Origin of the sequence: Mycolicibacterium sphagni, assembly GCF_002250655.1 — a bacterium.
In the GTDB taxonomy this organism is placed as follows: Bacteria; Actinomycetota; Actinomycetes; order Mycobacteriales; family Mycobacteriaceae; genus Mycobacterium; species Mycobacterium sphagni.
Map to the genome: position 1 here is coordinate 1 of NZ_NOZR01000028.1, position 84,836 is coordinate 84,836.

At 65.4% G+C, this 84,836-nt stretch carries 76 protein-coding genes, 1 tRNA gene and 1 riboswitch; of the genes, 49 read left to right on the top strand and 28 right to left on the bottom strand.

Annotated features, from left to right (window positions below):
• The first annotated feature begins 143 nt into the window (after positions 1 to 143).
• The 3 genes from CG716_RS24985 (at position 144) to CG716_RS30350 (ending at position 2,495) form a co-directional block, all read left to right on the top strand.
• A complete protein-coding gene (locus CG716_RS24985; protein ID WP_094483828.1) occupies positions 144 to 2,027 on the top strand; it encodes an alpha/beta hydrolase family protein in 1,884 nt (627 codons plus the stop codon).
• Between the two features lie 62 nt (positions 2,028 to 2,089).
• Entirely contained in the window at positions 2,090 to 2,299 is a 210-nt protein-coding gene (locus CG716_RS30905; RefSeq protein WP_094483829.1) for a hypothetical protein, read from the top strand.
• A gap of 40 nt (positions 2,300 to 2,339) precedes the next feature.
• Entirely contained in the window at positions 2,340 to 2,495 is a 156-nt protein-coding gene (locus CG716_RS30350; protein ID WP_094483830.1) for a DUF6131 family protein, read from the top strand.
• Here CG716_RS30350 and CG716_RS25000 read toward each other — a convergent pair.
• A complete protein-coding gene (locus CG716_RS25000; RefSeq protein ID WP_094483831.1) occupies positions 2,483 to 3,121 on the bottom strand; it encodes an SACE_7040 family transcriptional regulator in 639 nt (212 codons plus the stop codon). The genes CG716_RS30350 and CG716_RS25000 overlap by 13 nt on opposite strands.
• Positions 3,122 to 3,213: 92 nt before the next feature.
• Here CG716_RS25000 and CG716_RS25005 point away from each other — a divergent pair, with 92 nt between their 5' ends.
• The 8 genes from CG716_RS25005 to CG716_RS25040 are packed head-to-tail and all read left to right on the top strand — an operon-like array spanning position 3,214 to position 12,487.
• Complete coding sequence (locus CG716_RS25005; protein WP_094483832.1) at positions 3,214 to 4,764, top strand: carboxyl transferase domain-containing protein; 1,551 nt, start codon at positions 3,214 to 3,216, stop codon at positions 4,762 to 4,764.
• A gap of 2 nt (positions 4,765 to 4,766) precedes the next feature.
• Positions 4,767 to 6,743, top strand: a complete 1,977-nt coding sequence (locus CG716_RS25010) for an acetyl/propionyl/methylcrotonyl-CoA carboxylase subunit alpha (RefSeq protein ID WP_094483833.1) — start codon at positions 4,767 to 4,769, stop codon at positions 6,741 to 6,743.
• A 13-nt stretch (positions 6,744 to 6,756) separates the two neighbouring features.
• On the top strand, positions 6,757 to 7,917 hold the full coding sequence (locus tag CG716_RS25015) for an acyl-CoA dehydrogenase family protein (RefSeq protein ID WP_094483834.1): 1,161 nt from the start codon (positions 6,757 to 6,759) through the stop codon (positions 7,915 to 7,917).
• Positions 7,918 to 8,406, top strand: coding sequence for a MaoC family dehydratase (locus CG716_RS25020; protein ID WP_094483835.1), 489 nt, complete (start codon positions 7,918 to 7,920; stop codon positions 8,404 to 8,406). It abuts the gene before it with no gap.
• The gene (locus CG716_RS25025) at positions 8,406 to 9,224 is read left to right on the top strand and encodes an HpcH/HpaI aldolase/citrate lyase family protein (protein WP_094483836.1); all 819 of its coding nucleotides are present in this window, start codon (positions 8,406 to 8,408) and stop codon (positions 9,222 to 9,224) included. The genes CG716_RS25020 and CG716_RS25025 overlap by 1 nt, the downstream gene beginning before the upstream one ends.
• Positions 9,225 to 9,283: 59 nt before the next feature.
• Entirely contained in the window at positions 9,284 to 10,333 is a 1,050-nt protein-coding gene (gene pdhA, locus CG716_RS25030) for a pyruvate dehydrogenase (acetyl-transferring) E1 component subunit alpha (protein WP_094483837.1), read from the top strand.
• 10 nt (positions 10,334 to 10,343) lie between these two features.
• A complete protein-coding gene (locus CG716_RS25035; protein ID WP_094483838.1) occupies positions 10,344 to 11,396 on the top strand; it encodes an alpha-ketoacid dehydrogenase subunit beta in 1,053 nt (350 codons plus the stop codon).
• On the top strand, positions 11,393 to 12,487 hold the full coding sequence (locus tag CG716_RS25040; RefSeq protein WP_094483839.1) for a dihydrolipoamide acetyltransferase family protein: 1,095 nt from the start codon (positions 11,393 to 11,395) through the stop codon (positions 12,485 to 12,487). Before CG716_RS25035 ends, CG716_RS25040 begins: the two co-directional genes overlap by 4 nt.
• Here CG716_RS25040 and CG716_RS25045 read toward each other — a convergent pair.
• Positions 12,484 to 14,577, bottom strand: a complete 2,094-nt coding sequence (locus CG716_RS25045; RefSeq protein ID WP_094483840.1) for an Ig-like domain-containing protein — start codon at positions 14,575 to 14,577, stop codon at positions 12,484 to 12,486. The genes CG716_RS25040 and CG716_RS25045 overlap by 4 nt on opposite strands.
• Before the next feature lie 25 nt (positions 14,578 to 14,602).
• Between CG716_RS25045 and CG716_RS25050 the strand changes: the two genes are divergently transcribed.
• The gene (locus tag CG716_RS25050) at positions 14,603 to 15,904 is read left to right on the top strand and encodes an HNH endonuclease (RefSeq protein WP_094483841.1); all 1,302 of its coding nucleotides are present in this window, start codon (positions 14,603 to 14,605) and stop codon (positions 15,902 to 15,904) included.
• Between the two features lie 2 nt (positions 15,905 to 15,906).
• Here CG716_RS25050 and CG716_RS25055 read toward each other — a convergent pair whose 3' ends face one another.
• Positions 15,907 to 16,653, bottom strand: a complete 747-nt coding sequence (locus CG716_RS25055) for an enoyl-CoA hydratase (RefSeq protein ID WP_094483897.1) — start codon at positions 16,651 to 16,653, stop codon at positions 15,907 to 15,909.
• Between the two features lie 116 nt (positions 16,654 to 16,769).
• Here CG716_RS25055 and CG716_RS25060 point away from each other — a divergent pair, with 116 nt between their 5' ends.
• Genes CG716_RS25060 through CG716_RS25075 form a run of 4 tightly spaced genes read left to right on the top strand, consistent with a single transcriptional unit; the run spans position 16,770 to position 21,774 of the window.
• A complete protein-coding gene (locus tag CG716_RS25060; RefSeq protein ID WP_094483842.1) occupies positions 16,770 to 17,429 on the top strand; it encodes a cysteine hydrolase family protein in 660 nt (219 codons plus the stop codon).
• 3 nt (positions 17,430 to 17,432) lie between these two features.
• A complete protein-coding gene (gene fdrA, locus CG716_RS25065) occupies positions 17,433 to 18,989 on the top strand; it encodes an acyl-CoA synthetase FdrA (protein ID WP_094483843.1) in 1,557 nt (518 codons plus the stop codon).
• Entirely contained in the window at positions 18,986 to 20,404 is a 1,419-nt protein-coding gene (locus CG716_RS25070) for a YlbE family protein (RefSeq protein ID WP_094483844.1), read from the top strand. Before fdrA ends, CG716_RS25070 begins: the two co-directional genes overlap by 4 nt.
• On the top strand, positions 20,401 to 21,774 hold the full coding sequence (locus CG716_RS25075) for a carbamate kinase (protein ID WP_110883962.1): 1,374 nt from the start codon (positions 20,401 to 20,403) through the stop codon (positions 21,772 to 21,774). Before CG716_RS25070 ends, CG716_RS25075 begins: the two co-directional genes overlap by 4 nt.
• Positions 21,775 to 21,815: 41 nt before the next feature.
• On the opposite strand, the gene CG716_RS31180 is transcribed toward CG716_RS25075, so the two are convergent.
• Positions 21,816 to 21,950 (bottom strand): hypothetical protein, encoded by a 135-nt coding sequence (locus CG716_RS31180; RefSeq protein ID WP_264004636.1) that lies wholly within the window; start codon positions 21,948 to 21,950, stop codon positions 21,816 to 21,818.
• 90 nt (positions 21,951 to 22,040) lie between these two features.
• Positions 22,041 to 22,217: a hypothetical protein gene (locus tag CG716_RS30360; protein WP_165774294.1), complete on the bottom strand. Its 177-nt coding sequence runs from the start codon at positions 22,215 to 22,217 to the stop codon at positions 22,041 to 22,043.
• 694 nt (positions 22,218 to 22,911) lie between these two features.
• Between CG716_RS30360 and CG716_RS25080 the strand changes: the two genes are divergently transcribed.
• Positions 22,912 to 23,550, top strand: a complete 639-nt coding sequence (locus CG716_RS25080) for a hypothetical protein (protein ID WP_094483845.1) — start codon at positions 22,912 to 22,914, stop codon at positions 23,548 to 23,550.
• 208 nt (positions 23,551 to 23,758) lie between these two features.
• Here CG716_RS25080 and nicT read toward each other — a convergent pair whose 3' ends face one another.
• Both nicT and CG716_RS25090 read right to left on the bottom strand, forming a co-directional pair.
• Entirely contained in the window at positions 23,759 to 24,898 is a 1,140-nt protein-coding gene (gene nicT, locus CG716_RS25085; protein WP_234818022.1) for a Nickel transporter NicT, read from the bottom strand.
• A 70-nt stretch (positions 24,899 to 24,968) separates the two neighbouring features.
• Positions 24,969 to 25,289, bottom strand: a complete 321-nt coding sequence (locus tag CG716_RS25090) for an ArsR/SmtB family transcription factor (RefSeq protein ID WP_094483847.1) — start codon at positions 25,287 to 25,289, stop codon at positions 24,969 to 24,971.
• 274 nt (positions 25,290 to 25,563) lie between these two features.
• On the opposite strand from CG716_RS25090, the gene CG716_RS25095 reads away from it, so the two are divergent.
• Together CG716_RS25095 and CG716_RS25100 are read left to right on the top strand one after the other, a co-directional pair.
• Complete coding sequence (locus CG716_RS25095) at positions 25,564 to 26,193, top strand: superoxide dismutase (protein ID WP_094483848.1); 630 nt, start codon at positions 25,564 to 25,566, stop codon at positions 26,191 to 26,193.
• A gap of 20 nt (positions 26,194 to 26,213) precedes the next feature.
• On the top strand, positions 26,214 to 27,005 hold the full coding sequence (locus CG716_RS25100; protein ID WP_094483849.1) for a (2Fe-2S)-binding protein: 792 nt from the start codon (positions 26,214 to 26,216) through the stop codon (positions 27,003 to 27,005).
• Between the two features lie 45 nt (positions 27,006 to 27,050).
• On the opposite strand, the gene CG716_RS25105 is transcribed toward CG716_RS25100, so the two are convergent.
• From CG716_RS25105 to CG716_RS25140, 8 genes are all read right to left on the bottom strand, one after another.
• Positions 27,051 to 27,809: a CbtA family protein gene (locus CG716_RS25105; protein WP_094483850.1), complete on the bottom strand. Its 759-nt coding sequence runs from the start codon at positions 27,807 to 27,809 to the stop codon at positions 27,051 to 27,053.
• Positions 27,810 to 27,821: 12 nt separating this feature from the next.
• Positions 27,822 to 28,055, bottom strand: a complete 234-nt coding sequence (locus CG716_RS25110; RefSeq protein ID WP_165774295.1) for a CbtB-domain containing protein — start codon at positions 28,053 to 28,055, stop codon at positions 27,822 to 27,824.
• Positions 28,056 to 28,102: 47 nt separating this feature from the next.
• Positions 28,103 to 28,190: riboswitch (cobalamin riboswitch) on the bottom strand.
• A gap of 415 nt (positions 28,191 to 28,605) precedes the next feature.
• Complete coding sequence (locus CG716_RS25115; RefSeq protein WP_094483852.1) at positions 28,606 to 29,115, bottom strand: copper resistance CopC family protein; 510 nt, start codon at positions 29,113 to 29,115, stop codon at positions 28,606 to 28,608.
• On the bottom strand, positions 29,112 to 29,780 hold the full coding sequence (locus CG716_RS25120; RefSeq protein ID WP_094483853.1) for a YcnI family copper-binding membrane protein: 669 nt from the start codon (positions 29,778 to 29,780) through the stop codon (positions 29,112 to 29,114). Before CG716_RS25120 ends, CG716_RS25115 begins: the two co-directional genes overlap by 4 nt.
• Position 29,781: 1 nt before the next feature.
• The gene (locus tag CG716_RS30365; protein WP_165774296.1) at positions 29,782 to 30,138 is read right to left on the bottom strand and encodes a copper resistance CopC family protein; all 357 of its coding nucleotides are present in this window, start codon (positions 30,136 to 30,138) and stop codon (positions 29,782 to 29,784) included.
• A 360-nt stretch (positions 30,139 to 30,498) separates the two neighbouring features.
• Complete coding sequence (locus CG716_RS25130) at positions 30,499 to 31,485, bottom strand: PecA family PE domain-processing aspartic protease (RefSeq protein ID WP_133067019.1); 987 nt, start codon at positions 31,483 to 31,485, stop codon at positions 30,499 to 30,501.
• 802 nt (positions 31,486 to 32,287) lie between these two features.
• Positions 32,288 to 32,566, bottom strand: coding sequence for a type II toxin-antitoxin system RelE family toxin (locus tag CG716_RS25135; RefSeq protein ID WP_094483856.1), 279 nt, complete (start codon positions 32,564 to 32,566; stop codon positions 32,288 to 32,290).
• Entirely contained in the window at positions 32,563 to 32,853 is a 291-nt protein-coding gene (locus CG716_RS25140) for a type II toxin-antitoxin system Phd/YefM family antitoxin (protein WP_234818023.1), read from the bottom strand. Before CG716_RS25140 ends, CG716_RS25135 begins: the two co-directional genes overlap by 4 nt.
• Positions 32,854 to 33,000: 147 nt before the next feature.
• Between CG716_RS25140 and CG716_RS25145 the strand changes: the two genes are divergently transcribed.
• From CG716_RS25145 to CG716_RS25165, 5 genes are all read left to right on the top strand, one after another.
• On the top strand, positions 33,001 to 34,155 hold the full coding sequence (locus CG716_RS25145) for a Fic family protein (RefSeq protein ID WP_094483858.1): 1,155 nt from the start codon (positions 33,001 to 33,003) through the stop codon (positions 34,153 to 34,155).
• Between the two features lie 185 nt (positions 34,156 to 34,340).
• Positions 34,341 to 34,745, top strand: a complete 405-nt coding sequence (locus CG716_RS25150) for a hypothetical protein (protein ID WP_234818025.1) — start codon at positions 34,341 to 34,343, stop codon at positions 34,743 to 34,745.
• Entirely contained in the window at positions 34,742 to 35,707 is a 966-nt protein-coding gene (locus CG716_RS25155) for an AAA family ATPase (RefSeq protein WP_094483860.1), read from the top strand. The genes CG716_RS25150 and CG716_RS25155 overlap by 4 nt, the downstream gene beginning before the upstream one ends.
• The gene (locus CG716_RS25160) at positions 35,704 to 36,957 is read left to right on the top strand and encodes a DUF58 domain-containing protein (protein WP_094483861.1); all 1,254 of its coding nucleotides are present in this window, start codon (positions 35,704 to 35,706) and stop codon (positions 36,955 to 36,957) included. The genes CG716_RS25155 and CG716_RS25160 overlap by 4 nt, the downstream gene beginning before the upstream one ends.
• Positions 36,954 to 37,427 carry a hypothetical protein gene (locus CG716_RS25165; RefSeq protein WP_094483862.1) on the top strand — a complete coding sequence of 158 codons (474 nt, stop codon included), beginning with the start codon at positions 36,954 to 36,956 and terminating at the stop codon, positions 37,425 to 37,427. Before CG716_RS25160 ends, CG716_RS25165 begins: the two co-directional genes overlap by 4 nt.
• Positions 37,428 to 37,444: 17 nt before the next feature.
• On the opposite strand, the gene CG716_RS25170 is transcribed toward CG716_RS25165, so the two are convergent.
• The 3 genes from CG716_RS25170 to CG716_RS25180 are packed head-to-tail and all read right to left on the bottom strand — an operon-like array spanning position 37,445 to position 41,450.
• The gene (locus tag CG716_RS25170; RefSeq protein ID WP_207760772.1) at positions 37,445 to 38,857 is read right to left on the bottom strand and encodes an ABC1 kinase family protein; all 1,413 of its coding nucleotides are present in this window, start codon (positions 38,855 to 38,857) and stop codon (positions 37,445 to 37,447) included.
• Positions 38,858 to 38,869: 12 nt separating this feature from the next.
• Complete coding sequence (locus CG716_RS25175) at positions 38,870 to 40,048, bottom strand: cytochrome P450 (protein WP_094483863.1); 1,179 nt, start codon at positions 40,046 to 40,048, stop codon at positions 38,870 to 38,872.
• Positions 40,035 to 41,450: an ABC1 kinase family protein gene (locus CG716_RS25180; RefSeq protein WP_207760773.1), complete on the bottom strand. Its 1,416-nt coding sequence runs from the start codon at positions 41,448 to 41,450 to the stop codon at positions 40,035 to 40,037. The genes CG716_RS25175 and CG716_RS25180 overlap by 14 nt, the downstream gene beginning before the upstream one ends.
• Before the next feature lie 80 nt (positions 41,451 to 41,530).
• On the opposite strand from CG716_RS25180, the gene CG716_RS25185 reads away from it, so the two are divergent.
• Entirely contained in the window at positions 41,531 to 42,127 is a 597-nt protein-coding gene (locus CG716_RS25185; RefSeq protein ID WP_094483864.1) for a TetR/AcrR family transcriptional regulator, read from the top strand.
• 248 nt (positions 42,128 to 42,375) lie between these two features.
• On the opposite strand, the gene CG716_RS25190 is transcribed toward CG716_RS25185, so the two are convergent.
• Positions 42,376 to 42,449, bottom strand: a tRNA-Arg gene (locus CG716_RS25190).
• Positions 42,450 to 42,544: 95 nt separating this feature from the next.
• The gene (locus tag CG716_RS25195) at positions 42,545 to 42,898 is read right to left on the bottom strand and encodes a hypothetical protein (protein ID WP_133067020.1); all 354 of its coding nucleotides are present in this window, start codon (positions 42,896 to 42,898) and stop codon (positions 42,545 to 42,547) included.
• Positions 42,899 to 43,187: 289 nt separating this feature from the next.
• On the opposite strand from CG716_RS25195, the gene CG716_RS25200 reads away from it, so the two are divergent.
• Entirely contained in the window at positions 43,188 to 44,396 is a 1,209-nt protein-coding gene (locus CG716_RS25200; protein WP_094483866.1) for an alpha/beta hydrolase, read from the top strand.
• 3 nt (positions 44,397 to 44,399) lie between these two features.
• Here CG716_RS25200 and CG716_RS25205 read toward each other — a convergent pair whose 3' ends face one another.
• Positions 44,400 to 45,068, bottom strand: coding sequence for an SDR family oxidoreductase (locus tag CG716_RS25205; protein ID WP_094483867.1), 669 nt, complete (start codon positions 45,066 to 45,068; stop codon positions 44,400 to 44,402).
• A gap of 177 nt (positions 45,069 to 45,245) precedes the next feature.
• Positions 45,246 to 45,470, bottom strand: a complete 225-nt coding sequence (locus CG716_RS25210; RefSeq protein ID WP_094483868.1) for a hypothetical protein — start codon at positions 45,468 to 45,470, stop codon at positions 45,246 to 45,248.
• 100 nt (positions 45,471 to 45,570) lie between these two features.
• On the opposite strand from CG716_RS25210, the gene CG716_RS25215 reads away from it, so the two are divergent.
• Positions 45,571 to 45,831 (top strand): hypothetical protein, encoded by a 261-nt coding sequence (locus tag CG716_RS25215; RefSeq protein ID WP_094483869.1) that lies wholly within the window; start codon positions 45,571 to 45,573, stop codon positions 45,829 to 45,831.
• Between the two features lie 7 nt (positions 45,832 to 45,838).
• Here CG716_RS25215 and CG716_RS25220 read toward each other — a convergent pair whose 3' ends face one another.
• Entirely contained in the window at positions 45,839 to 48,625 is a 2,787-nt protein-coding gene (locus CG716_RS25220) for an aminotransferase class I/II-fold pyridoxal phosphate-dependent enzyme (RefSeq protein ID WP_094483870.1), read from the bottom strand.
• A gap of 223 nt (positions 48,626 to 48,848) precedes the next feature.
• Here CG716_RS25220 and CG716_RS25225 point away from each other — a divergent pair, with 223 nt between their 5' ends.
• From CG716_RS25225 to CG716_RS25270, 10 genes are all read left to right on the top strand, one after another.
• Positions 48,849 to 50,312 (top strand): wax ester/triacylglycerol synthase family O-acyltransferase, encoded by a 1,464-nt coding sequence (locus CG716_RS25225; protein WP_094483871.1) that lies wholly within the window; start codon positions 48,849 to 48,851, stop codon positions 50,310 to 50,312.
• Complete coding sequence (locus tag CG716_RS25230; protein ID WP_094483872.1) at positions 50,312 to 51,904, top strand: HAD-IB family hydrolase/lysophospholipid acyltransferase family protein; 1,593 nt, start codon at positions 50,312 to 50,314, stop codon at positions 51,902 to 51,904. Before CG716_RS25225 ends, CG716_RS25230 begins: the two co-directional genes overlap by 1 nt.
• On the top strand, positions 51,901 to 54,237 hold the full coding sequence (locus CG716_RS25235; protein WP_094483873.1) for a glycerol-3-phosphate 1-O-acyltransferase: 2,337 nt from the start codon (positions 51,901 to 51,903) through the stop codon (positions 54,235 to 54,237). Before CG716_RS25230 ends, CG716_RS25235 begins: the two co-directional genes overlap by 4 nt.
• 15 nt (positions 54,238 to 54,252) lie before the next feature.
• Positions 54,253 to 56,250: a bifunctional copper resistance protein CopD/cytochrome c oxidase assembly protein gene (locus CG716_RS25240; RefSeq protein WP_094483874.1), complete on the top strand. Its 1,998-nt coding sequence runs from the start codon at positions 54,253 to 54,255 to the stop codon at positions 56,248 to 56,250.
• 123 nt (positions 56,251 to 56,373) lie between these two features.
• Complete coding sequence (locus CG716_RS25245) at positions 56,374 to 56,826, top strand: single-stranded DNA-binding protein (RefSeq protein ID WP_094483875.1); 453 nt, start codon at positions 56,374 to 56,376, stop codon at positions 56,824 to 56,826.
• 114 nt (positions 56,827 to 56,940) lie between these two features.
• Positions 56,941 to 58,614: an energy-dependent translational throttle protein EttA gene (ettA, locus tag CG716_RS25250; protein WP_094483901.1), complete on the top strand. Its 1,674-nt coding sequence runs from the start codon at positions 56,941 to 56,943 to the stop codon at positions 58,612 to 58,614.
• Between the two features lie 51 nt (positions 58,615 to 58,665).
• Complete coding sequence (locus tag CG716_RS25255; RefSeq protein ID WP_094483876.1) at positions 58,666 to 63,522, top strand: NAD-glutamate dehydrogenase; 4,857 nt, start codon at positions 58,666 to 58,668, stop codon at positions 63,520 to 63,522.
• Complete coding sequence (locus tag CG716_RS25260) at positions 63,515 to 63,928, top strand: acyl-CoA thioesterase (RefSeq protein ID WP_094483877.1); 414 nt, start codon at positions 63,515 to 63,517, stop codon at positions 63,926 to 63,928. The genes CG716_RS25255 and CG716_RS25260 overlap by 8 nt, the downstream gene beginning before the upstream one ends.
• Positions 63,925 to 64,572 (top strand): DUF8185 domain-containing protein, encoded by a 648-nt coding sequence (locus tag CG716_RS25265; RefSeq protein ID WP_094483878.1) that lies wholly within the window; start codon positions 63,925 to 63,927, stop codon positions 64,570 to 64,572. Before CG716_RS25260 ends, CG716_RS25265 begins: the two co-directional genes overlap by 4 nt.
• 8 nt (positions 64,573 to 64,580) lie before the next feature.
• On the top strand, positions 64,581 to 65,258 hold the full coding sequence (locus CG716_RS25270) for a DUF1345 domain-containing protein (protein WP_094483879.1): 678 nt from the start codon (positions 64,581 to 64,583) through the stop codon (positions 65,256 to 65,258).
• Here CG716_RS25270 and CG716_RS25275 read toward each other — a convergent pair.
• On the bottom strand, positions 65,255 to 66,829 hold the full coding sequence (locus tag CG716_RS25275; protein ID WP_094483880.1) for a glycoside hydrolase family 13 protein: 1,575 nt from the start codon (positions 66,827 to 66,829) through the stop codon (positions 65,255 to 65,257). The two genes, CG716_RS25270 and CG716_RS25275, sit on opposite strands and share 4 nt — an antisense overlap.
• A 9-nt stretch (positions 66,830 to 66,838) precedes the next feature.
• Positions 66,839 to 67,234, bottom strand: coding sequence for a globin (locus tag CG716_RS25280; protein ID WP_094483881.1), 396 nt, complete (start codon positions 67,232 to 67,234; stop codon positions 66,839 to 66,841).
• 130 nt (positions 67,235 to 67,364) lie between these two features.
• On the opposite strand from CG716_RS25280, the gene CG716_RS25285 reads away from it, so the two are divergent.
• Genes CG716_RS25285 through CG716_RS25295 form a run of 3 tightly spaced genes read left to right on the top strand, consistent with a single transcriptional unit; the run spans position 67,365 to position 68,720 of the window.
• A complete protein-coding gene (locus CG716_RS25285; protein WP_094483882.1) occupies positions 67,365 to 67,997 on the top strand; it encodes an HNH endonuclease in 633 nt (210 codons plus the stop codon).
• A 17-nt stretch (positions 67,998 to 68,014) separates the two neighbouring features.
• Entirely contained in the window at positions 68,015 to 68,254 is a 240-nt protein-coding gene (gene ctaJ, locus CG716_RS25290) for an aa3-type cytochrome oxidase subunit CtaJ (protein WP_094483883.1), read from the top strand.
• Positions 68,241 to 68,720 carry a DUF5130 domain-containing protein gene (locus CG716_RS25295; protein ID WP_094483884.1) on the top strand — a complete coding sequence of 160 codons (480 nt, stop codon included), beginning with the start codon at positions 68,241 to 68,243 and terminating at the stop codon, positions 68,718 to 68,720. The genes ctaJ and CG716_RS25295 overlap by 14 nt, the downstream gene beginning before the upstream one ends.
• Here CG716_RS25295 and CG716_RS25300 read toward each other — a convergent pair whose 3' ends face one another.
• Both CG716_RS25300 and pepN read right to left on the bottom strand, forming a co-directional pair.
• Positions 68,721 to 69,071, bottom strand: a complete 351-nt coding sequence (locus CG716_RS25300; RefSeq protein WP_094483885.1) for an HNH endonuclease — start codon at positions 69,069 to 69,071, stop codon at positions 68,721 to 68,723. It lies immediately after the preceding gene.
• Between the two features lie 23 nt (positions 69,072 to 69,094).
• Positions 69,095 to 71,665, bottom strand: a complete 2,571-nt coding sequence (gene pepN / locus CG716_RS25305; protein ID WP_094483902.1) for an aminopeptidase N — start codon at positions 71,663 to 71,665, stop codon at positions 69,095 to 69,097.
• A gap of 165 nt (positions 71,666 to 71,830) precedes the next feature.
• On the opposite strand from pepN, the gene CG716_RS25310 reads away from it, so the two are divergent.
• The 4 genes from CG716_RS25310 to CG716_RS25325 are packed head-to-tail and all read left to right on the top strand — an operon-like array spanning position 71,831 to position 75,294.
• Positions 71,831 to 72,439 carry a mycothiol-dependent nitroreductase Rv2466c family protein gene (locus CG716_RS25310; RefSeq protein WP_094483886.1) on the top strand — a complete coding sequence of 203 codons (609 nt, stop codon included), beginning with the start codon at positions 71,831 to 71,833 and terminating at the stop codon, positions 72,437 to 72,439.
• Between the two features lie 49 nt (positions 72,440 to 72,488).
• Positions 72,489 to 73,898, top strand: a complete 1,410-nt coding sequence (locus CG716_RS25315; protein WP_094483887.1) for a purine-cytosine permease family protein — start codon at positions 72,489 to 72,491, stop codon at positions 73,896 to 73,898.
• On the top strand, positions 73,895 to 74,344 hold the full coding sequence (locus tag CG716_RS25320; protein ID WP_094483888.1) for a nucleoside deaminase: 450 nt from the start codon (positions 73,895 to 73,897) through the stop codon (positions 74,342 to 74,344). The genes CG716_RS25315 and CG716_RS25320 overlap by 4 nt, the downstream gene beginning before the upstream one ends.
• Positions 74,341 to 75,294, top strand: a complete 954-nt coding sequence (locus CG716_RS25325; protein ID WP_094483889.1) for an isopenicillin N synthase family dioxygenase — start codon at positions 74,341 to 74,343, stop codon at positions 75,292 to 75,294. Before CG716_RS25320 ends, CG716_RS25325 begins: the two co-directional genes overlap by 4 nt.
• Here the strand turns inward: CG716_RS25325 and CG716_RS25330 are convergent.
• Positions 75,250 to 76,182 carry an aldo/keto reductase gene (locus tag CG716_RS25330; protein ID WP_094483890.1) on the bottom strand — a complete coding sequence of 311 codons (933 nt, stop codon included), beginning with the start codon at positions 76,180 to 76,182 and terminating at the stop codon, positions 75,250 to 75,252. The two genes, CG716_RS25325 and CG716_RS25330, sit on opposite strands and share 45 nt — an antisense overlap.
• Before the next feature lie 80 nt (positions 76,183 to 76,262).
• Here CG716_RS25330 and CG716_RS25335 point away from each other — a divergent pair, with 80 nt between their 5' ends.
• The 5 genes from CG716_RS25335 to CG716_RS25360 all read left to right on the top strand — a co-directional run bounded on the left by CG716_RS25335 (position 76,263) and on the right by CG716_RS25360 (position 84,710).
• Entirely contained in the window at positions 76,263 to 76,811 is a 549-nt protein-coding gene (locus CG716_RS25335) for a TetR/AcrR family transcriptional regulator (protein ID WP_094483891.1), read from the top strand.
• Between the two features lie 10 nt (positions 76,812 to 76,821).
• Positions 76,822 to 77,301 carry a ribose-5-phosphate isomerase gene (locus CG716_RS25340; protein WP_094483892.1) on the top strand — a complete coding sequence of 160 codons (480 nt, stop codon included), beginning with the start codon at positions 76,822 to 76,824 and terminating at the stop codon, positions 77,299 to 77,301.
• A gap of 3 nt (positions 77,302 to 77,304) precedes the next feature.
• On the top strand, positions 77,305 to 78,096 hold the full coding sequence (locus CG716_RS25345; protein ID WP_094483893.1) for an Fpg/Nei family DNA glycosylase: 792 nt from the start codon (positions 77,305 to 77,307) through the stop codon (positions 78,094 to 78,096).
• Between the two features lie 2,557 nt (positions 78,097 to 80,653).
• Entirely contained in the window at positions 80,654 to 82,360 is a 1,707-nt protein-coding gene (locus tag CG716_RS25355; RefSeq protein WP_094483895.1) for a YVTN family beta-propeller repeat protein, read from the top strand.
• Positions 82,361 to 83,021: 661 nt separating this feature from the next.
• The gene (locus tag CG716_RS25360; RefSeq protein WP_094483896.1) at positions 83,022 to 84,710 is read left to right on the top strand and encodes a cation:proton antiporter; all 1,689 of its coding nucleotides are present in this window, start codon (positions 83,022 to 83,024) and stop codon (positions 84,708 to 84,710) included.
• Positions 84,711 to 84,836: the final 126 nt, after the last annotated feature.

Below are 84,836 nucleotides of genomic sequence, written 5' to 3' on the forward strand. Positions count from 1 at the left end.
CACCTCATGACTGCCCAGGCTACCTGCGCACGGCGCCCCCGGTGTTGCCTCTTGCTCAAGCGACGGGTTTACCACTGGCGACCTGTGTGGAACGTGATACCCGCATAACTGGTTCGCATGAAGATTCAAGAAAGTGAGGCGGCGTGGAACCCGACGTGCGCGCGACTTACGGGGCATCCCTGTCGCCTGACGCCACCGCGTTCGCCCACATCGTCGACGACGGCGGCTACCCGCGAGCGGTGCAACGGTTCCTGCGGGGCTGGCGGGCAAGTTCGTCCCGCGACGTCGAATTGCCGATACAAGGACCAGTCACTCGAGTTATGCACTCCGCCGATGGGTATTGGCTGGCCTGCCAGGTGGCCCCGGAAGGCAGCACCCGAAGCCAGATCTGGGTGGTCACCACCGACCCGGACGACCGGATGGCCCGCCGGATCGACGGGATGGGCGAGGACGGCGTTGACGGCACCGCCGAGCTGATCGCCTGGGACGGCACCCGGGTCTGCGCGATCCTCACCGGTGAGGATGGTGTCGGCCAGTCGAGTCTGATCGACCCCGCCGACGGCAGCGTCACGGTGTTGGATCGCCGATCCGGCGGACGATTGGTTGACGCGTGGGCGGGTTCAGCCCTGATTCGGGTCGGTCCACGCGGCTATCGCGAGCTGATCATGCGAACAGGTCCGACGGAAATCGCTTTACTGCCTTCGGATCCCGGCTCGAGCACCGACATGGGGGTGATCCTCGACGACCATCACCCCCGCCGGCTGCGGTCAGGGCCGGACGGCGACGAGATGACGCTGTATCACCCGGCCTACACCTACGGCCCGGATTTCGCCGACGGCTACGTGCGTGCGCTGATCCGCAGCGACAACGGCGCCTCACACAGTCGTCTGCTCGAAGTGACCGTCACCCCGGATGGGGTCGCTTATCACGTGGCCGCCGAGCGTCCTGGCCACGATCTGGACGAATTCGTGGTCAGCGACGACCTGTCGACCGTCGCTCTGTTGTGGAACATCAACGGCTGCAGCGAGTTACAGATCCTCGAATACGCGGACAACACACTGTCCGATCCAATCCCGTTGCCCAACTTGGTCGCTGGTGAGCTCTCCATCAGTGCGGGCGGTTCGATGGTGGCGATGACCATCCAGGGCGCTGACCTGCCCCGCACTGTCGAACTCGTCGACCCCCGATCACGGGAGTGGGAGCGCATCGACCGCAAACCGAGCGTCGGTCCGGTCTCCGCGCGCCCCAGAATGCACATAATGACTGCGCGCGACGGCCGTTCGCTGACCGGATGGCTGTATTGCCCCCCGCCCGGGGTGAAGCAGGCCGGCACGATGATCTATCTGCACGGCGGGCCGGAGGGTCAGGCCCGGCCCTCGCACAGCGAGATCTTCCCGGGGTTGCTCGATGAGGGGATCGCGGTGTTTGCGCCGAACGTGCGCGGTTCGGGCGGGCAGGGGCGCGAGTTCATGCACGCCGACGACAAGGACAAGCGGTTCGCCGCCATCGACGACGTAGCCGACTGCGCCCGCTACCTGGCCAGCCGCGGACTGGCTGATCCGGGCCGGATCGCTTGTGCAGGTTGGTCGTACGGCGGCTATCTGACGATGGCGGCGCTGACGTTCCATCCGGATCTCTTCGTCGCCGGGGTGAGCATCTGCGGGATGAGCGACCTGGGCACGTTCTACCGCAACACCGAGCCGTGGATCGCGGCGGCGTCTTATCCGGAATATGGCCATCCCATCGCCGACCGTGAGCTGCTCGATGCGCTCTCACCGCTACAAAGAGTGGATTCGCTCGTCGCTCCGTTGTTGGTGGTGCATGGCGGAACCGACACCAACGTGCCGGTCAGCGAATCAGAGCAAATCGTCGATGCGTTACGCGCCCGCGGCCGAAGCGTGCGCTATTTGCTCTTCGGGGACGACGGGCACGAGATCGTCAAGCGCGAGAACCATGCCGCCTTGGCCCGGGTGGTGGCCGACTGGCTGTCAGCAGCGTTCGAGGGACGAAGTGCTTGTGATGTTTAGGAAACTGTCGGGCGGGTAAAACCTTGTGCGCCAAGTACTGCGGACGATCGAGGAGGCTCACCATGCGAGGCCGCGGAATTCTAGGCGCAATTGTGATCGTATGGCTGGTTATCGGAGTTTTCGCTACCTGGCAGCGCGGCTATTTTTCTAATAGCCAAGCCAATTGCGCCACCGCAGGGTCTATTGCCCTGACTGTCGTGGCAGGCCCGTTGAACTATGCGGGAGTCAATCCCACGGTTGCAAGCTGCAACCTGCCGCAGCCAAGCAAGTAGCGACCAAAAGAGTTCAGCAACTGAGTGTTTGGAGGAAACAGTGATCGTTCTCGGAGCAATTCTTCTCGTTCTGGGATTCGTGTTGAATATCCAGATTCTGTGGACCATCGGTGTTGTCCTGCTGGTTGTCGGCGCGGTCCTATGGTTGCTGGGCAGCGTTGGGCGTCCGGTCGCCGGACGGCGCTACTGGTATTGACCGGCGCCGCGGGCATGACGGTCAGCGGAGGACAACGCCCCCATCGTCATCGCCCGTAGCACATCGCGTGAACGCCCCGGGTCGGCCGCTCTGGCCGCCAGGGGCTTCATGCTGTGTGGGGTCGAATTGAGCAGACCGAACACTGCGTGCGCCATCAGCCGGGCATCGGCCTCGTCGAGATCGGGGTGCACTTCGCGTTGCACCACCACCCAGATCTCGACATAGCTGCGTTGTGCGCGACGGACCTGGCGCTGCGCGGCTGCCGGCAGATGGGCAAGGTCGCGGTCCTGGATGCGGATGAGGTCCGACTCGCCCAGGGCGAAGTCGAGGTGAAATTCGATCAGTCCAGTCAGCGCTGCAGCCGGCTCGTCGGCGTCGTCGACCACGGCGCGCGCGCCGGCCAATAGCCGGGTGCTGATGCCGACCAGAAGCTCGACCAGCAGTGCTTCCTTGTTAGGGAAGTGCCGGTAGATCGCCGGGCCGCTGACCCCGGCCGCTGACCCGATGTCCTCGAGGCGCACAGCCTGGAAGCCGCGTTCAGCCATCAACCTTTCCGCCGCCGCCAGCAGGGCAGATCGTCGATCCGACTTCTGCCTGCTCCGGCTGGTTTGAGTCTCGATGGGGATCCTCCGGCAAGAGGTCTGGACGTTTCGGTTAATCTTCGTTAACGTAACACAAGTTAGTCGTCATTAACTCAATACGCGACGGGACATCGACGATGGCAACACCGGCCGCCAACCGTGAAGCGCATCTGCAGCTCGTCGAGCAGTTGCGCGGCAAGCTGGCCGCAGCGGCGCTCGGCGGCCCGGAACGCGCACGGGAGCGACACGTCGCGCGCGGCAAGCTGTTGCCACGCGACCGGGTGGACGGGCTGCTGGATCCCGGTAGCGCGCTACTGGAGGTCGCGCCGCTGGCCGCTGACGGGATGTATGACGACGAGTGCCCGGCCGCCGGGATCATCACCGGCATCGGGCGGGTGTCTGGGCGGGAATGCATGATCGTCGCCAACGATGCGACCGTCAAAGGCGGCACCTACTACCCGGTGACGGTCAAGAAACATCTGCGCGCCCAAGAGATTGCGCTGCAGAACCGGCTGCCCTGCATCTACCTCGTCGACTCCGGTGGTGCGTTCCTGCCCCGCCAGGACGAGGTGTTCCCCGACCGCGACCACTTCGGCCGCATCTTCTACAACCAGGCCACCATGAGCGCGGCAGGTATCCCGCAGATCGCCGCGGTACTGGGCTCGTGCACTGCCGGTGGCGCCTACGTTCCCGCCATGAGCGACGAGGCGATCATCGTGCGCAACCAGGGCACCATCTTCCTGGGCGGGCCGCCGCTGGTGAAGGCCGCCACCGGCGAGGTAGTGACCGCTGAAGAGCTCGGTGGTGGTGACCTGCATTCCAAGACGTCCGGCGTCACCGACCACCTGGCCCACGACGACCGTGACGCGCTGCGGATCGTCCGCCGCATCGTCGGCACCCTGGGCCCGCGGGAGCCGCGCCCGTGGGATGTCCGGCCCACCGTCGAGGCGATCGCCGACCAGCATGAGCTCTATGGCGTCGTCCCCGTCGACGCCCGAGTGCCCTATGACGTGCGCGAGGTCATCACCCGCATCGTCGACGGCGGCGAATTCAGCGAATTCAAGGCCGAATACGGCACCACCCTGGTCACCGGCTTCGCCCACATCCACGGCCATCCCGTTGGCATCGTCGCCAACAACGGCGTGCTGTTCGGTGAATCCGCCCTCAAGGGAGCACATTTCATCGAACTGTGCGACAAGCGGATGGTCCCGCTGCTGTTCCTGCAGAACATCACCGGCTTCATGGTCGGGCGCGACTATGAAGCCAGCGGCATTGCCAAGCATGGCGCCAAGATGGTGACCGCGGTGGCCTGCGCCCGGGTCCCCAAGCTCACGGTGGTGATCGGCGGGTCGTACGGAGCAGGCAACTACTCGATGTGCGGGCGGGCCTACTCGCCGCGGTTCCTCTGGATGTGGCCCAACGCCAGGATCTCGGTGATGGGCGGAGAACAGGCCGCCTCGGTGCTGGCCACCGTTCGCGGAGACATGACGCCCGAGGAAGAGGACGCCTTCAAGGCGCCGATCCGCACCCAATACGAACATCAAGGTAATCCGTACTACTCGACCGCGCGGCTGTGGGACGACGGCGTCATCGATCCCGCCGACACCAGAACTGTTCTGGGACTGGCACTCTCGGTGACTGCCAACGCTCCCGTCGAAGCTGTGTCCTACGGCGTCTTCAGGATGTGACGATGTTTACCAGTGTCTTGGTAGCCAACCGCGGTGAGATCGCCGTACGCGTGATCCGCACGTGCAAGGCGATGGGTATCCGCTCGGTCGCCGTCTACAGCGACGCCGACGCCGGCGCCCGCCATGTCACCGAGGCTGATATCGCGGTGCGAATCGGGCCGCCGCCGGCCCGGCAGAGCTACCTGGACATCGACGCCGTCGTGGCCGCTGCCCTGCGCACCGGCGCCCAGGCCGTGCATCCTGGTTACGGGTTCCTTTCGGAGAACTCCGATTTCGCCGCAGCGCTGGAACGTGCGGGGCTGGCGTTCATCGGCCCGCCGTCCGGTGCGATCCGCACGATGGGCGACAAGATCGCCGCCAAGGCCGCGGTGTCGGCGTTCGGAGTGCCGGTGGTGCCGGGCATCGCCCGGCCCGGTCTGACCGACGCCGAACTGATCGAGGCCGCCGGGGGCATCGGCTTCCCCATTCTGGTCAAACCGTCAGCGGGCGGCGGCGGAAAGGGGATGCGACGCGTCGACGATGCGGCCGAATTGCCGGCGGCGCTGGCCTCGGCACGACGGGAATCCGCCGCGGCGTTCGGCGACGACACCCTGTTCTTGGAGCGGTTCGTGTTGCAGCCCAGGCATATCGAGGTCCAGGTGCTCGCCGACACCTTCGGCACGGTCCTGCACTTCGGCGAGCGGGAATGCAGTCTGCAACGCCGGCATCAGAAGGTGATTGAGGAAGCGCCCTCACCACTGCTCGATCCGGACACCCGCGCGCGGATCGGTGCGGCCGCCTGCGACACGGCCCGCAGTGTCGACTACGTCGGCGCGGGCACCGTCGAATTCATCGTCTCCGCTGACCGGCCCGACGAGTTCTTCTTCATGGAGATGAACACGCGCCTGCAGGTCGAGCACCCGGTCACCGAGATGGTCACCGGGCACGACCTCGTCGAGTGGCAGGTGCGGGTCGCGGCGGGGGAGAAGCTGTCCATCACCCAGGACGACATCACACTGGACGGGCACGCGATCGAAGCCCGGGTGTACGCCGAGGACCCCGCCGCGGGCTTCCTCCCCACCGGCGGCCCGGTGCTGGGGCTGCTCGAGCCATCCGGCGACGGCATCCGGGTGGATTCCGGCCTGGCGCAAGGCATGACCGTCGGCAGCGATTACGACCCGATGCTGTCGAAGGTGATCGCCCACGGCGCCGACCGCGCTGCGGCGTTGCGCACGCTCGATCGTGCGCTCTCGGGGACCGCCGTGCTGGGTGTCGGCACCAATATCGAGTTCCTGCGGTTCCTGCTGGCCGACGGCGACGTGGTTGCGGGCCGGCTCGACACCGGCCTGATCGACCGGACCGTCTTCACCGGCGAGCCTGCCGGCGACGACGTGTTCATCGCCGCGGCCGCCTACCGCTGGCTACAGCGTTGGCCTTCCGTATCGGCCGACCTCTGGGATGTGCCCTCCGGATGGCGGATCGGTGCGGCCGCGCCGACGAGTATCCGGCTGCGCAGCGGCGAGCGGACTGATCACGTCCACATCACCGGAACCCCCGACTTCGCGACGACCAGAATTGAGAACGGTGAAAGTCATTCACTGTCAGCGCAGTTGGCGGGTGACCAACTCGCCGTCACCATTGATGGCATCCGTGGCACCTATGTGGTGGCCGTCGACGGCCAGCAGATCTGGCTGGCCGGTCAGGGACGAACAGTCGTGCTGGACGAGGTGCGCGAAGCGCCGGTACGGCCTGACGACGAGCTCAGTGGCAACGCCGAGCTGGTCAGCCCGATGCCGGGTTCGGTTGTAGCGGTGGGTGTATCCGACGGTGACGAGATCACCGCCGGCACCGTGGTGGTCGCCGTCGAGGCGATGAAGATGGAACATTCACTGACGGCGCCCGTCGACGGGGTGGTCGAACTGCACGTCGCCGTCGGCGACCAAGTCAAAGTGGGGCAACTGCTGGCCAAGGTCACCGCCGCCCAGAAAAGTGAGAAGTAGAGAAAGTGCGACAATGACCGACTTCCTTTCCACGGGAACACTTCCCGACGAATACGAGCAACTTGCCAAGACGGTGCGCGATTTCGCCCGAGCCGTCGTCGCGCCGGTGGCCGCCGAACACGATAAGCAGCACACGTTCCCGTACGAGGTCGTGGCGGGGATGGCCGAAATGGGTCTGTTCGGCCTGCCGTTCCCGGAGGAGTACGGCGGCATGGGCGGCGACTACTTCGCCTTGTGCTTGGCCCTGGAGGAACTCGGCAAGGTCGACCAGAGTGTGGCGATCACACTCGAGGCCGGCGTGTCGCTCGGCGCGATGCCGGTCTACCGGTTCGGCAACGAGGCGCAGAAGCAGGAGTGGTTGCCGCAGCTGACCAGTGGCCAGGCCCTCGGGGCGTTCGGCCTCACCGAGGCCGGCGGCGGCACCGATGCGGGGGCCACCAAGACCACCGCGCGCCTGGACGACGGGCACTGGGTGATCAACGGTTCCAAGCAGTTCATCACCAACTCGGGCACCGACATCACCCGTCTGGTCACCGTTACGGCGGTGACCGGAGGCACCGGCGACCACCGCGAGATCTCCTCGATCCTGGTGCCCGTGCCGGCGCCCGGGTTCACCGCCGAGCCCGCCTACGACAAGGTCGGCTGGAACGCCTCCGACACCCATCCGCTCACCTTCGAGGATGTACGGGTGCCGGAAGAGAACCTGCTTGGCGAGCGCGGCCGCGGATATGCCAACTTCCTCCGGATCCTCGACGAGGGCCGCATCGCGATCGCCGCACTGTCGACCGGTGCCGCCCAGGGCTGCGTCGACGAGAGCGTGAAGTACGCCGCCGAGAGAGCCGCGTTCGGCCAGCCGATCGGGAAGTTCCAGGCAATCGAGTTCAAGATCGCCCGCATGGAGGCCCGTGCCCATGTGGCACGCACTGCCTACTATGACGCAGCAGCGCTGATGCTCGCCGGTAAGCCGTTCAAGAAAGAGGCGGCGATCGCGAAGATGATCGCCAGTGAAGCCGCGATGGATAACGCCCGTGACGCCACCCAGATCCACGGCGGCTACGGTTTCATGAACGAGTACCCGGTGGCCCGACACTACCGGGACAGCAAGATCCTCGAGATCGGCGAAGGGACAACGGAAGTGCAGCTGATGATCATCGCCCGGCAGATGGGACTGTAGGTGAGCGAGTCCCCCGAGGAGAAGGTCGTCGTCCAGCGCGGCCTGTGGTTCGAGGAGTTCGAACTCGGAGTTCGTTACGTGCACGCCCCAGGCCGCACCGTCACCGAGGCCGACAACGTGTTGTTCACCACGCTGACGATGAACACCCAGGCGCTGCATCTCGACGCGGCGTTCTCCGATGGGCTCCCGCCGTTCAACCAGCGCCTGGTGAACTCGATGTTCACGCTTTCCACCATGGTCGGGCTGTCGGTGACACAGCTGACGCAGGGCACCATCGTCGGCAACCTTGGCTTTTCTGACATCGCTTTCCCCAAACCGCTTTTCCACGGCGACACTCTCTACGCCGAGACTGTCGTCACCGACAAGCGCGAGTCCAAGAGCCGCCCCGGCGAAGGCATCGTGACGTTCGCGCACACCGCGCGCAACCAGCACGGTGACGTCGTCGCGACGGCCAGCCGCAAGACCATGGTTCGGAAGAGGCCTGCCTGATGGCACTGGACAATCCGGGACCGGCCTGGCTGTTCTGCCCCGCCGACCGTCCTGAGCGCTTCGAGAAGGCTGCTGCCGCAGCCGATGTCGTGATCCTCGACCTCGAGGACGGGGTGGCGGCCAAGGACCGCGAGGCGGCTCGTGAGGCGTTGGTGGCCACCCAGCTCGACCCCGGTCGCACCGTCGTGCGGGTCAACCCGTCCACCACACCCGATCATCCGCTCGACCTGGCTGCGTTGGCTCACACGCCGTACACCACGGTGATGCTGGCCAAGACCGAGTCCCAGGGGCAGGTGACTGCCTTGGCGCCACTGGATGTCGTGGTACTGATCGAAACGCCGCTGGGTGCGTTGAATGTCGTCGAGTCCAGCCAAGCGGACAACGCATTCGCGGTCATGTGGGGTGCCGAGGATTTGTTCGCGGTTCTGGGCGGCACCGCGAACCGCTACCCCGACGGCTCTTACCGCGAGGTCGCACGGCACGTGCGGTCGCAGAGCTTGCTGGCGGCCAAGGCCTTTGGCCGGCTCGCACTGGATTCAGTGTTCCTGGACATCAAGAATCTGGACGGCCTGCGGGTCGAAGTCGACGATGCGGTTTCGGTCGGCTTCGACGCCAAAGTGGCCATCCACCCTAGCCAGATCGCGGTGATAAGGGAGGGCTACCTTCCCAGTGCTGAACAGGTAGGTTGGGCGCGACACGTGCTCGAGGCGGCCCGCGATGAACGCGGTGTCTTCCAATTCGAGGGCATAATGGTGGATGCCCCGGTGCTTCGGCGAGCAGAGCGCATCGTCCAGCTAGCGCCCGACCCCGGCCACTAGCTGGAGCCTGCCACAACAGGTTTGCTCCGACCGCCTCTGCACCGGTAGAGGAGGCGGTTATGGATCAACCGGTTCAACTCGTAGGGCCCGACGGAACTGCGACGGCCGAAAGCCGATATCGCCGTGACCTGCCGCCGGAAACCCTTGTCTGGCTGTACGAGAACCTCGTTATCACACGGGATCTCGACGTCGAGTTCGTCAATCTCCAACGTCAGGGCGAGCTGGCCCTTTACGCCTCATGCCGTGGTCAGGAGGCCGCACAGATCGGCGCGGCGGCATGCCTGCGCAAGACCGACTGGCTGTTCCCGCAATTCCGCGAACTGGGTGTGTTCCTGGTCCGCGGAATCGCCCCGGCACAGCTGGCCGCCGTCTGGCGCGGCGCCTGGCACGGCGGTCTGGATTTCACCAGCAAGTGCTGTGCGCCGATCGCCATCCCCATCGCCACCCACGCACTGCACGCCGTCGGCGCGGCGATGGCCGCCCAACGGCTGGGCGAAGATTCGCTGACGGTGGCATTCCTCGGCGACGGCGCCACCAGCGAAGGCGATTCGCACGAGGCGATGAACCTGGCCGCCGTCGAGAAGGCGCCGTGCGTGTTCTACATCCAGAACAACCAGTGGGCGATCTCGGTGCCCGCGAGTCGACAGTACGCCGGCCCGACCATCGCCCATCGGGCGATCGGCTACGGAATGCCCGGAATCAGGGTCGACGGCAACGACATCCTGGCCTGTTACGAGGTGATGGCCGAGGCCGCCGAACGCGCCAGGGCCGGCGACGGGCCGACCCTCATCGAGGCCGTCACTTACCGGATGGAACCGCACACCACCTCCGACGACGCCACTCGGTACCGCACGGCCCTCGAACTCGAGGAGTGGTCGGCCCGCGACCCGATCGCCCGGTTCCGCACCTACATGCAGCAGGCCGGGCTGCTCACCGAGCGGCTGGAGACGCGCGTGCAGGCACGCTCGGCCCGGCTGCGCGCCGAACTCCGTGACTCGGTGGTGGGTGCCCCGGACCCGGATCCCAGCGAGCTGTTCGATCACGTCTACGCCGAGATCACGCCCTTGTTGTCGGCCCAACGCGCGCAATTGCGCTCCGAAATGGCCTAGGAGGCTTGACATGACGCAGATCATCGACCGACCACCACTGCGCGGCGACGGGACACCGGAGCCGGATGGCCCCATCCTCACAGAGCTACCCAGCGTCACCACGCTGACCATGGCGCAGGCGATCAACCGTGCCCTGCACGACGCGATGGCCGGTGACGACCGGGTGCTGGTGTTCGGCGAAGACGTCGCCGCACTGGGCGGCGTCTTCCGGATCACCGAGGGACTGGCCCAAACCTTCGGTGAACAACGGTGTTTCGACACCCCACTGGCGGAGTCGGCGATCATCGGTATCTCGGTCGGGTTGGCGCTGCGCGGATTCATTCCGGTGCCCGAGATTCAGTTCGACGGGTTTGCCTACCCGGCGTTCGACCAGATGGTCAGCCATCTGGCCAAATACCGGATGCGGACCCGCGGCCAGGTCGACATGCCAGTCACGGTCCGGATCCCGTCGTTCGGCGGTATCGGTGCGGTGGAACATCACTCGGAGTCCACCGAGACGTACTGGGTGCACACCGCAGGCCTGAAAGTCGTTGTACCATCGACGCCCTCGGACGCCTACTGGTTGCTGCGGCATGCGATCGCCGCGCGCGATCCGGTGATCTACCTCGAACCCAAGCGACGCTATTGGGGTCGTGAAGCTGTCAACCTCACCGCGCCTGGGCCGCCGATCGGAAAGGCCACTGTCCGGCGCACCGGCGATGACGTCACCGTCATCACCTACGGCGGCCTGGTGGGCACCGCGTTGAACGCCGCTGAAATCGCCGACCGCAGTCTGGAAGTCGTCGATCTTCGCTCGTTGAGCCCGCTGGACTTCGACACCGTGGCCACCTCGGTCCGTAAGACCGGACGGGCAGTGGTGATGCACGAAGGTGCGCGCACGCTGGGCTTCGGCGCGGAGTTGGCGGCGCGCATCTCCGAGGAGCTGTTTTACGATCTCGAGTCACCGGTGCTGCGCGCCACCGGATTCGACACCCCCTATCCGCCGGCCCGGCTGGAGAAGGTCTGGCTACCCGGTGTGGACCGGTTGCTCGACTGCGTCGAGACAGCGATGCGACGGCCATGAGTGACTTTTTGGTGCCGGACCTCGGCGAGGGACTCGAGGACGCCACGATTACCAGTTGGGCCGTGAGAGTCGGCGATGTCGTCGAACTCAACCAGACACTGTGTACGGTCGAGACCAACAAGGCCGAGGTCGAGATTCCCAGCCCGTACGCCGGGCGGATCGAAGAACTCGGTGGTGCGGAGGGCGAAACCCTTTCGGTGGGAACGCTGTTGGTGCGCATCGAGACCGAAGTGCGGACCCCGGTGTTGGTCGGCTACGGCACCGACGACGGCATGGACCGCAGCCGGCGGGCACGCGCGGCCCCGAAGACGCGCAAGCTGGCCGCCGACCTCGCGGTGGATCTCAATGGACTGCAGCCCGGTTCGGGTGCCGACGGTGTGATCACCCGCGACGACGTTCTCAGCGCAGCAGGGCCGACCTCCCAGACCATCCCGGTGCGCGGAGTGCAGGCCCGGATGGCCACCCACATGTCGTTGTCGCGCAGCCAGATCCCCGACGCGCACGCGAGCGTCCAGGCGGATTGCTCTGCGCTGCTGCGGCTTCGCGATGCGCTGGAAGTGACACCCTTCGTCCTGACACTACGGTTGTTGGTCATCGCCCTGGGGCGACACCCGATGCTCAATGCCACGTGGATGGAAACCGCAGCCGGACCCGAGATTCGGCTGCATCCGGAGGTTCGTCTCGGGGTGGCGGTGGCGACCGAGCGCGGCCTGGTGGTTCCCGTCGTCGATACTCGGGGGCGGTCCACACGCCAACTAGCCGCGGCCGTCGACGACGTCGTGGCGCGGGCTCGGGCGGGCACACTGGCGCCCACCCAGCTGAGCGGATCGACGTTCACGGTGTCCAATTTCGGTGCGCTGGGGCTCGACGAAGGGGTGCCGGTGATCAATCATCCCGAGGCCGCGATCCTTGGGATGGGCTCCCTGAAGCCGCGGGCGGTGGTGGTAGACGACGCGGTGGTGGCCCGGCCGACGATGACGCTGACGTGTGCGTTCGACCATCGCATTGCCGACGGCGCCCAAGCGGCGGCGTTCCTGACCGATCTGCGGGGGCTGATCGAGGCGCCGGAGACGGCGCTGCTTGACCTCTAAGCTTGCGGGTAGGGCGCGTAGCGGTTGTTGTATCCCACTTGGCGGTTGGCGATCTGGGCCGCCCGCTCGTCGGGCGTCACGTAGACGGTTCCGGCGGGAAGCACCGTTGCGAGGTCGGAGAGATTGACCACCTGCGAGCTCACCGTCGGATCGACGTCGGAATCGGGATCGAAATCCTGAAACCGGATGGAAATCGTGCCCTGATTCAGACCGCCGGTGGACACCCAGTTGGCCACGCCGGGATCGGTAGGGGAAACCACGATCGTGTAAGATTCGCCGTCGGCATTGATATCGGACTGACTGATATTGAGGCTGGTCTGCTCGTCCCAGTAGTTGTTGGTGATCGTCCAGTCGTTGGTAACGGGAACGCTGAAATACCCTGCCATTCCGGGGTTGATCGTGATCACCAGCGCTTGGTTGTCGGCCAGCTGGAAGTAGCCGACGCTCTGCAACTGCGTGGCGAGGAACGACGCGTTGTGAGCGGGATTCGACAAGACATTCGGCGCCTTCGTTTGACCGGTGGTGGCGTCCTTGGTGGCGACCGACATGTACTTGTCCTCGCCGCTGATCCCTAGCAGGAGCATTATCACCGCGGTCTCGATCGATTGCAGCAGACGCGGCGCCGGCAGCGGCGGGATGACAGACACCAGCGAGGTCAGCAGCGGATTGCCGGACACCAGGGGCCCGATCCCCGGGATCGCGAATCCGCCGAGCTGACTGAACAAGCTGTCGGGCGGCCCGCTGACCCGCAGGATCGATAGGCTCATTGGCTCCTGAGTGTTCCAATCCGACAATGTGTTTCGGGTCGTGATCAAGGTGGCGCCGGGCGGAAGGTACAGGTGATTGCTCTGCCCCGGTGCCGTTGGCGTCGAATCGACTGTGATGGTGAAGCTGCCGTCGGGGTTGAGCACCAGGTCCTTGCCGTTGAGGTTGTCGGCGGTCGTACCGCTCAGGCCGGTGAGCACGCTGAAATTGGTGTCGGCGGGCAGCGTGCCGTCGAATTTGCCGGTGATCACGTACGACGAGGCGGTGTTCACCCCGACGAAGCGGTAGATGGTGTCGGGGTTGTCGTACCAGATCCGCGAGCCGGCGAAGGTCTGCAGATACCAGCTGTGTGTGGGCGCGACCTGTTGAAAGATTTTGGGGGCGTTGGAATTCAGCAGCAGCACTTCCATCGCTGCCTGGTTCGCATACTCGGTGACCGCCTGATCGAGCTGGGCCATGTTCTCTTGGTCCGGCCCGCCGATCATGGCGAAGTTTTTCTGCGCGGCCAGCCACCAGCCGACCTTGAGGACTACCTTGGCCAGTTGCACGAACGGCGAATTGGCCAGCTGGGTGGCGGTCTGTTCGCCGTCGAGCTGGTCGGTGGTGGAGAGTACGGACGTCGGCGCGGCCGCCCCCGGGTTTTCCAGAACCGTGACCGTCGCCGTCGCAGTGGAGCCGCCGTTGGGCGCGAAAAACGTTGCCAGGCCGTGCCAGTGTATTTGATTGCCGGGCTGGTCGTCAGCGACGACGGTGAAGGTGTCGGTGCCGCCGAGCGTAGTGAACTGCGCGTCGGGGGTGTAGGTGAAGGTGCCGTCCGCGTTGATGACGACGGTGCCGTGCTGTGGTGCCGAGGTGACGGTGTAGGTCAACGCATATCCGTTGGCCTGCTTGGCGTTGAGGGTGCCGGTAATCGTTCCGTCGTCGGCCTGGACATTCTGGGCGGCGTTGTAGCCCATTGTCGGGGTGCGAGCGAAGAGGATATTGCCGATCGTGGCGGCCGGCTGCTGTGTTGTCGCTTCGGCCTCGCGACGCGCGTAGCCGAGGACATCGGTCAGTGTGGCGGCGTCGCGCGGGATCAGGGGGTTGGTGCGCGCCTGGGTACTCGGGCGTGGGGCAGCGGTACCGGTTCGCTTGGTAGCGGTCACCGACTGACTGGCGGCGGCATGAGGCGCCGAGTGGGCCGACGGGTTCGAACCGGAGTTGCCGGTGTCGGCGGCTGCGACTGCGGGGCTGTTGGTTACCGCCACGCCGACGCCGAGCGCGAAGGCCAGCGCCCCGACCCGCCCGACGTGCCGGGTATACCGACCCGATGTGGTGTGAGTCACTCACGGACCTTAAGTTGTCGGCTGGGTGCATTACTATCGAACGTATGTTCGAGATTTAAAGGATGTCGACGGCGCTGCCGGGGAGTCGGTGCTGGTGGAACGCATCGCGGAGCTGGAGCGGCTCAAGTCCGCGGCCGCGGCGGCCCAGGCGCGGGTGACGGCGGCGTTGGATGTGGCGCGGTGGTCCGCGGAGGCGGCGGCGGGTGTTCCTGCTGCGCGGCGCGGGCGTGGGTTGGCGGCGGAGGTGGCGTTGGCGCGGCGGGATTCACCGGCCAGGGGTGATCGCCACCTCGGGCTGGCCAAGGCGTTGGTTCACGAGATGCCGCACACGCTCGCCGCGCTCGAAGGCGGTGCTCTGTCGGAGTGGCGGGCCACGATCGTGGTGCGGGAGTCGGCCTGTCTGGACGTGGAGGATCGGCGTCGGCTGGACGAGGAGTTGTGTTCGGATACGGGCACATTGGAGGGTGTGGGGGATGCCGCTTTGGCCGCGGCGGCCAAATCGATTGCCTATCGGCTGGACCCGCACGCGGTGGTGGACCGGGCGGCCAAGGCTGCAGGGGAGCGCACCGTGACGATCCGACCGGCGCCGGACACCATGACTTACGTGACCGCGCTGCTGCCGGTGGCGCAGGGAGTCTCGGTGTTCGCCGCGCTCAAGCGGCAGGCCGATGCCTGCTTCGACGGGCGCTCGCGGGGTCAGGTCATGGCCGACACCATGGTGGAGCGGGTCACCGGCCGCCCGGCCGATGAGGCGGTGCCTGTGGCGGTCAATGTGGTGATTTCGGATCAGGCACTGCTGGGCGCAGAGCAGGGTCCGGCTGTCATCGCGGGCTATGGGTCGGTGCCCTCGGCGGTTGCCCAGAAAATGATCCTGGAGGCGGTGACCGATACGCGGTCGCGAGCCACGTTACGCCGGCTGTATGCCACCCCGGCCAACGGTGCGCTGGTGGCCCTGGAGTCACGGGCGCGGCTGTTCCCTCAGGGGTTGGCCGATTTTATCGAGCTGCGGGATCAACGCTGCCGAACGCCGTACTGCGATGCCCCTGTTCGGCACCGTGACCACGCGAGACCCTACGCGCGCGGCGGCCCCACCAGTGCGGTCAACGGCCTGGGAATGTGCGAAGGCTGCAACTACACCAAGGAGTCGCCGGGCTGGAAGGTGGCTGCTGAGGTCGACGAGAATGGCAGTCACACAGCGGAATTCAGCACCCCGACCGGGGCGAACTACCATTCGGCCGCACCGCCAATGCCCGGCACACCAAAAATGCCGATGACCGCCGCCGAGATGTACCTCAACGGCGAGCTGCTACGCGTGCTCGCCGCCTGATCTCAGCGACGCTGGGCGGCGGCCAGCCGGGCCTTGAACTCCGGCGACTCGATCGAGGTGGCCTGCGGGCCGAGCTCGATGTCCTTGGCCGCCTCGTGATGATCGGTGTCGAGGAAGCCCGGGATGACGGTGGCGCGCATCGACGCCTTGGTGGCGAGCACGACCTCGCGCGGCGCGGACGCGGGGCCGGCAGCCAACTCGAGTGCGGCGGCGACGGGATCCTCGGCGACAGTCAGGGCAAGACCATGCTCGACGGCGGCCTCTGCGTCGAACCGCATGCCGAACAGCAGCGCGGCGCGAGCCACCTGCGGACCGACCGCGCGCTGCAACATCCAGGTGGCGCCGCCGCCGGGATGGATGCCCAGCTTCTGGAACCTCGGATCGAAGAGGGCATGCGGCCCGGCGATGCGGACGTCGGCGGCCAGCGCCAGGTTGAGTCCTGCGCCCACCGCGGCGCCGTTGACCGCCGCAATGGTCGGCAGCGTGCAACGGCCGACGGCCATGAAGCCGGCATAGATGCGTTCGAGACCTTCCCTGGCGGCCGCGCCGAGGGCGGACAGATCCGCGCCCGCGCAGAAGGCCTTGCCCGCGCCGGTGATCACGACGGCATTGGCCTCGGCTTCGGCGGCCTCGACCGCCGTGCGCAACTCCTGCGACATCGCGTCGGTCACGGCGTTGCGCCGGTCGGGATCGTTGACGGTGATCAGCGCGACCCGATCCTTGACTTCGTACAGCACCAAATCAGCCACAGCCATGATCGTGCCACGAGACGGTTTTACGCCGAGGAAATAATGCCGCGCGCGCTACCTCGATAGTTGCGCTTCAATGGATCCGTCGTTCGGCGCGTCAGTCAGAGGGGACCTATATGGCCACGATCAATGCGGAACCGTTCCCGCTGGACTTTGACGTCGCGAGCAGCGCGCTGGTGATCATCGACATGCAGCGCGACTTCGTGCTACCCGGTGGATTCGGTGAGGCCCTCGGCAACGACACGTCACTGCTGTTGGCCGCGGTCGAACCCATCGAGCGCGTGCTGGAACACGCGCGCAAGATCGCCATGTTGGTCATCCACACCCGCGAGGGGCACCGCCCGGACCTCACCGACTGTCCGCCGGCCAAGCTGAACCGGGGCGGCAAGACGTTCATCGGGGAGGCCGGCCCGATGGGCCGCATCCTGGTTCGTGGCGAGAAGGGCCACGACATCATCGACCAGCTGTCCCCGATCGACGGCGAGCCGGTGATCGACAAGCCCGGCAAGGGCAGCTTCCACGCCACCGACCTGGGCCAGATCCTGTCCGACCGCGGCATCAAGACCCTGGTGGTTTGCGGGGTGACCACGGAAGTCTGCGTGCACACCACCGTCCGCGAAGCCAACGATCGCGGGTACGAATGCCTGGTCCTCAGCGACTGTGTGGCGTCGTACTTCCCGGAGTTCCAGCGGGTGGCACTGGAGATGATCAAGGCTCAGGGCGCGATCTTCGGCTGGGTGGCCGACGCCGACGCATTCATCGCTGCCACGTCCTGACGCATGGGAATCAGTTCGCGTTTTTACCCCAACCTGTACAAGGACTCGGTGTCCTTGATGACGGTGTCGGCGCGCGTGACGTCGATACCTGGCATCGAGGCCGCCTCGGTGGTGATGGCCTCAGCCACCAATGTCGACAACCTGGCCCAGGCCGGTCTCGGCACGTTCGAGATCCGGCCGAACGACCTCGTCGTCGCCGTGGCCGGCAGCGAGGAGGCTTGTGACGAGGCGCTCGCGGTGGCCGACAAGTTGCTGTCGACGGCACCGGCCGACGGTGGAGACACCGCTGCCGCCGCGCCGACCACCAGCCTGCAGATGGCCGTTGCCAAGGACCCCGCACTGAACCTCGCGCTGATCTCGGTGCCCGGCGACTACGCCGCCGCCGAGGCGATGAAGGCGCTGCGGCTGGGTCTGGACGTCATGGTGTTCAGCGACAACGTCAGTGTGCAAGCCGAACTGGCACTGAAGCTTTACGCCCGTGAAGCCGACCTGATGGTGATGGGCCCAGATTGCGGAACCTCGATCGTCAACGGCATCCCGCTTGGCTTCGCCAATGTGGTGCGCCGCGGGCCGATAGGGGTGGTCGGTGCCTCGGGCACCGGCACCCAGGAGGTGACCGTTCGGATCCACCAAAACGGATCGGGGGTGTCGCAGGCGCTTGGCACCGGCGGCCACGATTTGGCCGACTCCATCGGTGGTATCTCGATGTTGCACGGCCTGGCCGCTCTCGACGGTGATCCTGCGACCAAAGTCATCGTTCTGGTGTCCAAGCCGCCATCGGCTGCGGTGGCCGCGAAAGTGCTTGCCGCAGCACGAGCCAGCGCCAAACCGGTGGTGGTGATCTTCCTCGGTGCGGACCCCGCGACCATCACCGGCGACGGCGTGTACGGCGCCGCCTACCTGGCGCAGGCCGCCGACATGGCGGTCGCGCTGGCCCGCGGCGAGCAACTCAGCTCCGGTGACATCGCGATCTCGCCCGACATGCAGCGCACCCTGAGCGATCTCGCGGATTCGATGGCGTCGAGTCAGCGACACGTCAGGGGCATCTTCTCCGGCGGCACCTTCTGCTTCGAAGCACAGCTGGTGCACCGATCCCACGGCATCACCGCGCGGTCCAACACCCCGGTGGCGGGAAATGCCGGTTTGGCCGACATCCGAACCAGCTTGGAGAACACCATCATCGACATGGGTGACGATGAATTCACCCAGGGCAGGCCACATCCCATGATCGATCCGTCGGGCAAGGATGCACGCATCCGCGACGAGATCGCCGATCCGGCGACGGCCGTCGTCCTGTTCGACGTTGTGCTCGGCTACGGCTCGGCCGACGATCCCACTGCGGAACTGATTTCGATCATCGACGTTGCCGGGGCCGCGGCCCGTGCCGAAGGACGGACCGTGGCATTCATCGGCTACGTGTGCGGCACCGACCTGGATCCGCAAGACCGCGCCGCCGCGGTCGCCGGCCTGCAGTCCGTTGGCGTGCTGATCGCCTCCAGCAATGCCGAGGCAGCGCTGTGGTCGGCAACGTTGATCGCCGCGCGGGGAGGCCAGCGGTGAAAAAGCTGTTCGAGCAAGACCTCAAGGTCGTCAACGTCGGGCTGCAGGGCTTCGCCACCAATATCACCGCTGCCGGTGGAGAGGTCACCAACCTCACGTGGGCACCGCCGGCCGGTGCCGATCCCGCGCTGGGCTGGACGCTGGCCACCTTGATCGGTGACCCACGAATCGAAGCGGCGAATCACACTGCCTTTGAACGTTATCTGGCGGCGCAGCCGCGACTGGTCGACCTGGTTCGCGCCAGTGAGGTGATCGCCGGCCTAGGCCCGCGGGAGCGTCGCATTCTGCATTCCGGGCCCCCGATCGCCTGGCCCGACATGTGCGGACCGCAACGTGGCGCGATCGCCGGAGCGATCCTCTACGAGGGCTGGGCCGACGACCTCGATTCCGCCGAAACGCTCGCCGGCAGTGGGGAAGTGGCGCTGGAGCCCTGCCATGAGCACGGCGCTGTCGGGCCGATGGCGGGCATCATCAGCCCGACGATGCCGGTGTGGGTGGTGGAGAACACCGCCGCGGGAAACCGGGCCTACTGCAACCTCAACGAGGGACTGGGCAAGGTGCTGCGGTTCGGCGCCAACTCACCCGACGTGCTCGATCGGCTGCGCTGGCTGGGCAGCGACTTCTTCGCCACTATGCAGGTCGCGGTGCGCGGCCTGGCCGACCCCGACCTCAAACCGCTGATGGCTCAAGCGCTGCACATGGGCGACGAACTGCACAACCGCAACGCCGCGGCGTCCGCGCTGTTGTTCAAGCGGTTGACGCTGTCGCTGTTGGGATCCGACGTACCATCCGACGCCGTGCGGCGGGCCCTGGAGTTCGTCGCCGGCAACGACCACTTCTTCCTCAACATCTCGATGGCCGCATCGAAGTCGATGTCGGATGCCGCCGCCGGGGTGCCGGGCAGCAGCATGGTCACCGTGATGGCCCGCAACGGGGTGAACTTCGGCATAAAGCTCTCTGGCACCGGCGACCAGTGGTTTCAGGCGCCCGCCAATCCCGTCGACGGACTGTACTTCCCGGGCTACACCGTCGACGACGCAGCCGCCGATCTCGGTGACTCGGCGATCACCGAGACCAACGGGCTCGGTGGATTCGCGATGGCTGCCTCCCCGGCGATCGTCCAATTCGTGGGGGGCACCCCGGCGGACGCGACGGCCAACAGTCGTCGAATGCTGTCGATCACGCTGGGCGCCAACCCCGCATTCACGTTGCCGCCGTTGAACTTCGGTGGCACACCGGCCGGAATCGACGCCCGCCTGGTGGTCGATACCGGCGTCCTGCCCATCATCAACACCGGCATCGCGCACCGACAGGCCGGTGTCGGGCAGATCGGGGCGGGCATCACCACCGCGCCGATGGAGTGTTTCAACGACGCGCTGGCTGCGCTGGCATCAGGACTTGGAGAGCAGAAGTGAGTACCGCGATCGTGGCGTTCGGCGGCAATGCACTGGTCACCGACGCCGACCACGATTCCATTCCGCAGCAGTACGACACCGTTGCCCGCACCGTGGCGCCGCTGATCGACATGGTGGAGCAGGGCTGGAAACTCGTTGTCTCCCATGGCAATGGACCCCAGGTCGGGTTCATTCTGCGGCGCTCGGAACTGGCCCAGAGCGAGGTCGATCCGGTTCCCGTCGACTACGCCGTCGCCGACACCCAGGGTGCGATCGGGTACATGTTCGTCAAGGCCCTGCGCAACGAGCTGGCCCGGCGCGGCCTGTCCCGCCCGGTCGTGGCGGTGGTGACCCACTCGGTGGTCAGCCTCGATGATCCTGCCTTCGACAATCCGACCAAGCCGGTCGGCTCCTTCTTTCCCGAGGATCGGGCCAGGGAGCTTGCGGATCGCCAGGGCTGGACCATTGCCGAGGACGCCGGGCGCGGATGGCGCCGCACCGTCGCTTCGCCCCGGCCCACGACGATCCTGGAGACCGACGTGATCGCCCGGCTGCTCAACGACGGCGCGATCGTCGTCGCCGTCGGGGGCGGCGGCATCCCGGTGGCCCTCGAACATGACGGCACCGTGATCGGGGTGGAAGCCGTCGTCGACAAGGACATCGCCTCCGGACTGCTGGCCCACGAGCTGGGCGCTGACCTTCTGATGATTCCGACCGGTGTGGCGCGGGTGGCCATCGGGTTCGGGACACCCGCCGAGACGTGGCTCGACGCGATCACGGTCGAGCAGGCTCGCGACTACATCGACTCCGGCCAGTTCGGGAAGGGGTCGATGGAACCGAAGGTGCGGGCCGTCGCCGATTTCGTGGCCGCCACACCCGGCGCCGTCGGCGTCATCGGGGCGGCCGAAGAGATTCCGGCGATCCTGGCCGGCACGTCGGGAACGAGGATCGTCGGCGACACCGCTGCGACGCCACGTGAGGCCGAAACTGACAGCCGTGCAGTGCTATTGGCGGTCAACGGCACCCTGATGCGCGGGCTGAAGCTGTCGCCGAACATGGCCGCCGCCGGCGCCACCTTCATCCGGGAGGCCGTCACCGAGCCGGTCTACCGGCTGTGGACTATCAACGACGACCATCCCGCGATGGTCCGGGTGACTGATGGCTCGGGGGTTGGTGTGGCGGTCGAGGTGTGGGAGGTGCCTGCGACGGGTCTGGCCGGAATCCTGCTCAAGGAGCCACCCGGGCTGTCGATCGGCAAGGTCAACCTCGACGACGGCTCGACGGTGCTCGGTGTGCTCGGTGAGCCCGCACTGGTCGAGGGCCAGCGGGAGATCAGCGAGTTCGGGGGGTGGCGGGCGTACACGGCCGCCAATAACGGGACGGTGGCCTAGCCACAGACGGTGGAGATCATCACTCCGCCGGGCGGAGCAATTCAGCGTGTGTCCGCCTTGCCGTCGCCATCTGTGGTGGGGAAGTCGATTGGATCCAGCCGCATATACGGATTCGCCCTGACGAGATCGAGAAGCTTCTCCCGCTCGGCATCGCTGTCCGAGTCTGGTGCGGTCATCAGATGAACGTTACGAGCGTTGAGACCAGCTGGCGTGCGTAGTCGGCCACTCGATTTCCCGCCTTGGCGGGAGTTCGATTTCGGCCTCTGCTATTCGACGTACAGGCAGTCCGGATCGGTGCACTTACGCTCGATGTCCACGCTCATCGGAAGAGTGGACAACAAGCCGTAGACGCTCAAAGTCCGTTCGATCAACTCGCTGGCGCAGTCGAATACCGGACACGGCAGGTCTGCGCCGCGCCACGGTGACGTGCGGTAGCCGCTCATAGCTAAAAAGGTAGGAGTCGGACACGGGGGCTGGCGACAGCTGCGTGCCGAACGGTGCATCTCCGAGGCTGAATAGTCATCAAGCCGTAGCCCACCCAAGGGGAGATCGTCGTTGGCTGGAACTTTGTGGGAAGTTTGATCGTTTAACCAAGCGTCGCCCTGATAAGCGTCTGGCTCGCGTGGTCAGTACTCCGGGGCGGTGCGCCTGTGAATGGCCTGTCCCCCCGGGCCGCGCGGGTGGGCTGAGACGGGTCGGTGCTTCTCGACCCCCCTGTGCGGCAACGGCCCGTCTCAGCGAACCGCCGCCTTCCGACGTAGACGAAGGTCATTCCCTCGAGTTTCGAAACTCGAGCCCGTGATGTGGAATTTCTTTTCGTGAGATATCGCTTGGCCCGAGTGTGTACCCGCATCTCTTCTGAGCGGTCGTGAATGCTCTTGCCTGCGGAATGCCTGTCAATCGACTGAAGAAGTCCGGGGGATTTCGTCCGTATTGAACGAAGGAAAGTGGCCTCGGCAAGGAGTTCCCGCCAGTGGTCAAATCGGTTATTTGGGTTGCGACAAGACTCCTTTCTTTAGCTCTCTAAAGCACCCATCCTTTTCTGCCGAAACAGGCGTACGATCCCACGCAGAAACGCCTCAATTAGAGCGTTGGCTCAGGACGCGATGTGGAGGTCGAACGCCATGAAGCAGCCAGGTGACGGTCCGCAAGTCGAAAACCAACTTGAAGGCGAAGACGATGATCCAGGAGGGGGCGGCTACGGCGGACACCAAACCACCGACAGCCCAGCAGAAGCCTTCTGAATTGTCCGAGCACGAATCGGCCGAAACCACGGAACCCGCGACCGCAGGCAAGGTCTTCGAAAGTCTTGTAGGTACCTTGCTGGCGAGCGAGGAGGACCGCCGCAAGCGCGTTGACGGACGCGCTGCTGCCGTCCTCGCGACGAGCTCGACGATTCTGACGATCATCTTCGGGCTGACGGTTTTCGTCTCTGGCAAAGACTACATATTCAAAAATTTCTATGCCATTTGGTTCTTGATACTCGCGATCGTGGCATTTGTCGCTTCGGCATTGGTTGCCATAGTAATCCAGGCTTACGGCTTTCCGTACTTGACACTTAACAATGAAACCCTGGAGAGTTTAGGCGATCATTGGTCGGATACTGAAGACTCCGCGAGGCAAATGTGGGTTAAAAGTCAAGCCGTGACAATAATTAGTCTACGCAGCAGCAATGATAAAAAATCTGACCTCGCAACATTCAGTTTGGGCTTCGAGCTTGCAGCTATCGCCTTGCTCGCGTTGTCTGTAGCGTTCGAACTTCACACAAAGCTCTGACGTGCGCTCGGCTGCCGTCTGGCATTCGGGTTTTGGCTGTGACAATCGTTGCGGCGAGGCAGCCGCTCAAGAAATCCGCGGCAACTCAATGTCCCCTCGTGGTCAACGCGCCGTCGCTCGGGGTGAATAGCGCAAGCTTCGGCGTAGCAAAACCACCTTTAACCAGCGCCCGGCAGGAATCGAACGTGCAAGACCGAATGCACGCGAATTACCCGCCGAGGTTGCTGCTCCAGCGTTCTTCGATCCGGCCGAATCGCCAGATGGAGATGGCGATGAGCCAGGAGAGAACGAACAGGGCGACGATGATGTAGCCGACGTGGTCGAGGTTGATGTTGGCGATCGCGGCCAGAGGGCCGGATTCGATGTGGAGTCGGTCTGCGAGGACGCCGACGAGTTCGATGGTGCCGATGATGAGGGCGACGGCCACCGACAGGGTGGTGATGGTCATGTTGTAGAAGATCTTGCGGACGGGTTTGGCGAAGGCCCAGCCGTAGGCGTAGTTCATGAAGACGCCGTCGGTGGTGTCCATGAGGGACATGCCGGCTGCGAACAGAATCGGTAGCACGAGGATGGCGTAGAAGGGCAGGTTGAAGGCAGCAGCGCCGCCGGCCAGGACCAGCAGTCCGACTTCGGTGGCGGTGTCGAAGCCGAGGCCGAACAGGACGCCGATGGGGTAGATGTGCCAGGGTTTGGTCACTGACTTGGTCAGGCCGCCGAGGAAGCGGTTCATGAATCCGCGTGAATCGAGCTGCTTTTCGAGTTCGGCTTCGTCGTAGCGGCCTTGCTTGAGTTCGCGGAACACTTTGATGATGCCCAGCAGGGCGATGAGGTTCAGGATGCCGATGATCCAGAGGAACACTCCGGACACCGACGGGCCGATCAAGCCGGTGATGGTGTGCAGTGGTGAGTTTTCGTCTTCGACGGGTCCGACGAGGGCTCGCACTCCCACCGACAGCAGGAAGGCGAGCGCGAACACGATGGTGGAGTGGCCGAGAGAGAACCAGAACCCGACCGACAGGGGTTTGCGGTCGATGCGGTTCTGCAGGTTGTCGGCGATGAGTTTGCGGGTGGTGTTGTCAACGGCCGCGATGTGGTCGGCGTCGAACGCGTGCCGTAATCCAAAGGTGTAGGCCAGAATTCCGACCCCGACAGTGAATACGGGATGGTCCCCACCGAGGCGGTAGTGCTCGGGAACCACAAACGCGAACAGCACTCCGAAGCCGATCAGGTGCAGCGCGATGATGAACCCGTACATCCCGACCAGTGACCGTTTGTCTGCGCGCGATAAGGAGCGGCGAAATTGTGCGATGCCGCCGGCAGGCGCACCCTCGATCTCGGATGTGGTCACGAAGGCCCAGCGTATTCGCCATCTGATCGTCTGTCTAGGTGAAAAGATGAGCGGAGGCGATCCCGCGCTGTCAGCTGCGGCGGGCACCGATCCAGTGCAGCAGGTCATGCACCGTGTCGTTGCTCAGCTGGTAGTTCACTGTACGTCCGACCCGGGTGCAGGCGACCCATCCCTGACGACGCAAGATCCTAAGGGCCTGCGACACGGTGTTCTCCGGCCGGCCGATTGCGGCGGCAAGATCGCCCACGCAGATATCGGGTGTGCGGTGTAAGGCGAGCAGGATTTCCAGGCGGTTCGGGTCGGACAACATGTCGAAGCGGGCCGCCCAACTGGTGGTGTCGACATCGGTGAGCGTCGACCGCACCGCACCCACGCCGACCGGTTGCTCCATGCTCGCAATGTAGCCAAACATCGACGGTCACCGCGTTGATCTAGGAAATGCGGTGACGAGAAGCGATGTGTCCCAGTCGCTTTAGTTTTCGATGAGGCGGTCGGCCGAGGCGCGCACCGCCTCGCGGAGAGGTGGAGCCTGATGTGCTGCATCGACTTTTCGCGCCCGGCCGACCGATAAGCCCAACCTATCACCTGAACATCTGAACATCTAGACTGATGTCGATCGCAACCCACCGCGGACGTCCTTCGACGCGGTCGCGGAAAGGAAATACATGACCGAGTACTTCTTGCCCGAGTTGGACTATGACTACGGCGCGTTGGAACCCCATATCTCTGGGCAGATCAACGAGATTCACCACAGCAAGCATCACGCGGCCTACGTCAAAGGTCTCAACGACGCAATTGCCAAACTGGAGGAAGCCCGCGCCAACGACGACCACGCTGCGATCTTCCTCAACGAGAAGAACCTGGCGTTTCACCTCGGCGGGCACGTAAATCATTCGATCTGGTGGAAGAACCTCTCTCCGAACGGCGGGGATAAGCCTGAGGGTGATCTGGCGGCCGCGATCGACGACCAGTTCGGCTCGTTCGACAAGTTCCGCGCGCAGTTCACCGCGGCCGCCAATGGTCTACAAGGCTCCGGATGGGCTGTGTTGGGCTATGACACCCTCGGGGGCAAACTGCTGACGTTCCAGCTGTACGACCAGCAGGCCAACGTTCCGCTCGGCATCATCCCGTTGCTGCAGGTCGACATGTGGGAGCACGCCTACTATCTGCAGTACAAGAACGTCAAAGCCGATTACGTGAAAGCGTTTTGGAATGTCGTCAATTGGGCCGATGTGCAGGACCGGTTCACTGCGGCCAGCACCAAGACCGCAGGCAGCCGCCCGGGCCCGCTATAGAGGTCTGGCAAGCTGAGCAGATGGCAGTGCCCGTCCCGGCTGACCGAGTGCGCGAGGCGCTGGTTTCCGCAAGCGAGATCGGACCGTATTTTGCGGTGGAATCCGCTGTGGCACAGGAGGAATGGCACACCGTTGCCGACCTGTGGGCTGGAACGGGATGTTTGTCGGAACGGGTGACCACAGCGCGCGAATACCTGAGTTCGCGCACCAACACCGAAGTCGACCTGCGGGCGTCGGCGTCGATCAGCTCGCTCGGTTTCATCTCCAGGCTGGTGTCGCCTGCGTTGGCTACCGCCTGCTTGGCGGGAGTGATACCCCGGCTCGACCCGCATCACATGTATTGGCGCCCGGTGGTCGGCGGCCCTGTGCCGATCGCGTTTGATGCTACGGACGGCATGACGGCGAGTACCGCCGCCGAGGCTGCCGCCGAGCTGGAGCGTGCGGTGTTGTCGGCGTGCGTAGAGCCGGTTCTGACCGCGTACTCAAGAGAGTTCGCACTGTCGCTGCGGGTGTTGCGCGGCAACGTTGCTTCGGCGCTCGCCGGTGCGGCCGGCATGCTGATTCGGGCCCGGCGTTCCCTTCGACTCGACCCGGTCGAGGTTGTCCACGCCATGCTCGCGCAGCCGTCCTTGATCGGGACGGGCCACTATGAGCGCCCGTTCGATGGTCGGCCTGAGCGCTTCTTTGTTCGGCACAACTGTTGCCTGTTTTATCGAGTCCCGGGCGGCGGCACGTGCGGTGACTGCGTGCTTGTCCCGGACACCGAACGACTCGAGATGTGGCGTGCGACAGTGGCCCCAGCCGGGGGATAACTGAACTAACCGGCTGAGGCCACTCGTGGCGCTGCGCCCATCCGATCACCGCTGGGTGACTGGATCCTTCTGCGGGACGGATGGCGGGTTGTTGGGCGAGGACGTCGCCGCCCGGCTCCCCAGCCAGCCGCCAAAGATCCCGACGATCGCCCAGAACAGTGCGTAGCTGCCCAGGGAGCGGATCCGGAAACTCCAGATCAACTGGGCTGGGATCCCCTCCGGATAGGGGTCGCTGACGCTGGGGAAGACGAACATGATGAGGCCGATCACCACGACCGGGGTCACGATCGCGAGAATCCACCGAACATCGTCCGAGATGCGTCCCTTGAGCCGCGCAACCAGCAGCTGGATGGCGACAAACGCGACGATGCTCGTAGCGATCAGCAGCAATTCCCAGAAGCCGCGCTTCCACACAGTCTCGCCGTTGCCCATTCCTGGTGGCAGAAACGGGTAACGGATCCACGGGACGACCGCGGTAAGCAGAAACGCCACACTTGCCAAAGCGGTGGAGGCTCGCACGTCGCCGAGGCCACTGATGATGCGGTGACGGAGGTAGACGTAGAGCGTGCCGAACAGGAATGACAAGACGAGGCTGACGAACACGATCGCCACCATCCCGCCTACCACTTGTTGGCTTCGGGTGAACAGCTCCGGGTCTGCGGGGCCCTCGGGGGGCAGGGAATCCTCAAAGTCCAGTCCGGCTCGGATCACGGGCTCGCCCAGGATCCGCAGGTACAGGGCACAGAGGATGCCGGCGGAGAGACCCGCGAGCAGGTATCGCCTGATCACGGCGCCATAAGTCATTGGTCAGTTCCCTTAATGGCAAGCGATGCCGAGGAAGTGACGACCGTCGTGGAAGAACTCGTGCAGGTGGTTCCAGACATTCGGGGCGATGTCTTGGCCCAGGAACGCATACGTGATCCAGAGCAGGGTGATTACCACGGCGATCCACGCGAGCGCGGGGATGTGGATGGCGGCCGGAGTGGCAGTGTCGGGTGCGCTGGGCGCGGCGACAGGCGCCGATGGCGGGGCAGTCAGAATTGCGGTCATTACAGTCTCCATCTCTCGTGGTGGGCAACCAAAACGGTGCGGCGACCGGGTATCTGGCTTCCAGTCCTTCGTGTCTACGACACGTCGAGCCAGTCACAGTTGCGGGACAGCCCCGGTTTCGCACCGGTGTTCCCCTGACGCTGATCAGATAGTAGTTTGCGGCGCCTGAGCTGCACAAGGAACGCAGTGAATTCGTCGCAGCGACCATTCGATATCTCGATCGAAGTGCGTCATCTGCAGCGCGCTTAGCGGCACAATGGCCTGGGTGCACACGGTCGTCGAACAAGGAGAAGCCATGTCCCGCAATGCCGGAGATCGATACGAATGCAAAGTCTGTGGTTCGGTGCTGGTCTACGAGAAGCCATGCCCCTGTACCTCGCCCACCGAGCATGCCGAGATGTGCTGCGATCAACCAATGGTCAGCACTGGTTAGCGATCCACGCGACTCGTCACACCAGAGCCACGCCCGGGGTCGCGAGCCGGTTCCGTTGCACCGCAGGAACTCCTGAAGGTGCCGCGGGCTCAACGTCGTTGTCTCGCATGGGTGAACCTAGGCTTCCCGTCGTCTGATTTTCCACCAGAGCACGCCTATCGCTATCACTGCCGCGGCGCCAACTAGGAACGGCCAGAGGGGGATTCCGTGGGGTTGGGCTGATGTCGATGCTGCGGACGGTCCTGGTCGGCCGGTGCCTGCGACTGTGAGGTGGAACGACCACGATCCGGAGACGACGTGCCCGTCGGCGGAGGTGACCCGATAGTTGGCGGTGTAGGTTCCGACGGGCCCTAGTGGCATCACGTCGATGTCGATAATCGCGCCCTGCACTCTCGGTTCACCGGTGGACCATAAGTTGCCGTCGGGCCCCACGACCGTCATGGCGAAGAACGTCGTCTGGAGGGTTTCATTGAACGTGGCGCTGACAACGGCGGGGCCGGTCGTCAGGGTCGCATCGGCTGGCGGATCGGTAGCCAGGCGGACAGCATGTGCTGACGCGACGGGTGCCCCGGCGACCGCAAGAACGGTCAGCAGGATTGTCAACAGTATTGACGCCGCAGATTTCATGCCCGCCGCCGCGATACGACTGCCAGCGCCACCCCGACGGCCGCGACCACCAGTGCCGCTCCGGCCAACCAGCGCGCGGTGTCATCCGATGCCGGGGCAGCCTGCGCGGCGACCGTCGGACTCGGCTGGCCGTGGTGCTCCATCGCGTCGGGTGCAGCGGTCAACGACAGTGTGGGCACGGGGTTTTCGGGTTCGGCCCCACCGGGCGGTGTCGGCTCATCCCAGCGCACGACGGTCCCATCTGCGTAGGTCTGGGTAGCGGGGAAGCTCACGCTGTCGGCCTTGGGGAGCACGACGGACACCCGGAACAAAGCGAACTCATCAGCCGGGATCCCAGCGCCGGGGGCAGCGGTCCAGGTGATGGATTTGACGGTACCTGCGGCGAGGTCGCGGTCGAGGCGAGCAGTCCAGCCGGGTAACTGTTCGGTGTTCACGCCAGTCAGGTTGGGAAGCACGATATTAAGTTCTGTTGTGAGCGAGCCTTTCTCGGATTCGTTGGGCACCATGAACGTCAGCACTGCGCTCTGCCCGGGTGCAGCGTGATCGGATGTGACGTGGACATGCGCCCACGCCGGTGCCGCAGCCACGACCGCAGTAATGGCTAGTGCGGTCACGATGCCGCCAATCTGGCTGATGCGGGTGTTACGGCGCTGGATGTTCGTCATCTCAGTTGACGGTGAACATCCAGTAGCTGCGGATCGCGTCGCCGTCGGCGGCGTTGTTTTGCCAGTGGACGGAGTACACACCTGGTGGAAGTGATGGCCGCAACGGCAGGGTGTAGGCCGCGCCTGAACCGGTCAGCGGGCCCGCAGACCAGTCCTTGTTGTTCGCATCGAGCACCCATGCTTCGGCATTGGTCACCGCCTCGTTGAACGTCATCGACACACTGGTCGGGGCCGGTCCGGTGGAGCTTTCCGCCGGGGTGGTGCTGATCAGCCAGTCGTGTGCAGAAGCGATCCCCGGGTTGATCAGGGTGGTCGCGGCCAGCAGCGCGGTTGCCGCTAGGCATGGGCTGAGTTTCATGTGTGCTGGGTTCTCCTTCGTGGTGGGGTTTTGTGCCCCTACCGGAAACGGGTTCAGACGTGTGGTGGTTCGCTGCTTCCATGGAGCCCGACGGCTAAAAGAGTCGAGCACCATACTTAGTCGTCCGTCATAGCGGTCCAGTTCCCGCACCCTCCTACATTGATGTCGCTCTGACAGAGGCTGCCGATCTACCGCCCTCATCGGTTGCGTAGCTGTTCGGCGCCAACGTTTTCGGTGGCCGCCGTCGCTTTCCTGGCGTTGCCTAGCTCTGCTACAGCCCGTAAAAATGACATTCATTTTCAATAGCAGGCGGCCAAGATCGGCGCGTTCGGCGCGGCCAAACAGTTGCCGCGTCCTAATTCACAGGTAATCGAAAGTAGTCGTGCCGACACCAGCAGGGCTGTAGCTGAAGTACACGGGCTGCTGCGCAAACGGCTCATAGCCTGTGTTCAAAAGGTCATCGGAGGTGATCGTCGGAGTATTGGTCTGGTCAGTGGTGTAGGAATACAGCAAGGTCTGACCCTCGCCGCTATACACCGAAATGACCGTTCCTGCAGGAACATTGCCGGTTAGTGAGGACGGTACGGTTCCGTAGACGCCACCGGAATCGATGATCGCAGAAACCGGTTCGAGCTGTCCGCTGCCGATCTTCACCTGAAGTTGGGCGTTCGGCGCCCCGCTAACCGAGGCACGAGCAGACAGCGGATTGGGGCCGAACACCAGCACACCGTCTGGCTCGTCGATGAGCACACCGTCACTGAGATTGCCTGGCAAGGCGGCGATGACGCTACTTGGCCCCGGGCCCGACGCGTTTGGCCCGATGCCCAAGACGCCGGTGGCGCCGTCGTCGGCTGAGTAACTCGCGAAGGATTGCGGGAAGGACAGCAGGGCGACGTCGACACTGGTCGGGGCTGTGACAATTCCATTTCCGAAATTCACCGTCGTCTTGAATGTCGCATACAGGTAGGTCAGCCCACCGCTGTAGCCGCTGACCCCGATCCCGGTGGGCAAGCCCATGCTGAATAGGTGCAGGAGGCCAATGTTGCCCAGTCCGACTACGAGTCCCTCAGAACCGGTGTCTACCAATACCGGTTCGGTCGGACCGCCGTCGATCGAGATGTCGACTAGCGGCTCCGTGTCGCTGTACACCTGCAGTGGGACAGTTGCCGAGCCCGTCGTCGACAGCGCGTTGGCCGACACTACTGTGGCCGAGACGGCCGGTTCGTTGGCGTTGGCGGCGGCGGGGTGGCGGGTGTCCAGGCCGAGGCCGACGATCAGGTGATTGATCACTGCGACCACAGCCGACAGCGGGCTGGCAGCTGGGGTCGGCGGGGTGGCGGGTTTCACCAGCGCTCCAGGGCGAACTGCGGTGTTGATATGTGCGAGTGCCGAGGGCGTGGCCGCCGCGGTCACAGTTCGTGTAGGCGAAGCCGAGTTGCCCGCCGCGCTCCCATGATCTGCGGCCAGCCGCCTTGTGCCGATCGAAGCTGGCGCGGCGACAATCGAATTGCTGTGGCTCTTGTGGTTCCCAGACGACGCAGCACTGCCGTTATCCGAAGTATCGGCGTGGGCCATTCCGCAGCCACTGGACATCGCCGCACCACAACCGAGCGCGATAGCGCTGGCCACGAGCCACGGGCCGAATTCGATGGGGCGAGGACGGCGACGATTCTGGTCTTCCCGGCTTCTGCGGCGCGCACTCCCCATGGAGCGGGTCATGCTTTGCTGTCGTTTCGCCATATAGCCCTCTGCGCCGTCATCACTGGTGACCACGTATATCACGGGTAGCTAGGGAGGCATCGGAAGTTAGGGCGACCGGTTTATCTTTCGCGGTCGGGCACACACTTCGGGACCGGCGACGAGGGCATGACGATCGCCACAGCGCCGCGACAACACCTTGACTCTCGACCAGCCGACGCTCGTGGTGGTCGATGAATCTGACCAGCGCCCTGGCAGGACGCGAACCCGCGGCCTAGGGATTTGGAATTTCGGGTGCCGGCCACTTCTCAAAAAGTGCCTGTTTCGGCTGGTAGGAGATGTTTTTACTTCTGGCTGATGCGGTCCCGGACTGGCTGATTCCGGTCGATTCTTGGTCATAATCGCCGAATAAACGGCATCGCGATCTGAGGTATTTACCGTCGGCCGATCGTCATTGCTTGCGGTAGGCATCGGCGCGGCTGAACACGCCCACAACCGTGACGCGGCGGTGCTCGTCATCAATGCGGTAGATCACCCGATACGTTCCCCGGCGGGCACTGTGACGATCCTCCAGCGGTGGCCGCAGTCGCTTGCCGACCCGATGCGGGTTGTCCAGCAGCGGTCCGGTGATGAACTCGTAGGCCGCGAACGCCACCGCCTCCGGCAGGGTCTCCGTCAACTGTCGTCGGACGGTCGGGGCGACGACCAGCTCGTAACGCTGGTCGGTCACTTCCCAGCTCGACGGGCCTGCATCGCCGCGGCGAGATCGCCCTCACTCACGCTCTCTCCTCGGGCCAGCTCGGCATCGGCCTCGCTCAGTGCGCGCAGCGCCGCAGAATCGGACAAGACTGCAATGGTCTCCTCGAGAGACTCCAGATCGTCGACAGCGATAAGGACCGCGGCAGGACGCCCATGGACGGTGACCGTCACCCGTTCGTGCTGCTCGCCGACCCGCGCCACCAACTCCGACAGGTGGGCTTTCGTCTCAGCCAGTGAACTGATTTCCGCCATGGTCATAAGTATGACCATAAATCCGCATCGTGTCCACGCTCCTTCGGGGGCTCGATGGCGCGTGTGCGGACAACTGTGGGTGTGAACCGGTGCCATGGCTCGAGGCCCTTGATTAAGTGAAGTCAACTCTGCACGCTAACTTCACTTCGCCCCATCACCTATGAGGACGTTCGGTGGGAGCCGCAGGGCGGGCGGCGCGCGGGAGGGGCACGGCCCGGGTACGGCACCTATCACCCGTCCGTGCCGGCCAGCATTGCCGATCTGGTCCTGGAGCTGCCGGCGCGTGTATTGGCCGACGCGGAGTCGGCCAGTCGTGAGATCGCACGGTTTGACGCCGAACTTGGCGGCGAGATCGCACCGTTCGCTGCGGTGTTGCTGCGGTCGGAATCGGCCGCCAGCTCGCAGATTGAAAACCTGACCGCGACGGCGCGCGCGATCGGTGAGGCTGAGTTACCCGGTGGCAAGGCCAGGCGCAACGCGGAGATGATCGTCGCCAACACCGCCGCAATGAAGGCGGCGGTCGCGCTTTCCGACACCGTAGACGCTGATGCGATCCTGGCGATGCACCGCGCAGTGATGATCAACGACCCACGTCATACGCCGGGCGCGTTCCGGACCGAGACGGTGTGGATCGGCGGTGGATCCACACCCATCGGTGCGACGTTCGTCGGCCCGCGTCATGAGTTGATCGCTGGGGCTATTGCCGACTTGATTGCTTTCGCGCGGCGCGCCGATGTTCCCGCGCTGCCGCAGATCGCAGTTGGCCACGCGCAATTCGAGACCGTTCACCCGTTCACAGACGGCAACGGCCGCACCGGCCGCGCTCTGGTGCAAGCCCTACTGCGCAACAAAGGCCTGACGCGTCAGGTCACGGTGCCCGTCTCAGCCGGCCTACTCGCCGACACCGATGCGTACTTCGCCGCGTTGACGAGCTATCGCGACGGCGACGCCGCGCCGATCGTCGAGAGCTTCTCCCACGCCACCATTCTGGCGATCGCCAACGGCCGACAACTGGTCGCCGACCTCCGGGAAATCCGGGAAAGCTGGAACGGTGTTATCACCGCGCGATCCGACTCCAGCGTGTGGAAGGTCGCCGACTTGTTGACCCGCCGTCCAGTCGTGAACGCCGTACTACTGGCGCAAGAACTGGGCATCGAGTCCACCAACGCTCACCGCTACCTCAACCCACTCACCGCGGCGGGAATCCTTATCGAGACAACCAACGGGCCGCGCAACCGCGTGTGGCGATCTCCCGACGTGCTTGCCACACTTGACGCTTTCGCCGAACGCGCTGGACGGCGTGGCTGATGCGCGAGAATGCACCTCGGACATATCTGGTCGGCAGGGGGTGTCGTGGTGCTGCTTCGGGTGATGCGACGGTTGCGCTCTCAAACCTTGGCTTCGCCATGAGGACATTCGTGGTGGGTGTAGTGGGGGTTTGTGGCGTGCTAGCCGCAGAGGCGGCGTCGCTATTGATGCCCGAACGTCATGCGATGTCATGGTTTTCAGGTGTCGCCTTGGCATTGGCGCTCGTCGCCGTCCGATGGTCGCTGGGCCGTCGGCCCACTCCCGGGCCGGCAGACGGCGGGCAGGACCAGGCCGGGATGACGATCAGACGGTGGGTGGAACGGGCCGAGTCCCAGATCGCGTGGTCGGACTCCACTCGGGCGGACTGGGATCGACGGCTGCGGCCCTCCCTGGCCCGGCAATTCGAAATCGCTACCAGGCAACCACGGAGCAGAAACCCAGCAGCATTCGCGAACACAGGCCGCATCCTGTTCGGGGATGACCTGTGGCGCTGGGTTGATCCTGACAACATTTCACGCACCGGCGCCCAGGAACGCGGGCCGGGGCGGGCGGTGTTCGTCCACATTATCGAGCGTCTGGAGCGCCTGTGACACTGCCGGTTACGACGACGGCTACCCTCTGCGAAGCGATCCTCGATGAGATCGGACGCGCCGTGGTGGGTAAGCGCGAGGCGCTGACGCAGATTCTGACCACCGTGCTCGCCCGGGGGCACGTGCTCATCGAGGACCTCCCGGGCTTGGGCAAGACGTTGATCGCCCGGTCGTTCGGCGCAACTTTGGGCTTGGACTTCACCCGTGTGCAGTTCACTCCGGACCTGCTGCCGGCCGATCTGCTCGGTTCGACCATCTACGACATGCAATCGGGGCGGTTCGAGTTCCGTCAGGGCCCCATTTTCACCAATCTGCTGCTGGCCGACGAGATCAATCGGACGCCGCCGAAGGCGCAGGCGGCATTGCTGGAGGCAATGGCCGAGCGGCAGGTCAGCATCGACCGAACCACGCATCCGCTGCCGGACCCGTTCATCGTGCTGGCGACCGAGAATCCCATCGAGTACGAAGGCACCTATCCGCTTCCGGAAGCACAGTTGGACCGGTTCGCGATCCGCCTCGAGCTGCACTATCTGTCGAAACCGGAGGAACGGTCGATGCTGCGCCGCCGTCTCGATCGCGGCTCTGCCGAACCCCAGCTCCGCCAAGTCGTTGACCGACATCAGCTACTGGCCATGCAGGAATCCGTGGAGCAGATCGCGGTCGACGACGATGTGCTGGATTACGTAGTGTCGCTGGCAGACGCCACCCGCCATCACCCGCAGGTCGCCGTCGGAGCGAGTCCCCGAGCCGAACTCGACCTGGTGCAACTCGCCCGGGCGCACGCACTTCTGCGCGGCCGCGAATACGTGATCCCCGAGGACGTCAAAGCACTTGCCGTGTCGGCGATGGCGCACCGCGTCATCCTGCGACCAGAGATGTGGGTGCGGCGCATCCAGGCCGGCGACGTCCTAGCCGAACTGCTAGACCGCATGCCTACCCCGCGGGATCAGCAGACGCGATGACCGAAGCCCGCGAGATCACGGTCCAAGCCGCCTGGCGCGCTTCGCCATTGACTCTCGCGATAGCGACCTGCATCGCAGCGGTCTTCGCGGCAGCAGCGATCAGCGCCCACTGGCAACTGATCACGCTTGCTGCCCCGCTGCTGGGCATGCTGTGCTCGATGTACTGGCAGTCGGACAACAAGCCAGCAGCGCGCATTCACAGCTCAGCGGCCCGGCAGTACTTCTTTGAATCCGAGCAAGCGCAGTTCACCGTGTCAATAGCGCCCGAAGCTTCTGTTGCACTATGGATTTCGGCAACCAACGGAATGGAGGTCGAGATTCTCGAATGCGCGCCGGATCGTCAGACCATCGCCGTTTCGGCGCAACGCTGGGGACGTTATGTGGTGTACGCCCACGTCGAGGTCCGCGCAGCCGGCGGGCTACTGCGCGGAACGGCGACCGTCGAAGCGGCGGACTGCTGCGTGTTTCCCATTGCACCCCCGCAAGACACCGGCCTGCCCAACGCCGAACTGCCCGATCGTCTGGGCAGTCACCTCGTCCGTCGCACCGGTCCTGGCGTCGAGTTCGCCGAAATCCGTGCCTACGTGCCCGGCGACCAACTGCGTACGGTGAATTGGCCCGTCAGCGCCCGACGCCGCACACTGCACGTGACTGACCGGCTCACTGACCGCGCCGCTGACGTGGTGGTGCTCATCGACAGCCATGCACAGCCTCTAGGCCCCGCAGCAGAAGCCACTGACCGGATGGCGCGCGGCGCAGTCCAAGTGGCTCAGACCGCATTACGCCACGGCGACCGCGCCGGCATCGTCGCCCTCGGCAACCGGCGAATCCAATGGCTCGGTGCCGATATGGGCAAAGCTCAGTTCTACCGAATCGTGGACACCATTCTCGATGCAACGGGTGCCGGGCCCGACACCGGCATGAGCACGCTGGTTCCCCCGGGAGCGGTCCCCGCCGGCGGGATCGTCATCGCATTCTCCACGCTGCTGGAGACCGATTTCGCGCTAGCACTGATCGACCTCCGAAAGCGCGGACACACGGTCGTGGCCATCGACATGCTCGTCGGGACACCCTTCTCCGACGACCACGACCCGCTGGTCGACCGGATGTGGGCGCTGCAGCGATCATTCATGCACCGCAACATGTCCACCCTCGGCGTGGACGTTGTGCCCTGGACGCCAGAACACACCCTCGATCAAGCCATGGCGCTGGTTCCACAGCATCGACGCCCACGACGAAGGCCACGATGACGTACGTCCACAGCAAGGCGCATCTCCTCTCGACCGTGGTCGGGCTGGCGACGGCGACAATCGCGGGAATCAACACCGCGGGAAGCGCATTCGTCGTTGCCGTAGCTTGTGCTCTCGCTGTCGGGGTGGGTATTCGAGTGCGCCACGCCGCAACGACCGCTGTGCTGCTCGCCGCGGTCGCAGCCATGCTCAGCAACGCGCCACCACTGCAAGCCGGACTGGTCGGCCTGTGCGGCGCCTACTACCTGCTGTTGCGACATGCGGAGCCTCGATCCGTGGGATCAACGGGCCGATCTCCGATGGTTGCTGCCGTGTGCTTCACCGTCGTCGCCGTTTTGATCGCCTCACTGCCGCTCGATTTCCCGTGGCTGACGATCCTTGCCGGGCCGAGCATGTTTGTGGCGTACATAGTGGCCGTCCGACCGTTCTTCCCCAGAGCCGTAGCGCGTTCGAATCGGGACGAGATCTGATTACTCGCGAGGTGATCTCAGGGATGGTCGTGGTGATCCAGCGCCGACGGGAGTCTGTGATCGCGTACCCATGCGTGGTGGATTTTGCCGAGTTCGGTTGTGGGGCCTGCGATGCCGTCCATGTCGTCGAGGATGGAACGCGTGTGCAGGGTCGCGTTGAGTCCGGCGGCGATGCTGGCGAAGGCAAGGGTGATGCGGGAAGTGAATGCTTGCTCGGGTGGCAGAGTGATCTTGGCGGCGGGGTGGCTTGAGTCACGAATGTCGAACATGCCGTTGATGATTCGCGCAGTGGTCTCGGTGGTGTAGGTGACCGGTTGGGGGAGGTTGACTTCGTGGGTCATCTGCGAGATCCATTGCTTCAGTTCGGCATTGGTGAGCGTGGACCCAGCGGCGAAGAAGCCGAGTTGAGTCATCAGGTCGCGGCAGTCATCGATGCGTTGTTCATATGCGGCGCGCTGGAATGACACCCACAGCCATCGCGCGCGTTCTGTCAGGACGGTGACGCAGCCGAAGTCGAGGAAGCCCACGGTGCCGTCGGCTCGGAAGCGGTAGTTGCCGGGGTGCGGGTCGGCGTGGACGAGGTTGGCGTGGCGGCAGTTCCCATTGATGAAGCGCGCGATTACCTCTGCCCAAGCATTTTTCAGGTCTTGGTCCGCGTGTTGTGCTGCGGCCCAGTCCATGCCGTCAAGGTAGGTCATCGTCAAGGCCCGTCCCGTAGATGCCTCGGGCACAACTTCGGGAATGACGATGAACGGGTGTCCCCGGTAAAGGTCGGCGAATAAGGCGATCATTTCGGCTTCGTGATGGTAGTCGATTTCTTCGGCGATCCGGGTGGCAGCTTCCTTCGCGAGGGAGCGGGTATCGATCGGCATGCCCGACGCGGCGGTGGCGAACCGCAGGAATGTCGCTAATAGTTCGGTGTTGGCCAGGTCGTGGCGGATCGCTTGGCCGACGCCAGGGTATTGGATCTTGACGACGACGTCGCGCCCATCGTGAAGGGTGGCGCGATGGACCTGCCCGACTGAAGCCGTTGCCATCGGCTCGTCAGAGAAGTTCCGGAAATGCTCTGCGGCTGAGCCGAGTTCATCGGCGATGACGCGTTGGACCAGCTCGGGATGCATGGGCGGTGCATCTGCCTGAAGTTTGGTGAGGGCTTTTTGGTAGGGTGCGAAGCCACTAGCGCTGAAGGCTGCGGTGTCCATCATGGACATGATCTGGCCGGCTTTCATCAGCACACCCTTGGAGTGGCCAAGCAGCTCGGTGTAGCGCTTGGCGGTCCGTTCGTGGAAGCGGTGCACCTCCCCGGGACGACCGGTGTGTTCGCGGATGCTGGCTAGCAGTCGCCCTCCGACGGCTTGCGCGGTGAATCCCGCGATCGGCATGGTGCGGCGGATGCGGCCGGTGGGCAGCGGCGTATCCGGTGAGGTCATCGGGGTCCCTCTTCAGGCTGTGAACCGGGCGGGCACGTGATGGGGACCCCGGATGGCGGGGGTATCGCGCCAGGCCGGCGTGGCGGTCAAGACGGGTCGTCGTTCCAGGATGTGGCGCAGGGCAGTGCTGGTCTCTAGTCGGGCCAGTGCGGATCCGAGGCAGTAGTGCGCGCCGTGGCCGAAGGTCAGCGGTGACGGTCCGGGTCGTCCCGGTAGGAATTGATGGGGCGCGGGGTAGACGTGGGGGTCGCGGTTGGCGGCGGCGATGCAGACCAGCACGCTCTCGCCGCTGCGGATGTGGACTCCGGCGAGCTGTTGATCGGCGGTGGCCGTGCGGGCGGCGGCTTGCACCGGTGAGTCCAGGCGTAGCAATTCGGTCAGGACGGTCGCATCGGCAGGGTCGATGTGGTCGGCCAGCCGTGTGCCCTCGGCCGTTGGGGTAATCAGTCGGATGAGGGCAGCGCCCAGGAGGTTCGCGGTGGTTTCATGGCCGGCCACAGCGACGAGGATCGCCGTGGTGACCACCTCGTCGAGGGACAATTCGGGTGCGGTGGCCAGATAGCTGAGCAGGTCGTCGCGCGGATGGGCGCGCCGGTCGGCGGCAGCGGGCAGGAATTCGGTGATCAGCGCGGTCGTCGCCGCCAGTCCCACGTGCAGTGTGTCGGTGTCGGTGATACCGCTCAGCAGGCGGATGACGGCAGGGGAGTGCTCGCGCAATACCTGGCACTGCGCGGGGTCCAGGCCTAGCCAGGCGGCGATGACCGCGACGTGCAAGGGCCAGGCAATTTGTGACATCACGTCGAACGGTTCGTCGACGTCGATCGTCGATATGGCTTGTTTGCAAAGGGATTCGACGCCCTCGGTGAGCTGGCTGATGAAGGAATGGCCGAAGACGTCTCGGACGGCGTGGCGCAAACGATCGTGGGTGGGCCCGTCGGTGAACAGCATGTTAGCCGCGACGGTGTCGGCGGTGAAGAAGCGGCCGGCGGTGGCCGCCTGGTTGGCGCGCGGGTCGCTGATCCAGTGCGGCGCGGCCAGCACATTGCGAGCGACTTTATGGCCCAAGACAAGCCACGCTTGTGCGGTGGCATCCCAGACCACATCGCCCTCGCGACGGCGGGCGGCATAGAAAGGGTAGGGGTCGACCGCATCCCACGGCAGCCGAGGCATGAAAACGTCAGGGGTGGTCATGCCGCTCCAGAGCCGACGGCAGTCCGCGCTCACGGACCCACGCGTGGTGGAGCTTTCCCAACTCGGTGATGGGGTCAGCCAACCCGTCGGTATCGTCAGCGATCGCCCGGGCGGGCAGCGTTGCCCGCAGTGCGCCAAGAATGCTGCTGATGGCGAGTTGGGCACGCGGAGCGAAGACGAACTCAGTGGGCGTGGCCATGCGGGACAACGGGTTAGCGTCGGAGCGCAGGTCGAAGATGCCGCGAAGGGCTCGTTCGATGGTGTCCTGGGTGTAGGTGGCGGGTTGGGTCATGTCGGTGATTTCGTGGAGTTGCTCAGACCACCACTGCCTGAGTTCCCCGACGGTCACGGTGGAGTCGGTGGCGAAGAAGCCAGCCTGCACCATGTGCTCGCGGGCGTCGTCGAAGCGGCCTTCGATCACGGCGCGGACCATTCGAACCCACCGCAGCCGTGGCAGCTCGGGCAGAGTCTTGACACAACCGAAGTCCACGAAACCGACGCTGCCGTCGGTATTGAAGCGGTAGTTGCCGGGGTGCGGATCGGCATGCAGCAGGTTTGCGTGCCGCATGTTGCCGTAGCTGAACCGCAGTACGACTTCGGCCCAGGTGTTCTTCAGATCTTGGTCGGCGTGTTGAGCAGCGGCCCAATCCATTCCGTCGAGGTAGGTCATCGTTAGCACACGATCGCTACTGAGTTCGGGGATCACTTCGGGTACCCGGATGAAGGGATGGCCGCGGTAAAGCTCAGTGAACTTCGTGATGCTGGCTGCCTCGTGCCGGTAGTCGACCTCCTCACAGATCCGCGCCGCTGCCTCGCGGGCCATCGTCCGCACATCGGGCGTCATGCCCGATGCTGACATCGCGAATCGGATGAACGTGGTCAGTAGTTCGGTGTTGGCCAAGTCATCGCGGATCGCCTGAGCGACGCCGGGATACTGAATCTTGACCGCAACTTCACGACCATCAGACAGCACCGCACGATGCACTTGACCGATCGACGCCGCCGCTAACGCCGCCTCTGTGAAGTCGGCGAATTGTGTTACCGCAGGGCCAAGTTCAGTGTCGAGCACCTGCCGAACGAGCGTGATATGCATCGGCGGCGCGTCGGCCTGCAGCCGGGCCAACGCCGATTGGTACGGCGCGAAACCTCCATTGCCCAACGATCGGGCGTCGATCAGGGACAGTATTTGTCCGGCCTTCATCAACGCGCCACGCGAGTGGCCCAGCAGCTCGGCGTAGCGCTCTGCGGTGCGTTCGTGGAACCGGTCGACGGCGCCATCATCGCCGGCTTTCGCCCGTATGCCGGCGACGAGCCGGCCGCCGGCGGCGCGGGCGGTGAACCCGGCCAGCGGCATGGTGCGCCGGATCCGCCCCTGCGGTACAGGATTGTTGTGTTGCGGCATCGAAAGTCTCCCACCTAGCGGACCCGCAATGTAAAGTGGCCTCGTACGCAGAGTAAGTGATCACTTGCGGAAGGTCAATCATGACGGCGCCCACACGCGAACGGATCGTGACCGAGGCGATGCGGTTGTTCAGTACCAAGGGGTTTGAAGCCACGAGTGTCTCTCAGATTGAAGCCGCAGCCGGACTGTCTCCGGGATCGGGAGCTCTCTACCGGCACTTCGCATCCAAGGAAGCACTGCTGAGTGCCGGCATCGACCGCCAACTCGACCGCCGCGCCGCCATGCACGACATCCGGGCATTGTTCGCCGGACTCGGTGATCTGCGCTCCGAACTCACCGTCCTCGGGCGCTACCTGCTCACCGTCATCGACCAAGAACTCCAAGTACTCCAGATCGCTGCCCGCACCCCCGCCGGACTGTCACCTCGCCTTGACGCCGCATATGCCGCCCTCGTCGACGGCCTCACCGCCGAACTCTCCGACTGGATCACCGCTTGGGGGCCATCACTGGCAAAACGACACTGCGCCGTGCTGGCGACCCTCGGGGTCAACGGCATCCTCGGCGCCCGTATCGCTACGAGCCTCTTCCGGGAGTCCGCCGCCGGCATCCCTGACGACGAATATCTCGCGGAATGGACAGCCGTCCTCGCCGCCCGCATCGAGTCCCGCCCACAATGACGCTAGCTGCCAGGCGGCAGCGCAAAGAGCCGTGGTCTCTCCGAACATGAGACGGAAAGCCATGACTTCCGAATCATCTGTAAACACCCAAGAGGAAGACTCGCGTCCGTAACAGACTGCTACGCCTTAACCGCGCGGAGCAACTTTGTCGCCCGGCCTGTCCAACGGCCCCGGGGTTTTCCCTCAATCCTTCAGGCATAAACGCCGACTCACCTTATTCAGTACAGCTAAATACCACCTCTGAACAGCGCCCCCGGCAGGAATCGAACCTGCGACCTAGGGATTAGAAGGCCCTTGCTCTATCCGACTGAGCTACGGAGGCAGCGCGTCGATAGTCTAGCGGGGCGGGTTTGCCAGAAGGGGCGCGTGTAGCTTCCCGGGAATTGGAATCTCGGTGAGCGCAGCTCCCCGCAAACGTCAGTCGACCCCGAACCGGGCCTGCAGCGCGTCCTGCAGCCGCTGAACTTCCCGCAACTTTTCCCGCAGTCGCAGCACCGGCTCGGGCGTCCTGGAAGCACCCCATCCGGCGTCCAGACGGTTCTCCCAACGGAGCTGCGCAACGGCGATCAACTCCTCGAGATCGTCGATTTCGGCCTGCATGAGCTCACTGAAGCGCCTGGCCTGAGCAGCATCGTTGGGGTGAGAGTTGCGCTTCAGCGGATTTCGCGGAAACCGCCGATTGAGCTGCGTGGGCGCGCCCGCGATGTACATCGACTCGGCGTGGGCGGTCATTCCGCCGGCCGAAGCTGGGTAGGGGTCCTCGAGAAGCATTCACAAATCGTGCTTTGAATCGCGCGAAGTTTCCTGATGGTCAAGTTGAAGGACAACGGCGCGTCATCGTGCGTTCACTTTGCCGGGAGCGACACGCAGCCTCTGAGCTACCGCGATTGGCGGCCGATTTCTGGGACGCTGGCCTGCCGGGATACCGCCGTGCCTCACTCAGAATCTGAGAATTCCTCAGCTTTAGCCTAAGTTGAGCTATGGTGTGACGACTGGCACATGCCTCGGCGGCCAGGGCAAAGGCGTTAGGCGAGCTAAGGACAAGGGAGTCTGGCAGCTTATGAGCAGTCCGATCGAACACGTCACCGCGCGATGTACGCGGGCGTTCCATATTGGCTCGCTCTTGCTGCGTGGATCCCCGACGGCCGCAGGCTGGGTGCTCGGCTGGCTCTCGGCTGAATTCGCCCCGTATGTCGTCACCGGCCACGCCCTCTCGGTTGTGCCGTCGCCGCTGGAGAAGGTCGCCTGCGCACTGGCCGTCCAAAAAGCCGACTCCGTGCTCGAAGCCGCTCTCAAGGACACCTTCGGCGAGAATTACACCACCGCGGTACACCATCCGCTCGAGCCCTGCACAGCCCACCGCCCCAACCTGACCGCCGTCGTCAACGCCATGCGGCACCGCGGTCGGTACGCCAAGAAGACCAGGAACATCTCCTACGGTCCCGGCGGGCGCACCCACACGCTCGACATCTGGCGTCGCCCCGACCTGCCCGAGGGGTCCGGCGCCCCAGTCCTGATCCACGTTCCCGGCGGCGGCTGGTCGGTCAATGACAAACGCGGCCAAGGCTATCCGCTGATGACCCGGATGTCCGAGCTGGGCTGGATCTGTGTCTCGATCAACTACAGCCGCAGCCCACGCAACGCCTTCCCGAGTCACATCATCGACGTCAAACGGGCCATCGCCTGGGTCAGGGAGAACATCGCCGAATACGGGGGAGACCCCGACTTCATCGCCATCACCGGCGGTTCGGCTGGCGGGCACCTCGCGTCACTGGCCGCCCTCACCGCCGGCGACCCCACGATGCAGCCCGGCTTCGAAGGCGCCGACACCAGTGTGCAAGCCGCCGCGCCCTACTACGGCGTCTACGACCTGACCAACGCTGACAACATGCACCCGCTGATGATGCCGCTGCTCGAGCACGTCGTCATGCAGCGCCGCTTGGCCGACGATCCCAAGCTGTACCGGGACGCCTCGCCTATCCACCGCATCCACCGCAACGCTCCGCCGTTTTTCGTGCTGCACGGGGAAAACGACGCCGTCATCCCGAGTTCGCAGGCGCGTGCCTTCACCGCCGCACTGCGAAAATGCGGTCCCCGCGCGGTGTCCTACGCCGAATTGCCCAACGCCCACCATGCTTTCGACACGATCGCGACCCTGCGCTGCCAGGTGGCGGCCGAGGCCGTTGCCAGCTTCCTGGGCATCGTCTATGGCCGGCACGTCGCTGCGCGCAAGGGCACCAGAAGGGTCGCGGTCAGTTCCGCGAGCTGACGCTCAGGCCACCGTCATCAAATAGTCGGCACTGCCCCGGTAGACGATGGTCGACGGACTCGGGGTCACCGCGGCGTTGACAATCGCAGTCGCGAATTCCTCGACCGGGACGATGCTGGTTCCGTCGCCGGAAGCCACCGTCACGTGGATTCCCGCGTGGTCGAGCTCGGAACGCATTGCGTAGAGCGCAGTTTCGCCCGCCCGCTTGCTCGCGGCGATTCCCGCATATCCCTTCGGCACCGCTTTGTGCGGATAGAAGTGGGCCTGGTGACTGGTGACGAATACGATCCGCGAACCTGCCGGCATCAAGGGCATGGCCAGCGTGGTGAGCCGTCGCTGAGCGTCGCGGTTGAGCCGCATGGCGTGACCGGGATCGGCGCCCATGTCGAGGCCACCCGTCGCGTTGAGGATCAACGCATCCAGCTTGCCGAACTGGGTGGTGATGTACTGCATCATCGCCGCGACCTCGACATCGTCGGAGATATCAGCGGCCAGCGCCGTAGCACTGCCGCCGGCTCCACGGATCGCCTCGACGACCGCATTCGCCCGGTCCACCTGCTCGCGGTAGTTCACGATGACGTGGGTATCGGGGGCGGCGAGCTGGCGCGCCACCTCGGCTCCGATACCTCTCGATGCGCCCGTGATCAGGACGACGCGTGCGAATAGCTGCATGGCGGGTTCCTTCCGTTGCTGCGGCAGAACCCACCGTACACGAAATCTAAGAAAAATAAGGTAAAGATAAGATCACGCTAAGGTTGTCGGCGGCGTCAGTTCTGTGATGTGCGCGATCGGAGCAACGGCCACGCCAGCCCGACCGTAGGCAACGCCCCCGCGACGATCCGGCGGGGGTCACGTCATGCAGACATTCGCGAACAACAGCACGGGCCACGACGCGATGGACCCGAGGAACGACACGACCAGATCGGCGCCGTGCAACTGATGCAGATGCTCGGTGTGGGTGGACGACCACACCAGGCCGACCGCCAGGTAGGGCACACCGAGCAGCAGTCCGAGACCGATGAGTTCGGCGATGGTCAGCTGGTAGTTCAGCACCTGACGAAGCTTCGTCAGCATGATTTCCCTCCCGCCCCGAAGTGAGGCCAATCGTAGCCAATTCGGCAGCCGCAGAGACGAAATTGTGAGAACCTGAGTTCTCAGACTCGGGGAGGGGCCTGTGGACGATTTGATGACCCGGCTGCGCCGGGTGCTCAACTACAAAGTCAGCATCGAAGCCTTGATCGAACTCGCAATGTGGCTGGCGATACCGCATCTACTGATCGGACTCACCTGGGCCTTCTTCCACGCCGAAGCGGTGCTGCAGCTGCAGAATCGGCTCGATCAGGTGCTGCCGGCCGGCGCCGAGGTGGCCGCCTACGTACTGGCCGCCCTGCTGTGGCCGGTGCTATTGCTGCTCCCGCCGCTGTGCGTGGCCTAGTCCCTGCCTAGTCCAATCCCGGTTCCTCGCGGCTCGCCGTCACCAGAGCGCGATGCCCGTTCGACTCGACCGCTGTGCCACCGGCGGCGATCTCCATCGCCTTCTCCGTATACACCCGGTACCCGTAGTCGGGTCGGTAGCCGTGCACCTCGGGGGTGTCCAGATCGCGGATGAAAGCCAGGATCTGGGGGCTGAACAACTGCCCGGGCACCAGCACCGGGAACCCGGGCGGGTAAGGCGTCACGAACGTCGCCGAGACCACCTGCCGGCCAGCCGCCAGTCGCTCGTCGATCTCGGCATCACTGAGGTACTCGCAGTTGGCGTCGTTGTACGAGAGGTAGAACGCGGGCCGGACATCGCCTTCCGGCGTGGCATCGCCGTCGCGGAACGCGGCGTGGAATCCGCTGAAGTCGGGCAGCGGAATCGATTGCCGCGTAAGGTGATACACCCGCCGCTCGAACCGGCCGCGCTCGCCCAGGCTCATCTCCGAGACGTGCTCCTCGAGTTCGCGGGCAATCTTCACCAGCACCTCGACCAAGAACGCCACCGAACTGCGCGTCGTGCCGATATTGGTCATGAACAACACCGTGTTGCGCGATGTCTTGTTGATCTGCACGCCGTGCCGGTCCATCAACTGCTGACGCTTGAACTCGTCGCCGTCGTAGCCAGTATTGCCGATGGACAACGTGATTCGCGACGGGTCGAGCACGAATTCGTCGGCTCCCCAGGCCGCCATCATGTTGCGCAGACCCGAACGCAGCGGCTGTGAGATACGCGACGGCCGGTAGACCTCGGGGATCAGATCTGAAGTGCGCAAGCACGATACGTACTTGCGCAGCAACGGATGATTGTCGATCGCATCGCGCAGCTGCATCGCATTCTCCAGCTGACGCTGGACGAGCTCGACCCCTTCGAGTGCCACCTGGCGCCGGCCCAGATCCAATGAGGCCAGGATCTGGTAGTTCGGCGAGGTCGACGTGTGCGCCATGTACGCCTCGTGGAACGACTCGGCAACCTTCTGTTCGAAGTCCTGGTCGAAGACGTGGATCATCGAACCCTGCCGCAACGCGGTCAGCGTCTTGTGCGTCGACTGGGTGGCGTACACCCGCACCCGCGCCCGAGCCGGATCAGGGCTCAGCCGTGTGTGCAGCAGTTCCTCGTCGGACATGGCGGCCTGCTCGGTCAGCGTGGACTCGTAATGCGCGATGTACGACGGGTCTTGCAGTTTCGCGCGCAGCGCCTTGGCCGATGCCATCGCGGTGCGGGTGCGGTAGACCGGGTGGAAGCGTGCGAACGCGAACCACGCTTCGTCCCAAAGGAACACGAGGTCGGGCTTGATCGCCAGGCATTCCTCCATCACCCGCGTCACGTCGTAGACGATTCCGTCGAACGTGCAGTTGGTCAGGGAGATCATCTTGACCCGGTCGAGCTTGCCTGCAGCCTTGAGCGCCAGCAGCTTCGACTTGATTTCGAGCAGCGGCACCGCGCCGTACATCGAATACTGCTCCAGCGCATACGCCTCGAGATAGACGACCTGCGCACCGGCGAGCATCATCCCGTAGTGGTGGGACTGGTGGCAGTTGCGGTCGAGCAACACGATGTCGCCCGGTGCGACGAGGGCCTGCGTGACGACCTTGTTCGCCGTCGACGTGCCGTTCGTGACGAAGTAGCTGCGCCGCGAGCCGTAGATCTCCGACGCCAGTTCCTGCGACTCGCGCAGCGGGCCGGTCGGGTCGAGCAGCGAATCGAGGCCGCCGCACGTGGCCGACGTCTCCGCCATGAACACGTCCAGGCCGTAAAAGCCGACCATGTCCTTGATCCAATGCGAGTTGACGATCGACTTGCCCTGCGAGATCGGCAGCGCGTGGAAAACACCGGTCGGCCGGTGGCTGTACTGCTTGAGAGCACTGAAGAACGGCGTGCGGTACCGGGCGGCCACCCCATGCAGGATCGACAGGTGCAACTCGAGCATGCCTTCACGCGCGTGGAACACCCGGCGGAAGTGCTGGCCCAGCCGGCCCGCGATGTCCTCGACTTCGATCTCCGTCATCAGGTACAGGTCCAGCTCGGGACGCAGTTCAGACAGTGACGTGGCCAGGATCTCGGCGCGGTCGTCGGGGGACTGGTGATCGGCGAGTTCGTCGGTCAGCTCGGTGTCGATGAACTCCGCCAGCGTGGACAGGTCACGCGTGGACTGGTGAGAGAACCGGCGTCGGATCACGACGGCCTGCAGGTTGACGTTGAGCCGGGCGGCGATCAGGGCTTCGTCGCCGCTGCCCACTACCACCAGCTCGTAGACGAACTCGTCATCGGGGCGCCGCCAGCTGCGAACCTCTTTGCGCAGCGCGCGCTCCTGCGCGTCGGTCATCTTCTCCACGACCAGCACCTCGAAGTACGGCTGCTCGCGATGAGTCGACGGCGCGCCTTCGAGCTGGCGCGGGTCGGTCGGGAACAGATCCTGGTCCTCGCCGCCGGCATGCTCGGCGTGTCCGGACCGGTAGGACTCGGTGGTCAGCGCGCGATTGATGCGGGCGACGATGGCTGCGAACTTGTCGTAGCTGCCCCCGGCGAAGAGCCGCTGCACCCGCGCGAATTGCGGGGAACCGGGGAACGCCCAGTACGGCTCCAGCGGTGTCAGCTCGGTCAGCAGATCCCGGCAGATGCCGACGTATTTCTCTTTCAGCGCACCGGTCGTGGAGGTCCTCGTGAGCCGGTCTGCTGCCTCCTCGAGCCGGCACCAGGCGTCTGCCCGCAGCTGTCCGACACTGTTGTACGCGCGCGAGATGTCCGACATGGTAGGCCCTTTCACGATTCTCGCTGACAAGGGTTGCAGAGCGAGCGTGGAGTGCGGGCCAACGGCAGACCAACCGTGGCCGTCGATCGGCTGACGTCAGGGTTTCGGCTGCCTGCAAGCCGTCTCACAATCGAGACCCACCGCCCTTGTGTGCCGACTAGCGTGGTGACCGCGTGGACGGATCCGTGAAAGGGAGGCTGGCGGTGTCGATGAGGGTGGATCGATGAGTGGACCCGTTGACGAACTCGGCGCCCTGGACATGCTGCTGCATCGCGGCGAGGCCAACCCGCGGACCAGGTCCGGGATCATGGCCCTGGAGATCCTGGACCGCACCCCGGACTGGAACCGGTTCCGCACTGGTTTCGAGAACGCCTCCCGCAAGGTGCTGCGGCTGCGGCAGCGGGTCGTGGTTCCGACGCTGCCGACGGCGGCGCCCCGCTGGGTCGTCGACCCGGACTTCAACCTCGACTTCCACGTCCGCCGCGTGCGGGTGCCCGAGCCCAGCACCCTTCGTGAGGTGCTCGACCTCGCCGAGGTGAGCCTGCAGTCGCCGCTGGACATTTCGCGGCCGCTGTGGACGGCCACCCTCGTGGAAGGACTGGAAGGCGGCAAGGCGGCCACCCTGTTGCATCTGAGCCACGCGGTCACCGACGGAGTCGGCGCCACCGCGATGTTCGCCGAGATCTACGACCTGGAACGGGAGCCTGCCCCACGACCCGCTCCGCCAGTGCCGGTGCCACAGGACCTCACGCCCAACGACCTGATGCGCGAAGGGTTCAACCACCTGCCCGGCGCCATCGTCGGCGGTTTGTTCAGTGCCGTCTCCGGTGGGCTGTCGGTGGTCGGGCGCGCCGTGCGCAACCCGGGCACGGCTGTGTGGGACGTCGTCGACTATGCCCGCTCCGGACGCCGCGTCATCGGGCGCGCCGCCGAACCGTCGCCGCTGCTGCGCCGCCGAAGCCTGTCGTCGCGCAGCGAAGCCATCGAGATGCGCCTGGCCGATCTGCGTTCGGCCGCCCACGCCGCCGGCGGCTCGATCAACGATGCCTACCTGGCCGGGTTGTGCGGGGCGTTGCGGCGCTATCACGAGACGCTCGGCGTTCCGATCAACAGCCTGCCGATGGCCGTGCCGGTGAGCCTGCGCGCCGAGGCGGACCCGGCCGGTGGCAACCGGTTCGCCGGGGTCAACCTCGCCGCGCCGATCGCCGTCGCCGACCCCACGCTGCGCATCCAGAAGATCCGCAAGCAGATGACCTCACGGCGCGAGGAGGCGGCCATCGATTTGATGGGCGCCGTCGCGCCGGTGATCGGGCTGCTGCCCGACGCCGTGCTCGAGGCGATGACCGGCTCGGTCATTGCCTCCGATGTGCAGGCCAGCAATGTTCCGGTATACGCCGGCGACACCTACATCGCTGGGGCAAAAGTGCTGCGGCAGTTCGGGATCGGGCCTCTGCCCGGTGTCGCGATGATGGTCGTGCTGGTCTCCCGGGGCGGCTTCGCCACGGTCACCACCCGCTACGACCGCGCGTCGATCACCGACGAGCACCTGTGGGCGCAATGCCTGCGTGAAGGTTTCGACGAGGTGCTGGCGCTGGCCGGAGATCCGCCGCCGAAGGTGGTGCCGTCGTCGTTCCCCGACCCCGTCGAGTCCGCCCAACCCAGCCCGAACGGATCGGTGTCCTTCTGATGAGCGACAAGGAGATGCGCCTGCCCGGTTCGGTCGCCGAGGTCAAGGCCAGTCCGGAAGGCCCGAAGATCGGCGCGTTCTTCGACCTCGACGGCACGCTGGTGGCCGGGTTCACCGCCGTCATCCTGACCCAGGAACGCTTCCGTAGCCGCGACATGGGCATCGGTGAGCTGATCACGATGATTTCCGCCGGCCTCAACCATCAGCTCGGCCGGCTGGAGTTCGAGGATCTGATCACCAAGGCGTCCCAGGCCCTGCGCGGACGGCAGATGAGCGACCTGCAGGAGATCGGCGAACGGCTGTTCGTGCAGAAGATCGAAAACCGGATCTACCCGGAGATGCGCGAGTTGGTGCACGCCCACCTCGAGCGTGGGCACACCGTGGTGCTCAGCTCGTCGGCCCTCACCATCCAGGTCGAGCCGGTGGCCAAGTTCCTCGGCATCGAGAACACGCTGACCAACCGGTTCGAGGTCGACGAGGACGACGTGCTCACCGGCGACGTGATCCGGCCCATCCTGTGGGGACCCGGCAAGGCCAACGCGGTGCAGAAGTTCGCCGCCGAGAACGACATTGACCTCAAGAACTCGTACTTCTACGCCGACGGCGACGAGGACGTCGCGCTGATGTATCTGGTCGGCAACCCACGCCCGACCAATCCCGAGGGCAAGATGGCCGCGGTCGCTCGCCGTCGCGGCTGGCCGATCCTGCAGTTCCACAGCCGAGGCGGCGGTGGGCTGATGGGGCAGGTCCGCACCCTGCTCGGCGTCGGGGCCCTGGTGCCCGCGGCGACAGGTGCGATCTGGTGGGGCGCGCTCACCCGTAGCCGACGGCGCGGCCTCAATTTCTTCACCACCGCGTTCCCCAATCTGCTATTGGCCGCAAACGGCGTGCGGCTCAACGTCCTTGGCGAAGAGAATCTCACGAAGCAGCGGCCTGCGGTGTTCATCTTCAACCATCGCAACAACGTCGATCCGGTCATTGCAGCATCGCTGATCCGGGACAACTGGACCGGAGTCGGCAAGAAGGAGCTGCAGAGCGACCCCGTCGTCGGCACGCTGGGCAAGCTCGTCGACACCGTCTTCATCGACCGCGACGACCCCAAGGCCGCACTCGAAACCATGCACCAGGTCGAGGAATTGGTGGCCAAGGGCCTCTCGATCATGATCGCCCCTGAGGGCACCCGGCTGGACACCCGAACCGTCGGCCCGTTCAAGAAGGGACCGTTCCGGCTGGCGATGGCCGCCGGTGTTCCGTTGGTGCCGATCGTGATCCGCAACGCGGAGGTGATCGCCTCGCGCGATTCGTCCACCATGAATCCCGGTGAGGTGGATATCGTTGTGTATCCGCCGCTTTCGGTCGAGGACTGGACGTTGGAGAATCTGTCGGAGCGCATTGACGGGGTTCGCCAGCTGTATCTGGACACGCTCAAGGACTGGCCTGTCGACAAGCTGCCGGTGCCGGAGATCTACCAGACGGCGCCGGCGAAGAGAGCACCTGCCAAAAAGGCTCCTGCCAAAAAGGCGCCCGCCAAGAGGGTGGCGGCGAAAAAGGCGCCCGCCGCGAAGTCACCGAATGCCAAGGGCCGCAAATGACCCGATCCGACCATTTGGCCGATTTCAGTACCACCGACGACGCGCTGGTGCTGGCGTCGGTGTCGTCGAAGGCCGAGTTCGAGCTGCTGAACGACTGGCTGCACGCCCAGCGACGGGCGCATCCCGACACCAAGGTCGAGGTGCTGCAACTGCCTGCCGGTGATCCGCCGCCCGGAGTGGTGGCCCAGCTCGTGGAGGAACTCGGGGTCGGGGAGGACCGACTGGTCGTCCCGGTGCGGGTGTTCTGGGTTCCCGGCGGATTGCCTACCCGGGTGAAGATCGTCGGCCTGCTGTCCGGGCGTGACACCTACCGGCCGCCGGAGCTCTTGCAGCGCAACATCCTTCGTAAGGATCCCTCGCGCGCCCGCGTCGTTGCCGGTGAACCGGCCAAGGTGTCCGAACTGCGTCAGCAGTGGCAGGAGAACACCGTCGGCGACAGCCCGCGGGACTTCGCGCGGTTCGTGCTGCGCCGCGCCGCGCTGGCGGTCGAGCGGATGGAATTGCGCCTGCTCGGACCCGAATACAAGTCGCCACGGCTGATCACCGACGAGTTGATGGCGTCCTCGCGGTTCATGGAGGGCCTGGACAAGATCCCCGGCGCCACCCCGGCCAAGGCCGAGGAAATGCTCAACGAGCTGGCCACCGGCTGGAGCAGGTTCTCCGTCGACCTGATTCCGAACCTCGGGCGCGCGATCTTCAGCCGGGGCTTCGACCCGCGAATCGACTACGACTCCATGGAAATCGAGGCCATGCGCCGCGGCCTGGAAGACCACCCGGCGGTACTGCTGTGGTCGCACCGGTCCTATCTCGACGGCGTCATCGTCCCGGTGGCGATGCAGGAGAACAAGCTGCCGCCCGCGCACACGTTCGCAGGCATCAACCTGTCCTTCGGATTCATGGGGCCGCTGATGCGCCGCTCCGGCGTCATCTTCCTGCGCCGCAAGCTCGACGATCCGCTTTACAAGTACGTGCTGCGCCAGTTCGTCGGCTTCATCGTGCAGAAGCGTTTCAACCTCAGCTGGTCAATCGAGGGCACCCGGTCACGCACCGGAAAGATGTTGCCGCCCAAGCTCGGACTGCTCGCGTACGTCGCCGACGCCTACCTGGACGGCCGCAGCGAAGACATTCTGCTACAGCCGGTATCGATCAGCTTCGACCAGCTGCACGAGACCACCGAGTATGCGGCCTACGCCCGCGGCGGGGAGAAGACCCCGGAGAGCGCGGAGTGGCTGTTCAACTTCATCAAGGCGCAGGGGGAGCGTAACTACGGCAAGATCTACGTCCGATTCCCCGAGGCTGTCTCGATGCGGCAATACCTCGGCGACCCGGGTGGTGCGATCGCCTCGGACGAGGACGCCAAACGCCTGGCCATGCAGAAGATGGCTTTCGAGGTGGCCTGGCGGATCCTGCGGGTCACACCGATCAACGCCACCGGACTGGTGTCGGCGCTGCTGCTCACCACCCGCGGTCGTGCGCTGACGCTGAGCCAGCTGCATCACACGCTGCAGGACTCGTTGGATTACCTTCAGCGAAAGCAGAATCCGATGACCAACAGCGCCTTGCGGCTGCGCACCCCCGAGGGAGTGCGGGCCGCCGTCGACGCGTTGTCCAACGGGCATCCGGTGACTCGGGTGGACGGCGGGCACGAGCCGGTGTGGCGGATCGCCCCCGAGCACGAACATGAGGCGGCGTTCTACCGCAACACGCTTATCCACGCGTTCCTGGAGACGGCGATCGCCGAACTGGCACTGGCCCATGCCGGGCGCGCACCCGACGGCGACCGGGTGGCGGTGTTCTGGGACCAGGCGATGAGATTGCGTGATCTGCTGAAGTTCGATTTCTACTTCGCTGATTCCGCCGCGTTCCGTGAGCATCTCGCCGAAGAGCTGTCGTGGCAAGACGATTGGGAGGTCCACGTCGCCGCCGGCGGTGACGCCGTCGACGACCTGCTGCGCCGGAAGCAACCGCTGATGTCACACGCGATGCTGCGGCCGTTCATTGAGGCTTACGAGATCGTCGCCGACGTGTTGTGTGACGCGCCCACAGACATCGATGAGAAGGAACTGACCAAGCGGGCATTGGGTGTAGGTGCCCAATATGCGGCGCAGGGTCGGATCCGCAGCAACGAGTCGGTGTCGGCGCTGCTGTTCGCAACAGCCCGGCAGGTGGCCGCCGATCAGCACCTGCTGGAGGCCGCACCCGATCTGCAGCAGCGCCGCGAGGACTTCCTGCACGAGCTGCGCAGCATCCTGGCTGATATGGACCGCATCAGCGCGCTGTCCACCGAGCAGTTCTATGCCCGCGAAATGAAATTACGCGAGCTGGGCGCCTGACCATACGCTGAGTGAATGTCTGCGCCAGCCGCCCACCGCACCGCGGTATGGCCCGTGCTGTCGATGGTGGCGCTGCTGGCCGGTATCACCGCCGCCGGCATCGGCGCGTTCTCGCTTGCTGATGCACTGACCGCGACCGGCCTGCCCGACGCAGGCAGGCTCACCACATTGGGATTGCCGTTCGTGCGGGCGGCCGGTGAGATCGCGGCGGTTCTCGCCGTCGGCTCGTTCATGTTCGCCACGTTCCTCGTGCCACCGCAGGACAATGGGGTGCTCGACGTCGCCGGTTACCGCGCACTGCGGATCGGTGTCGCCGCCTCCGGGATGTGGGCGGTGTGCGCCCTCCTGATGATCCCGCTGACCATCTCCGACGTCTCCGGTCAGCCACTGGGCGACCATCTCAACCCTGTCCAGCTGTGGGCGGTGACCGGCCTGGTCGACACCGCGGGTGCCTGGCGGTGGACGGCGTTTTTGGCGCTGGTCGTCGCGATCTCGGGCCGCGCGGTGCTGCGCTGGTCGTGGACGCCGTTCTTGTTCGCCGGCTCGCTGATGACGCTGATCCCGCTGGCTCTGACGGGCCATTCGTCGGCGGGTGGTGCCCACGACCTGGCCACCAACAGTCTGATGATCCATTTGCTGGCCGGCGCGTTGTGGGCGGGCGGCCTGTTGGCGCTCCTGGCCCATGCGATCTACGGCGGCGAGCACGCCGACCTGGCCGCGCGACGCTTCTCGGCGGTGGCGTTCTGGTGCTTCATCGCGATGGCGCTCTCCGGGGTGATCAACGCCTTCATCCGAATGCGGTTCTCCGACCTGTTCTCCACCGAGTACGGCTGGCTGGTGGTGGCCAAGATCGTCGCGCTGGGTTCCCTCGGAGTGATCGGGTGGCGGCAACGCCGCGGGCCGGTAGCCGCACTGCAAGCCGACCCGCAGGCACGCGGCGCACTGGTCCGGCTGGCATTCATCGAGGCGCTGGTGTTCGGCCTGACCTTCGGCATCGCGGTCGGCCTGGGCCGTACCCCGCCACCGGCACCGCTGAACGCGAACCCGTCGCCCGCCGAAGTGGCGATCGGCTACGACTTCGCCGGGCCGCCGACCGTCGCGCGGATCCTGCTGGACTGGCGCTTCGACCTGGTATTCGGCACGGCCGCGATCGTGTTCGCCGCGGTCTATCTGGCCGGACTGATCCGGTTGCGCCGCCGCGGCGACACGTGGCCGGTGGGCCGGACGGTGGCCTGGCTGCTGGGCTGCGCGGTGCTGCTGTTCGCCACGTCGTCGGGGTTGGGCCGGTACATGCCGGCGATGTTCAGCATGCACATGACCGCGCACATGCTGCTGTCGATGCTTGTGCCCGTGCTGCTGGTGCTGGGTGCACCGGTGACGCTGGCGCTGCGGGCGCTGCCCACCGCGGGCAAGGGCAATCCGCCCGGGCCGCGAGAGTGGCTGCTCGAGGCCCTGCACAGCAGGTGGTCGCGGTTCTTCACCCACCCGGTGGTGGCCACCATCATGTTCGTCGCCGGGTTCTACGGCCTGTACTTCGGCGGGATCTTCGACGCTGCGGTGAGCAATCACGGCGCCCACGTCCTGATGAACCTGCACTTCCTGATCAGTGGCTATCTGTTCTATTGGGTGGTCATCGGCATCGACCCCACGCCGCGGCCGCTGCCAGCCGTAGCCAAGATCGCGATGGTGTTCGCGTCACTGCCGCTGCACGCGTTCTTCGGCGTGGTGATGATGGGCATGGACCAGGTGCTGGGGGAGAGCTTCTACCGCTCACTGCACCTGAGCTGGCACACCGACCTGGTCGGTGATCAGCACCTCGGCGGCGGAATCGCTTGGGCAGCAGGTGAAATCCCGCTGGTGCTGGTGATGATGGCGCTCCTGATCCAGTGGAGCCGCAGCGACCGGCGCACCGCCAAGCGGACCGATCGTGCCGCCGACCGCGACGACAACGCCGACCTGGCCGCCTACAACGCGATGCTGGCCGAGATGGCCCGCCGCGAGGGCAACCGCTGATCCATCCCCAGTCCCGGTTTCATCCACAGCTTGTCGCGGGCGTGCCGCAGTGGGGGCGTGGTTGTCGGGGGCCGGCGGCTCACTGGAGGCGCACATCGCATCGAATCGAAAGGACCCATAGCCATGTTCGAGACTCATCTGACAGTCGTCGGCCGCATCGTCACCGACCTTCGCCGCCGCGTCGTCGGCGACCAGGAGCTGATCAGCTTCCGGGTGGCCAGCAATTCCCGCCGCCGCACCGGTGACGGCACCTGGGAGCCGGGCAACTCGCTGTTCATCACCGTCAACTGCTGGGGCAGGCTCGTCACCGGCGTCGGCGCCGGACTCTACAAGGGCGCACCGGTCATCGTCGTCGGCGACGTGTACACGAGCGAGTACGACGATAAAGAGGGTGTGCGGCGCTCGTCGCTGGAGATGCGGGCCACCGCGGTCGGCCCCGACCTGTCCCGCGCCATCATCCGTTTCGAACAACCCCAGCCCAAGCCGTCCGAGCCTGTCGCCGACGAGCCCGACAAAGAGGATCCTGTCAACGCGGATGACGGCGAGGACATGACGGGCCTGGCCCTCTCGGCATGAAACTACCGCGGCGGTCGCGCTGGCCTGGCCAGCGCGACCGCGAGGCCTTCGCCGGACGCGCCTAGGATGGTCGGCGAGCAATTCACGACCAAGACGGAAGGCAAAACCGCGGCAATGGCGGAATACATCTACACCATGCGGAAGGTCCGCAAAGCGCACGGCGACAAGGTCATCCTCGACGACGTCACGCTGGCCTTCCTGCCCGGAGCCAAGATCGGCGTCGTCGGCCCCAACGGTGCCGGTAAGTCGAGCGTCCTGCGGATCATGGCCGGCCTCGACCAGGCCAACAACGGCGACGCGCTGCTGGCGCCCGGCGCCACGGTCGGCATCCTCATGCAGGAGCCGCAGCTCGACGAGACCAAGACCGTCCGGGAGAACGTCGAGGACGGCGTCGCGATCAAGGCCAAGCTGAACCGGTACAACGAGGTGGCCGAGCAGATGGCAACTGACTACACCGATGAGCTCATGGACGAGATGGGCAAGCTCCAGGAGGAACTGGACGCGGCCGACGCCTGGGATATCGACTCCCAGCTCGAGCAGGCGATGGACGCGCTGCGCTGCCCCCCGCCTGACGAGCCGGTGACCCACCTCTCCGGTGGTGAGCGCCGCCGTGTGGCGCTGTGCAGGCTGCTGCTGTCCAAGCCGGACCTGCTGCTGCTCGACGAGCCGACCAACCACCTCGACGCCGAAAGCGTGCTGTGGCTCGAACAGCACCTCGCTGACTACAAGGGCGCCATCCTGGCGGTCACCCACGACCGGTACTTCCTGGACAACGTCGCCGAATGGATCCTGGAGCTCGACCGCGGCCGCGCCTACCCGTACGAGGGCAACTACTCGACCTACCTGGAGAAGAAGGCCGAGCGCCTGGAGGTACAGGGCAAGAAGGACCAGAAGCTGCAGAGGCGGTTGCGCGAGGAACTCGCCTGGGTCCGCTCCGGCGCCAAGGCCCGACAGGCCAAGAACAAGGCGCGCCTGGGCCGCTACGAAGAGATGGCCGCCGAAGCGGAGAAGACGAGGAAGCTTGATTTCGAGGAGATCCAGATCCCGGCTCCGCCGCGGTTGGGCAACGTCGTCGTCGAGGTCGAACACCTCGACAAGGGTTTCGACGGTCGCATTCTGATCAAGGATCTGTCATTCACACTGCCCCGCAACGGCATCGTCGGCGTCATCGGCCCCAACGGTGTCGGTAAGACGACGCTGTTCAAGACGATCGTCGGGCTCGAGGAGGCAGACAGCGGCAGCGTGCGGGTCGGTGACACCGTGAAACTCAGCTACGTGGATCAGAGCCGCGCCGGTATCGACCCGAAAAAGAATGTGTGGCAAGTGGTTTCGGACGGCCTTGACTTCATCGAGGTCGGCCAGAACGAAATCCCGTCGCGGGCTTACGTGTCGGCTTTCGGATTCAAGGGACCCGACCAGCAGAAGCCGGCCGGGGTGCTCTCCGGTGGTGAACGCAATCGGCTCAACCTGGCGCTCACCCTCAAAGAGGGCGGCAACCTGATCCTGCTCGACGAGCCCACCAACGACCTCGACGTCGAGACGTTGTCCTCGCTGGAGAACGCGCTGGAGAATTTCCCCGGCTGCGCGGTGGTGATCAGCCACGACCGGTGGTTCCTGGACCGCACTTGCACGCACATCTTGGCGTGGGAGGGCGGCGACGACAACGAGGCCAAGTGGTTCTGGTTTGAAGGAAACTTCGGGGCCTACGAGGAGAACAAACTCGAGCGATTGGGAGCTGACGCGGCCCGTCCGCACAGGGTCACCCATCGCAGGCTCACACGCGACTAATGTGGCGCTGCGGACCAGCGTCGGTGCGCAAGCTGATCAGGAGCGGCAGGGATGACGGTTGACCCCACAATTACCGACCTCGACCGGATGGGTGAGGCCTACCTCGCCACATACCGCGGGCCACATGGGGGGGCGCCGGATGGCGATGCCACCGACACCGGTCCGCTGGTCACCGCCGCCGCCGAACGCGCGGTGCCACCGGGTCTGATCGCCGCCCAGGAGCGACTCGGGCGGACCAGGCCGGTCGGCGAGACCTTGGTCGCCATCTATCCCGGCGACGATCCGGGCGGGTTCGGGCCCGCGCTACAAATCGTCACCGACCAGGCCACGATGCTGCTGGACTCGGTCACGGTGCTGCTGCATCGGCTCGGCGTCTCCTATGTGGCGCTGATGAACCCGGTGTTCCGGGTGCGTAGGGGGGCCGGCGGCGAACTGCTCGACGTGCAAGTGGTGACCGACCACGCCGATGCGGATGCCCACAGCATCGAGGAATCCTGGATCCACGTGCAGCTGTCGCCGTCGGTCGACCGCAAGGCACTGGCCGAGGCGGAACGGATGCTGCCGATGGTGGTGGCCGACGCCCGGCAGGTGGCACTCGACTCGGGGGCGCTTAGCGCCGCGCTGCACAACCTTGCGCGCGACCTCGACAACGACCAGGGAATACGGTTCGCCGGCCCCGACCGCGAGGACGCCGCCGACCTGCTGCGCTGGCTGGCCGTGGGCAACTTCGTGCTGCTGGGCTGCCAGGACTGCACGGTCAGCGACGGAGTGGCCACCGTCGTGGAATCCAGCCGGCTCGGGGTGGCGCGGTTGCGCACCGAGGTGCTGCCGGAGCTCACCCATCCCGGCGATCTGCTGGTGCTCGCGCAGGCCACAATGCCCAGCTTCCTGCGCTACGGCGCCTACCCGTACATCGTGGTGATCCGCGAGACCACGCCCTCCGGCGGGCAGGGAAGCGACTCGGGGATTGGCACGGTGGACGTCGAGCACCGGTTCGTCGGGCTGTTCACGGCGACGGCCATGAGTGCCAATGTTCTTGATATTCCGTTGATCTCGCGGCGGGTCCGGGAAGTATTGACGCTGTCGAACAGCGACCCGAGCCACCCCGGGCAGCTGATGCTCGACATCATCCAGACCATCCCGCGCTCGGAGTTGTTCTCGCTGAGCGCTCAACAGATGCTCGACACGGCCACCGCCGTGGTGGACCTCGGCGCCCGCCGCCGTGCGCTGCTGTTCTTGCGTGCCGCTGTCCTCGGCCACTTCGTGTCGTGTCTGGTGTACCTGCCTCGCGACCGGTACACCACCGCGGTGCGGCTGGCCATGCAGGACATCCTGGTTCGCGAATTCGGCGGGCAGAGCATCGACTACAACGCGCGGATCAGTGAATCGCCCTGGGCGGTAGTGCATTTCACGGTTCGGTTGCCGGACGGTTCGACTCGCCAGTCGATCGACGTCGGCGAGAGCAACCGAGCCCGGGTCCAGCAGCTGCTCACCGAGGCGCTGCGCACCTGGGGTGACCGGCTGATCGGGTCCGCACGGGCGGGCAAGATCGACCTGGCCATCGCCGAGCACTACGCGGACGCGCTGCCCGAGGAGTTCAAGCAGGCTGTCACCTCGACCGAGGCGATCACTGACATCGGCATCATCGAAGGGCTGCAGGCTGATTCGGTCAAGCTGCAGTTCGAGGAGGGCGACGAGGGCAACGAGGCCTTCCTCACGTGGTACCTCGGCGGTTCTACCGCCTCGCTGAGTCACCTGCTGCCGATGCTGCAGTGCATGGGGGTGCTGGTGCTCGAAGAGCGCCCCTTCACTGTCGTACGCCCGGACGGGCTGAAGGTCTGGATCTACCAGTTCAAGATCCGGCCTGACGCCTCGATGCCCGATGCCGCCACCCAGGAGGAGTGGGAAGCCACCGCGGAGCGGTTCGCCGACGCGGTCACCGCCATCTGGGAGGGCCGCGCCGAGATCGACCGGTTCAACGAACTGGTGCTGCGGGCCGGGCTGACCTGGCGGCAGGTGGCCGTGCTGCGGGCATACGCAAAGTACTTGCGGCAGTCGGCTTTCCCCTACAGCCAGTCCCACATCGAGTCGGTGCTCAACGGGAATCCCGGCACCGCACGTTCGCTGGTCGCGCTCTTCGAGGCGATTTTCGATCCGGACTCGGCGGCCAAAGGACTGGATGCTCTCGCCGCGGCCGACGAGGTGGCCGCCGACATCGACGCGCTGGTGAGCCTGGACACCGACCGGGTGCTGAGGGCATTCGCCACGATGATCCAGGCGACGCTGCGCACCAATTACTTCGTCACCAGCCCGGACTCGGCACACGCCCAGAATGTCTTATCGCTCAAGCTCAATCCGCAACTCATCACCGAATTGCCCTTGCCCAGGCCGAAATTCGAGATCTTCGTATACTCCCCGCGGGTGGAGGGCGTGCATCTGCGATTCGGCCACGTCGCCCGTGGCGGGTTGCGCTGGTCGGACCGGCGTGAGGACTTCCGCACCGAGATCCTGGGTCTGGTCAAGGCGCAGGCCGTCAAGAACGCCGTGATCGTGCCCGTCGGCGCCAAGGGCGGGTTCGTCGTCAAGAAGCCGCCGGCGCCGCGGGGCGACGAGGCTGCCGACCGGGACGCGTTCCGCAACGAGGGAATTGCGTGTTATCGGCTGTTCATCGCCGGGCTACTGGACGTCACCGACAACGTCGACCGGGTCACCGGCGCGATCATCACCCCGCCCGGTGTGGTCCGCCGCGACGGCGACGATGCCTACCTCGTCGTTGCCGCCGACAAGGGCACCGCGACCTTCTCCGACATCGCCAACGACGTCGCCGATTCCTACGGCTTCTGGCTGGGTGACGCGTTCGCCTCGGGCGGGTCGGTGGGCTACGACCACAAGGCCATGGGCATCACCGCCAAAGGCGCCTGGGAATCCGTCAAGCGCCACTTCCGGGAGATGGGGGTGGACACCCAGAGCGAGGACTTCACTGTCGCCGGTGTCGGCGACATGAGTGGCGATGTGTTCGGCAACGGCATGCTGCTGTCCCACCACATCCGCCTGATCGCGGCCTTCGACCACCGGCACATCTTCATCGACCCGAACCCGGTGGCCGAGCGGTCCTGGGCGGAGCGGCGCCGGCTGTTCGACCTGCCGCGCTCCAGCTGGCAGGACTACGACGCCGCACTGATCAGTGAAGGCGGCGGTGTCTTCAGCCGGCAGCAGAAGGCGATTCCGATCAGCCCGCAGATGCGTACCGCGCTCGGCCTGCAGGGCGACGCCGACGAAATGACCCCGCCGGCCTTGATGAAGGCCATCATGCAGGCCCCGGTGGACCTGTGGTTCAACGGCGGCATCGGCACGTACATCAAGGCTGAAGCGGAATCGGATGCCGAAGTCGGCGACCGTGCCAACGACACCATCCGGGTGAACGGAAACCAAGTGCGGGCCAAGGTGATCGGCGAGGGCGGCAACCTCGGCGTCACGTCGCGGGGCCGCATCGAATTCGACCTGTGCGGCGGACGGATCAATACCGACGCCATGGACAACTCCGCCGGCGTCGACTGCTCCGACCACGAGGTCAACATCAAAATCCTGGTCGACTCACTGGTCACCGCGGGCAAGGTCAGCGCCGCCGAGCGCAGCGAGCTGCTGGCCTCGATGACCGACGAGGTGTCGCGGCTGGTGCTGACCGACAACATCGACCAGAACGACCTGATGGGCACCAGCCGGGCCAACGCCGCCCCGATGCTCAACGTGCACGCCCGCCAGATCGCGGAGCTGGAGAGCCGGCGCGGGCTCAATCGCGAGCTGGAGGCGCTGCCGTCCAACAAGGAGATCCGCCGGCGTCAGGAAGTCGGGATCGGGCTCAGTTCACCGGAATTGGCGACCCTGATGGCGCACGTCAAGCTCGCGCTCAAGGACGAGATACTGGCCAGCGACCTGCCTGATCAAGAGGTGTTCGCCGCTCGGCTGCCGCGGTACTTCCCGAGCCAGCTGCGCGACAACTTCACGGCTGACATCCGCACCCATCAGCTGCGCCGGGAAATCGTCACCACGATGCTGGTCAACAACGTCATCGACGTCGGTGGCATCACATTCGCCTACCGCGTCACCGAGGACACCGGTGTCGGGTACGTCGACGCGGTGCGCACCTTCGTGGCCGCTGATGCGATCTTCGGAATCGGCCAGGTGTGGCAACGCATCCGTGACGCTTCCCGTAGCAACCAGCTGCCGGCCAACGTCTCCGACCGGATGACGCTTGATCTGCGCCGCCTGCTGGACCGGGCAGCGCGCTGGCTGCTGAACTACCGCCCGCAACCGCTGGCGGTCGGCGCCGAAATCAACCGGTTCGCCGCAACGCTGGCCGAGCTGACGCCACGGATGCCGGACTGGCTGCGCGGTGATGACAAGGCCATCGTCACCAAGGAGGCCGGCGATTTCGCCGCGCACGGCGCTCCCGCCGATCTGGCGTATACGGTCGCCAGCGGGCTCTATCAGTACAGCCTGCTCGACGTGATCGACATCGCCGACATCGTCGAGCGCGACCCCGCCGAGGTTGCCGACGCCTATTTCGCGCTGATGGACCACCTGAGCACCGACGGGCTGCTGACTGCGGTATCAGGGCTCCCGCGTGACGATCGATGGCATTCACTGGCCCGTTTGGCGATTCGCGACGACATCTACGGCTCCTTGCGTGCGCTGTGTTTCGACGTGCTGGCGGTCGGCGAGCCCAACGAGACCGGCGAGCAGAAGATCGCCGAGTGGGAGCACACCAACGGATCGCGGGTGGAACGGGCCCGTCGCACACTGAGTGAGATCTATGCCGACGACGAACGGGATCTGGCCACGCTTTCGGTGGCGGCGCGCCAGATCCGCAGCATGACAAGGACCAGTGGAACAGGATCAAGTGGCTAACGGCTTCACCACCGGCGTGCGGGTGCGCTGGTCGGATATCGATATGTACCAGCACATCAACCACGCCACGATGGTGACGATCCTCGAAGAGGCGCGGGTGGACTTCCTGCAGGAACCGTTCGCCGACGACATCGCCACCATTGGTTTGCTGATCCACGAGGTGCAGGTGCTCTATAAAGGCCAACTGCGGCTTGCTGATTCACCGCTGCAGGTGACGATGTGGACCAAGCGACTGCGTGCAGTGGACTTCACCATCGGCTACGAGGTGCGTTCACTGCTCGCCGACCCAGACTCGCGGCCATCGGTGATCGCCGAGACGCAGCTGGCCGCGGTGCACATCGAAGAGCAACGGCTGGTTCGGCTTTCGGAGAAGCACCGAGAATATTTGCAACGCTGGCAGCGATGAACCCCGAACGTGGCTTGACGATCGCCGATGCCGACGGGCGCCGCGACCTGGCGGTGTTCGTCGAGCACGCGCTGCGCCTGGACGAGGCCGCAGTGATCCGGCTGCGGACCAGACCCGACGGTCTGATGACGGCCTGGGTAGCCACCGGGCTGGACGTGCTCGCCGGACGCGCCGTGGCCGGCCAGCTCAGGCCCGATGACTTGTCCTGCGGAGCAGACGAATTGGCGCGCGGTCTGCGCGACGCCGACGCCTCGGGGCGCATCGAACTGGGCTATCCGATGGACTCGGCGTGGCGTGGTGGGCTGCCGCCGGACGCCGGCTTCACCCACGTCGACGATGTGCCCGCCGCCGTGCTGACCGATCTGGCGCAGCGTGGTGCCGGCGTGGCCAAGGAGCACAGCAGCGCACATGGGCCACCGGCTTCGCTGCTGGATCAAGATGTGCTGCAGGTGAGTGCGGGCGACGTCGTTGTCGGCGTACCGATGCGGTGTGTCTTCGCCCTGACCGCCATGGGATTCGTGCCCGAGGCGCCGGGGGCCGAGGAGATCGTGCGGGTGCGGTTGTCGCCGACGTGGCTGCGCATCGACGCGCGGTTCGGGTCGGTGTATCGACGGCGCGGGGACCCCGCGCTGATACTGCGTTAGGAGCCCGGATGGCTGAGACCGCGCACGGCAGGTTGTCGTTCTGGAGGACCCCGGCGGCCCGCGTCACCGTCGGTTTGGTCGCGGGGGCCGCCGTGACAGCGGTGTTGTGGAACCGAAACGGGCTGCTGTCATTGCTCGGTGGCTGGACGGCGTTGGCGCTCATCTTCACCGGCTGGACGTGGATATCCTTGTGGCCGTTCGATTCCGATGAGACCGAGGGGCACGCCGCCCAAGAACAACCCTTGCCGTGGGTCGTCTTCTCCCTGGTGCTCGGTGGCGCGGTGGCCAGCCTGATCGGTGTCGGAGTCCTGCTCGGCCGCAGCCAAGAAGCGTCCCAGGGTGTCCCGCACGATTCCGGTGCGGGCTGGATGGCCGTCGGCACTGTCGTGCTGTCCTGGCTGACCATTCACACGCTGTACTCGGTTGTCTACGCCAAACACTATTTCGACCCTCGGCAACCCACGCCGGGCGGGATCGACTTCAACAGCACGGACGACTCGGATCGCCCGTGCTACAAGGACTTTTTCTACGTCGGGTTCGCCGTCGGGATGAGCTTCGCGATCTCCGATACCAACCTGACGTCGACCCGGATGCGGGCCACCGCGCTGGGCCATGGACTGTTGTCGTTCGTGTTCGGGTCGATCATCGTCGCGTCCGTGGTCAACGTCCTGGCCGCGGGCATTTAGTCGGTCGCGATCCAGGCTGCCGCGTCGGGCGCCAACTCGCCACCGACCAACGGTGCGCTGACTGCGAGCAGTTCGCCGTCCGGCAGCGGCAACGCGGTAGTGCCGGTGTTCACCACACACAACACCCCACCGGACACGAACGCCAGCGCGTCGTCCCGCAGCTGTAGCCATTCGACGTCGTACTCGGTGAAGTGAAAGCTGGTGCGGCGCAACTGCAGAATCGTGCGGAAGAAAGCCAGCGTCGAATCAGGATCGGCCAGTTGGCGTTCGACGGTCAGCGCGGACCAGTCCGGCGGCATCGGCAGCCAGGTATCGGGATTAGTCGAGAAGCCGAACGGGGGAGCGTCGCCCGCCCACGGGATCGGGACCCGGCAGCCGTCACGTCCGCGTTCGGTGTGCCCGGAGCGTTCCCACACCGGGTCCTGCAACGCGCCGTCGGGCAGCTCGACATTGGGCAGGCCGAGCTCCTCTCCGTTGTAGAGGAACATCGCACCGGGCAGCGCCAGCATCACCATCGCCATGGCCCGTGCCCGGGCCAGCCCCGTGGCACCGTCGCCGTAACGGCTGACTTCCCGTTCGACGTCGTGATTGGACAAAGTCCACGTCGGGCTGGCATCGGCCAGCGATGCCGCAGCCAACGCGTTCTCGATCGCCTCACGGATGCTGGTGGCCTCGAATTCGGCTCGTACCAAACGGAAGTTGAAACCCATGTGCAGTTCGTCGGGGCGCAGATACTTCGCGAAGTCCTCGTTCTCGAACACCCAGATCTCGCCGATCGTCACTGCGTGGGGGTAATCGTCGAGCACCGAACGAATCCCGCGGTGGATCTCGTGCACACCGTCGTGGTTGAAGCGCGGATCGTCGTCGTCCAAGGTGAGCATCTCGAGGTCGGGGTTCGTCATGTCCGGCAGGCCTGGCGGTTTGGCCATGCCGTGGGCGACGTCGATGCGGAATCCGTCGACACCGCGGTCCAGCCAAAACCGCAGCGTCTTCTCCAGGTCGTCGAATACCTCGGGATTCTCCCAGTTGAGGTCCGGCTGCTCGGCGTCGAACAGGTGCAGGTACCACTGGCCGGGTGAGCCGTCGGCTTCGGTGACCCTGGTCCACGCCGGCCCGCCGAACACCGACACCCAGTTGTTGGGTGGAGCAGCGCCGTCGACACCCAGCCCATCCCGGAAGATGTAGCGCTCACGCGCGGGGCTTCCCGGGTCGGCGGCCAGCGCGGCCTGAAACCAGACGTGCTTAGAGCTGGTGTGGTTGGGCACCAGATCCATCGTGATCCGGATGCCGCGCGCGTGGGCGTCGGCGATGAGCCGCTCGAGGGCCGCCAGCCCGCCGAACAAGGGGTCGACGTCACGCGGGTCGGCTACGTCGTAACCGTGGTCGGCCATCGGCGAAACCATCACCGGGTTGAGCCAGATCGCGTCGATGCCGAGCCGGCTCAGATGGTCGAGATGAGCGACGACGCCATCCAGGTCGCCCACGCCGTCACCGTTGGTGTCGGCGAACGAGCGGGGGTAGACCTGGTAAAAAATCGCGTTCGCCCACCACGGGACGGCAGCTTGGATCATCGGCGTCCTCTAGAAGGCGGAGTTGACCATCGATTGCGCGGCCATCTCCAGATAGGCCAGCAGTTCACGGCGATGCTCGTCGTCGAGCGTTTGGGAGTCGATCGAAGCGACCGCGGTGTGCATGCAACGCAGCCAGGCGTCCCTTTCCAGGAAGCCGATCTGGAACGGTGCATGACGCATCCGCAGCCGGGGGTGGCCGCGCTGCTCGCCGTAGGTTCGCGGGCCGCCCCAGTACTGCTCGAGGAACATCCGCAGGCGCACCTCAGCGTCGTCGAGCTCGTCCGGCGGGTAGAGCGGAAGCAGCACCTCATCCTCTCGAACCAGCTCGTAGAAGCGGGACACGATCTTGCGGAACGTCTCGGCGCCGCCCACCGCGTCGTAGAACGTCTGCGGATCTTCCGTCACTCCACCATTGTGTACGTCGGCCTCCGGCGGAGGTGACGTCACCCGATGTTCACGGATTTGACCTGCGAACACACGACAAATTGTCGTGCGGTTGCGACGGATCCGTGGTGGACTGGTCGACGGAGGACGTATGGCGCAGGGCAAACGGCACCGCGGTCACCGCACCGCGGCGGGATCAATCGGGTCCCTTGCGAGCTCAAGCCTGCACGCCGACCCTCACATACCCGGCCCGGCCGACGGATCAGTGTGGGGACGTCGCCGGGTGCTGTTACTGAATTCGACCTACGAACCGCTGACGGCGCTCCCCATGCGTCGGGCGGTGATCATGCTGCTGTGCGGCAAGGCGGATGTGGTGCACGACGACCCCGCCGGGCCCGTCATCCACTCGGCGACTCGAGCCATCGTGGTCCCGTCGGTAATCCGGTTGCGCAGCTTCGTCCGCGTGCCGTACCGGGCGCGTATTCCGATGACCAGGGCGGCGCTGATGCACCGCGATCGGTTCCGGTGTGCATACTGCGGGGCCAAGGCCGACACCGTCGACCACGTGGTGCCGCGCAGCCGCGGCGGCGAGCATTCGTGGGAGAACTGCGTGGCCGCGTGCGCGGCGTGCAACCACCGAAAGGCCGACAAGCTCCTGAGCGAGCTGGGCTGGACGTTGCGGCTGGTGCCGCTGCCGCCGAAGGGTCAGCACTGGCGGCTGTTGTGCACGATCAAGGAACTCGACCCGGCCTGGGTGCGCTACCTGGGTGAGGGCGCGGCCTGACTGATACGGTTTGCACCGTGAATGTTGCTGTCGTGCACCTGTTGTTCGTGGGCATCCCGTTTGGGCTCGCGGCGCTGTTGGCGCTGCTGATCTTCCCCGGCAGGGGCAAGCACCCTGCGACGTACAAGTTGTCCGAACCTTGGACGCACGCGCCGATCCTGTGGGCGGCCGTCGACGAGGTGGTTCCCAGCGGTGGCCATCACGGTCACGGCGAGGCCGAGGTGAATGTGGGGGGGCAAGCAAGTGGCAAGTGGTGACCACGGGACCGCGGTAGCGACCGTCGACCCGGCCAATCTGCCGTACGGCTACGCGCTGACCTACAGCGGACGCATCTCGGGTGTGACCGAGCCGGGCGAGCTGTCGGTGCACTACCCGTTCCCGATCAGCCAGCTGGTCGAGCTGGACGACGCGCTGAAGTACGGCACCCGCCAGTCCAAAGCCCGCTTCGCGGTGTACATCGGCGACCTGGGCAGCGACACCGCGGCTCGGGCCCGCGAAATCCTGGCCGACGTGCCCACCCCGAACAACGCGGTGCTGGTGGCCGTATCCCCGGATCAGAAGGCCATCGAGGTCGTCTACGGCGCCGATGTGCGGGGCCGCGGCGCAGAGTCGGCAGCCCCGCTCGGGGTATCGGCGGCCGCGTCGGCGTTCCAGGAGGGCAACCTCATCGACGGCCTGGTCAGCGCGATTCGGGTGCTGTCGGCGGGCATTTCCCGGCCGTAGTCACGGCGACATCGTCAAGAGCTCGGCGCGGATCTGCACGTAACGCTCCAGGAAGCCGCGTTCGTCAAGGCGTTTGCGGCGCAGCCAACCGGTCACTTCGTCATTGCACTTGCTGGCATTGCACACCGCGCACGCCGGCACCACGTTGTCCATGGTGTACCTGCCGCCACGCGATATCGCCATCACGCAGTCACGCTGCAGTGGCTTCCCCGTCACTCCGCAGTAGGCGCAGCCGTTCCACGCCGCTTTGAGTGCGCCCCACTGCGCCTCGGTGAGGTCGTTGACCACCGCTTTGACGCGCCGGGTGCGCCTGCGTGCCGCCCGTGCCCTGCGACTGTTGCTGGCCGCCATGGCGTGAGCGTAGGCGGCAGACGCTAGCCGGCGTCGAAGGCGCGCGCCTTGAGTGAACGCTCGGTACCGGCCCGGCCCTCGAGCACCAGCCGGCGCAGCGCCGAGGGCAGCTCCCCGCCGAGGAACGTATCCGCGGCGCTCAGCGCCTCCTCGCTGATGTCCCAGGACGGGTACAGCCCGACGACCACCGTCTGCGCCACCTCGCTGGAGCGCCGCTCCCACACCCCGGCAATCGCCGCGAAGTACCGCTCGGTGAACGGTTGCAGCAGAGCGTTCTGCCCGGCAGGTGCGAAGCCGCCGATGATCGCCCGCGCGGTGATATTGGCCAGGGTGTCGTCCTCGATGACCTGCTTCCACGCCGACTCTTTGACCGCCAACTGGGGGCGGGCCGCCGACGCGGCTGCCGCGTGCCGGCGACCGGCCGCGGTCGGATCATTCGCGGCCTCGGCGTCGAGGAACGGCGTCTCTGGGCTGTCGCCGTCGAGGTCACCGGCCGCCGCCAGCGCGGTGACGATCCGCCACCGCAGGTCGGTATCGATGACCAGACCCGGCAGGTTCACCTCGGCGGGCTCGTTGTCCAGCAGCGTCGCCAGCACCGCGACGTGGTTGAGCTGCAGCACCGACGTGCACAGTGCGTTGACGAACGCGAGCTGATGATCCGAGCCCGGAGCCGACTCGCGCGCCAGGTCCAGCAGGCGGTCGGCGAAGGCGGGCCAGCCGTTGGCGCAGGCCCATGCCGGGTCGGCGTAGGAGTTCAGCGCGGTCTGCGCCTGCAGCAGCAGACGCTGGGCCACCCCGACCTCGGTCTCGGCCTGTACGCCGCTCATCACCAGCGCGACGAAGTCGCGGGCCTTCAGCTCGGCGTCGCGGGTCATCTCCCACGCCGCCGACCACACCAGCGTGCGGGGCAGTGGCTCCTCGATGTCGGCGATACGGGCGATCGCGACGCGCAGTGACTCCGGGTCCAACCGCATCGAGCAGTAGGTGAGGTCGTCGTCATTGACCAGGATCAACTTGCCCCGCGAAACGCCTTGCAGCGCAGGAACATCGGTGAGCGGACCGGAGATGTCGAGCTCCTCGCGGTGCACCCTCACCAGCTTGCCCGTCGTCGGGTCGCTGTCGTAGATGCCGACCGCGAGGCGGTGCACCCTGGTTTCGCCGGCGCCGGGGGCCGCACCGCCCTGGGCGATCGCGAATCGGGTGAAGCGGCCGTCGGCGTCGACGTCGAAATCGGCGCGCAGCGTGTTCAACCCGGTGGTCTTGAGCCACTGCCGTCCCCAGTCGGACAGGTCGCGGCCCGAGGCCTTCTCCAGCGCACCTAACAGGTCGTCGAACGTCGCATTGTCGAAGGCGTGCGCGGCGAAGTAGTCGCGCAGGCCGGCCAGGAAGTGCTCCAGCCCGACGTAGGCGACTAGCTGCTTGAGCACGCTGGCGCCCTTGGCGTAAGTGATGCCGTCGAAGTTGACCTCGACGGCGTGCAGGTCAGGGATGTCGGCGGCGACCGGGTGGGTCGACGGCAGCTGGTCCTGACGGTAGGCCCAGGACTTCTCCACATTGGCGAACGTGGTCCATGCCTGGTCGTACTCGGTGGCCTCGGCCTGGCACAGCACCGACGCGAACGTCGCGAACGACTCGTTGAGCCACAGGTCGTCCCACCACGTCATCGTCACCAGGTCGCCGAACCACATGTGGGCCATCTCGTGCAGCACCGTCTCGGCCCGGCGCTCATAGCTGTAGCGGGTGACCTTGGAGCGGAAGACGTAGTCCTCCAGGAAGGTCACCGCGCCGGCGTTTTCCATTGCGCCGGCGTTGAATTCGGGCACGAACAACTGGTCGTACTTGCCGAACGCGTACGGCACCCCGAAGTTCTGGTGATAGAAGCCAAAGCCCTGCTTGGTCTCGGTGAACAGCCGCTCGGCGTCCATGAACTCCGCAAGCGACGACCGGCAGAACAGGCCCAGCGGGATCTCGCCGTGCTCGTCGGCGTACACGTCGTCCCACCGTGCGTATGGTCCGGCGATCAGGGCCACCAGGTAGGTGCTCATCCGCGGGGTGGTCGCGAAGGTGTGGACTTTGGTGTTGCCGTCCTCGTCTGCGGAAACCGTCGCGCCGTTGGAGATCACCTGCCAATGCGACGGCGCGGTGACCGTGACGTCGAACGTCGCCTTGAGGTCGGGCTGGTCGAAACAGGCGAACATCCGCTTGGCGTCTGCAGTTTCGAACTGTGAGTACAGATAGACCTCGCCGTCGACGGGATCGACGAAGCGGTGAAGGCCCTCACCGGTGTTGGAGTACAGGCAGTCGGCATCGACCACGAGGGTGTTGGTCGTGGCCAGCCCGCGCAGCGGGATGCCGGTCGACTCGTCGTACTCCGACACGTCGATCTGCTCGCCGTTGAGCACGGCGCTGTGCACGGTGCCGGCGGCCAGATCGATGGTGGTCTCGGCACCGGGCAGCGCCTCGAATTCGACGGTGGTGGTCGACCGAAACGTCTTCTCGCCCGTCGTGAGGTCGAGGACGATCCGGTAATTGCCGACGGTGACCAGAGCGGCGCGCTCGATGGCCTCGTCACGGGTCAGGTTGGGAAGTGCCACGTTGCTCAACACTAGCCACATCCCGACGCCGTGTCCGATGAAGGTAAACGCGGGTCACCGCAGCGGTTTGTACATCCTCGGTGCCAAACATCGCTAAAGCGGGAACAGTGTCCTGTCGGCATGAGTTGAGATGAACGTCTGCGTCAGTCGCTGGGAGGAGCCCCCATGTCCGAGAAGGCCAAAGCCGGTTTCTGGTTCGACCCGCTGTGCCCGTGGTGTTGGATCACCTCGCGTTGGATTCTCGAGGTCGAGAAAGTTCGCGATATCGAGGTCGACTTCCGGGTGATGAGCCTGGCCGTCCTCAACGAAGGACGCGACTTGCCCGAGCAGTATCAGGAAGCGATGAAGAAGGCGTGGGGTCCGGTCCGCGTCGCGATCGCCGCCGAGCAGGCCAAAGGTCGCGAAATCCTCTCGCCGCTGTACACCGCGATGGGCACCAAGATCCACAACCAGGGCATCAAGGATTTCGATGTCGTCATCTCCGAGTCGCTGGCCGAGGTGGGCTTGCCCGCCGAACTCGCCGAGGCGGCCACCAGTGACACGTACGACGATGCGCTGCGCAAGAGTCATCACGAGGGCATGGATGCCGTCGGTGACGACGTCGGCACCCCCACCATCCACATCAACGGTGTCGCGTTCTTCGGCCCGGTGCTGTCGCGCATTCCGCGCGGTGAAGAGGCCGGCAAGTTGTGGGACGCCTCGGTGACGTTCGCGTCGTACCCGCACTTCTGGGAGCTGAAGCGGAGTCGTACCGAAGCCCCAGAGTTCGACTGACTTTTACTCTCCGGTTGCGCGCCGGCTCGTCACGTACAACCTTTAGTCCATGACAGTGGCTGACCCGGCTGAGCCGAGCGTGCAAACCGACGGCACTTACCGCAACAAGTTGGTGGCCGTCGAACCTGGTGGCAATGAGTTCATCGCCCACGAGGACCGGCACGGTAAGCCGAGTCAGCTGTTCTGGACGTGGACGTCGCCCAACCTCGAATTCGCGACGGTGTTCGTCGGCGTGCTCGCGGTAGCCGTCTACGGGATGACGTTCTGGCAAGCCGTGGCCGGCATCGTGATCGGTACCGGTCTGGGCGCGATCGCCCACTTCTTCCTGTCCGCCCGCGGCCCGCTGCACGGGGTGCCGCAGATGGTGCTGGGTCGGATGGCATTCGGCTTCAAGGGCAACGCGTTCCCGTCGGTGCTGATGTCGGTGACCGCCGGTGTCGGGTGGTTCGCCACCAACAGCGTCAGCGGCGCGTTCGCACTGGCCACCCTGTTCCACATCGGCCCGCTGCCCGCGCTGGTCATCATCGTGCTGATCCAGACCGCGTTCGCGTTCTTCGGGCACAACCTGGTCCAGGCCTTTGAGCGTTGGTCCTTTCCGGTGCTCGCGGTGATCTTCGCGGTCGCCTCGGTGGTGATCCTGTCCAAGTCGCACTTCGGCGCGCCGGCGGTCGACGGCGGTGTCGGCGGCCTAGGTGGCTTCCTGCTGACCGTCGGCACCGCGTTCGGCTATGCCGCAGGCTGGACGCCATACGCCGCCGACTACACCCGGTACCTGCCGGCCACCGTGTCCACCTGGCGCACCGGCCTGTTCGCATCGGCGGGCCTGTTCCTGTCGTGCGTGGTGCTCGAGATCGTCGGTGCGGCCTCGGTGACCATCGGCCCCGCGCTGTCCGACAACCCCACCGAGGCGTTCACCAGCGAGCTGGCCTCGCCGTTGGCCAAGGCCACGCTGCTGGCCATCGCGGTGGGTGCTATCGCGGCTAACGCCATCAACATCTATTCCGGGGCAATGGCTTTCGTGACCATCGGGGTCAAGCTTCCGCACCACATCGCCCGTGCCCTGGTTACCGTGTTCTTCGGCGTCGCCGGTTTCGCGATCGCGTGGTGGGCCCTGGCCGACGCGGCCGCCAGCTACGAGGCCTTCCTGCTGATCATCGCCTACTGGATCGGTCCGTGGCTTGGCGTGGTGTTCGCCGATCAGTACCTGCGCCGGGGCCAGTCGATCGCCGGGTTCCTGTACGACCGCACCTACGCCAACTGGGGAGGGTTCGCGTCGTTCGCCATCGGGCTGGTTGTCTCGGTGCTGCTGTTCTCCAACCAGGAGAAGTTCGTCGGGTATATCGCGAGGGCCCTGCCGCAGCTGGGCGACGTCACGTTCTTCGTGGGCTTTCTGATCGCCGGCGCGAGTTATCTTGTGCTATGCCGATCGAAGATCGCCGCCGAACGAACCGCGGTATGACTCCGCTGGAAATGCTCGAGGTCGCGTACGAGGAGGCTCGAAAGGGCTTGGCGGAAGGTGGAATTCCGATCGGTGCCGCGCTGTTCAGCGCCGACGGGGTGCTGCTGGGCAGCGGGCACAACCGCCGGGTGCAGCAGGGCGACCCGTCGCTGCACGCCGAGACCGACGCCTTCCGTGCGGCGGGCCGTCAGCGCGATTACCGCTCGACGATCATGGTCACCACGCTCTCACCGTGCTGGTACTGCAGTGGGCTCGTGCGCCAGTTCAACATCGGCGCGGTGCTGATCGGCGAGAGCAAAACCTTCACCGGTGGCCATGATTGGCTGGCCGAGCACGGCGTCGACGTGACGCTGCTGGACGACGAACGCTGCGTGGCGATGATGACGGATTTCATCGCCGAGAACCCCGCACTGTGGAACGAAGATATCGGAGTGGCCGACACGTGATTACAGGAGTCGACATCTCCCGCTGGCACGCAGGGGGAGCGCAGGCCGACGCCGTCGCGGCCGAACTCGACGAGGGCTTGCAGCAGTCCGGCTTCATCCTCGTCACCGGGCACGGCATCGATCCCGAACTGGCTGCCCGGGTGCGCGCAGCGTCACGAAAGTTCTTCAGCCTGCCCGACGACGTCAAGCGGCGGTACTCGGTGGCCGTCGGTGGCCACGGCTGGATCGCGCCCGGCGCAGAGGCCAACGCCTACGCCGAGGGCACCGAGACGCCGCCCGACCTCAAGGAGAGCTACAGCCTGGGCGCCGAGACCGCCGTCGGCGACCCTGAGGTCGACCGAATCTGGTTCGCGCCCAACGTCTGGCCGGCCGAGGTGGCCGAACTGCAGACGTTGGTCAACGAGTACACCGCCGCCATGCGCCGGCTGGCCGATGACTTGCTGGCGCTGATGTCGCACGCACTCGGGCTGCCGGAGAACCCGTTCGTCGCGCTGGCTGACCGGCCGACCTGGACGATGAACATCAACCACTACCCTCCGGTCAGTGTCGTCGGTGAGCCCGAGCCCGGACAGTTCCGGATCGGGCCGCACACCGACTTCGGCACCGTGACGATCCTGGATCGTGAGCCCGGAGCCGGTGGGCTGCAAGTCTTTTCCGAGGTCGGCGGCTGGGAGGATGCGCCCTACGACCCCGCCGCGCTGACCATCAACATCGGCGATCTGCTCGAGTACTGGAGTGGGCGGCGCTGGCCGTCGGGCCGGCACCGGGTGCTGCCCCCGCAACCGCACGCCCCCGAAGAGGACCTGATCTCGCTGATCTATTTCTACGAGGCCAACCATGACGCGCTGGTCACTCCGCTGGGGCCGCCCATCGGCCGGGTCGAGGGTCTGGCGCCGGTGACGTCGTCAGCCTTCATCAAGGAACGCCTCGACGCCATCACCGTGGGCTAGCGTCTCGCTCGGGACGTCGTCGAGCTCGGCAATCACGCTGTCGCTCAACGTGATCGACCCGGCGGCGGCGTTCTCCTCCAGGTGCCCGACCGATCCGGTGCCCGGGATGAGCAGGGTGGTGGGCGAATGGGCGAGCAGCCATGCCAGGCCGACCTGAGCGGGCGTCGCGCCCATTTCTTCGGCCACCCGGATCACCACCGCGTTGCAGGCAACCTTGGGGAAGCCGGGGAACGATGACCCGAGCGGGAAATACGGGACCCACGCGATGTCGTGGGAGGCGCAGAATTCGAGGCTGTCCTCATGGCCCCGATTGAGCAGGCTGTAGGCGTTCTGGACGCAGACGATCCCGGCCGGCGCCGCGCGCTGCACCGTCTCCAGTGACACGTTGCTGATGCCGATCGCGCCGATCTTGCCCTCGTCGCGCAGCGCGATCATCTCCGCGAGTTGGTCGTCTAGGTCGACGATCTGGTCCCCTTCGGCGACCAGCCCGGGGCCGATATCGGCGCGGCGCAGGTTGACCACCGCGATCCGGTCGGTGCCCAGCTCGGCGAGATCGAGTTCCACGGCCGCGCGGAGCTCGGCCGGCTTCTGCGCCAAGGCGAGTGGGATCTGGCCGCCCGAGACGTGGCGCGCGCCGACCTTGCTCACGATCAGCAGGTCGTCGGGGTAGGGCGCCAGCGCCCGCCGGATGCGGCGGTTGACCTCACCGCCGCCGTAGAACGACGCGGTATCGATGTGATTGATCCCAAGCTCGACGGCGCGGCGCAGCAGCGTCGTCGCGTCGTCGGCCGTCGCGACGTGCTCGATACCCATGGCGCCATAGCCGACGCGGGCCACTGGATGCTTGCCGATGCGGCCGATGCCACCGGGTGTTGGTGTGGCGCTCATGGCACTCCTGTCATGTCATAATCGGCGATACGGAGGAACCTCCGCTTAATCGAACATAGCAAAACGGAGGAGCCTCCGCTATGGCGGAACGGGTGCGGGCCGATGCCCTGCGCAACCGCGAGCGACTGCTCGAGGCCGCCACCGCGGCGTTCGCGTCCGGCGATGACCAGGTCACACTGGAGGCGATCGCCCGCGACGCGGGGGTGGGCATCGGCACGCTATATCGCCATTTCCCCAGCCGGGAGGCCCTCACCGAGGCGGTGTACCGCACCGAATTGGCCGAGGTCGCGGCCTCGGCCGCGCAGCTGGCCGAGCAGCACTCGCCGGCGATCGCCCTGCGTCGGTGGATGGACCGCTACGCCGAATTCGTCGCCGCCAAGCGGGGTATGGCCGAGTCGCTGCGGGTGATGCTGGAATCCGGTGCCGTGGTGCGGTCGGACACCCGAGCCAGCATCGTCGGGGCCGTGGACCTGCTACTGAAGGCGGGTGCGGCCGATGGCAGCCTGCGCGCTGACGTGCAGGCCGACGACGTGGTGTCCAGCCTGTTGGGGATCTTCTTGACGAGTGGATCAAGCGAGCAGGCCCAGCGAATGCTGGACCTTCTCGCGGCTGGGGTAGCGGCCCGTTAGGGTTACCGCCATGCGTGTCTACCTCGGCTCAGACCATGCCGGATACGAACTCAAACAAGCCATCATCGAGCACCTCACCAAAGGTGGCCACGAGCCGATCGACTGCGGCGCGTACACCTACGACGCCGAGGACGACTACCCGGCCTTCTGCATCGCCGCGGCCACCAAGACCCTGGCCGACCCCGACAGCCTCGGCATCGTGATCGGCGGCTCCGGCAACGGCGAGCAGATCGCCGCCAACAAGGTGCCCGGCATCCGCTGCGCGCTGGCGTGGAGCGTGGAGACCGCATCGCTGGCCCGCGAGCACAACAACGCTCAGGTGATCGGGATCGGCGGCCGCATGCACACGACAGAGGAGGCGCTGACCTTCGTCGATGCCTTCCTCAACACTCCGTGGTCGAAAGCCGAACGCCACCAACGGCGTATCGACATCCTCGACGAGTACGAGCGCACCCACGTGCCGCCGCCGGTGCCCGGCGCCCCGGCCTGAGCCGTGCCGGAAGGCCACACTCTTCATCGGCTGGCTCGGCTGCATCAGCGGCGCTTCGCCGGCGCGCCGGTGGCGGTGTCGAGCCCGCAGGGCCGGTTCACCGACGCGGCGATCCTCAACGGCCGGCTCTTCACCCGCGCCTCGGTCTGGGGCAAGCACCTGTTCCACCACTACGACGGCGGCCCGATCGTGCACATCCACCTCGGGCTGTACGGCACGTTCACCGAGGCGCCCGTCCCGATGCCGCTGCCCGTCGGGCAGGTGCGGATGCGCGTCGTTGGCGCCGAGTACGGCACCGACCTGCGCGGCCCGACGGCCTGTGACGTGCTCGACGAAGCGCAGGTGTCGGCGATCGTGGCTCGGCTGGGTCCAGACCCGCTGCGCAAGGATGCCGACCCGTCACTGCCGTGGGCGCGAATCTCCAAGTCCCGCAAGCCTATCGGCGCGCTGCTGATGGACCAGAGTGTGATCGCCGGGGTAGGCAACGTGTACCGCAGCGAGCTGCTGTTCCGTCACCACATCGACCCGTACCGGCTGGGCCGCGACGTCAGTGAGATCGAATTCGCCGACGCCTGGACCGATCTGGTCGCGCTGATGAAGATCGGTGTGCGCAAGGGCAAGATCGTGGTGGTGGCGCCCGAGTACGACCACGGCGCACCGTCGTACGCGCCGAACCGCCCGCGCACCTATGTCTACCGGCGCGCCGGCGAGCCGTGCCGGGTGTGCAGCACCCCGATTCTCACCGCCGTCATGGAGGGCCGCAACGTGTTCTGGTGCCCCACCTGCCAGGTGTGAGCACGCTCAGGAATCGGAAACACCGCGCCCACTTACTTGCCCAAGGCTTTTGTGCCGCACCCGCCGGGGCTGACATAGTCGGCAGTCATCGGCAATGTGGTCGCGGGCGCAGAGATCGACGCCTCCGCCAAGATTGAGGCGCTCAGTGTGCCCTAGGAAGTTGATTAGCGGTCACGCTAACGGCGGTATGCGCCTGCCCCTCAGAGTGTTGCCGCTAGTCGACGAACTGCAGTGGAAAGTTACGCGGCGCCAGTGCAACGTGTTTCATGTCGACGGCCGTCGCATTGGTGTGGTCGCACCGCGCTGGTGGAGTTTTGCGTTCACCGGCCCTTTGGAATGGCTGAAGAACGACCTGTTCGGTTTTGACGGTGGGCGGCCCTGCGTAGTCGGGGGAGGAGGTGGTGTGCGGTGTCGGTGAAGGTTCGATGGCCGGTTTCGACTGCGCGTAGATAGTCCGTGAGAGTTGCATCGAGCCACCTCAACGCCCTCACGGTTGAACCTGCCCGCTGCAAAATTGTCGGCGACCCGTCAAACAGCTTGTGGTAAAGGATATCTCGTCAATTACCGGTAACCCGCCGTATTCGATTCCGCCGTATTCCTCTGACGTGGAGCTTGGTTCGGGGGATGACGGTAGGGGACAGGCTCTACCGGCCGGCAGTGCTGCAGCTCTCGTCCTGTTCCGTGGTGATTTACGACGTGCTCGGGGCGACGTACGCTCAGACGCGGCGGATCGCGGCGGCGATCTGTAGTTGGGATCGGTAGCGGCCTGGCCCTTGTGTACTTGCTACGACGACGCCGTTCGGAGCGGCGGTGCATAGAAAGAACATCACCATGAAGACCCATCGGACTATAACTGCGGCACTGCTAGCGGGCGCCGTCGTTGCAGCAGCAGGATCGGGGCTGGGTGCGGGTATCGCTCAGGCCAGCTCCGGAGACTTACGTTGGTGCCCAGGGGACCCTCCGCCGAAGGCACTACAGCAGATGCCAGACGGCAGCACGATAGTGATTGCCGTCAACCCAGCTTGGGACACGAATGTCTGCCACGACTACGTCATGAGAGAAGGCCAGGTTGGGGAAGGACTCTCTTGTCCGCTGCCCCAATTCCAGTGGGCCCAGTGTCCACCAGGCAGGACCCCTGCCGCGCTCATACCGCTCGTGCCCAATAGATAGTCAATTCAGGCTTTTGCGGACGCCGGCCAGGTGGTCATCGCGTTCCTACATCTCGCCAATGGCAATGCAGGCCAGCGGTTTTGCTCCGCGGGCGTGGTTGCGGCTGTCCGGCCTCAGTCTTGTTGTCATCGGCGAGCTGGGACGATGCCAACTCAACTGAGACGCTGGCTCCGACGATCGTCTCAGTGATGTCGGCATTTCCGCGGCGGTTGGCGTACTGGAACAGCAGGTACGGCAGAATCTTTGCAGAGATGGCCTCTCCGGCTGTCAGTTTGTGTAGTCCCGTCACGGTCTGACGCTAGGGACGCGAGGGCTGGCCAGCCCCACCGCAAATGACTGATACCAAACGTGACCTGCCTCCAAGAGTTGTGACGGGACACTGTTGGCCGTTTTGAGGGGGTCGAGGCGCCGGTGATGTCGGCGGGCCGTCGCCGTGAAATGAGGAAGGGTTCGCCGAGTGGTTGGGTTCTGGCGGGAACCACAGGAGACAACCTAGCGTGGGCCGCGGTGAGGCAGCTTGGGCGGCGGCCCGGCGCGCCTCTGTCCACCAGCATGGGCCGAGTTTCTTTGCGCCGGGCCGCATGAAGGTTCGCACTTCAACCGGTGCAGTGGCCGTCCGCCGGCTGCGTCGAAGGCGCGGTGAGTTGAACACCCGACTAAAAGAAGCCCAGTCGCGAAGCGTTGTAACAGTGTGAAAAATCCGGCGCTGCATGACCAATCATCGAGCGACAATCCGGTGGCGCCTGGGGTGAGATCTTTGCCACCGACCTGCTGGATACGTGATGCTGAAAATCGTTGGGCTGGAGGAGCATTTCGTTACGGCTCCCATCCTCGCCGGGTGGGAGGCCTGTACCCCCGGTGGCAAGATCCCTCTTTGGCGGCCTCGCGGGACGGGCCGAGTGGGCATCGACTGGCTGATCTCGGCGCGGACCGGTACGCAACCTCTCCGACGTCGAACTCATCACCGCCGACTACGTCACCTATTCGTGCAGCAGACCCGACTGTTGTTGGGATCGGTAGCGACTTGCATGGTTTGTACTTGCCGCCAACGACGCCAACCGAGGCGGCGCGACGTAAGGCGACACAACGTGGCTGCGACCCTGAACGAGATCATCGCTCGGATGCTGGTGTTTGGAGGCCTAAGTCTCGTTGGCGCTGGGCTCCTGTTGCTTATCCACCCCGCGCCTTGGAAAATGCCGACAATTCGCTGTGGACGACCGCCGGTCGGGCCGCCCAATTGCGTTAGATTCCAATTATTTTGGCGGCTTCGAGCGCTGTCTTCGGGATCGGTGGTGCGGGTCTGCGGCAAAGGGTGTTCGATAGCGGCCCGACAGTTTAAGGTGTGGTTCAAGACGACCGGGAATCGTCACGAAGTGGGGGTCGGGTCATGAGTCGCAAGAAAGCCGCAGACCGTGCCAAGGAAACCAAAGTCAGGACTAGCTGGCTCAGCGCCGGCGCGGTCACCCTCGGTGTCGGCGCAGCATTGGCCAGCGGATCGCCAGTAGCGCACGCAGATACCCCACACAGCGGGGCCTCCACGCCCTCAACCAGCGTCGGCCACGACACGGGCCCCGCCACCGGCGCCCAGACGGGCTATGCCTATCGCACGCATCCGCGCGTGGGGACGAGCGCCAAGCCGCAGACTGGCGTAACGATCCGTAGGGCGAGTTCCCTCGGGTCCACGGCGACTACTGGAACCGGTTCGGCCGCAGCGGTTGTCACGCCGACGCTGAAGACAAGCCCGTTGACGAACCCCAGCCCGCTCGTGCCGGACCAACCCCCGCTGGTGTCGGCGCTAGCACTCGTGCGGCGCGAAATCGGATACACGCTGTTCAACAAGCCGCCCACGGTGAGGCCAGAGGAAGTCAGCGAAAGCGCTACTGGAGTGATCATTGGTGACCTCCACGTCACCGACGCGACCGGCGCGCCAGTGACTTATACCGTGACCCAACGCCCGACCGAGGGCACCGTCGTGGTCAACCCGGACGGCAGTTACACCTATACCCCTAACCCCGACGCGAATGCCGCCGGCGCGGCTTCCGACCAATTCTCGGTCAGGGTCAACGACGGCGCCGCCGAGCGCCTTCCCGGAGTCGCCGGGCTGATTCAAAGTGCGTTCCACTCTGTCGCCCGCTGGATTGGCCTGGCGGGCGCGGACAGCAGTATCGTCGTCGTCCCGATCTCGCAACTTCCCGTCACTGTCGACCCCACTGTCACCAAGATCATCGCCGTCGGCAAGGGTCCGAACGGGGAAGCGTTGAGTCCCAATGGCAGTACTCTCTACGTCGCCAACGCCACCAGTAACACCGTGTCGGTGATCAACACCGCCACCGGCACCGTCACCAAGACCATCAACGTCGGGCAGGAACCCCTTGCAACAGCGGTCAGCCCCAACGGCGCCACGGTCTACGTCGCGAACGACAATAGCAATACGGTGTCGGTGATCAATACCGCCACCGGCACCGTCACCAAGACCATCACCGTCGGCAACAAACCCAGCGAGGTGGCGCTCAGCCCCAACGGCAGCACCCTCTACGTCGGCAACACCTACAGTGGCACGGTCTCGGTGATTAATACCGCAACCAACACCGTCACCAAGACCATCACCGTCGGCGCGAGCCCGGCAGGCATGGCGATCAGCCCCAACGGCGGCACCGTCTACGTCGCCAACTCCAATGGCGGCACGGTCTCGGTCATCAACACCGCAACCAACACCGTCACGGAGACCATCACCGTTGCCGACCCCCTCGGCGTGGCAGTCAGCCCCAACGGCAAGTACATCTACGTCACCAATTACGACAACGGCGACACCGTGTCGGTGATCAGCGCCGCGACCAATACCATCACCGCCACCATTCCCCTCAACGGCAACGCCGCGTTCCTGGTCGCGGTCAGCCCCGACAGCAGCACCATCTATGTCACCAGCCTGTATGGCAACGACACGATTTCGATGATCAACGCCGCAACCAACACTGTCACCACCACCATCCCCGTCGGGGTGCTTCCCTACGAGGCGGCGATCAGCCCCGACGGAAGCACCGTCTACGTCACCAACGCCACCAGCAACACCGTGTCGGTGATCTCGGTCTTCTAGACCAAGGGCAACGTCAGCCCGGAACGCTGGCCTTGACAGCCGCGTCCTGCCTCTGGACATCCCGGGGCGACTCATTGTTCGCGTGCTACTAATAATAGGAATAATCCATTGGGAGACGGACGATCTCGCGTTTTGCTTGACATAAGGTCTGCTATCGGTAAGCGCTTGCTGCGAACCAGATGGCCATATTGCAGGCGACCCAATCTGATTCGAAATCGCTAGTCATTCGGTTGCGCGGCGGTTCCCATGATTGATGACGCCGCGAAGAGGTTGCGGCGTTCTTGAATAGGGCAAGCGGTGCCGCCAAATTGCCAAAGGACCAGCACCGCAGTCGATCGTGCTGCGTGCCGATGTTGGCCCTGTTAACGCGAACGATGTTCCTTAATAATCGATTTCAACACGAAGACAGCTGCTCATCTCTCATTGGGTCCTAGCGCCGGCGATTGGTTCGGCGTTGGTGCCAGCACGTGATGGTGATGGGCCGACGCACCGGGGTTCAGCTCGGGACCGCCGCGCGACTCAATGGTTGCGAGCCGCGGGAGCAACCGTGGGCTTCGTTGACGACGAGATGCCCACCTAAAGAGGCCCCCGCCGATCTGCTGGCTCACGCCAGTCACAACCGCATAGGGCGGACTTGTCGCACGAGCGGGACAATCGTGGGGTGGAACTGATTCTCGTGGTCGTCGGCGCCATCGTTGTCGCGGCGTTGGCCAACCGGCGTGGCCTCGAACCCGCCTTGATGATCGTCGTCGTCGGCATCGGGGCGTCGTTCCTGCCGGGATTCACCGCACCTGAACTCGACTCGCATGTCCTGTTGACCGTGGTGTTACCGCCGCTGCTGTACTCCGCGGCGCTGGATTTCTCGTTCCCCACGTTCATGCGCAACATCAGGCCGATCCTCGGCCTCGGGGTGGGTTTGGTGGTGGTCACCGCCATCGCTGTCGCGGCGGTTTCCGCGTGGCTGTCGGTGGTGCCACTGGCCTTCGGCACCGCACTGATCCTCGGTGCCATCGTCGCGCCACCTGATGCCGTCACCGCCGTCGCCGTCGGTCGCAAACTAGGTCTGCCCAAGCGGGTGATGGCGATCCTGACCGGCGAAAGCCTGATCAACGACGCCGCGGCACTCGCGCTGTTCTCCATCGCGGTCGCGCAGGTCGCCGGCACCCACACCTTCATCGAGAACCCGCTGCTGCTGTTCGGCTACAGCGCGATCCTCGGACCGGCGGTCGGCGTCGCGCTCGGCTACGTGACGCTCTGGATCCGTAACCGGCTGAACAATGCGAGCCTGGAGACCATCCAGGGTTTGGTGGTGCCGTTCGCCGCATACATCGCCGCGGAGCGGTTCCACGCATCGGGAGTACTGGCGGTGGTGGCCGCCGGGTTTGTCGTCGGCACCGGAACGCTGAGCGCCGGCTATCAGACCCGACTGCAGGAACGCTACGTGTGGCACTCCGTCGACGTGCTGCTGGAAGCGTTCGTGTTCGCCTACATCGGTCTGCATCTGAGATTCGTCCTGGAAGACCTGCGCGAGGCTCACGAGTCCCTGCTGGAAGTCGGGGTCGCCTCGGCGGTGGTGTTGGTGATCGTGCTGGCGATCCGGCCACTGGCGATATTTGTGATGTTCGGTCGCGGCGTCCTGTTCCGGCACGTCGACCGCACACTGAGCGTGCCCAAGCCCGAAAGTGGCGGCCGGGGAGCACTCGGCGTCCGGCAACGACGTCCAAAAGGCAAGTGGCGAGCCATGATCGACCACACGTCGTTGACGTGGCAGGAAAACGTGGTGGTGTCCTGGACGGGCATGCGCGGTGTGGTGACGCTGGCCGCCGCGGCCGGTATCCCGCTGACCACGGCCAGCGGCGAGCCATTCCCCGAACGCGCCACCATCCAGGCGATCGCCTTCGTCGTGGCAGTCGGCACGTTGCTGCTGCAGGGGTGGACCCTGCCGCCGCTGATTCGCCGGTTGAAGCTGTCGTCGCAGGAGGATGACCGCGCGTACGACAGGGAGGAAACGTTCAAAGCCGAGGGCACCGTCCACAATGCGGCCGACGAGGTCCTTGCCTACTTCGAGGCCAACCCACCGAACGGGCTCGAACCGCAGGTGCTGCACGACATCCGCAACTGGATCGCGCGGCACTCCAAGGACGCCGACGAGATGCCGGATCCCGACGAGCATGACCTGCGGGCGGAAGTGTTCTCGACGCTGTATCGGGAGGTACTGGCGGCCCAGCGCGCCGCGCTGATCCGGGAACGCGACTCCGGCCGTATCGACGACGAGGCCGTACGCGCCATGCTCGGGCGTCTCGATCTACAGGAGGCCAGTGTGACGGCCCGGATGGACAGCCGGCTTTAGTTCCCGGGTCGCTTCGCTCCTGCCTGCCGGATCTCTAGAAGTCGCCGAACCCGCCGCCGAAATCGCCGCCGCCGAAATCGCCGCCGCCGAAGTCGCCGCCGCCCCAGCCGCCGCTGTCACCGAGGC

Coding starts and splice junctions, on each gene's coding strand:
- CG716_RS25165 (WP_094483862.1), top strand. CDS start 36,954: ATGACGTACGTCCACAGCAAGGCGCATCTCCTCTCGACCGTGGTCGGG.
- CG716_RS25160 (WP_094483861.1), top strand. CDS start 35,704: ATGACCGAAGCCCGCGAGATCACGGTCCAAGCCGCCTGGCGCGCTTCG.
- CG716_RS25195 (WP_133067020.1), bottom strand. CDS start 42,898: ATGCTTCTCGAGGACCCCTACCCAGCTTCGGCCGGCGGAATGACCGCC.
- CG716_RS25185 (WP_094483864.1), top strand. CDS start 41,531: ATGACGGCGCCCACACGCGAACGGATCGTGACCGAGGCGATGCGGTTG.
- CG716_RS25005 (WP_094483832.1), top strand. CDS start 3,214: ATGGCAACACCGGCCGCCAACCGTGAAGCGCATCTGCAGCTCGTCGAG.
- CG716_RS25220 (WP_094483870.1), bottom strand. CDS start 48,625: ATGTCGGACATCTCGCGCGCGTACAACAGTGTCGGACAGCTGCGGGCA.
- CG716_RS25315 (WP_094483887.1), top strand. CDS start 72,489: ATGACAGTGGCTGACCCGGCTGAGCCGAGCGTGCAAACCGACGGCACT.
- CG716_RS25355 (WP_094483895.1), top strand. CDS start 80,654: ATGAGTCGCAAGAAAGCCGCAGACCGTGCCAAGGAAACCAAAGTCAGG.
- CG716_RS25060 (WP_094483842.1), top strand. CDS start 16,770: ATGGCCACGATCAATGCGGAACCGTTCCCGCTGGACTTTGACGTCGCG.
- pdhA (WP_094483837.1), top strand. CDS start 9,284: ATGGATCAACCGGTTCAACTCGTAGGGCCCGACGGAACTGCGACGGCC.
- CG716_RS25205 (WP_094483867.1), bottom strand. CDS start 45,068: ATGCAGCTATTCGCACGCGTCGTCCTGATCACGGGCGCATCGAGAGGT.
- CG716_RS25200 (WP_094483866.1), top strand. CDS start 43,188: ATGAGCAGTCCGATCGAACACGTCACCGCGCGATGTACGCGGGCGTTC.
- CG716_RS25225 (WP_094483871.1), top strand. CDS start 48,849: ATGAGTGGACCCGTTGACGAACTCGGCGCCCTGGACATGCTGCTGCAT.
- CG716_RS25210 (WP_094483868.1), bottom strand. CDS start 45,470: ATGCTGACGAAGCTTCGTCAGGTGCTGAACTACCAGCTGACCATCGCC.
- CG716_RS25330 (WP_094483890.1), bottom strand. CDS start 76,182: ATGAGCGCCACACCAACACCCGGTGGCATCGGCCGCATCGGCAAGCAT.
- CG716_RS25240 (WP_094483874.1), top strand. CDS start 54,253: ATGTCTGCGCCAGCCGCCCACCGCACCGCGGTATGGCCCGTGCTGTCG.
- CG716_RS25095 (WP_094483848.1), top strand. CDS start 25,564: ATGACCGAGTACTTCTTGCCCGAGTTGGACTATGACTACGGCGCGTTG.
- CG716_RS25025 (WP_094483836.1), top strand. CDS start 8,406: ATGGCACTGGACAATCCGGGACCGGCCTGGCTGTTCTGCCCCGCCGAC.
- CG716_RS25040 (WP_094483839.1), top strand. CDS start 11,393: ATGAGTGACTTTTTGGTGCCGGACCTCGGCGAGGGACTCGAGGACGCC.
- CG716_RS25270 (WP_094483879.1), top strand. CDS start 64,581: ATGGCTGAGACCGCGCACGGCAGGTTGTCGTTCTGGAGGACCCCGGCG.
- CG716_RS25265 (WP_094483878.1), top strand. CDS start 63,925: ATGAACCCCGAACGTGGCTTGACGATCGCCGATGCCGACGGGCGCCGC.
- CG716_RS30360 (WP_165774294.1), bottom strand. CDS start 22,217: ATGAGCGGCTACCGCACGTCACCGTGGCGCGGCGCAGACCTGCCGTGT.
- CG716_RS25015 (WP_094483834.1), top strand. CDS start 6,757: ATGACCGACTTCCTTTCCACGGGAACACTTCCCGACGAATACGAGCAA.
- CG716_RS25105 (WP_094483850.1), bottom strand. CDS start 27,809: ATGACTTATGGCGCCGTGATCAGGCGATACCTGCTCGCGGGTCTCTCC.
- CG716_RS25335 (WP_094483891.1), top strand. CDS start 76,263: ATGGCGGAACGGGTGCGGGCCGATGCCCTGCGCAACCGCGAGCGACTG.
- CG716_RS25245 (WP_094483875.1), top strand. CDS start 56,374: ATGTTCGAGACTCATCTGACAGTCGTCGGCCGCATCGTCACCGACCTT.
- fdrA (WP_094483843.1), top strand. CDS start 17,433: ATGGGAATCAGTTCGCGTTTTTACCCCAACCTGTACAAGGACTCGGTG.
- CG716_RS25120 (WP_094483853.1), bottom strand. CDS start 29,780: ATGACGAACATCCAGCGCCGTAACACCCGCATCAGCCAGATTGGCGGC.
- CG716_RS25275 (WP_094483880.1), bottom strand. CDS start 66,829: ATGATCCAAGCTGCCGTCCCGTGGTGGGCGAACGCGATTTTTTACCAG.
- CG716_RS30365 (WP_165774296.1), bottom strand. CDS start 30,138: ATGAAACTCAGCCCATGCCTAGCGGCAACCGCGCTGCTGGCCGCGACC.
- CG716_RS25170 (WP_207760772.1), bottom strand. CDS start 38,857: ATGACCTCACCGGATACGCCGCTGCCCACCGGCCGCATCCGCCGCACC.
- CG716_RS25010 (WP_094483833.1), top strand. CDS start 4,767: ATGTTTACCAGTGTCTTGGTAGCCAACCGCGGTGAGATCGCCGTACGC.
- CG716_RS25150 (WP_234818025.1), top strand. CDS start 34,341: ATGTCATGGTTTTCAGGTGTCGCCTTGGCATTGGCGCTCGTCGCCGTC.
- CG716_RS25340 (WP_094483892.1), top strand. CDS start 76,822: ATGCGTGTCTACCTCGGCTCAGACCATGCCGGATACGAACTCAAACAA.
- CG716_RS25320 (WP_094483888.1), top strand. CDS start 73,895: ATGACTCCGCTGGAAATGCTCGAGGTCGCGTACGAGGAGGCTCGAAAG.
- CG716_RS25110 (WP_165774295.1), bottom strand. CDS start 28,055: ATGACCGCAATTCTGACTGCCCCGCCATCGGCGCCTGTCGCCGCGCCC.
- CG716_RS25235 (WP_094483873.1), top strand. CDS start 51,901: ATGACCCGATCCGACCATTTGGCCGATTTCAGTACCACCGACGACGCG.
- CG716_RS25100 (WP_094483849.1), top strand. CDS start 26,214: ATGGCAGTGCCCGTCCCGGCTGACCGAGTGCGCGAGGCGCTGGTTTCC.
- CG716_RS25310 (WP_094483886.1), top strand. CDS start 71,831: ATGTCCGAGAAGGCCAAAGCCGGTTTCTGGTTCGACCCGCTGTGCCCG.
- CG716_RS25180 (WP_207760773.1), bottom strand. CDS start 41,450: ATGCCGCAACACAACAATCCTGTACCGCAGGGGCGGATCCGGCGCACC.
- CG716_RS25285 (WP_094483882.1), top strand. CDS start 67,365: ATGGCGCAGGGCAAACGGCACCGCGGTCACCGCACCGCGGCGGGATCA.
- ettA (WP_094483901.1), top strand. CDS start 56,941: ATGGCGGAATACATCTACACCATGCGGAAGGTCCGCAAAGCGCACGGC.
- CG716_RS25175 (WP_094483863.1), bottom strand. CDS start 40,048: ATGACCACCCCTGACGTTTTCATGCCTCGGCTGCCGTGGGATGCGGTC.
- CG716_RS25140 (WP_234818023.1), bottom strand. CDS start 32,853: ATGACCATGGCGGAAATCAGTTCACTGGCTGAGACGAAAGCCCACCTG.
- CG716_RS30905 (WP_094483829.1), top strand. CDS start 2,090: ATGCGAGGCCGCGGAATTCTAGGCGCAATTGTGATCGTATGGCTGGTT.
- CG716_RS25090 (WP_094483847.1), bottom strand. CDS start 25,289: ATGGAGCAACCGGTCGGCGTGGGTGCGGTGCGGTCGACGCTCACCGAT.
- CG716_RS25255 (WP_094483876.1), top strand. CDS start 58,666: ATGACGGTTGACCCCACAATTACCGACCTCGACCGGATGGGTGAGGCC.
- CG716_RS25230 (WP_094483872.1), top strand. CDS start 50,312: ATGAGCGACAAGGAGATGCGCCTGCCCGGTTCGGTCGCCGAGGTCAAG.
- CG716_RS31180 (WP_264004636.1), bottom strand. CDS start 21,950: ATGACCGCACCAGACTCGGACAGCGATGCCGAGCGGGAGAAGCTTCTC.
- CG716_RS25115 (WP_094483852.1), bottom strand. CDS start 29,115: ATGAAATCTGCGGCGTCAATACTGTTGACAATCCTGCTGACCGTTCTT.
- CG716_RS25035 (WP_094483838.1), top strand. CDS start 10,344: ATGACGCAGATCATCGACCGACCACCACTGCGCGGCGACGGGACACCG.
- CG716_RS25300 (WP_094483885.1), bottom strand. CDS start 69,071: ATGGCGGCCAGCAACAGTCGCAGGGCACGGGCGGCACGCAGGCGCACC.